We start from the raw sequence: 115,343 nt of genomic DNA on the forward strand, positions 1-115,343 counted from the left end.
TTGACTAAGAATGCCTCACCGTTACGAATGCGTACAAAGCCGTCTTTCAAATTGATCCGGCTGTTACGGATCGCTTTGATCTCTGTTCCCTGTAAGACGATCCCCGCTTCGATCGTATCGAGGATCGTGTAATCATGGCGGGCCTTTTTGTTTTGGGCGATTAATTTCCCTTCTCCTTTAGGCACGGGCCATCCCTCCAATTATTTTTTCTTGATTCCTTTGTAAAAAGGTTTTTTCTTTTTCACTTTGCCAGCTTTTTTCGGCTTGCCTTTGCCTGATTGCTCAAAGCGTTTCCCTTGGTTTTTCTCAGGGTTTCGTTGTTTTTTTCCACGGCGGCTAGCTTCATTTTTTTGATTGTTGTTACGTTTGTTGGCTTTTGGTGCTTGCAGTTTTTCAACTTCTTCTGCTGCTACCAGTTCGAAATCGATCTCTCTTGTTTCTGGATCAGCCTTTACGACTTTGATGCGAACTTTCTGACCAATTTTAAAGGTCAGGCCTGTCCGTTCACCCACAAGTGCCAGATGGTTTTCCAAATAATGGAAGTAATCTTGCTTCAGATTATTGATATGGATCAACCCTTCAATCGTGTTAGGCAATTCAATAAACAAGCCAAACTTAACGACGGAACTGATGATACCGTCAAACTCTTCTCCTACTTTATCGGCCATATACTCAGCTTTTTTAAGCGCATCGACTTCTCTTTCTGCATCGACTGCTCGTCGTTCCATTTGGGAGCTGTGCAGCGCGATGTCCGGCAAGATTTCAGCCCATTTGTTTTGGTTGGCTTCTGAGACATCTTCACTGTAAGATCGAATCAAACGATGCACGATCAAGTCGGGATAACGACGGATCGGTGATGTAAAGTGGGTATAATCTTCCGCTGCCAAACCATAGTGGCCGACGTTTTCTTCTGAATACTTCGCTTGCTGCATACTTCTTAGCAGCATTGTATTGACAACCATTGCCTCTGGCTTATCTGCGACATCTTCAACCACTTTTTGCAATTGTTTTGGTGAGATCGAGCCATTGGTCTGCTTGACTACGATCCCTAAAGCAGATGCAAAATCAAAGAAGCGTCGCATTTTCTCTTCTTTTGGTTCCTCATGGATCCGGTAAATAAATGGTAAATGCTTCTGATTGAAATGACGCGCCACGGTTTCATTGGCTGCCAACATGAATGATTCGATCAATCGTTCGCCGACGCCCCGTGCTCGTAGAACGATTTCTTGCGGGTGTCCTTCTCCATCGACCAAGACTTTTGCTTCTCGGTCTTCAAAAGAAACTGCCCCACGTTTGATGCGCATCGCTTCTAACACGTGATGCAAGGCGGCCATATCATGGAACATCGGTACTAATTCCGCATATTCTTTGGTGGTTTCTGGATCATTGTCTTCAATGATTTGATTGACTGCTTGATACGTCATACGGGCACTTGTTTGAATAATACTTTGGAAAATATTGTAATCTGTGACGATCCCCTCTTGGTTGATCCACATTTCACAGCTCATAGTCAACCTTGGGACATTCGGATTCAACGAACAGATCCCGTTTGATAAACGCTGTGGGATCATCGGAATCACACGATCCGTAAGATAGACACTCGTTCCCCGATCAAACGCTTCTTTATCCAATGCGCTGTTTTCGGTCACATAATAAGAAACATCGGCGATATGCACGCCCAAATAGAAGCTACCGTCAGGCAATGCTTTTACGGTCACCGCATCATCCAAATCTTTGGCATCCGCTCCATCGATTGTTACAATCTGTTGATCTCGTAAATCCCGCCGTTCCGGAAAGTCGGCAGGATCGATCGTATCTGGTACTGCATCTGCCGCTGCTAAGGTTTCTTCCTCGAATTTTGTTGGAATCCCGTTCGCCACGACGATCGATAATATATCCATTCCAGGATCGTTTTTATGTCCTACAACTTTCGTGATCAACCCCTCTAAGCTTTTCGAATAACCTTTTTCTGGGTAATGGCTGATTTCAACGATCACAATGCTCCCATCTACAGGTCGAATCCCTTGAGCACCAATAAACACCTTTAATTCACTTAGTTTTTTATCTTTAGGCTGAACAACGCCATATAGATCCGACTCTTCGATCTCTTTTTCATCAAATAATGTAAACTCGCCGACCAACTGACTGATGGCCCGTTTTTTGATCTCAACGACTTTCCCCTCTGCACCACGATCTGAGAAAGGATCCGAAACGTGCACGATGTCCACAGCAACGGTATCGCCGTCCATGGCATAGCCTGTTGCTTCTTTAGGGATATAAATATCGTCTTCTTCTTCATCCAAAGTGACAAAGCCGAAGCCCCGCTCGTTGGCACGGAAGGTTCCTTCCACAAACACTCGTTTCATGGGTAATTTCACTTTGCCTTTTTTGTTAAAAATCACGCTGCCTTCTCGTTCCATCGCCGCTACTGTCTGAACAAGATTCTTAAAGTCTGAACTTTTTTGAAGTCCTAGACCTTCAGCAATTTCTTCCATTGAAAAACTTTTTTTGCGGCTTTCTTCGAGAAACTGAATGATTTTTGTTTTAATCGTTTCTGTCATAACTCACTCTTTCCAAGCAAGTGTTTCTAAGAAAGCAAACACATCCTGCTCTAATTTTTTCCGTTCTGGTCCAACGGTCACCACATGACCGCTTTCGGGATACCATTGAAGCGTATAGGGAACATGGGACAGTGCCCCTGCTGTTTTGAAAACCGTCTGTGGATCGATCATTTGATCCTTTCCTGCTTGTGCTAGAAAGACTGGGCGCTCGATTTTCCCTAAATGCCCAGCTGTGGTTTGTCCGACTGTTTCGATTCCTTGCAGTTGCTCTCTGACCTTACGAGGGACTTCTGCCAATATTTCTTTTTGGGTCGCCTCGTCTAAATCAGCATAGGGTATGACCATTTCAGCATACTTTTCAAAATTGACTGGCACTTCATTCTTGGTTTCAAATAATGGCGAACAAAACAGTCCGCCCCCCATCAATGTTGGATCTTGTGTCAAACGATCCATCGCTAAAATCCCGCCCATCGAAAGTCCAAGAACGGCAACTTCTTCATAGCCTTTTTCTCTTACATAAGTAACTGCATCTGCAGCATCCTGCTGCCAAACAGCCATCCCTTGATTTAAGATATCATCTGGATTGGGCGTACCATGTCCAGTAAACATCGGAGTATAAACCGTGTAGTCTTTTTGTTCTAACGAACGACAAAGCATACGCACATCGTTAGGACTACCTGAATAGGCATGGAACAAAATGACTGCTCGCTTGCCGTGTTCAGCAAAAACCGGTTTTGGTTGATTAAATGTTTTCATGTTTCCTTTCACCTCACGTCCAATTCTACCATAGTTAAGAAGAATACTTCGACAAATGCGATCAAAATCTTCCCCTTAAAAAGAAAAAAACCTCTCTTTACGAGAGGTTCGCTAGCAAAATGATTAGTTTGATGAAAGAAAAGCCAAAATAAAGAGCAAGACCATCCAAACAAACCCTAAAATGGCCGTTGAGCGCTGCATCACTGCTTCAAATCCACGGGCTTTTTGCTTACCAAACAATTGATCCGCACCGCCAGTAAAGGCACTAGCTGCACTATTTTGCTTGCTAGGCTGCATCATGATCGTAATGACCATTAAAATCGAAATAACAATTACAGCAGTTAATAAGATATTATACACGTTAGCTCCTCCTTGCTTGCTAAAGTCGTCCTTTCTATTTTAGCATTTTCCGCTAGAAATTACTACTCCCTTTTTGTCATTGCTCGTTGCGTGACGGTTTAAAAAAAAGACTGTCCTTTCTGACAGCCTTTTTCTCATAGATCGCTTTCGTTCAAATCAGCGAACGAGTACGTCATCATATTCTGGTTTTTCTTTGAACTCTTTGACCGCAAAGGAGCAGACAGGCATAATTTTTTTCTCTTCCCGTCGTGCTTTTTCAACAACTGCTTTGAGCAATTTTTGCGCCAATTGCTGTCCACGATAATCAGGGTTGACGAAGGTGTGATCAACTTCAAGTACATCATCTGGTGTTTCTTGCCATGTAATCTCACCAATTTCTGTTTCTCCATCATATAAAGCAAAACGCTTATTTTCTTCTTTTATTTCCATTGTTTTCGCCCTTTCTATCAGACAATGTCTGTTTTTTGTTTGATCTTCTCAATAAATTGCAAAACGGTTGGCCAATATTCTGGGGCATCTTTAACTGCCTGTAAATGTCCCATATTGGGAAAAAGGACTTTTTGTTTCGGACCAGCCGTTGCTTCCATTAAAGTATTGATTTCTTTTTCAGAAAGAAACGTATCCTTTTCTCCTTGTAAAAACAGCACAGGTAAATGGTTGCTGCCGACTTGTCGGGTCACTGAGATTTGTAGGAAGGGGTAGCCGACTAAGTGTTTACTGTAACGATTGGCTAATCGCAAAAAGCGCTTGACGGGTAACCGAGAAAATTGTGGTAGACTTGCCCGAATGGCACTATAAACGGACGTATAACTGCTGTCTGAGATCAAACCCGCAACTTGCACCGGCATGACTTCTCCACTGGCCAGCAGCAAAGTCGCCGCTCCCATCCCTAAACCATAGAGGAAGATTTGGGTTTGTGGGTCTTTTTCCAAAATCTTATCGATCCACAAAAGCAGATCCATCCGATCTAGCCACCCTAAGCCGATCTCTTTGCCTTCACTACGGCCATGTCCACGCAAATCAGGAACTAAAACATTGTAACCCGCAGCCCAGAATTTCTCGGCCGCATCTTGACAGTCTGCTTGCCCATCACTGCGATACCCATGCAAGCAGATCACCCACGTTTTAGCACACTGATCAAAGACTTCTGCTCTCAGGATCAGATCATCGGTGGTCGTTACCGTACATTCCGAACCTTGTGACCAAAAAGCCGAACTGCTTTTCGCGATCCGCTCTTTGTATGGAATCCCCAGTTTCTTTCTGCCTTCTTTTTCATACCATTCATTGTTACGCATAATAATTGCCGAAACAAAATAGCGTACGCCCTTTTTCATCACAGACGTGCGATATACATAGTACACCAAAAAAATAAAAATTAGCAGTAGTAGCAATAGCCAAACCATAGGATCCCCCCTTCATTTTAGTTTACCATTTACACCGGTTTTCAGCCAAAGTTTTGTCGCAAGTCTTAAATAAGTCCTATACTTTTTTAAGAAAAAATCTTTGTACTGACTTCTAGCGAAGGAGCAGTACAAAGATTTGTTTGGTTAAATATGTTTCTGTTTATAGAATAGGAAGGCGATCATGGTGAGTAAAATACTTCCAAGAACACTTAGTTCATAAGAGGATTCCTCGTTTGTCTTTGGCAATCTTTTTTCATTATCTGTCTGTGATGGCTCTGTCTGGTTCTTTTTGTCATCCAGCTTTTGCTCGGCGTTTCCGGCTATTTTTTTCGGTTTATCAGACTTGTCAGAAGGTGTTGGTGCTTTGGGACCGCTAGGAGCAACCGGTGTCTCAGGCGTTCTCGGCGTTTTAGGTTCGACATAAGTATTGATCAAGTCATAATCATGGACTTCTGACCTGTATCCTTTGACAGCCACTTCTTGAATGCTATAGGTGTACGCTTGAGCTTTCTCATCATATTTTGGCAGATCTTCAAAACGATAGGTCCAGTTGCCTTGGTTATCTGCTTTTACGACTTGTTTGTCGATTTCTTTATCATTTCGCATCAATTTGACAGTGATACTCTTCGGCCGCGTATTGAACTTGTTGCCATAGTCATTCCACGTCTTCGTTCCCGATACTACCGTTGTTTCGGTATTGTGATAGGTGTTGACCAGGTCATAGCCGTTGACTTTAATAGTGTAACCTGGCACTTTTTCTTCTTGGATCGCGTACGTGTATGCTTGACCTTTTTCATCATACTTAGGCAAATTTTCAAAGCGATAGGTCCAGTTCCCTTGGTTATCTGCTTTTACGGTTTGTTTGTCAATTTTTTTATCATTTTGCATCAGCTTCACAGTGATACTCTCTGGACGGGTATTGAACTTGTTGTCGTAGTCATTCCATGTCTTTGTTCCTGATACTTCTGTCGTTTCGTTATTACGGTAGGTGTTGACTAAGTCATAGCCGTTTACTTTGGTGGTGTATCCTGAAACTTTTTCTTCTTGGATCGTGTAAGTGTAGGCTTTTCCTTTGGCATCGTATTTTGGCAGCTTATCAAAGCGATAGGTCCAGTTGCCGTGGTTATCTGACTTTACATTTTTTTCTGCGTATTTTTCGCCGTTTCGCATCAGCTTGACAGTGATGCTTTCAGGGCGGGTATTGAACTTGTTGTCGTTGTCATTCCATGTCTTTGTTCCTGATACTTCTGTCGTTTCGGTATTACGGTAGGTGTTGACTAGGTCATAGCCATTTACTTTGGTGGTGTATTCTGGAACATTTTCTTCTTGAATCGTGTAAGTGTACACTTTTCCTTCGGCGTCGTATTTTGGCAGCTTATCAAAGCGATAAGTCCAGTTGCCGTGGTTATCTGATTTTACGACTTGCTTGTCGATTTCCTTATCATTTTGTATCAGTTTGACAGTGATGCTTTCAGGACGGGTATTGAACTTATTTTCATAGTCATTCCATGTCTTTGTTCCTGATATTTCTGTCGTTTCGGTGTTACGGTAGGTGTTGACTAGGTCATAGCCATTTACTTTGGTGGTATATTCTGGAACATTTTCTTCTTGAATCGTGTAAGTGTACACTTTTCCTTCGGCGTCGTATTTTGGCAGCTTATCAAAGCGATAAGTCCAGTTGCCGTGGTTATCTGATTTTACGACTTGCTTGTTGATTTCCTTATCATTTTGAATCAGTTTGACAGTGATGCTTTCAGGGCGGGTGTTGAACTTGTTGTCGTAGTCATTCCATGTCTTTGTTCCTGATACTTCTGTCGTTTCGTTATTACGGTAGGTGTTGACTAGGTCATAGACATTTACTTTGGTGGTGTATCCTTCAACGGGTGTTTCTTGAATTGCGTAGTCATAGGTCTGACCAGATTCGTCGGTTGTTGGTAGATCGGTAAATTCATAATGCCATTCCCCCTCTTTATTCGGGGTAACCGTTTTTGTTTGGAACACTTCACCGTTTTGTAATAATTGAACCGTAATGCTTGTCGGACGGGTATTAAATTTGTTGTCATAATCGTCCCACGTTTTGGTTCCGCTGACTGTCGTTGTATCAAGAGATAGCAGGTGATTCATTGCAGCTAGTTTGATTATCGGTACAACCGTTTCATTGGCTTGAAGATCCCAGCGATGGGTTTCCGCATTGACCAATACCGTATCAGCAATGATACTGCCGTCAACATTTTGGTGGACATCAACTGTATCACCAACAGCCAAAATCGTTCCTTGGAAGGGACTATTAATCGAAAGCATTTGATTTTCTGGCTGATTAATAAAATTCCACAGGATAACGGCATCATCAAACGCTTCTGTTTCATGACTATTGCGCGTCGTGCCATCTGTATATTCTAGTTTGATTTGCGACTTGATATTAACGGTACTTGCTCCTTCGGTATCCACATTGATGAGTACAGGAGACGTGCCTTTTGTTAGCCCTTTGATGGTAATGGGTGTATCTTTTTCTAACTCTGTTTTTGAAAGAGTAACGACTACCTTTTGATCTTCTTCATCAATAGTATCTGCCGAAAAGGAAATTGGTTTCTTGTCGATTAGATAGCCATCTGGCGCTTCTGTTTCAACAAAGGAATAATCCCCTTCTGGAAGATCCGTTTCGATTACTTGGCCATCATCATTTGTGACCTCTTCATCAACCTCTTTATGTGTCTTTTTATTTTGAAGTTCGTAAACACCGTCATCAAGCGGGTTTCCTTGTTCATCCGTTAAGGTCAACACAACCTCTTGTGTATCATTTTCAGCACGGGCGGTATTGATGACCCGCTGATTATTATCAGTAAAGTCTTTGGTTACACCGGGTGTTTGCGGATAGGCTCCTAGCCTTTCTGACGTCGCCTGTAACGTTGAAAATACCTTTTTAAAATCTATATACGGTTCACTTGCGGATTGATCTTGGAAAACTTCGGAAGTTTTCAAGTGATCCATTCTCTGTCCATTTACAAAAACGGCAGGTTGTTGATTTTGATCTGCTAAATCTACTGTGACTGATGGGCCAAAGACAACTTTGTTTTTTCTGCTATCAGTTCCTGACACAAAGGAAGAATTTGCGATCGTATTGACTTTTTGAATATAATTGATTTCTGTTGGCAAAGAACCATCCTGAATACTGGTCCCAAAATTGACATTTCCGTTTAATTCACCAACGGCCAAATTTCCGTTCGTGTGTGTATTTAGCGTCGCATGGTTAGCAAAAATATGAAAATATTGCGCTTCTCCTAGAAGTGCGTCATCAACTTCAGGAACATCATTTTTAAAAATGCCCCCACTTGAAAGTTGTGAAGCTGCTGGCGCACTTGCTTGGGTATCAGGCGTTGATTCTATGGTTTTTGATGCAGTATTTGACGCCGTTTGTTGTTGTGACTCGTTGCTTGTTGTTACAACCTTTTTTTCAGAAGCCTCTGTTTGATCCTGAGTATCAGAAAGTACGGCTTCTGTACTCGTTGCTTCTGTGGATTCATTTTCAGGTAGAACAACTGCTACATCTGTTGTGTTGATGATGTCTTCTTTCACTTGTCCATTTTTTTCATCTGTTTGAAGAAAGGCGGATTTGATTGTCAATGTTTGAAGACTTTTTGTTTGAAACGTTAGCGTCATTTGGCTAAAAGAACTGCTAGCGGTTTCTTCCATCAGCTGCTGTCTTTGCGGATCATATGTAAATGGCGTGCCGCTGCTTTGAATCGAGTTCGGCAGAACCGTTTGTTCCCCTTCACTCAAGCTGAATGCTAGTTGATTAGCTGCTGCTTGTTGATTTTTTTCTACCTCGATCGTCCAAGTGATTTCTCCTGTCGTAGGATCTGGTAATGAGGTCACTTGCGCTGTGCCCTTTTCGTTTTGAAATAGGATTGTTTTGGGATTCTCCTCGGTGTCCGCATTGGCTGTGATGACTGATAATAAAGGCGCCAAATAGGATAACATAAGTAAGGACAGCATGAACATTGGGTAAGCTATTTTTTTCACATAAGTACACATTTCTCTTCCTCCAAACAACAAATTTTACTCAGGTGATTATCCTAATCGGAAAAAAGAGAAAATGCAAAATGACCCAAATTTTGATTCTGTGAGAAAAATGAGAGCAAAAACCGAAAAATGGGTCCTGCTCTCAAGGAAATTTGTGAAAATGAAATAGGATTTCTTTTGTTTGAAAAACAATAGAATATTTTTTTCATGATAAATACTCAAAATCCAGAAAGAATCTTTTGTTTGTGATAAAAGTTCTTTAATTGAAAACTCTTAAACACCAGGAGTGATTGGCTACTCGCTAAAATTTCACTTGTCAAAAAAAAATAATTGTAAACTGAAAATGAAAATTTTCATAAACAATCATATTATTTTCATTTTCGGTTACGAAAATTTTAGCAGATTCTTTAAAATCTTATTGTTATTTTCCCTCTATTTATAAGTTCTCTTAACTTTTCAACTTACATTCTATAGAAAAAAACTGTTCCTTGTTCATCTACTAGAAACAGATTTTTTCTATATAGCTTTCATTCACTTTTAATTACTAAAAGTTTGAACAATCTCCTCTTGATCAAAGTCACAAGCCACATCCAAGGACAAAGAATCCGCAGTAGCCAATGCACCCCATGACAAACAAAATCTTAAATCAGCTGGACTTTGATTCCCCTCAATATAATAAGCTGGGAATCCCGAGTCAGATCTGTCAAGTTGATATACACCCCCGGATTTTTTCAGGAAACACTCATCGTCATAATATTGAGTTACAGCAAAATTAAGGTTATTGGCAGATTTTTTTAACAAATATTGCGCGCCATAGTATCTTTGCCCACTAACGATTTCAAAATCACGGAAAGAGTGTCGAGGAAGATTCGTTTTTATCTCAAGTTTTCCCTTCCCTTTGATCATTTTTAAATTAGGCAATAAGATAAAGCGACCGATTATTTCGCTGACCCAATCTGGATGACTTTCACCGTAGTCACTCGAAAAATTGCTATGACCATCGATTACTTTAAAAGAAATCGGCTCCCCGTTAAAGGTTAACCACCAGTTGCCAACAGTTGTGGGTAGCAACTGTTGACTATAAAGATCGCCAAACGATCTGTCTGGTCTTTCATCACATGAATCAGACACAGCTATATCCTTACAATGCTTTTCTATATATACCAATAGATCTGTATCGTCTGTAACGACAGAATATGAGCTACCATCATCAATGATTAATTCTAAGCTGCCTAATGGATGCTGAACGTACGGAAGATCTACATCACGATTCCAGCCTTCCCACTCAGGATAAGAATCAAAGATCAAAAGATCATCCAAAGAAATGCTGGGTAAAAAACCAGTTAGCACCCCTTCATAAAGATAAGTATCTTTGATTGCATCCAATAAATTATGGCCGCTCAGCCAAATAAGCGACTTTCCATTTTTCTTCTTTTCAATCGAATGCAAAATACTTATGTCACCTGAATAATCGGTAATCAGCCAATTATACTGGAGGATCACTTCTTTTGGAAATAGGTCAATAATTCCTGCAGCCGAAACAATATGTTCTACTTCCTTTGATACTACATTATTTATGTACAATTTTTTCATCAGCATTCTCTCCTAAAATACTAAGTTTTCCTATAGTCTATCATACAATTAGCATACCGAAAAAACTCTTTTTCCACTTTGATTCCTGTGAAAATTTTATCAGATTAAAAGTTAATCAAAAAATAAGTGTTCACGAAATTTGAATGAAGCAAAACCAATCCACGGTTTTTACTTAAATAAATCTACCAACCAGTTTTGTTGACCTGTTTCAGCTAAACTCCCTGATCCGTGAATTGTAAGTAAAAAAGTCCCCTCATGTCATTTACACATGAGGGGACTTTACCATCATTTCAGTTCAGCCAAACGACAACGTTTGATTAAGCTAAGATTATTTATTTTTTAAGTTGTAGAAAGCTTGCAAGCCTTTGTATTCAGCAACTTCACCAAGTTGGTCTTCGATACGTAGCAATTGGTTGTATTTTGCAATACGGTCAGTACGTGAAAGAGAACCAGTTTTGATTTGGCCAGCGTTTGTTGCAACAGCGATATCAGAGATTGTTGAATCTTCTGTTTCACCTGAACGGTGAGAAACTACTGCAGTGTAACCAGCTTCTTTCGCCATTTCGATTGCATTGAATGTTTCCGTCAATGTACCGATTTGGTTAACTTTGATAAGGATTGAGTTACCGATACCATTTTTGATTCCTTTTTCAAGGATTTCAGTATTTGTAACAAACAAGTCATCCCCTACTAATTGAACTTTGTCGCCTAAGCGTTCAGTTAATAGTTTCCAACCATCCCAGTCATTTTCATCCATACCGTCTTCGATAGTGATGATTGGGTATTTGTTAACTAATTCTTCTAAGTAGTCAACTTGTTCAGCAGCAGTACGTTTTACGCCGTTTTCGCCTTCAAATTTAGAGTAGTCGTAAACACCGTTTTCGTAGAATTCTGATGATGCACAGTCAAATCCTAGGTATACATCTTTACCTGGTTCTAAACCAGCAGCTTTGATTGCTTCTAAGATTGTTTCAACACCGTCTTCAGTTCCTTCAAAACGAGGAGCGAAACCACCTTCGTCACCTACTGAAGTTTCTAAACCACGTTTAGACAAGATTGATTTCAAAGCGTGGAATACTTCAGTACCCCAACGTAAGCCTTCTTTGAATGTAGGTGCGCCTACAGGCAAGATCATGAATTCTTGGAAAGCGATTGGTGCGTCAGAGTGAGAACCACCGTTGATGATGTTCATCATAGGAGTTGGCAATACTTTTGTATTGAATCCGCCTAAGTAGTGGTATAAAGGTACTTCTAGGTAATCAGCAGCTGCACGAGCAACAGCGATAGAAACACCAAGAATCGCGTTTGCGCCTAATTTGCCTTTGTTAGGAGTTCCGTCTAAAGCGATCATTGCTTTATCGATAGCCATTTGGTCACGGACATCGTAGCCGATGATAGCTTCTGCAATGATGTTATTTACATTGTCAACTGCTTTCGTTACACCTTTACCGCCATAACGAGCTTTGTCGCCATCACGTAATTCAACTGCTTCGTGTTCACCTGTTGAAGCTCCTGAAGGAACCATTCCGCGGCCGAAAGCACCTGATTCTGTGTAGACTTCTACTTCGATAGTTGGGTTACCACGTGAGTCTAAGACTTCGCGTGCGTAAACATCAGTAATAATTGACATGTTTTGTCTCTCCTTTGAGTTTGTTTTATCTTAAGGGGAATGCCCCTTGCGAACAACTTAATTGTATTGAAAAAATGACGATTCTGCAAATGTTATTTTCATGAAAATGAAATTATTTTACAGCATCTAATAATGCTAGGAATGAATCAGCTTGCAAGCTTGCGCCGCCAACTAATGCTCCGTCAACATTTTCTTTTGCCATGTATTCAGCAATGTTTTCAGGCTTTACAGAGCCGCCGTATTGAATACGTACGCTGTCTGAAACTTCTTTGCCGTATAATTTTTCAACGGTTTTGCGGACAACGCCACAAATTTCGTCTGCGATGTTTGCATCCGCAGATTTACCAGTACCGATCGCCCAGATTGGTTCGTAAGCAATCACAAGATTACTTACTTGACCGTCTGTTAAACCGTCTAAGCCAGCAGTGATTTGTCCTTCGATCCACTCCGCTGTTTTGCCAGCTTCATAGGTTTCTAAAGATTCACCACAGCATAGGATTGGAATCATGCCGTTTGCAAAGATTGCTTTGGCTTTTTTGTTGATGTCTTCATCTGTCTCATGGAAGTATTCACGACGTTCTGAATGACCAATGATGACATAGTCAACACCTAGATCTGCTAAAGCTGCTGGTGAAGTTTCGCCAGTAAAGGCACCTTCATTTTCCCAGTAGCTGTTTTGAGCAGCAATTTTTAATTCTGTTCCTTCAGCAGCATTCACTAATGTTTCTAAGAATAAAGCTGGCGAACCGATCACAGAGTCAACTGTCTCGTTGCTAGGAATTTTTGTTTTGACTGCTTCAGCAAATTCTTTTGCTTCTTTCGCAGTTTTGTTCATTTTCCAGTTTCCGGCAATAATTGGTTTGCGCATGTTCTGGCACTCCTTTTCGTTATCAAGCGTGCAAAGAAAGTTCTTTGCACGGCTTGTCATTGATTATTTATCGTTGATCGCAGCTAGGCCAGGAAGTGTTTTTCCTTCTAGCAATTCAAGGCTGGCACCGCCACCTGTTGAGATGTGGGTAAATTTGTCAGCAAACCCTAATTGTTCTGCTGCAGCTGCAGAGTCACCGCCACCGATGATCGTTGTTGCATCTTCAAGGTTGGCAATTGCTTCACAAACACCAATCGTACCGTTTGCGAAGTTAGACATTTCAAACACACCCATAGGTCCGTTCCAAACGACTGTTTTTGCGCCTTTTAATGTTTCAGCAAACAAAGCGATGGTTTCAGGTCCGATATCTAAGCCCATTTGTCCTTCAGGAACATCACCAGTATGTTCTTCTGTTGGGACATCATTTGAAAATTCAGCAGCAGTGATTGAATCAACTGGTAATACTAATTTATCGCCAGCTTTTTCGATCAATTCTTTTGCTAATTCTACTTTATCTGCTTCCACAAGAGAATTACCGATTTCCATGCCTTTTGCTTTGTAGAACGTATACGTCATTCCGCCGCCGATCAAGATTTTGTCTGCTTTAGGAATCAAGTTTTCGATTACGCCGATTTTATCAGATACTTTTGCTCCACCAAGAATCGCGATCATTGGACGTTTTGGTTCTTCGACTGCTTCCCCGATGAATTTGATTTCTTTTTCCATTAAGAAACCAGCAACTGTTGGGATACCTGTTGAAGCGATCCCTACGTTTGAAGCGTGTGCGCGGTGTGCGGTACCAAAGGCATCATTTACAAAAACATCGCCTAAAGAAGCCCAGTATTTGCCTAGTTCAGGATCGTTTTTGCTTTCTTTTTTGCCATCGATGTCTTCGAAACGAGTGTTTTCAAAAACAACGACATCGCCATCTTGCATGTTGTTGATCGCTGCTTCTAATTTTTCGCCGCGGGTTTCATCAACGAATGTTACTTCTTTGCCTAACAATTCGCCAAGACGTTTCGCAACTGGCGCTAAAGATTTTCCAGCTTTATCTGCTTCTTCTTTCACACGACCTAAGTGTGAGAAAAGAATTGCTTTTCCGCCGTTTTCGATCACATAATTGATTGTTGGTAATGCTGCTTTGATCCGTGTATCATCTCCGATCACTCCATCTTTCAATGGAACGTTGAAGTCCACACGTACAAGAACTTTTTTATCTTTTAAATCGATATCTTGAACTGTCATTTTAGCCATGAACAGATTCCTCCTAGCATAATTGTTAAAAAAAGCGGAGAAGCGCGATGCTTCCCCGCTTTCTCTTGCGATGGTTTAAATTAAAGTCGTTCGCAACTCTTATAGGTTAGCGAAGTATTCTAAAGTACGTACTAATTGTGCAGTGTATGACATTTCATTGTCGTACCAAGCAACAGTTTTAACTAATTGTTTGTCGCCAACAGTCATAACTTTTGTTTGAGTTGCATCAAATAATGAACCGTAAGTCATACCAACGATATCAGAAGAAACGATTTCGTCTGTGTTGTAACCGTAAGATTCGTTTGAAGCTTCTTTCATTGCTGCATTGATTTCATCAACAGTTACTTCTTTGTCAAGAACAGTAACTAATTCAGTTAATGAACCAGTTGCAACAGGAACACGTTGAGCAGCACCATCTAATTTGCCGTTCAATTCTGGGATTACTAAGCCGATCGCTTTAGCAGCACCAGTTGAGTTAGGCACGATGTTTGCAGCAGCAGCACGGGCACGGCGGAAGTCACCTTTAGGGTGTGGTCCGTCTAGAGTCATTTGGTCACCTGTGTAAGCATGGATTGTAGTCATTAATCCTTCAATCACACCAAATTTGTCGTTCAATGTTTTCGCCATAGGAGCTAAACAGTTTGTTGTACATGAAGCACCAGAGATAACTGTTTCTTCACCTGTTAAAGTTTCATGGTTTGTGTTGTAAACGATTGTTGGAACATCGTTTCCACCAGGAGCTGAGATAACTACACGTTTTGCACCAGCTGTTAAATGTTTTTCAGCAGCTGCTTTAGAAGTGAAGAATCCAGTACATTCTAACACGATTTCAACACCTAGTTCGCCCCAAGGCAATTCTTCAGGGTTGCGGTTAGCTAAAACTTTGATTTCGTTTCCGTTCACATTGAATGAACCTTCGTGAACTTCAACTGTACCGTTGAAACGTCCTTGTGTTGTATCATATTTTAACAAGTGAGCTAACATTTTAGCGTCTGTTAAGTCATTGATAGCCACAACTTCGATTCCTTCTACTTCTTGGATACGACGAAATGCTAAGCGTCCGATACGTCCAAATCCATTAATACCTACTTTAACTGTCATTTAAGATTTCCTCCTTATGAAAATCATAAAAATATTTATTTTAAAGGGTTGCCCCTTTTAAAATCTCATTTGCGCAAGCTTCATCGGTGATGAGCCAGGTTTGTTTTGGTGCATTTTTCATGTATGCATTGACCGCTTTGGCTTTTGATTGTCCGCCAGCGACCGCAAAAATGATTGGGACTTTTTGTAAATCTTTTAATTGAAGTCCGATTCGAGGAACTTTGTAAACGACCTCGCCTGCTTCGTTAAAGAAATACCCAAAGGATTCTGCAACTGCATTTTTTTGTTTCAACATCAGAATTTCTTGTTCTGACATTTTTCTTCGAGCCGCCATATGCAACGCCCGTCCAATACTATGAATAACACAATTTGCTTGACTTATCAAGTTTAAGACATCAACGATGGCGGGTTCTTTCAAGAGAAACTCGTAGGTGTTCATGCTTAATTGTTCTGGTACAAACAAGGAGCGATAATCGCCATTTGTCTGCATTGCCATCACCGAGCTGACAGAGTTTGCTTGCACGTTGACTGATTCTCCGATACCACCACGGGCTGGAACAAACAAGTTATGACGTTTGGCGGTTTCCAAATTACCCAATTCCTCGGCAACTTTCGCCATTGTCGTCCCTCCCATTACTGCGATGGTGTTTTTGCCTTCTGGCAATAAGAGATCCAACGATTCATTCAGCAACTGGCCAAATTCAGCAATAACTTTCGGTTGTCGATCACCATCGCCGCTCGCAATCAAACAACGTTCGATGCCAAAGGTCTCTGATAATCGTTTCTCGATTTGGTGCATTCCGAACAGCTGATCCATCAGTGCACCAATCTTCGTGTACACTTCTTCTCCGTAGGCGGTCAATTGCATGCCGCTTTTTGAAGAGTCGATCAGTTTCAGCTTTTTAAGGATATCTGTTTCCGTCCTCAACACGCGTTCCGTCATTGATAAACTTTCCGAAAGTGTCCGGCGGCCAACGGGCTGCATCCAATAAATATTTCTTAAGATACGGTAACGTTCCTGGAGTACAGCGAGAATATCCGGGGTGATTGCCTCAATCAATTTTAATTCATCGAGCATTTTATATCCTCCCGTTGGACAATTTTCGTCCTACAATGACTTAAAATGACCCATCGATTGCAAAAAAAATTTAAATCTGTTTCCTACACCAATAATAGTAGCACTTATCGCCTTGATACGCAACTATTTCAGTCACAAAATCTTGCTTTTCATAAAATCGTCATAATTTGAAAAAGAGGAAAGGATCCATAAAAAAAGGAAAGGCTTTGCTGCCTTCCCTACTCATCGTTAATAGTAAGTTTTGCTTTACTCGAATCGTTTCCTCTTGGAAGAACCAGGGATATTCATGGCTTCACGATACTTTGCCACCGTTCGTCTAGAAATATCGATGCCTTGGGCTTTGAGGGCATCTGTCAACTTTTGGTCTGACAATGGTTTGTTTTTATTTTCTTCATCGATCAGTGCTTTTAGCTGCTGTTTGATTGATGCCGTCGTCAGGTCATCACCGCTTTCTTGCGTCGAAACTTTCTGTCCAAAAAATAGTTTTAATTCAAACACCCCAAAGGAGGTTTCCAAGTATTTCCCATTGACTGCCCGGCTGACCGTTGATTCATGAATTCCTAATTCTTCGGCAACTTCTCTTAAAACCAATGGCTTTAATGGTCGATCTGGTTGAGTAAAAAACTCCTTTTGCCGCGCAACGATCTGCACCCCGACACGATAGATGGTATCCCCTCGTTGCAGCAAGGTCTTCTTTAACCACTCGAACTCTTGGGCTTTATTGTCTAAATAACTTAAGACTTCTGGATCACCGCTTTGCTTCAATTGGTCAAAGTACTGTTGCTGAAAGCGAACTTCTGGTAAGGCGCGTTTGTTTGATTTCACGATCGGTTGTCCTTTTTCAACCGTCACTCGCAGGTCAGGAACGATGTAAAGCCCATCGGTCGACCCAAACGCCGCCCCTGGTGTGGGGGTCAATGTTTGAACATAATCAAAGACCTTTTGAATCTCAGTTAATGGAATCTGCAGCGCTTTGCTGATTTTGTCCCACTTGCGCTCTGCCATTTCCGTGAAGAATTCTTCTAAAATGAGATAAGCCATTGGCGGCGCATAGTCATCTCTTTCCGTTTGCAGCATCAAACACTCTCTTAGATCACGAGCACCGACTCCTGCCGGATCCAGTTGCTGGATCAAGGTTAAAGCATCAAGCATTTGGATCGGCGTCCCCCCGACAAGCTTCCCAGCTTCTTCCAAATCAATCGTCAAAAAGCCGTTTAAATCAATGTACTCGACTAAAAATAAAACGATCGTCCGCAAAAAGGTGTCGCGGTAATTTAAATGAACTTGATCAATGAGGTGTTCGAATAAAGACGTGTGCTGATCAGGGATCTGGCTTAAGTAATCCATTATTTGTTCTGACGAGCCGCTGCTCTTGCTTGGTGTGATGGGCGAATCATATTCCCCCAGATCAATCAACGGATTTTCTAATGCCTGGTTATCTATGAAGGACAATAATTCGTCTGCGGAAAATTGCAGCACTTGGATCGATTGCTGTAATTTCTGCGTCATAGCAAGCTTTTGCGTCTGTTTTTGTTGTTGTGAAAATTGCTGTTGAAATTTCATCATTCTACCTCTTGTTTTTTTCACTGAAATTGGTTAAACTAATATTTGTGCTTCGCGCCTTTAGTGTAGTGGATATCACGTAAGATTCCGGTTCTTGAGACGGGGGTTCGATTCCCTCAAGGCGCGTTTTTTCTTTTCGTTACAAGTATACTCGATTCAAATCAATAATTCAAAAGCACTTAGGGACCGCTGATGCGGTTCCTTTTTTATTTGTATCTATGTAAGAAGGCGAACTCGTCCTTCAACGATTAAAAGCTGCTTGCAGCCATAAGGCGAAAAAAAGAAGAGGATTACTCCTCTTCTTCCTCTTCATCCGCAAAATCATCTTCATCATCGTCATCGATAATGGTGAGATCTTCCTCAATGCTGTCAGGTAATTCTTCTTCATCATCGGTGCTATTGTCGGCGCCGATTTCTTGCAAGTCTGAATTGTATGCCGAGATTTCTTCATCCTCGTCATCATCATCATCAAAGAGATCATCTTCTTCGTCATCTGACAAATCAGTATCCTCAGGATCATCATCGTTATAATCGATTGCATCTTCATCATCGTTGATAAAGGCATTGACTTTTTTACGTTTGCGACGACGTGGTGTATCTTCATCCTCGTCTTCGATGCCATGGTTGACTTCTTCATCGATCGAATCAATGGCGTACCATGAACGTAAGCCCCAACGATTGTCGCCTAAAGAAATAAAACTACCGTCGATATTCAAGTCTGTATAAAACTGCGCCAATGAATCACGAATCTCGCTGTCTGAAGTTTCAAGATAGTTTTGAATTTGGTTGACCAAATCAGAAAAATCCATCACGTCACCGCGCTGCTCTAAAATCGCATGGGCAACTTCAATCATCGACAATTCGTTTTTATTTACACCTTCAAATACATTAATTTCCAAACGGGACACGTCCTTTCACAGTCTACTCCTAATCATACAAAATTACGTCTCAAATTGCAATTTTTTCTTTCAATTTCCCTTTGATTAAGCGGTAAATTCTAAAGACAGTTTGTATTCGCCGACTTTGTCAGCAGCCATGAACAAGTCATAATCGATATCGATCTTTCCCGAGTATGGACGGTCTTTCAAGCTAACGTGCAAGTGATTGGTGAAGGTGTGGAACATCATCAAGCCATACGGGGTTTGATAACTCGTCTCTAAACGTTCCTTATAAGAAAATTTCAAGCGCATGCGCATTTCCCCTGAGCGAATCAATTGAATCAATCCGTCTGGCATAATTTTCATCGTAACGGGAATGTCGGTGCCGTCTGGCTGGATCTCTTTGTAACGGAGATATAAGGTATCACCGATCTTGACCGCTTGTCCTTGCAGATCAAACAGAAAGTTCTCTGTTCCCCCTGCTTGACGTACATTGGTTGTTAAATGAATCGAGATTGGGATTCCTTTTGATAATTCTTGCATGTACGTGTGCCTCCTTTGAAGATTTCAGTTTCATTCTTGCTTTTTTTCATTCGTTTGTCAATCATTTCAGTTGATTCTCCTTAGTCTATTTCTTCATTGAAAATAAAAAACGAAAACAATAGCAAGTTTTCATTCTTTTCTCCAAGTAATTTTCCAAGAATCGTATATAATAAGGATAACAGGTATTTTAAAGGAGTTTAACCGATTTGACTATCTATGTAATGGATCAAACCTTACCACGTATCCACAATCCTTATGAGCCGTTTGCCTTCACCGATGTTGCCACCGAAGTTGCTGGCAAACAGGAACAAGTTTATTGTCATTTTTGGCAGTTGTCCGATACGATGATTTTAGGCATGAAAGATACCCGGCTGCCTTTTTTGACAGATGGTCTGCAGGTTTTGAAAGAAGCTGGCTATGCCTCGATCATCCGCAACTCAGGGGGGCTTGGCGTAATTAATGATGCCGGTATTTTGAATGTCTCCCTCATCTTCCCTAAACATTTGGCTGCCACCACAGATGCAGCCTATGAAATGATGGCGACATTGCTGCAAACCGCCTTTCCTGAGCGGACAATTTTGGCTTATGAAATTGCTGACTCGTATTGCCCAGGCACCTATGACCTGAGTATTGATGGGAAAAAAATTGCTGGTACAGCACAACGACGAATCAAAGACGGCGTGGCTGTCATGATGTATCTGAGTGTCAACGGCGACCAACCAGCCCGCGGCTCTCTCGTTCGTCGTTTTTACCAAGCAGGTTTGAAAGAGCGCTTTGGTACAGATGGCTATCCAGCCGTCAATCCTGCGAGCATGACCACTTTAGAAGCGGCCCTCGGCCGTAAGTTTACCACACACGAGGTGACTGACCGCTTGCAAAAAGCCCTGCTTTCCTTGATCACAGACCAATCCCTATATCCGCTTGAATCACTGGATCAATGGCTGACAGAAAATAACCTTAGCGAACAAATGCAGCAACGCTTAGCTGGCATGGAAAAGCGAAACCAACCAATAAAGGAGTTTAGCGATGAGCCTACCATATAAATATCAAACCTTAGCGATAGAAAAAGTATTTCGTGATCCTGTTCATAACTATGTCCATGTACAGCACCAAGTGATTTTAGATTTGATCAATTCCAAAGAAGTGCAGCGTTTGCGGCGCATCAAACAGCTGGGAACTGCTTCCTTTACCTTTCACGGAGCAGAACATAGCCGCTTTTCTCACTCCTTGGGCGTTTATGAAATCAGCCGTCGCATTTGCGATATTTTCCAACGCAATTATTCCCTTGAAAAAGTCGGACCAAACGGCTGGGATGATAAAGAGCGTTTAGTGACCTTGTGTGCAGCATTGCTTCATGATGTGGGCCACGGACCATACTCCCACACCTTTGAGCACATTTTCCATACAGACCATGAAGCCATCACAGTGGCGATCATTACTTCTCCTGAAACGGAAGTTCATCAGATATTGAACCGAGTGGAAGCTGGATTTCCTGAGAAAGTCGCAAGTGTTATCACTAAAACTTATCCAAATCCTCAAGTCGTTCAAATGATTTCTAGTCAAATCGATGCTGATCGGATGGACTACTTGCTGCGCGATGCTTATTTTACCGGCACTGAATACGGCACGTTTGATCTGACCCGAATTTTACGAGTGATTCGTCCGTACGAAGGCGGTATTGCTTTTTCTATGAATGGCATGCACGCTGTGGAGGACTACATCGTCAGTCGTTACCAGATGTATGTGCAAGTTTATTTCCATGCGAGTTCTCGAGGGATGGAAGTGATCTTAGCCCATTTGCTGGATCGAGCTGCAGAACTGTATCAAGTGGATTCAGAATTGTTTCAAGGCCATTCGCAGCTGCTTCTCCCATTTTTAAAACAAGAATTCACCTTAGATGAATACTTGAAACTCGACGATGGCGTTCTGAATACCTACTTTACCCAATGGACGGAAGAAAATGATCCGATCCTCAGCGATTTGGCCAAGCGGTTCTTAAATCGTAAACCGTTGAAATCCGCCCGCTTTGACGATGAGATGCAGTTGCCGATGATTGAAGAAATGCAGGGACTGGTGGAAAAAGTCGGCTTCAATCCCCGCTATTATACTGCCATCAATTCAAGCTTCGATCTGCCTTATGATTTTTATCGGCCGACTTCAGGCAAACATCGGACACAAATCGAATTACAGGAAAAAGATGGTTCCCTTGTGGAATTATCCCAAGCCAGTCAGCTAGTTGCAGCTTTAGCGGGACAAACCCAAGGTGACCAACGCTTTTATTTTCCAAAAGAAATGATTGACCCCAACATCCAAAATCACTATGATTTATTTGGAGAGACGTATCAAGAGTTTGCCAAGCACATTCGCAATGGTGCTTTGATCAAACCAAGCCACTAGGAGGAACTTATGAGTATCAAATTGATCGCCATCGATATCGATGGTACCCTGTTGAACAACGACCGCAAGATCACCCCAGCCGTTTACAAGGCATTGAAAGACGCTGAAAAGCAAGGTGTACGCATCGTTTTGTGTACGGGACGCCCTTTAACTGGTGTCCAAGATTTATTAAAGGAACTAGACTTATTTACGGACAATGATTTCGTTATTACTTATAATGGCTCTTTGGTTCAAAAAACCAAAAACCAAGAGATCATCTCTGAATTCGGCTTGTCCCAAGATGACTATCTCTTTGTTGAGATGACTGCGAGAAAATTAGGGGTTCATCTTCATGTAGAAACCGAAGATACCATGTATACCGCTAACCGCGATATCAGTCCTTATACGATTTATGAAGCCTTCTTAGTCAACATGCCATTGAAATATCGGACACCAGAAGAAATGACTGCTGACTTGAATATCATCAAAATGATGATGATCGATGATCCCGAAATACTTAATCAGATCATCCCACAATTGCCGAGCAGTTTGACGCACAATTACAATGTGGTCAAAAGTGCTCCTTACTTCTTGGAAGTTCTAAATAAACAAGCCCATAAAGGGGCTGCTGTCAAAAAATTGGCGGAGCACTTAGGCATCAAACAAGAAGAAGTCATGGCGATCGGCGATAACGAAAATGATTTAACCATGGTGGAATACGCTGGTATCGGTGTGGCGATGGCCAATGCCACTGAAAACGTGAAAAATGCCGCAGATGTCCTAACTGCATCAAACGAAGAAGATGGTGTGGCAGAAGTAATCAACAAGTATGTTTTAGCAAATAACTAAGTGTAAAAGGCAGGTTTCCTTTTTATCGGAAGCCTGCCTTTTTTATTTTGCCAACCATTGTTCAACTGCCCATTTATGGCTGCCGCGTTTCAATCGCTGAATCGCTTCTTCTGGCGTATGCCATGACAACTGATTGTTTTCTTCTGTCGGTTCACAGACTTTTTTCCATTTGGTCATTAAATAGAAATAGCCGGGATGATGGTAAAATGTATCGCGATGGCGTGAATAGAAGTATTCAACTGCCTCCCCTAAATAGGCAGCGATCTCCCCTTCAAATCCAAGTTCTTCTATTAATTCTCGCTGGATCGCTTCTTCTTTGGTCTCATTTGGTTCAATTTCACCGCCTGGTAAAAAATAGGCGCCATTGGGTGCTTGTACCAAGATCACTTCATTTTTTTCATTTGGAAGAACGACATACGCGCCATATCTTGATTTGTATGGTTTCCCCGCTTCTTTTTCCCCGAACACAATTTCCTTTTCTGGCATGATTCCCTCCACCAACACTTTCTTTCCATTTTACCCTATGCCAATAGTCTGGACAAGCTGGAAATAACGCTCTGTTGTCTTTTATTCGTTATAAAATGAGAAAATATGTTATCATACAACTATCAAGATCGAAAGGATGATTTACCCATGAAAATGGCTCACACTTGTGTCCGCGTCAAAGACTTAACGGCTTCTCTAGATTTTTATCAAACTGCCTTTGGTTTTGAAGAATCTCGCCGTCGTGATTTTCCTGAACATCAATTTACTTTGGTTTACTTAACATTGCCTGGAGATGACTACGAGCTAGAGTTGACATATAACTATGACCATCCTGGCTATGAGTTAGGCGACGGCTATGGCCACATCGCCATCAGTACCGATGATCTAGAAGCGCTTCATGAGAAGCACCAAGCTGCCGGATTTGACGTCACTGACTTGAAAGGACTACCAGGGACTTCTCCATCTTACTATTTTGTGAAAGATCCTGATGGTTATAAAATCGAAGTTATTCGCGAAAAATAAAGCGAAGATGCTCGAAAAAAGGACCTCGTGTCCTTTTTTCTTTTCGTTCCATTTACTTATAGAAAGGTTTGATCAAATGAAACCCATTATCGGCATCGCTGCTAATGAACGGCCAATGATTGAAGAAGCAGAACATTGGTTGTCCTATACACCCAAAAATTTTGTCACCCATATCCAACAAGCCCAAGGCATTCCCCTAATATTACCAATGGGTGTCGTGGAAGATGCTGCGACTTACATCAGCAAAATCGATAAACTCTTGTTAGCCGGTGGTCATGATGTCTCCCCTGATCATTATGGCGAAGATCCTCATCCTTTGATTCAAGGCATTCATCCTGATCGTGATGTCTTTGAATTGGCATTGATCAAAGAAGCAGTGGCTCAAAACAAACCCATCTTTGGAATCTGCCGCGGCATGCAGTTACTAAATGTCGCATTTGGTGGGAGTTTGTACCAAGATCTCTCTTTGATCGATCACCCAACGATCAAACACGTGCAATTACCAACGTTCTTTCAATTCCCTACACATCGGGTGGAAATCAAGGCAGACAGTCGTTTGGCTGCTCTTTTAGGCACAACCTATCAAGTCAATTCTTTTCATCACCAAGCAGTCAAAACAGTTGCAGATGATTTCAATGTGACCGCCACCGCTCCTGATGGTGTTGTTGAAGCCATTGAATCCACCGCCTATGGCGCACCGATCTTAGGCATTCAATGGCATCCTGAGCTAGCCGCTCACAAGCTGCCTTCTGAGCAATCGATCTTCGACTTTTTTGTGCAGGAATTCTAAAGGCCTGCACCTTGTTTTCTAGATGCTAGCCAATAAAAAACGCCCGATCACAAAAAGGATCGGGCGTTTTGTTTATTTCTCATTTTTCATTAACACCAGTGATTGTTTCAACGTTGCCAAGATGCCATTGTCGTTATAGATCAAGACATTTGATTTGTACATTTTTGCAGAAACCAGCATCAGGACGATCGTGGTAACAGCAAGGATCCCTACTGAAATCAACGCTCCGCCAATCCCCACTGTATCATTAGCAAGCCGTACTGGCATAATATACGAGGACAAGAATGGGATATAAGAAGTTACTCGTAAAACAACGTTATGCGGATCCATACCGCCTAGTACGATTCCTAGCATATACCCGCCCAACGAAAGATACGTCACTGGAATAATGGCTTTCGCCGTATCTTCTGCTTTGTTCACTAACGACCCGCAAAGGGCTGACAAGACAGAATAGATCAAGATTCCTAAGAAGACGAAAACGATCGCAAACACGAGGAAAGGACCAAAAATGCCATCTGATGAAAAACTTGCCAATAAGTCTTTTACCATGGAGTTGTCCTTGATCCAGAAATAACTCCCGCCAAAAATCGCAACATACGCAACTAGCTGGGTCGCTGCAACCATGATCACCCCAGTTAATTTGGCGTAGTAATGGGTTTGTGCTCGCGTACTAGACAAAATGACTTCCATAATGCGCGTTCCTTTTTCAGAAGCAATTTCTTGCGCAATGATTTGTGCGTAAGTGATGATAAAGAAAAAGAGAACGATTGTTGCGATGGTACTAACTGCTGCTTGCATCGCGGTATTATCTTCTCCATAGGTCATTTCGCCACCTTCACTGAAGGAAACTTTTTGCCGGTCAAGTGGTGCAACTTCACTAAGAACTGCCACTTGCTCAGCAGTCAAACCAAGCTCGCTAGCTCGAAAGGATGACTGCAAGCCCGTCAATAATTGTTGGATCGTCAGCTCTAAAGCTTGCCCCATCGAGGACTCGCTTAATAATTCCCCTTGCAGCGTATCCCCTGAAGCAGTAATAACTAACAAGGCATCAGCATCTTTGTCAGCCAACTGTTGTTGTCCTTGTTCTTCGCTTTCCACAACTTCAAATTCATAATCATCGCTACTTTGCTCCACAAAGGTCTGCGCAATGGCTGGTTCATTCGCATAAACGACAATTTTATCCACACTGCTCATACCATCGGCAAAGTAACTAATCAGATAAAATCCGCCCATTGCAATGAATGGAACCAATATCATAATCAAAAACGAAATTGATTTGATATTTTTCTTATAAACATCTAATGCGATTACCCAAAACTTATTCATTTGTTTTTCCTGCCTTCCGCTTAAAGATTTCTTCTAACGTTGGCGGTTGTTGATTGAACATAGGGATATAACCATCCGCCGTCGCTAAATCAAATAAGGTTTTTCCTACTGCAGGATCAGCGATCGTAATATCATAGCTGCCGTCTTCTCTGGCAATGACTTCCTCAACACCTGCCACTGCCAAAAGCTGTTCTTTCGTCAAATTAGACTCCAAATAAACTTTCGTCCGTCCAAAGGATTCACGAATTTCATGGACCTTTCCGTTTAAGACAGTTTGACCATCCCTTAGCATAATCAAGTGGTCACAGATTTTTTCTACGTTATCCATATTATGACTGGAGAAGATGACACAAGAGCCATTTTTTTTCAGTTCAATGATCCCGTTTTTCAACAGTTCCGCGTTGACTGGGTCTAAGCCACTAAACGGTTCATCTAGAATCACTAATTTTGGTTCATGGATCAACGTTGAAATTAGCTGAACTTTTTGCTGATTTCCTTTTGATAAAGATTTGACTTTATCAGTTTTCTTGCCTTTGACTTTAAACTTGTCCATCCAATAGTCGATTTTGGGTACGATGTCTTCTTTCTTTTTGCCACGTAAACGCGCGAAGTAGATTAATTGATCTTCAATCGTGACTTTTGGATACAAGCCGCGTTCTTCTGGCAGATAGCCAATAAGATTGTATTCTTTTTCACTAATTTTGTGACCATCCCATAATACTTCTCCTTGATCGGCTTTCAAAAAATCCAAGATCAATCGGAATGTCGTCGTTTTTCCTGCTCCGTTTTGACCAATTAATCCCATAATCTGACCATCATTGATGGTAAAGGACAATTGATCGACTGCTGTATAATCCCCAAATGTTTTTACTAGCTGTTTTGCTTCTAACACATGCTCACCTTCCCTGTCTAATAAAATATGTCACTAAAGAAAAAACCGATAATGGCACCAACGATTGCTCCTGCAACCATCAAGATGATAGAGTCGCGGATCACCCGTTGGCGTTTCGCCAGTTTCTCTGGTTCATTGTAATAACTTGCTCGATTTTTGTATAAAAATTTCATCAAAATCGTGGTCAATCCTACCCCTATCGGAATAAATACTAGCCCAGTAATCAATCCTAGCCCAAAGGACCAAAAGGGATTTGTACGAATATTGAAATAACGAATGGAAAAATAAATCACTGCTAAAATTGCTAAACTGACCACTGAAAATAGAATCGATTTTTTCATCAAATAGCGCGTCTCATTATCGATTCGTTCTTGATAGCTTTCTTGATCGCTGAAAATCGCTGGTGTATCCGGAGATGCTTTAAAATAAAAATACCGATCTTTATAATTGCTGATATAGGTCCAGCCCCCAGCTTGATACATCGCTAGGTAATCAACGATCTCAGAAGGATCTCCTTCGAAAAAGTCCACTGCATATTTGGTCGTTTCCGATTTTCCTTTGATAAACTTCAAAAACCCTAACCGATTCATCTTCACAAAATGCCAGCCCATTGACGCTTGTTTTTGTAAACGAACCATTTCCTTTTCCGGATAATAGGCGACTCCAAGAGAAAGAAGATATTTCTTATTGATGCCCATCTTGTTCCCCTCCTAACGCTTCGAAGACCTGTTCTCCGATTTGATAAAATAGTTTGCGTCGCTGAATATCTTTCTCCAGAACCTGTCTTCCTTCTGGTGTGATCTGATAGATTTTTTTTCGATCGACGCTTTCTTCTAAATCGATCCACCCCTTTTTCGTCAGCTTTTTCAAAATCGTATACATCGTCGCGGGGCCAATCTCAAATGTTCCTTGGCTTAGCTCATGGATTTGTTTCATAATGACATACCCATGTTTTGGCTTTAAAAGCGCTAATAAAATCAAATAGGTTGAATCTGTCAATGCCTCATCCATTTGATTCCTCCATCCCACTAACTATATCACTTAATGATATATTATCGAATGATATAGCCAGCGTCAATCTTTTTTTTTTGGAAAATAAAAGCCGTCTCCGTTGACGGAAACGACTTTTGATCATTAATTAGCAATTTTGACGGGCGTATTATAAGGCATGTTATAGTAAAACCATTTGGCATCCGGCACTGCTAATCGAATACAGCCATGAGAAGCCCGAGTGCCTAATTTTCGTCCTTCAACGGAACTAAAAGCATTGGTGGACCAAGCGATACTCGTTGGGATCGTATGGAATAAATAGACCCCATGGTCTTTAAAGGAACGGTAGTAGGCGGCTCCTGAAAAAGCTAAGCCTTTTTCTGCTTGGATGCGAAAATTCCCTAAAGGTGTTGGTGTATTGAAGGCACCGGTCGAGCAAAGCATCGTATAAATCACTTTATTCCCTGATTTGATATAAACCCGCTGTTTGCTGATGGATACTTCAATATTTAAGTTTTGAACGTTTAATGAAGGATATTTTCCTCCAGTAGTATACATCCAAAAGTTACTATTTACATTTGTGGTTTGATTTTCCTTGACCCAACCGATTCGACCGGCTGGCGAAACGAGATACAGGTAGTTGCCATCACTCGTTTTTGCTAGTTTGGTCGCTTGTGCCATATACCCTTTGTAGGCACTCTTTTTCCCAAGTTTCGTACTATTTGGATCAGCTTTTTCAAAGAAATTGCCATCCCCATTCTTGACGACCACGTAGCGGCTAATGTTGCTTTGAGAGGTGATCGTATGGGCATTAGTCACCCCACTTGCATTGATGTAACCCAGCCACTTGTTATTGAGATAAAGTGAATAGTAGGTGGAGCCGTTGAAATGTTGATATTTCCCAGTAACTTGAATATTCTTGTTCATATAATCAGCGCTGCTGCCTTTTTTCTTCGCAAAAGCTAAATCTTGCCATAAGGTATAATTCTTACTTTTTAGGCGGACTGTGCGTTTTTCACTTTGCCAAGTACCGCCTTGATTGTTGGCAACCGTTGCTGCATCGGCATTTAAGTAGCCGATCCATTTTCCGTTAGCATCATAAAGGGACAAGTAGACACCGCCATTGACATGGTTATATCTTCCTTTTGCAAGATAGGTTTTTCCCGCTAATTTCGTTGTAGTATTTTTCTTACTCGACCAACGGAAATCCCCCCAAATCGTGTAATTTTTCTTGGTCAATGTCACATATTTTCCGTAGGATTGATAGGCACCTTGTGCATCCGTCGTTAACTTAACACCCGAGGCATTGATATAGCCTAGCCATTTATTGTTATTTGTATAAAGGGAATAGTACGTCGACCCATTCAAGTGACGATATTTCCCAGTAACTTTGACTGTTTTGCCATTTAAAGCGGCTGTCGTTCCTTTCTTCGCTGTCCAATTAAAATTTTGCCATAGCGTATAATTCCCGCTGATGATCGTGGCATATTTTGATTCAGACTGCCATGCACCACCAGGAGTTGTCGCTAACTTAACACCGGCGGCTTTTATCCAACCGATGAGAACATTTTTATTTGAATACAATGCGTAATAGGCTACGTTATTATTCGTCGTGAATATTTCTTTGATTTCAAAGGTTTGACCATTAATGCTTGAAGAGGTGCTCGTTTTTTTATCTAAAAACACATCTTGCCAAATCGGTTCTTTCGCACTTGTGATGGTTGCATATTTCTTCTCGGTTTTGAAGGTTCCGCCGGCAACTTTCACTGCTGCTTCTGCTACGACACCGATAACCTTTCGATCGTCGCGAATTTCAAGATAGGTCTGCTTATCGGTATCTTGATACCGTTTGACACTACGGTATACCTTGCCAGCTAATTCATCGATCGTTCCTTGTTCGATCAATTGATCCTTCTCAAAACGGTAAAGGATTTTGTGTGTTTCTGGATCCGTTGCTACGACCGGCTTGATTTTTACATATTGGTTTTTATCTGCAACTGGTTCAACATCAATGTTCCCAAGTTCTGGTTCTTCCGAAGTTTCTTCCGTCGATTGAGTAGATGAGTCTTGGGTGGCCTCGGTCTGACTGGTCTCAGTCGTAGCCGTGCCAGTACTTGACGTTGTTTCTGATGAAGAGGTAGACGTTGATGAGGACTCTGTTGTCGAACTTGACTCTATACTTTCAGTGCTGGCCTCTTGAGATGATGCTGCGCTTTCTTCTGAGAAACTTTCTGACGTCGTCTCTTGCGCAGCGAAAGAAGCTGTTGTCGAATCTCCTTCATTTGCTGCATAGACTTGTGTGATCGTTCCTACGAAGGGTGCGACCAGTACCCCAACAATCGCAACGCCTTGAAATAACCCGCGTTTCAACTTTTTCATTTTTATTCCCCCTTTAATCCTATTTTGGTATCACTTTCTTACTATATAAACGAGATATTTTTTAGTGCCACTCCCCACTTTAAGTATACCACTGCCGAAAGAAATATCTAAAAAAAACCTCCCAAAAACAAAAAAGCAATAGCCTCTTTCGGCTATTGCTTCAAAAACACTTATTCTATTACATATGTTCCGCAACTAAAGCTTTCAATTGATCTTTTGTATGCACCCCAATTGCTTTATCAACGACTTGACCGTCTTTTTTCAACAACAAAGTAGGAATAGACATGATCCCGAATGAAGCAGGTGTTTCAGGATTTTCATCCACATCCATTTTCACGATCTTCAATTCGTCTTCCTCATATTCATTCGCTAATTGTTCCAAGATCGGTGCTTGCATACGACAAGGGCCACACCAAGTTGCCCAAAAATCAATAAGGACTAAGCCTTTATCGGTTTCTTCTGAAAAAGTTTTATCGGTTATTTCTTTTGCCATCGTACTTCCCCTCCATTTTTAAAACTAAAAAAAGTATACCACGTATCGTAAGTTTTTTAAAATCGTCTGCTTACAAAAGGTAAGGGTTCTTAACGTTTAGTTAAACTTCACAATGGTCGCTCCATTGCCCCCTTGGTTTGCTGGCGCAAATTCAAAACTTTTCACCGAGCGATGATTTTTTAGGTAGTCAGTGATCCCTTGACGCAATGCGCCAGTTCCTTTACCGTGAACGATCGTCACCTGCGGATAGCCTGCCAAAATTGCTGCATCCAAATACTGATCCACTTCATTGAGGGCTTCTTCGTACCGCTTGCCGCGTAAATCCAACTGATTGACCACTGGACTGCTGTCAGCAGAACGAATCGTATTAACGATACGCTGTGTAGGCTCCTTCACTGGCGCTGCTGGTTGGAGATCTGTTTCTGGCAAATTCATTTTCAGAATGCCGATTTGGACTTGCCACTGATTTTTACCGGCTTTTTTCAACAGTACCCCACGCTGCCCATAAGAAGTTACGAGTACCTCGTCTCCTTCTTTCAGCGTCTTGGCTGCTTTGGCTTTTTGCAGAACCTTGTTTTTTTGCAGATGTTCTTCTTGCTGCAGTCCTGATAGCTTGGTGCGCGCGTCGATCAGTTCGTGTTCTTTGACCTTCGTTTGACCGCCGGCTAACTGCATTTTACGAATATCGGCAATGATTTTTTCAGATTCCTCTTTAGCCTCTTCTACGATTTGATTGGCTTTTTGACGGGCTTTTGCCAATTCTTTTTCGCGTTCTTCAAAGAAATAACTGTAAGCTGCTTCTAATTCTTGGTGCAAGCGGGCTGCTTCTTTTACATGATGACGAACTTCCAGATACTCGGTTTCCGTCATTTTTCTTCGATTTTCTAAATCAGCGATCATTTCATTCAGGTCTTGGCTTTCTCCGTCCATGATCTCTTTGGCTTGATCAATGATCGTCTCTGGCAAGCCAAGTCTTTTCGAAATCTCAAACGCATTGCTTCGTCCCGGAACCCCGATCAACAAGCGATAGGTCGGACTTAAGGTATCGACATCAAACTCCATAGAGGCGTTGATCGTATTGGATCGGTTATAGCCATAAACTTTCAATTCTGGATAATGGGTCGTCGCCATGACATAAGCCGACTTAGCCCCAAGTTCGTCCAGAATCGCAATTGCTAGTGCTGCCCCTTCTTGGGGATCGGTCCCAGCACCTAGTTCATCAAAAAGCACCAGACTTGTTTCGTCGACTTTTTTCAACACATCAACGATCGTTGTCATATGTGAAGAAAAGGTCGATAGACTTTGCTCAATGGATTGTTCATCACCAATGTCCGCAAAAATCTCATTGAAGATCCCCATTTGGCTTTCTTCTTCTGCCAAGATTGGTAAGCCGGCTTGGCCCATGATCTGCAATAGCCCTAATGTTTTTAAGGTGATGGTTTTTCCGCCGGTATTCGGCCCAGTAATGACAACAGCTTGATAGTCTTTTCCAATCGTAATATCGTTAGGAACGACTTTTTCTTGATCGATCAATGGATGACGTGCTTTTTTAAAAAAGACATGGTTATCTTGATTGATCGCTGGTACGATTGCCTTCATCTCTTTCCCAAAACGAGCCTTGGCATTCATGAAATCCATGATTCCGATCACATATGCATTATGGAGGATCTCTCTTTGGTACGGAGCTAACTCTGCTGATAATTCCGCCAAAATACGAGTGATTTCGTCCCGTTCCGCAATTTGATGCTGACGCAAGCGGTTATTTTGTTCCACTACTTGTTTCGGTTCGATAAACAAGGTTTGACCAGATGAACTTTGGTCGTGAACCACGCCGCCGAAAACACCTCGGTATTCTTGTTTGACTGGAATCACATAACGCTCATTTCGCATGGTTACGATCGTATCACTTAGATACTTTGCATTGCCACCTCGGACGATGCCATCCAATGTCTCACGGATCGTCCGTTCTGCTCGTCGGATCGATTGACGAATTCCCCGAAGTGCTGGAGAGGCATCGTCTGTGACTCGGCCATCCTCATCGATAGCTTCTTTCAAGCGACGATTCAAGGTTGGTAAAGAAACCAACTGTTCTTCCCAGTGATACAAGCGGGAAAATTCAATCTCACTTTCAGACAAATCAGCAAAAAAGCGTTTCAATTCCTGCGTAGTTGATAAGACGCGGGCAACTTGTGCCAATTCAACGCCGTTTAAATCTGCGCCGATTTCGATCCGTTTCATTTGGGGACGAATATTCTCAATTTTTGGTACAGGGATTCCGCCTCTTAAACGCTGGATCTTGATCGCGTCTTCTGTTTCTGCTAGCCAAGAGGAAATGACTTGCGCATCACTTGATGGCACAAGCTTTGCTAAGGCTTCTTTTCCTTGGGCTGTTACGATATACTGACCGATTTGACTCTTTACTTGTTCAAATCCTAAAACATCAAGGATCTTAGTATTCATTCTTTTCTCACCTGCTTTGTTTTAACTTTTTGTTCCTAAGAAAAAGGCAGAATGGCTCTGCAACCATCTGCCTGCTTTTTACCCAATCACATCTGTGATCCACAATCGATAGAAGTAATCTGAGAGAATCGGTGACCGATCAACGATGAAATTCGCAGTTCCGCTCGTTTCAAACAGATTTTGAATCGTGGCAAACGGGATCATTGAGAGAATCATGAAAAACATATACAAATTGATATACATCAAGATGACATTCAAAACACCCGCAACTGCCCAGTCATAGCCGCCTAAAAAACGTAGGCGTTTGTAACGCAAACTGTCTGCAAAAATCACTAATAGTTTGGTGATCAGCCAACCAGCAAAGAGTACCATCACAAAAGCGATGGCCGCATAATAGGCTTTGTCTAAATCTAAAGCCAGTTCCATATCGTAGTATTTTAACTTTGAATCCGCCGTTACTGACATATAAGGAACATAGAGCTCAATTTTTTTCGCAATTTCTTGGTAATTCGCAACTGCAAAGAAAAAAGAGAGCAAATAGCCCAAAACTGAGACCAATTGTAAACTGGTTCCGCGCCGCGCGCCGCCGTAAAAGGCTGCCAACAACAAAACCAAGACAAATAATCCAATCATTTAGGAATCCTTTCTACGCCGCACTACCCATGGGCTGTCTTTTCTTGAATTTTTCGTTTCCTTTGTTCATTTAAGATCTGTTGTGCTTCCACATGATTATGGATCTCCACATCACTGCGACCTGTCTCATCGAGAACTTTCCGTGCTTCGGATTCGATTGCTTCGATCCGCTTGATGCGATTCTCAAGCTCCGTTGCTTTAATGGCTTGTCCCCGCAACTCGTCCACTTTTTTTTGTAGAACCAAAAGCTGTTCTTGTTTTTTCAGCTGGTCGGAAACAGCGTTGATCGCTAATAAGATCGACGCTTGTTCTTGATCGGTTTGTGGCGATAATTGCATGATCTCAAGCAGTTGGTCATTGACCAATCTTGTCACCATATCCATGTGTTCTTTGCTTTCGCGTCCAATAATCGTGTAACTTTGATTCGCGATAACTGCTTTATAGCGTTTCTTTTGCTCCGTCATAGGAATATTTCCTCCCATTGCTTACATTCTGCTCTATTCTATCACTTATTGAACATGTGTCGCAAACTCTTAACTATTATACGTGATTTTCTTATGAATTTCCATGCCAATCGTTTGTTTGCTGATCGTCTTAGTAAAAAAGAATAAGAAGTATGGTAAAATCTTAAAGTATCCTTTTGTCTACCTAAGAAAAGACAAAAAAACAGGAGGAATCAAATGAGTACGATCGTTATCAAAGTACCAACTTCAACTATCCAAAAGATGCAGCAATTTTACCAACGAGAACTGCTGGCTAAGAAAGTTCCTTATACAGTGTTTGTCGCCAAAAAAGGGCCAACGACGATCACTGCTTATACGTCTGGAAAAGTCATGTTTCAAGGAGCGACTGCTGAAAAAGAAGCTTCCTTATGGGGCGATACGGCAAGTGCTGTACCGGATAAGAAAAAAGCGACTGTTTCAACCACTGCGTTGCCAGCAGGATTTAGCGAAAAAAGCGTCGTCGGCAGTGACGAGGTCGGCAACGGCAGTTATTTCGGTCCTTTGGTGGTCTGTGCCGTCTATGCCAAAAAAGAGCAATTGCCACAGCTGAAAGCCTTAGGTGTCAAGGACTCAAAAATGCTGACAGATCCAGAGATCCGTAAGATGGCGCCGAAAATCAAAGAATTGGTTCCTTACCAATTGCTCACTGTTACACCCAGCAAATACAACGAGATCCAACCAAAATACAACACGGTCCGAATGAAAGTTGCTTTGCATAATCAAGCCATTCGTTTGCTTTTGCAAAAGATTGCTCCTGAGACACCAGATGCCATTTTGATCGATCAGTTCACAAGCGAAAAAAATTATCGCACTTATTTAAAATCGGAACAAGCAGCGGTTACCGAAAAGCTCTATTTTGCGACGAAAGGTGAACAATATCATCTAGCAGTAGCGGCAGCCTCTATTTTATGTCGTACAGTCTTTTTGGATGAATTAGAGGCAGCCTCCAAAGAAGTCGGTATGCGCTTGCCTTCTGGCGCCCACGCAGCTGCTGACCAAGTTGCCGCAAAATTACTGCAGCAAGGTGGCATAGCACTATTGGGCAAATATGCCAAACTGCATTTTGCGAATACCGAAAAAGCACAGAAACTCGCTAAACTGTGAGTTCTCGTATTTTCAAAAAAACTGCCACTGCTTCTGATAAAGGAAGCAGCGGCAGTTTTTGTCCTCAGTACCAGTTAAATGCTGCGAATCAAAGCCCTAAGCCCGCTGCTTCGATTCCCATCGTGATCAACCCAGCCAAATAGTTTTCTGAAAACCGATCTGAAAAGTGTAACTTTGGTAAGACGCCATAATGAAACACTGCTGCCAGCTGCTTTTCCAAAAAAGAGCGCGGCACAAGCGCCTGCCACTCAGAGGGCAAAAACAAAATGACTTGATGCGGGTCCGTGACTGCCACGATCGCTTGAAGAGTGGCAGTCACTTGCTCTTGGATCGCCTCTGTTGCCAAAGGGTAAGAAACTTTGTAAAGATGCGGCAAATGCTTGATTTCGCCACTTAAATGGTTGGCTCCTTTAAAGAGCTGTTGGTCGATGACCAGTCCCGCACCTGGTGGATAATTTTTTGGAAAATAAATGCCAGCCACGATTTTTTTCTCTTCTTTAAAATGAAATACCGCAGCATTCACGTCATTCTCAATAAGCGCTTTTACAGCGATCTCCTTTTCAATCAATTCCCCTAGCGCCATGTCCTTAAATGCTGGAGCATCCATGATCTTCAGTCTTCCAGCAATTTCCACACCCGGAATCCCCACGACTGCCAAGCTGATTTTCGGGTATTCCTGTTTTATCTGACGAATCACTTGCAAGAACTGCGGCAATCGGCCCTCTGCTGACTGCTCATGATGCAAAATGTTCCCCACGAGATCAACAACTGAAAAACGAATCACGATCTGCTGGTCTTCTTCGATAAACTGAATGATCAACAGCAGTGTCCGTTGCGCATTGTACTGGTAAGCCGCAGCTTGACGTCCCCCCGTTCGTTGCGGTTGATCCGTCGTCAAAAGTAGCTGCTTTTCAATCAATTCAGGAAGCAACTTGTTGATTGTTACCACGCTTAATTGAGAGGCATCTGCCAATTGGCGCTTGGTCATAGGCGCTTGCTGCTGTTTTAGCAAATCCAGCAATACTGCCTGATTATGTAATTTAATGGTCGTTGGCTGATAAGCTTTCATTTTTCTCCCCCTCAACGCTCCTATTTTAACAGATAAAAAGCTGGGAATATACCTTTATTAATTTTGTTAACAAAGGTATAATAGAAGCAACTTATTAAACAAAGTTTACTAAGTTCAAAAAGGAACGAAGAAAGAACGACGCATGTTGCGTATTAAAGGAGTTGTCAATAATGAAAATTGAACACATCGCACTATATGTCAATGATTTAGAAAAAATGAGAACATTTTATGAAACCTACTTTCAGGCGGTCAGCAACCAAAAATATCATAATCCGAAAACAGGCTTTCAGTCCTATTTTTTGACCTTTGATTCTGGAAGTCGGTTAGAATTAACGACCAAGAAATTTTTAAGCCCTCGTGTCAGTGAGAGCTTAGGCTACACTCACCTTGCGATTGCAGTAGGTGATCAAGCTGACGTTGATCGATACGCTCAACGGTTTGTTGAAGATGGCTACCCTCTTTTAAATGGTCCTCGTACGACAGGCGATGGCTATTATGAAGCAGTTGTCCAAGACCCCGAAGGCAATTTGATTGAATTAACCACCGACGATTTAACGTCTTAGAAAGGATTTTGCAATGAAAGAAGATTTTGATTATCAAGCGATGTTGGCTGGTCAACTGTATCAAGCTACCGGTATTCTCCCTGAGAATGGCTCAGCGGAGGGGAAAAAACGTGCCCAGGAAATCAACCTTTTACCAGTCGATGACCGAGAAGGAATCATCGCCAAAGAAAAAGCACTCTTTGGCAAATTTGGGCAGCATTGCTTTGTCCAACCACCCCTTTTTGTCGACTATGGTCGCCATGTTGAGATTGGTGATCACTTTTATGCCAATATGGATTGCATTTTTTTAGATGTCAATAAGATTTTGATTGGCGATCATGTGATGGTGGGACCACGGGTCAGCTTCTATACAGCCGGCCATCCGATCGATTCTGTGATCCGCAGTCAAGATTTGGAATTTGGTCTACCGATCACCGTCGAAGATTACGTTTGGATTGGGGGCAATAGTACGATTTTACCAGGTGTCACGATCGGCAAACATGCCATCGTCGCTGCTGGTTCCGTCGTCACAAAAGATGTGCCGCCGAATACGATCGTCGGCGGCAATCCAGCCCGTCTGATCCGTGAGATTCAGCCGACTGACAAAGAGCATTGGGAAACGGCCGCCCAGCTTTATTATCAAAAACGAGCAGACTGGCAGAAGCAGCAAAAATAACGAAACAAAAGGAGACGCCATGATTTTTACAGACTATCACGTTCATAGTGATTACAGCGATGATTCTTGGTATTTGATGGAAGATGTAGTCAAAGACGCCATTAACCTAGGCTTAGCAGAAATCTGCTTTACCGATCATGTGGATTATGGGGTCAAAGAAGACTGGCAAGCGACGGATGCGTACCTCGTCGGAGCCAATAAAGTCGTAAAAAATGTCTACTACGACTTGTATTTTACCGAACTGGCACGCTTAAAGGAAACATACAGTGACCAAATCAAGCTAAAAACTGGGCTGGAATTTGGGATGCAAATGCACACGATCCCACAATTTACCCGTCTTTATCATTCGCATCCCTTTGACTTCATTTTACTTTCCGTTCATCAGGTAGACGATCAAGAATTTTGGACCGGAGAATTTCAAAAAGGACGCAGCCAACAGGAATGCTACGAGCGCTATTATGATGAAATGTATCAGCTGGTCACGACATATAAAGAGTATTCCGTCTTAGCTCATATGGATTTGATTCGTCGTTATTTAGATAAAGAGAAGGACGCTTTTAAACAAACGAAAGAACAAATCGCAGAGATCTTGAAAGTCGTGATCAAAGATGGCAAAGGCATTGAACTGAATACCTCTTCCCACCGTTACGGAATCAATGGGTATACGCCATCGATCGAGATCCTCAAGCTTTATCGTGACTTGGGGGGAAGCGTGCTAACCATCGGCAGCGACAGTCATAAACCAGAGCAGCTCGGGTTTCAAATCAAAGAGGGACAAGATCTTTTACGATCATTAGGATTTACTGAACTCTGTACGTTTGAACAGATGCAGCCGATTTTTCATCGTTTTGCTTAACCTAAAAATCACCTGATAAAACGCATACTGAAGCTACCTCGACTCGTTAGAGTTTTGGTCTAACTGTTCGAGGTTGCTCCATGATCAGGTGATTTTTTGTTGCTCAACGAACCGAATGCTTTCGCGCAAACTCCATGACTGGCGCAAAGTTCAGTAATAATAAGATGGCAATCAGCCCTACGCCAAATAATGCCAGATAAATTGGAACCAAGGCTAACAGCAGCCAACTACTAATGATGATCATAAAACTTAACATATATCGGCTGGATTTCAAAATAAATAATTGGAGATTAAGCAAAAGAGCTTCCTTGATTGAAAGAGACGGTGCCGTTGCGACCACTAAAAAATAGTTGATCGCAAACGTCAAGGCGACGATCAGCAGAAACAGATTTAGCCATTTCAATTCAGTGATTTGGATCGTGACCCTCAGTAACAATAAATTTGCACTACATAACCCAATAACGACTAAAACAGGAAGCCACCCTAGAAGACTATGCTTAAATTTCCTGCGATAGGCCAATAAAAATACTTTTGGGGTACCATCTTTCTCCTTTGCTTCTTTCAAATAGATGAGTAACGCTGTAAAAGCTGGGGCTACTGGCAAGAAGGACAGGAGAAACAATGGTAAGGTGCTAAGTTTGATTTCCATTGTTAGCAATAAAAAAAGAAGGGGTAAATTGAACAACCAAAACAGCAGCGTCCCTAGAAAAGTATAGATAATATAATTTAAATAAGATAGATGATGAAACAGTTTGTAGCTATCTTTTTGATTGATCTCCGGTTGTCGAATATTTTTTTCCATCTGTCGCTCCTTGTAACTCTATTTTTCTATATGCGATCGTCAGTTTTTTCATAAGCTCTTCAACTTATTTTGTCCCGCTATTGCCAATCCCCAAATTGATTTGGAACAAATATTTTTGTCCTAAGAAATAGATAACGATCTGTGGAAGTGTCAGCAGCAATGACATTACCATTAACATCGACATATTGACGGTACCCGCTGGATTGGAGGTGGCGGACATAGATTGTGCGCCTAAAGCTAAGGTCATTTTGCTCGTATCTGATACATAGATCAAAGGACCCATGATGTCGCTCCAAGCAAAGTTAAAGGTAAAAATAGCAATGGCAGCCATCGCTGGTTTGATCAAAGGTAAGACTATTTTGGTAAAGGATCTAAATGGTCCTAAACCATCCATTTCTGCCGCTTCAAATAAGTTTCCCGGAATCGCCGTAATAAATTGGCGAGTAAAAAAGATATTATAGGCAGAGCCAAAGAATTGCGGGATGATCAGTGGCCAAAGAGTGTTATAAAGACCTAAGTTTCTAAAAATCAAAAACACAGGAATCAAGGTGATTTGACCTGGTAACATCATTGTTCCTAATACCAATAGAAACAATTTATTTTTATGTTTATACTTCATTCGGGCAAAGCCAAAAGCAACCAGTGTCGAAGAAATAATTTGTCCAACAATGCTAAGAACGACAATCAGCATCGTGTTGAAAAACCACAACAAGATTGGTCGCTCTCCTGAAAAGGAATCTCTAAACAAATTGGTGAAATTGGACAAATAGAATTCCATCGGCAGTAAAGTGAACTGTTCTTTGATATTTGACTCCGGCGAAGCTAGTGCAATCGAAATCATATAAACGAATGGAATGATCAAAATTCCCGCAAACAAAATCAAGGTCAGATAGATCAATAATTTAGATACTTTGGATAGATTTTTATCTAACACTTACTTCACCTCCTCTTCATAAAATACCCATAAGCTTGAGCTCTTAAGCACGATCAAGGATAAGACCATCACGATCATAAACAACACCCAAGCCATTGCCGAAGCATAGCCCATCCGATAAAATGAAAAGGCATTTCGATAAAGGTACGGAACAATCATTTCGCTGGCATAATCAGGCCCACCACCGGTCATCATATATACTTGAGTAAAGGTTTGAAGGGAGCCAATGACTCCGGTAATCAGGTTGAAAAATAAAATCGGCGAAATTTGGGGAATGGTTATACTAATAAACATCCTGAATCTGGATGCACCATCAAGAAGTGCCGATTCATACATTTCTTCCCCCACACTATTGATAGCAGACAACATCAAAATCATTGTTCCACCGACACCCCATAGAGAAAGGAATACGAAGCTCCAAAGCACATGGTCCTTACTCAACAGCCAAACTGGTCCGTCGATACCAAATAAGGCTAGTGCCTGGTTGACTAGTCCTTTGGAAGAAAGCAAACGGGTAAACAGCATCGTGCTCGCAACGATTGGTACAATGGAGGGTAAGTAATAGATGGTACGAAAAACACGCATCCCTTTCAAATGAAAGCTCAATAAATAAGCCATACCTAATGAAAGTAACAAATTGATTGGAACACTGATCAAGGTATATTGAAAAGTATTTGCTAAAGCTTTTAAAAAAATATCATCCTTAAAAAGACGCAGATAGTTATCAAATCCGATAAAATTAAATTCCGAAAACATATCCCAATCAGTAAAACTCATGATGATCGAAAAAATCATTGGTCCGATGGTAAAACAAACAAACCCAATGATCCAAGGTGAAACAAAGGCAAAAAACCAGCGGGACTGAGTCCGCTTACGCTTTTTTTGATTTAGTTGAAGTTGTGTCGCTGAAATGTCCAATAGGAAACCCTCCTTAACTAAGGTGCTTAAGGAAGAAAATTTTTTCTTCCCTAAGCTATCCTTTCTCTGAATTAATATTGTTCCATGATTTTTTCGCCAGATTCTTGCATTTTCTCAAGCGCTTCTTCTGGTGTTAAACGGCCAAGGAGCATTTCTTTTACTTGATTACTGAACTCACCGGTCAGTTCTCCGTAGTAAGGACCTTCGAAAATACCATCGATCACAACACGTTCTGTCGAGATTCCTACGACGTCCAAGCGAAGATCTTTCCCATTTACTTGTCTATTGGTAAATTCTTCAGAGTTCAATACTTTGATATTGGCAGGAGAATCCACTAAACTTTCACCAAGAATTTTTTGTGCTTCTTCGCTCGTCATATATTCAATGAATCGAAAGGCGGCATCTTGTTTGGTCGATTGCTTAGAAATCGCTAAGGCACTTCCGAAAGGCCATGTAACTTTTTCATTGAAGAAAGGCATCGGTGCAATATCAAAATTTAAATCATCCAGTTGTGTGAAGTTGCCAATATTCCAAAATCCTGTCGTCAACATACCAATTCTACCTTGTGAGAACATTGAATCCGCACCAGACTGCGCAACAGATTCATAAAATTCATATGTGCCAACATAACCGTCTTGGTATAGATTATTAAACCAAGTAAGAACTTCTAAGTTTTCGGGAGAATTGATCACAACCTCATTATTTTCCACAAGGGAACCACCATTGGACTTGATAAATACTCCCCAGTTTGGCACCCAATCCATTCCACTAGCACCATACTGAACCGTTTCGCCGTTTTCTATTTTTGTTAATTTTTCGGCAGCAGCTGTGTATTCTTCAATCGTCCAATCATTTGTCGGGTATTCGATCCCTGCTTCATCAAATAAGTCTTTATTGTAGTAAAGAATTTCCGGGCCCCCTCTATCCGGCAAACCAAATGGTTGGCCATCATAGGTATATTGGGTTATTGCCTCCCCCCAATTGCTTTCTACGTCAATCGATGATTCCTCAATATATTCTGAAAGATCAATAAACAATCCCTTAGAAGCAAAGTTTTGCCCATTTTCTGCCACTTGGACAACGTCAGGTGCTTCATTTCCGGCATACATTGTTTGCAGTTTGGTGTCATAATCACTTGGCACTTGAACGAAGTCTACTTTTATGTCAGGATTCGCTTCCTCAAAGGCTTTGATGCGTGGCTCATAGATGGGAAGGTCACCTTCACCTCCCCACGTATAAAACTGGATCGTTGTGATTTCTCCATCCGAATCATTATTGTTGTTTTCTTGCCCACAAGCAACAAATAAGACTACTGAAGACGCCAATAAAGATGTTTTAGCAATTTTCCCAAAGTTCATAGCCATTTCCCCTTTTCTTATTCATTCGTTGTAACGCTCTTCAAGGTAACGATCGATTGCCGAGGGATTGTCAGTTCCTGAGAAGTGATGCTCTGCTCTTCTAAATCAGATTCACCATCTGTCGTATAGCTGATGATTTCACCAAATCCGACTCCTTGAAGATCAATCTCTTTTTCCTGAAAACTGTTATTGATAAGCACTGTAATAAGTTCTTCTTCGTTTGCTTCATTTTTTCCCAAAAAGCTTACGACATTCACCTCTTTGTCGTCGCTGATTGCGGAAACTCTCGTGTACCCTGGTCGAATAAACTTGCTGAAATTCCCCATTCCCCAAAGTCTTTTTGTCGGAATAATTTCTTTTGAACCTAAGTTTACATAGATCAGACCATCCCGATAATCGTAACTACTGACTGCGATCCAATATTGCCAAGCAACCACATCAAGGATCGTTAAATCATCGTGTATCTCGTTGGCTAAATTTAGGGCAGAATCCATAGTGTAGTCGCGACCATTGATCATTTCTGTCCACTCAGACATTTTTAAGGTAACATCGATTTCCTTTTCTTCTAACCACTCTTTAAAATTCATTTTCTCGACGTTAGTTGTCCAATATGAATGGACTTCCCACGTGTCAAAGTAATTCATCAATGTATCATTTTCGATGATTGCTTCGAAATATTCCTTGCTGGTGTTTGCCCATTCTCCTAATTCAGGCATCGATAGCGCTATTTGTTTCAGCTCTGGTCTTTTTTGTTTTTCTTCAATAAATACCTCTAAGAGTGCGACTACTTCAGCTGGATCGTAGTAGGTTCCCTCCTGACCACCAGTCCAATCCCATTGTGGTTCATTGATTGGCGACACATGCGTGACGGGAATGTCTTCTTTTAAGAAGTGTTCCGTTACATCATAGACGTAGTTGGCAAATGCTTGATAATTCTCAGGAGCTAGATTACTGCGTTTTTCTTCCAGCTGATCACCATACGCAGAACCATTTTTCGTTAGCCTCGTCAATGGACTATTGACGAATAAATAGATATCATCAATTCCATAATCAACCGCTGTTTTCAGCATCCATCGTGCATTTTCATCCTTCGACCAATCATAGACTTCGGGTCCTTCTTCAAAGTTTTCTGCTCGTCGCCAGGGATCTTCAATGCGAGGACTATTTTGTAACGTACTTCCGGCGCCTAAGTTGTAGCGATAAGACGTCAAGCCAATCCCTTCAAGCGGATCAAATAATAATTCTGCGATATATTCTCGCTTCGAAAGTTCTGCTGTTTCTTCTTCGATCCAGCCACCAACATCTTGACTCCACCAAGCACCACTTGCGCCAAAGCTTTCAATTGTCTGGTAGGTTTCTGCCGTATTTAAGGTGATCATCGCCGTATCAATGACTTCATCTGTCTCTGGCTCTTTTTCTTTCTGTGTATTTTCCTCGACCGTTCCACACGCTGTCAGTATACTCAATAAGACCAAAGGAATAAGGAGTGTCCGCTTTTTTATCATGTACTTCCCTCTCTATTCTCTAGAATCAATCGTGTATCTGGTAGTCCAGGTGAGCGCAGCGTCACAACTGTCTCTTTCTTGCGCTCTCCTGCTACAAAGCAAAGCAACTTTCCTTGCATCGTTCTACGGAATGACTCTGTATAAGCGGTAGTATCTGCTAGATCACCATTCTCCAAACCTAATAATGTCCCATTTTCGACTTCTAGATAGACCATCACTTCTGCTGCTATCGGATTTTCAGCATAATCCAAGACTTGGCATTCGATTTGATGAAGGGTCTTATCTAGCGTTAAATCGGTAGCAGCTAATTTCTCCCGCCATCTTTGAGGAATTTCGTAATTCATAGCTGCCAAAGCAGTTGGCGCTGCTTCGGGTTTTATTTCATCATGCAGAATCGTTTCTTCAAATACTGCTTCGACCGACAAGTTTTTTGGCTGATAGTTGATCCGTGCAACATAATAACCAAAGGTATCATCATAACGAACATCGGGTACTTCCAAGTCGCCAATCTTCAATCGAATCTCTTTTGCATTTGTATAACACCTTACTTCAATTTCTTGCTCAGCTGGGTAAGACCATTTTCGATAGGTGGGTTCCCATTCTGCTCTTCGTTTGTTTTTCTCGTAAGGAATCGTTGTCAAATAAACAGTCGGTTCTTGACTCCACCAGCTCTTTCTCTTGTAATAACTAGGCTTTTCAATACCAGCCAATGTCAATAAGCCTGCCCCAGATCCGTGAATAGGCCAGCCATGGGCTTCCCCTAAATAATCAATGCCCGTCCATAAAAATTGTCCAGCGATATACGGAAGAGTGTTTGCCGTTTGCCATTCTTTAAACCCGTGACTGTTCTCACTCCCAATAAAAGGTTTATCTGGGAATTTGCGATGATCTTCTTCGTATAGATGTTCTTTGTAGTTATAGCCAACGACATCCAAGTGATCGATCAAGCCAATTTTCGTAGATAATTCTGGAAAAGCTGCTGCCAAGGTAACTGGTCGAGTCGGATCGAGTGTTTTGCTCAAATGGACCAGCTTTTCGGCTATCGTGCGTAACCTTCTCATATCAGGTCGATGTGGATTATAGATGCGCTCAGCTTCTGGTTTGCTATTGTCATTATTCCCTGTCATTTCAGCAAACAATGGACTAGCATATGGATCATTGGGATAATCAATCTCATTGCCAACGCTCCAAGCAATGATCGATGGATGGTTTCGATTGCGTAAAATCATATTTTCCAAATCTTTTTCATACCAAGTTGGAAAATGTTCTGCTGCTCCTTCTAACTTGGGTGGATACACATTATGACCTTGCCACCATTTATTTTTAGGATTTTCCCATTCATCAAATGCTTCATCAAAGACTAAAAATCCCATGGTGTCGCACAAACGATACAAAGCAAACGAATGAGGATTGTGTGCCATTCGTATAGCATTTGCCCCCATCTCTTTTAACTTTATTAAACGCCGTACCCATACCTCGCTCGGAACAGCTGTACCGAAAGAGCCCGCATCTTCGTGCAAGCAAACACCTTTGATTTTCAGCTTTTGCCCATTTAAAGAAAAGCCCTCATTGGCATCAAAATGAAAGGATCTGATCCCGATATACTCGTTGTATACGCTCTCAATTCTATTTAAGGACGCATCTTGAAAACTCACCTTTGTTCGTAGCTGATAAAGATTCGGCGCTTCAGGTGACCATAGCTCTGGCTTTTCAATTTTTGCTTTCAATGTGACCGTGCGGCGTTCCCCTGCGTTAAGTTGGATTTCCTCACTTATGTTCATCACTTTTTCCGTTTGTAAACTTTCCAGCACTTGTTCGATCCTAACAACACGGTCTTGTTTTAAGGTATTTACTAGCCGATGTTCGATCATGATCTCCGCTTGCCCCTCTGTAACACTTGGCGTTGAAAAACTCGTTCCGTATTCGTCGATATAAATAGAATCATGAATTTCAAGAGAAACAGGACGTGTGAGTCCATTTCCGTTATACCATCTTGAATCTGCCAAATCTGTGTGCTCGACACGGACACTAATAAGCAAGCTATCATCCGAATTGTAAGTTAAAATCTCTGTCAAATCATAATAAAATGAAGCATATCCTGAAGGTCTAATCCCCATATGATAGCCATTGATCCAAACCCGTGCATTTTTATAAACACCTTCAAAATGAATTTTTACGACTTTATTCGTAAGGTCACCCAACTCTTGCAGCGGCTGTTTGGTTCGATACCAACCTATTCCTCCGGATAGATACCCTGTTCCGCTTGAAAAATGTTTTTCAAAGGGATAAGAGACACCCCAATCATGAGGAATCGTTACCTTTTCCCAAATAGAATCATCAAAATCTTTTTTCCATGCTTCTTTTTCTTCTTGTTTTGAGAATCGCCATTCATTCAAAAAACGTTTTTCCATTTAACTCCTAACCTCCCTTTTACCAATACTCACATAAAGAAATCGCTTTCTTTCACTTAATTTTACTAAAACATTTAATGAAGAACATAGTCTATCCGATTCATTTTCATGTATTATATGATATGAAGAAAAAAAAGCGCCTACTTTTTCGTAGGTAATAGGAGGGAACTATGTACCACATCCATTCGAATATATTTAATCCTGAAATTATTTATGTCGTTGACTTTTGGAATAAAAAGAAAAATCTTCGGGGCTACCACCATCATGATTTCATTGAGATCAGCATCGTATTAGAAGGAACCGTTGATTACGAATTCAATGAAACCCGCACAAGGCTATATACTGGTGACACGCTCCTTTTTAACCCTGGCCTTCCCCATACCGAAATCCATCCAGCAGGGATGGAATCCCATGAACTTCATATCGGCCTTTCTAATATTCTGATCGAAGGACTTCCTTTTAATACCTTCCCTAATGAAGATCGCCTGCTCAATTTAGGGATTTATCAAGAAGCGTTCTTCAAAAAAGCATGGCAGCTGACCCATGAGTTTAACAGCCATAATATTCATCACGATTTGATGGGCAAAGGAATCATTCTCGAAATGCTAGCTTTGATTTTAAGAAGTTTGACGCCCTCCGATCCAAACAATAGCCTGTCAGTAATTTCTGAAAAAGATAAACAAAAACAAACGCTAGTAAACCATACGATTTATTATTTGGAAAATCATCATCAAGAAGACATCACTTTGGAAATGCTAGCGGACATGCTTTATATTAGTCCTGCCCAACTTTCAAAAGTTTTTCGGAAAATCACTGGTCGTAGTCCGATTAAATATTTGATCGAGATTCGTCTCAAACATGCCTATGAGCTGTTGCTTCATACCAATTTGACCGTCAAAGAAATCGCAGAAAAAGTAGGCTATCATGATCCTTTTTATTTTAGTAAACTATTTAAAAAGCATTATGATCTTGCTCCTTCTAATGTTCGTAAAAGAAACTAACTGAATTTGCAGACAAAAAAGGATGCATCGCTGCACCCTTTTTCTTATACGACTACTTGCTTCATATAGCCTGTTTTGTCAAAATCTAATGGGGAAATGCGAACCTGTCGATGAAATCCGCGGGCTTCTTCTGGATACTTACTAAGTGGAACAGCAAAGCTGTGATAAGCAATATAATATCGATCAAAATGTTCCAAAATGCTGTGATGACCGGTTCCTAAAATGCCTTTCTCAACATTTTTTTGTAAGATAGGATAATGATACTGAATCGGTCCATACAATGAAGATGAGGTACCATAATTCACATGATAGTCTTCACTGCGGGTATCTTCTCCCGACCAGGTAAAGTGATACAAATCATCTTTTTTCAAAACAGTAATGGCTTCTCGAAAATCTTCCAGCCCTTGATATTCTGTTAGCGTATCAAGTTTGACAGTCCGCATGTCATCTCCCAACGCTACGATGGCAGCAGTCCCTCCCGCAGAATTGCCAAACAATAGATAATACTTTCCAGCTTCTACGTAAACAGATGGATCAATGACTTGACTCATGTTTAACCCATAGTCATCGATAAGATCAGGACTCAATAGCGGTTTCTCATCTGCAATAAAGGGACCTGTTGGATGATCCGCATAAGCGACACCGATTCCTGAGCGTCCATCCGCCATTTTTCCAGTAAAGTAAAAATAAAACGTTCCTTCTTTTTCTGCTATACAGGGTGCCCACGCACCACCGATCGTCCACTTCACCTGAGCGGATGCTAGATCAAGGATCGTTCCTTTATTTGTCCACTGAGTGAGATCTTCTGATTCAAATACCGAAAAGCTAGTCCCAGACCAATCCGTAAAACCATCTGATGTTGGATATAAGTAAAATTTCCCATTAAATGAAACCAAATCAGGGTCAGCATAAAGTCCCTCTAAAACCGGGTTTTTTTGTTGATAATAGGTCAGTAGTCGTTGATACTCCTCATCTGTGATCGTGATCACCCCACCATGGCGCTTGATAGATTGACCGAAGTCGAAGGCAGAAACAGGTTCGAAAACGCCTGTTGTGAGATCATCACTTACTGCGATCCCATATCCTGTGCCTTTTTTAAAGTGATCTACGATCAGCGCCCATTTGCCATCAGGTAATTGGTACACTTGCGGTCCTTCAACCCCTTCTAATTGAGCGAGGTATTCAGAAGTTACTTCCTGATAGTCTCCTGTCAGCTGTTGACTGCGATCTAAAAAAATGCGACTATTTTCTTCGTTTTTTGTAAAACGATAATAATACCCCTGACTAAAAACAATCGTTGTATCGATCACATCCATCGTTTTTTCAATAAATAGCACAGGCTCAGTAAACGTCTGAAAATCCATAGTAGAAACAGAATAAATCTTATGTTTTCCATTAACCTTTGCAGCAAAATAGACAAAAAATGTCTCTTTTTCTGCGTCATAAATTGCCTCTGGCGCCCACAAATTCCCTGCACCTTCTGGAGCAATCGTTGCGGTCCATGGGTTTGTCCAATACACAAGATCCGTTGATGACCAGATAACCATCTGGCGGCTACCATTGGTTTGAGCATGTGCCCAGCCAAGTCCCTTTTCAATACGCAAATCTGTCGCAATGAGATAATACGTGTCCTTCCCCTTAACCAGAAAAGGATCTCTGACTCCTTTTTCCCCAAGATCACTTTTCAAAACGGGATGGCCTTGATTTAAATCTGTAAAAGTCAATCCATCCTTGCTTACACTAAAGTATACTTGCTCACCATTTTTTGCTCGCCAGTGAAATGACAAAATAAATAAGCTGTCATTCAATCCCTCCTAATTCCTTCTCTATGCACTCGACTTCCTTCTCTCTCATTTTATAGAAGTCCCCGTGAATTTGTATAAGTTGATGAACGAACTTTTATAAGATTTTGAAACACTTGCTTTCCTATTTTCTTACACGAGCGATTCCATTGACTTGCCATTTTTTGCTATCTCTTGTCAAAAATCGTCGGCCATTATTCTTTCATTTTCTTTATACCTGAAGTTTGTGCAGCAAATAAACGATCAAAAAAAGCACACATCCACTTTCGGATGTGTGCTAACTCAACATTAAAATCGATTGAAGATTTAATACACTTATTTGAAAGAAGTTAGTTCGTCCAAGCAGCAACTTCTTCTGGGTGATTGGCTACCCAATCTTTGGCTGCATCTTCGGCTGATGTTCCGTCATTGATTGCTAACATGACTTCTTCCATATCTTCCTGTGTCCAGTTGAAACGATCAAGTACTTCGTAAACTTCTGGCATGTCATCTGCTAATCCTTGACGTACAACAGTATTGATGCTTTCTGCTTCACCCATTGTTCCTTCTGGATCATCCAGATATTTCAGATCATATTTCGCAAACATCCAATGTGGAGACCAACCAGTAATAACGATCTCATCTTGGTTCTTGATGGCTTGGCCCAATGCCACTGTCATCGCTCCAGAAGAAGAGGTAGCGACATTCCAATCGGAAAGGTTGTCATACGTTGCAACCGTATTTTCCGCTGCATTTACGACACCAGCGCCTGGTTCGATACCAGTGATGGTTTTTCCAGCTTCGTCAGAAAGGTCTGCGATGGAATCTACATCCATATAGCTTGGGACAACGATCCCCAGTTTTGCCCCTTCTAAGTTAGGACCTAAGTTCTCGACTTGATCTTGGTACTGTTCATACTGGGATTGATGCGTAGATGGCAGCCAAGCAGCAACCATCCCGTCAACTTCCCCTTTTGCCACCGATTCCCACATGATGGCATTATCCAAAGGCGTCGTGTTGACTTCGTAGCCCATTTGCGACAAGACTTCTGCCACCACATGGGTAGATGCGACTTCCGTATCCCATTCGACATACGCCAAGTTCACCGTGCCTTTGCTGTCAGAAACATTTCCAAAGGCAAACGATGCGCCAATCAAAGCAACGACTGCCGCTGCAGCAATCCCGCCAAAAAGACGTTTTTGTTTGCGACTTGTCTTGCTGGCTGCTTTTTGATGTGCCGAACGATTCAAATTCTGGGTAAAGCGATCCATGATGATCGCCAAAATAACTAAGGATACCCCACTGACAAATCCGTTACCGACTTGTGCTCGTTGCAAGGCGGACAAGACGCCGCGCCCTAACCCAGGAGCACCGATCATTGACGCGATCACGACCATTGATAATGCCAGCATCGTGGTTTGGTTGACCCCAGCCAAAATAGTGCTTTTGGCTAGTGGCAATTCTAATTTGATCAGTTTTTGCCAGCCAGTCCCACCGAAGGAATCAGAGGCTTCTACCAATTCACGAGAAATTTGGCGAATCCCTAAGTTCGTCATCCGAACGGTTGGTGGTAGAGCAAAGATCACTGAGGCAAAGACCCCAGGAACCATGCCGATCCCAAAGAAAGCAACCGCAGGAATCAAATAAACGAAACCAGGCATCGTTTGCATAAAGTCTAAGATTGGCGTCACGATGCTTTGCGCTTTTTCGCTTTTCGCCATTAAGATCCCTAGTGGAATCCCAATGATGATCGAAACCAAACTTGACAACAAGACCAACGTCACGGTGTTCATCAAGTCTGTCCATAACCCTTGGTTATAGATGAACAGCAACCCAACAAAAGTAAAGGCTGGCAAGCCGAATTTTTTGCGTGAAACGAAAAAGGCAGCAGCCGTCAATAAGACGATCATTAACAACGGTGGTACAAACAATAATACATTTGTAATAGCGTCCATGATAAATTGTCCGAAAGACTGTAAGGCTGAAAACAATCCACTGAAAGTTCCTGTTAGCCAATCAGTAAAGTTTTCGACCCAATCAGCCACCGGAATCGTATGTTGTAAGAAATTATCCATTTGTCACTACCCCTTCCTCTGCTAGAGAGGCTGAATCGGTCTCAGCCAACGCTTCAATCACGCTTCCGCGGATCACGACTCCGATCAAACGATCGTTTTCTACCACGGCTAAAGGTGTAGGCGAATCATAGATCAAATTGAAGATATCCGTTACCAGCATATCTTTATCAATCTTTTTAACATTTTTATCAATAACTTCCTTCAAGGTCAGATTGTTTTTCCGCGCCTCACGAGCAGACTCGGCTGTCAAGCTTCCTTTTAGGTGACGACGTTTGTCGACGGCTAACAACATGCTGACTTCTTCTTTCCGCATCCGGTTCAATGCTACGCTTGGTCCATCGATCTCGATGTTCGTCGTCAATGCTGGAACCATGATGTTTTGCGCAGTCAAGACTTTGGAACGATCGACATCTTCCACGAAATCACGCACGTATTGGTTGGCAGGATTCGTCAAAATATCTTCTCCTGTACCGATCTGCATGATCTGACCATCTTTCATTAAAGCGATCCGGTCACCGATCCGCAAGGCCTCGTTCAAATCATGGGTGATAAAGATGATCGTTTTTTGAACATTGGCTTGTAGTTCTAAAAGTTCATCTTGCATTTCACGGCGAATCAGCGGATCGAGTGCTGAAAAGGCTTCGTCCATCAAGAGGATCTCTGGATCATTGGCTAACGCACGGGCAAGTCCCACACGCTGTTGCATCCCTCCAGACAGCTGGTCAGGATATTGGTCTTTAAAAGAAAGCAATCCTGAGTTTTCTAACGCTTTTTCCGCTTTCGCTGTTCGTTCTTCTTTCGAGACCCCACGGACTTCTAGTCCATATTCGGTGTTCTCTAAAATCGTCCGATGAGGGAAAAGGCCAAAGCTTTGGAAAACCATGTTGATTTTGTGACGACGAACTTCTCGCAGTTCTTCTTTACTCATTTTGGCAACATCTACGCCATCTATGTAAATATCTCCGCCAGACGGCTCGATCAATCGATTCAATAGTCGAATCAATGTTGACTTCCCGCTTCCAGAAAGGCCCATGATGACGAAAATCTCGCCTTCGTTGACTTCAAAGTTCACATCATAGACCCCGACGGTGGCACCTGTTTTTTCTAAAATCTCGTTTTTGCTGCGTTGTTCTTTGACCATGGCAAGAGCTTGCTGCTTTTTCTTACCGAAGATTTTGGTTAAGTGTTCCACTTTAACTTTACTCAAATGATTAATACTCCTTTTTCTGAAAAATTTCACGAAAGTGACCATACTATCTTAACAAGATGTGGTCACTTTGTCAAAAAAAATTTCCCAATGCTTTTTCTTTTGCAAAAAAAGCATGGGAATCAGGAAAAAGAATTACGCTGAATGGTCCGTTGGATAGAAGAAATTGGTCATGCGCTGCAACGCCAGTTCATTTCCGACAAAATAAATCGTATTGCCTGCACTGAATTTCGCATAAGGTCCTGGTGACAACAACAATTCTTCGGTTGTTTGGATTGCGATGATCGTCGCCCCTGTGGCTTGCCAAATATTCAATTCATTGATACTTTTTTCCAAATGCTGCGCTTGTACCGTCAACTGAAGCTCAAAGGGCACAAACGGACTCATGTGGTGTACCTTTTTGGTTTGCTGCACTAGCGTGTTCAACAAGTCAGAAAAATTATCCAGCTCTTGCTGCTGCCGCTCCACACTGTCTAAAATATCTTGTCTAATTTCTTGGATCGACTGCACATCTTGGTATTGTTCCACAAAGGCCTGTGCTTTTTCCTTTGAAGCAATATAGGCGCCGCTGCCATGACGGACGTCCATGATTTCTAAATCAACTAATACATTGATCGCTTTGCGGGCTGTTTCAGGAGAGACATTGAAATTGCTGGCTAATGTTGAGCGTGCATGGATCTTTTGCCCAACTTGGTAGCGATTTTCAACGATTCGTTCCGCGATCGCTACGGCAATCTGCTGATAACGAGGCAAAGCGACCTTCTTTTTATCTTGAAACTTATTCGTCATGATGAACTTCCTTTACTTTTTTTTCATCATAACAAGAAACATTGTTGGTGGCAACTATTCACTGGTTCGCGAATTTTTGATCAAGCGGGCACGGATGATCGCTGTTTCTTGCTGTATCTGCTTTTGTAGATCTTGCAGCAGTATTTCATTTGTCTCATCAAGATCAATCAAGGTATAGGCGACTCCGGCTTTTCTCTCACTCGCCAAATTATCGATATCTACGCCTGCTTCAGAAATGATCCGCAATAGCGGGGCAAAAGCACCAGGCTTGTCGTGATAAAACAGCGCCAAGCGATACGGTGCCAAAAAAGGCAACTCTGCATGAGGAAAATTGACCGATTCTTGAATCGTCCCAGCGCGCAAATAGGCATGCATGCGATTAAAAACTACGTGATCCCCCTTTTCCAAGGCATTGGTAGTACTGCCGCCGATATGCGGATAACACAACACTTTCGGTTGTCCGATCAAGCCGGCACTAGGAAAGTCGGTGATGTATTGTTTGAGCTGATTTTTGGCTAGTGCTTCTAAGACGGCTGCTTCTTCCACGATCTCCCCGCGACCAAAATTCATCAACACTGCATTTTTTTTCATCTGCTGAATCGTTTGGCGATTCAGCATGCCTTTGGTTTCCTGACTTAAAGGGAGCAAAACCACTACAAAATCTGATTCGGCCAACAGTACGTGCAAGTCACTAACTTGTTCGTAATCGTGGGCCGCTTTTTTCGTACGGGCATAGCCGAGGACTTCCATTCCTAACTGGTGACAGGCTTTTGCCACCCGTTCACCGATCTCTCCTAAGCCTAAAATACCGATGGTTTTTCCAGCTAATTCTTCGCCGATCACTTCTTTTCGCCGTTCTTCAGCTACCTTCAACACATCTTCTGCTTCAATTTGACCTGACGTTAGCTCTTCTTGCAAATCGGCTACCGTCTGGATGGCTTTGAATAAGGGGCGAACGCTGAGAAACAAATTGGAGAGCACCAATTCTTTGACTGCATTGGCATTGACACCGGGACTATTGAAGACTACTGTGCCATTTTGAGTACACCGTGCCAAATCGATCGTATTGGTGCCTGTTCCTGAGCGAGCGATCACAGCTAATTCTGGTGTGATCAATTCGTTAGGAACCGTTGAACTGCGTACAAACAGCGCCTCTGGGGCCGCTTGATTTTTTAACGAGTATCCTTTTTTGATTGCTCGCTTACCTATCGTTTCGGTCATCTTATCTAACTGATAAATCGTCTCCATAAAGCAGACCTCCTTTTGTCTTTAGTGCGTATTAGTCAAATAGTACAAAAAAGTGCGGTAAAATGATAGCAATACGCAAGAGAGGATGATTACTATGCACCTATCGATCACAAATTTTCCAGATGAACAGCCGATCGTTGGCAAAGACTCGCAGCTTCAAGACACAACTTTAGGAGACTATGTCGAAATTGGCGAAGCCAATCACATTGATCATTCTTCCATCGGCAATTATACCTATACGGGGCAATATTGCTTTATTCAGAACAGTCAATTAGGACGTTTTATCAGTATCGCAGCGATGGTCCGCATCGGCCCCACCAATCATCCCTATGAACGCCCTAGTCAGCATCTTTTTGCCTATAATGGCGAAGGCTATGGATTTGCGCCAAAGGACGAGTCCTTCTTAGAAAAACGCAAAGCAAAAACGACCGTCATTGGCAATGATGTCTGGATCGGCCACGGTGCCGTGATCCAATCTGGTTTGACCGTCGGTGATGGTGCCGTGATCGCCTCAAACGCAGTCGTAACCAAAGATGTGCCGCCTTATGCGATCGTCGGCGGGGTTCCAGCAAAAGTGATCAAATACCGCTTTGATCCAGAAACGATCACTGCTTTACAAGAAATCGCTTGGTGGAATTGGAGTCGTGCAGAATTAGAAGCACGCTATCTGGATTTCCGGCTCCCAATCGAAGATTTTATAGTAAAATACACCCGTTGATTATGCGCTTTTTCCGCTTAGTACGAGGAATGAATGATAACACATCACAGTCATTCATTCTTCGAAAGTCTTTGAGGGAAGGATTTTTTAGAAATAAATAAAAAACACTGAAAATCTATTGTATCGAGAAATTCCTGTGCTAAAATGGAGAAATCAAATGAAGTTTTTCACGAACTTTTAAAGGAGTGTTCTATTTGACCATTTTAGACTATCGTCCATTAAATCTTTACACCAATTACCGCGAAGCTGCCGAGGCATTTCCTGACACAACCATCATCCACGATGAAGTGCTGCCAGCATTTCCTGAACTTGGCTATCGTAGTACTTACCGTTCGAGCCATGAAATGATTTTAAAACGTGCTTACCAACTTGCTGCACTAGGCGTGCAAGCCGGCGATAAAATCATTCTTTATAAATCTTCAAAATTCGATACCTATTTATTAGCAACGGCTGCTTCTTACCTTGGCGCAGTGCCTGCTATGATCTCTTATCATTTCCCTGCTGAAACCATCGAAGTGTTTGTGGATCGCTTAGAAGATCCATTCATCTTATTTGATGAAGAAACCGAAGGCCGCGTCGCACAAGTGAAAAATAGCAGTACTGACAAACAGATTGCTGTTCGTCGTCTGCTGCAACAACCAGCGGAACCCGTGGCACAAACTGAGTTACCGGTGGATCAAATTTCCTATATGACCCACACTTCTGGAACAACGGGTATTCCAAAATTGATTTGTCATTCGGCAAACTCCATGGGCTGGCGGACAAAATGGCAAAAAACGATCTTCACCAAGATTGATCGCACCAAGGCAGACTCTGATAATGCAGACTCTGATTTAGTGGCGTTCCATATTTCACCGGTGCACTCCCGCTTCAATATCGGCATCTCATCCTTGATGGCGATGGGCTTTCCGATGATGCCATTAGCCAATGCCAACGGCGCTCATGTCGTAAGCATGCTAAAAGAATACCCACCAATCGCTTTGGAAACTCATCCAAACAATTTTGTCCAATGGAGCTTTGTGGCAAAAGAACAACCAGATGCTTTCGCCAATATTCGCTATTACCATTCAACCTTTGATGCCATCAACAACCAAACAATGGCCACTTTTTTAAATACTTCAGCAACAAAAGAAGCAATCTTTTTGCAAGTCTATGGTCAAAGTGAATGCGGGCCAATGATCCTAAAAGCACATACCTTAGAAAGCATTGCTACCAACGATGCCCGTGATATGGGTGTTGGTCTAGAGGACTTAACGAGAGCACGGATCGCCGATGCAGAGGGCAACGAGCTGCCAGCCAATACCGATGGGCACATCCATTTCCTTTCAAAAGGACGCGCGTTGACCTATTATAAAGAAGATCAGCGTTTTGCTGACAATGTCTATGGCGCTTGGTGGGACAGTGGAGACTACGGCATGATGGATGATCAGGGACATCTTTACTTAAAAGACCGTCAAGTGGACTTGATCAAAAATATTGAAAGCAATCTTGCTTTGGAAGACCTTTTGCTGGATCATTTAGACTTCCTTGCCGAAGTTGTGATCGTTCGCGACAAAGAGAACTCACCACAACCTATCATTGCTTTAGCGCCAAATCGTGAAATGGATTGGGATGCTTGGTGGAAAATGGTGGAAGATCTCCCTCACCTCAATCAGCCAATTTTACGCGACTACGAAGATATCCCACGAACAGCAACCATGAAAGTCCAACGACTACAAATTGAAAAAGAATTCAAAAACGCAGAATAAAACAAAAGAAACGGCCAGCAGATTTCCCTGCTGGCCGTTTCTTTTGCTTTCGCTGTTTTTCTTTGGCTGATGTTATTCTTTCGCTGACCCTTTTCTTGAGTAGATACGTTCTTTAGGTTGCCCATATTGACTTAGCTTTGTTTCAGCTAACGTGATACCAAAGCCCTCTCCATCAGGTACCAGCAGCTTTCCTTTATGCAAAGTTGCAGGCTGTGTAATGACATCATCATAAAAGTAACGGTCAGAAGCGGAAAGGTCCCCGGGGAAATGGAAAATATCTTGACTCGCAAATTGCAAATTCATGGCTCGTCCTACACCAGACTCAAACATGCCGCCTAACCAAACAAGCAGTCCATGGGTTTGACATCGATCAAGGATTCGCAAAGCTTCGGTGATCCCACCGACACGGGGGATTTTCAGGTTGATCGCACGGCAGCTGTCCAGTGCTGCGACGGTATCGACGTCTTCTGCCGTTCGAATATCTTCATCCAAACATAGAGGCGTCTTCATCTGTCGCTGTAGCTGACTGTGCCCCACCAGATCTCGTACCTTAAGGGGTTGCTCGATCATCACCAAGCCTAAGTCATCAAGTGCCAAAATGCGTTCTGGCGCACTCTGATAGGCTCCGTTCGCATCTGCCATCAAAAGCAATTCTGGAAAGGCTTGTCGAATCGCTCGCAAGGGTGCCACATCTTGCCCCGGCTTGATTTTTAACTTGATTCGTTGATACCCTTGGGCGACATAAGCGGCAACAAGAGCCATTAGTTTTTCGACAGAGTCTTGTATGCCGATACTAACGCCAACCGCGACACTCGGTCGGGTCGCGGTATACAGCTCTTTCACACTTTGATGCGTTTGCTTGCCATATAGATCCCAAATTGCTGTTTCCAAAGCCGATTTTGCCATGTAGTTTCCTTGGACCGTTTGAAACAATTGCCAAACTTCTTGCGGATGCTCGATCTCCTGGTCAATCAATAATGGGATCAGTGCTGTTTCAATCACTTGTCGAGCAGAAAAGAGGGTTTCTTCAATGTAATCTGGCTGCTCAAAAGCGACCAATTCACCGATGCCCACCGTTCCCTCCTCTGCCGTCACCAAATAAAGATCAGAGGCTTTTTCTGCTAAATGTCCGTAACTTGTCACAAAGGGTTGTTTGAGGGGCAAGCGACAGGCGATGCGTTCAATTTTCTCAATCTTCATTGCGTTCTCTCCTTGTCAATCAGCTGACTGTGGCCTCGATCCTTTTACAAACCATTGATCGATTTCATGACGAACCTGTGTCGGCTGTTCTAAATGGATACAATGTCCAGCATTAGCAACGACTTTGATGGTCATCTCTGGTTGCAGCTGCTTCATTTGGTGGGCGATTTTCCGAAACTTTAAATCTTTTTCCCCCGCTAAATAAAGAATTTCACAAGCTAGCTGCGGAAGTGCCGACCAACAGCTTGGCTGTTTGCCAGTACCACCGTAAACCAAGCTTACTGCCAAGCCAAATTTATTTTGCTGCAAGCGTCCTTGGCGTACAGCAGCCTGCTGCACTAAGGGCAGCTCCTTTTGACTAGCAAACAACGGCAGTTCTTGCCAGTAATCGACAAAATCGACCAAAGGCTCCCTTAGTAAGCGCAATCCTAAGCAGCGATCGTGCCGCTGACGAGCGAGTCGTTCTCCTGGATCAGCCAACCCGGGGGAACCACTCTCAAGCAAAAGATGGGTCACTGCAGCTGGTTCCTTGACTGCCCAGACAAGTGCGATTCGTGCCCCCATCGAGTAGCCATAAAGACCATAGCGTTCAATCCCTAACTTCGCTAAAAGCTGTGCGAGATCCTCCACCAGTAAAGGAAGTTCATAACGCATGGGATGGACATAAATCGATGACCGTCCATGTCCAATCAAGTCGACAGCCAATACATTATAAGAACCTTCCTCTACAAAAACCGGTCGAAAACTTTCCGAAGAACCCGTGAAGCCATGCAATGCCACAAGGGTTGGTAAGGCTGGTCGGTAAGGTTGCAACCACTGATAAAAATAACTGACACCATTTATCGTGTCCCTCATTGCTGCGCTCCCGCCTCGCTAAACTGCTGTTGCAGTGCTTGCCAAGTATCAACCGGATCTTTTTGCTCACCCTTCACTTCGATTATTTGAAAGCACGGCTGTTGGCTTGTTTCCGTTAAAATCGTTTGAAACTCTAGCAAAGAGGTCGGTGTGTGCCAATCTGCCTCATATAAGGCCGCCACTTTTTGAAACTCAAGGTCTAACGGCGTGCCAAAGAGCGGGACAAAGTCGTTTGGTTCTAAGGTGTTTTGTGACAAAAAGGAAAAGATCCCACCACCGTTATTATTCAGTAAAATGATCGTTATTGGCAATTGATACTGACGCAGTAGTTGTAGGCCGTTCATATCATGGTACAACGCTAAATCACCAATCAACAAGTAGGTAGACTTTTGACTGGCGGAAGCAATCCCAGCTACGGTCGAGACAAGGCCGTCGATCCCATTGACGCCCCGATTTCCATACACTCGATAAGTGGAGGAAGTTTTGCTGCCGTAGCGATCAAAGAAACGGATCGCATTGCTGTTTGCCAAAAGAATTTGCGCTTCTTCAGGTAGACATTGTTGGAGCATGCGCACAGCGCTGCTCTCATCCCATTGTTTCAACTGCGGACTTGCAGCAATCACCTGATCTGCCCGCGCTTGAAGTGCTTGCCATTGTTGTTGCCACGCCTTATGTTTGACGATCGGCAACTGGGTGATGGCCGCCACGAAAGTGCTGATCGCTGCTTCGATCAAATAGTTTGCCCGATGCAGCTGATCTTGCCACTGCCCCGATGGATCAACAAAGAGCCACGTCGTCGTATCCGCTGCTTTGTTCAACCATAATAGGACATTTTTAGTGACTGGTAAGCGACCAAAACGCACGACCACTTCTGGTTGGAAGGCAGAAGTCAATTGCGGGAAAACAAGATCGGCTTGACTGATAAATGTTCCTACTTTGGTACCGGCTGTCGCCAGATTGGTCAATGGATCGCCGACAATCGGCCAGCCTAATTTCTCTGAAAAAGCCAGCAACTGCTGCGCTTCTTCGATCGTAAGGCTTTCTCCAGCAATCAGAATACCTTTTTTATCAAAGTAAGGGGCTAGCTGGGTGATCATCTCTGCTGACAGCTCTTGTTGTGGTGCCAGATAGCTCACGTCTTGCTGAATACTGCATTGGCGACTAAAGTCAGGCAACAGCGGCTCCCGTAATGGAAAGTTGATTTGGACCGGGCCTTTCGGCTGTTTTTGCGCTTCGATCGTGCAAGTTGTAGCTTGCCAAAAACTATAACGCAACAAAGCAGGATCGTTTTCTGGCACCGTCATCTCTACCATCTTTTTGACGTGAGAGGCATACAAATTCTGTTGGTCCATTGCTTGTGGCGCCCCAACGCCCCGCAGTTCTGGCGGGCGATCAGCCGTTAAGACGATCAATGGCAAGTTGGTGGCCTCTGCTTCACAAATTGCTGGATAATAATTGGCTGCTGCAGTTCCAGAGGTACACAGTAAGATCGTCGGTTGGAGATCAACTTTGGACATCCCTAAAGCAAAAAAAGCAGCCGAACGTTCATCGACAGCCACCATACAGGTGATCTCAGGATCACGATGCAATAGTAGCGCCAATGGCGTTGAGCGTGAACCGGGACTAATAACCGCTCGCTTCGCACCCGCTGCTTTTAGTCCTTGGATTGCCGCTAATAAATAGTCTGTCATGACTGTCTGGTTATTCATCTCCTAAGATCCCTCTCCTCATCGGTTGAAATTTTAACCGTGTTTCTTGACGTTCGGATTCCGCATCTGAATCGGCAACGATCCCACAGCCTGCATACAGCGTTGCTTGATTGCCGCTAAAGAATCCTGAGCGGATGGCCACTGCAAACTCGCCAATATCTTCTTGAATACCCAACCAACCGATCGGTCCACCGTACATCCCTCTGCTGGCTGGTTCATGGGTACGAATCCAAGAGACGGCTGCTTCTTTCGGTTCTCCCCCCAATGCTGGGGTCGGGTGTAGTTTTTGCACGGCGCTCAGAAAGTTGACTCCTGCTTTTCTTTGCCCTGCTAAAGGAACAAACAAATGCTGAATGTCACGATTTTTGATGACGGAGCGGGCTTCTGATTGAAAACCGTCAGCTAACAAAGTAGCCAATGCCGTTTCCAAGCGATCGACAACTACTTGATGTTCATGGGTATTTTTTGCGTCCGCTAAGAGGGCTTGTGCCAGTGCCTCATCTTCTTCTTTGGTTTTGCCTCTTGGCGCGGAACCTGCGATACTTACCGTTTCAAACTGATCGACAGTTGCTTTTAGCAAGCGTTCTGGCGTCGCACCAGCAAAAACATGGCCCCCATGTTCGATGGCAAAAAGATAGGTATTCGGCTGCTGTTGCGCCAACCGTTGCAACACCCCAGCACTAATGATCGACTGCTTCGTTTCTATCTTCATTCTCCTGGCCAGAACCACTTTTTTCAACGGTGTTTCAGTCGAGCGAATGGCTGCCACTGTCTCTTCGACCGCTTGCAGCCATTGGGGCACCTCTAGTTCCTCTTGTGCCTGAAAAGCAGGCGTTTCTGCTACAAGACTCTTGTCCGGGTTGGCATTCAACCAGCTTGCGACTTTTTCCTGTAAGGCAGCGACTTTTTGTTGTCGTTGTTCCTCGGAAGAAGCGGCTACTGTATAAACGACGCCACACTGATCATCAGTTTTGCTGACCAGTATTTCTGGCAACGCAAAGAGACCGGCACCTAGCTCAGCCCAATCCTGACTGACTTCTGCCTGTTCATCAAAAGCAAAACCACCAACCAACTGCGCCTGCAAAGGTGCCTCTGGTTGATAATGGGCTTGCTTTAAGAGAGAGCGGACTTCTGAAAAGTCTGCAAGTTTGGGTTGCGAAAAAGTGGCTAACCAACCCAACCCTACCAGACTAGTCGTTTCATCAGGGGTACGCCAGAAATAGCGTTCCCCTTGATATTCTTGTGCCGCTGCATAAAGAGCCAGTAAGTCACACCTTTTTAAAGGCTGATACTCACTCAAATAGATTTTCCCGGCAGCGATCGCTGCTTCATAATTACTTGATGATTTGCTGTTCAATGTAGTTCACTCTTTCTTCACTCAGCAATAGCCGTTTTAAAAGTTTGCCGCTTGCTGTGCGCGGCATTTCTCGCACGTGATAAAAACGGCGCGGAAATTTATAATGGGCGATCTGCCCTTCTAATGTATCCAACAAGGCTTGGAGTCGGACGGACTCATTTAACGTTAAATAAGCCGCGACAGATTGTCCCCACTCCTCGTCTGGTTCCCCCACCACAGCTGCCTCTTTGACCGCTGGATGCTGCAACAAGGCTTGCTCCACTTCTGCAGGATAGATGTTTTCTCCACCAGATATGATCAGTTCGCTTGCACGACTGACTACATACAAAAAGCCCTCTTGATCAAGATACCCTAGATCTCCTGTGGCAAACCAGCCCTCTTGGTCCCACTGCTGTGGACTGCGATCGTTTAAGTAACGGGTCGTGATCGCCGGTCCTTGCAGTTGGATCTCTCCGATCGACTGGGTACTTTCAGCAGTCCGATGATCTGCCATTTTCGCATCAACCGCAATTCGTAGATGGACACCTTGCAGGGGAACCCCTGAGGAGCCGATTTTTTCTGAAGCTTTTTCTGGCGGCAATGCCACCACTTGTGAACAGGTTTCTGTCATCCCATAGGATTGGATCACAGAAAGCTGTTTTTGCTGGCATTTTTCCAATATACTTTTGGCAATGGGCCCGCCGCCTAGCAGTACATAACGCAACGAATCAAAGCCTTGTTGGGGCACCAATGGCAACAAATCTGTCAACATTTTCGCCACCAAAGAAACGATCGTCCCTTTTCCTGCCTCAAGATCTTTCGCCATTTCTCCAGCATCAAAGCGCTCATACAAACGAACACTCATTCCAAGTCGCAAGGAACGCAAGAGAATTGATAATCCACTGATATGATACAGCGGAACTGCACAAAGCCAACAATCCTCACTAGTGATCGTTAAGTTCTTTTGAGTCGCTTCGGCACTTGCTAGATGATTCCTAAAGGTTTGCGGCACACCCTTGGGATTGCCCGTCGTACCGGATGTATACATAATCGAAGCTACTTGTTCTGCTTGATAGATTGCTTTATTAGGAACAAACGAAGGATCAAAAGAACTGGCAAGAGCCTTCGCCTGTTCCATCGCTTGTCCAAAGGTCAGGCTGCGAACACCCGGGACCGCTGCCTGATCCGCCGTGATCACCCAGTCGCAGTGGGCATCTTGCAATTGGAAGGTGATTTCAGCGGCTGTCAATCGCGTATTCAACAGCTGGACTTCGATCCCCAACTCCCACAAAGCAAGGATCGTAAAGACCATTTCAGGGGAGTTATTGCTAAAAAGGGCTGCCCGGTTTGGCAGAACAACGAATTGGGCTTGATAATAAGCAGCATAAGCATAAACCTCTTTTTGCAAGGCAGCAAACGACCAGCTTTTTTCATGCCAATAAAAAGCTGGTCGTTCTGGATGAAGTTGTGCTTGCCTTTGCAGCCAACTCCCAGTCATTATGGGAATTTAGGGAATTGGTCGAAGTCTGGTTGACGTTTTTCTTTAAACGCGTCACGACCTTCTTTGGCTTCATCCATCGTGTAATACAATAAGGTCGCATCGCCGGCCAATTGCTGAATGCCAGCTAATCCGTCCGTATCGGCATTCATTGATGCTTTGATCATACGTAACGCCAACGGGCTCTTTTGCAGCATCGTTTCGGCCCATTCCATCGTTTCATCTTCTACTCGATCAAGAGGAACGACCGTATTGATCCAGTTCATTGCCAATGCTTCTTCGGCAGTATATTGTTTTGTCATGAACCAAACTTCCTTGGCTTTTTTATGTCCGATCGTCCGTGCAAGATAGCCCGAACCATAGCCACCATCAAAACTACCGACATTTGGTCCTGTTTGACCAAATTTAGCATTGTCAGCGGCAATCGTTAAATCACAAACTAATTGTAAAACATTCCCGCCGCCGATCGACCAGCCTTTGACCATGGCGATCACCGGTTTTGGCAACGTGCGGATCAAGCGTTGCAGATCCAATACGTTTAAGCGAGGAACCTGATCTTCCCCAACATAGCCACCGTGACCACGGACTTTTTGGTCTCCGCCTGAACAAAAGGCTTTGTCGCCGGCGCCTGTCAAAATAATCACGCCGATGCCTGGTTCATCGCGACTGATTGAAAACGCATCAATCATTTCAAACACCGTTTTTGGTGTAAACGCATTGTGGACTTCTGGGCGGTTGATCGTGATTTTCGCCACTTTTCCATGTTGTTCAAATAAAATTTCATCGTACTCTTTTAAGGTTTTCCATTCTCTCATTACTTGTTCCTCCTCAATTCACATAGCTCTATTATACACATATCTAGTCGCTTTTCGTTAGAAATTGCTTTGTTTAAGGGAATTTCTTAAGACTTCTCCACCTGTTGCTGTCTTTCTTAGAACTTCGGCTATTTCTACCAAAACTCGTGCTATAATCATGGTAACTTTCTTAGAAAAAGGAGCAAAAAATGAACTTACTAGAAGCTTTAGAAATCGAAGTAGAAGCAGCAACAGCCGATTTTGTTCGTTTACGGATGCCAATCAAAGAACAGCACAAACAGCCTTTTGGTCTCGTTCACGGTGGCATTAACGGCGTTTTGATCGAGACTGCCTGCAGCATCGGCGCCAATCAAGCTTTGGCTCAAGAAGAAGCCTTCGCCGCCGGCGTTGACCTACAAGTCAACCATCTAGCCGCCGCTCAAGAAGGAACCCTGATCGTAGAAGCTAGTCCTGATCGTATCGGCGCTCGTATCCAAACTTGGCAAGCCACTATTTGGTTAGCTAGCGGGTTAAAAACAGCCGTTGGTCGCTGTACCTTGACGACAGTGCGCAAATAATTCTTTTCGCTCCTGTGTTGTAAACACGGGAGCATTTTTGGCCTGCTTTGAAGAAAGATGCCATCAGTTAACCCCTTATCAAAGATATTCTTTCATTATAAAGATATTGAGAATATGAGCGTAGTTTTTTCAAAAGGTACGTTGTTTTTTTACAGAATAGGGGTCTTTCGTTATAATGTAGCTAAGAAAGCGAGGCTTATTATGAAAAATAACCGATTGATCCACTTTTTAGGCGGCAAAACAAGCTATTATGTCTTAGGACTGATTACCTTGTCGGCAGTTGCTGTCTTTTTGCTAAATCAGATTTCTTTTTTATTTACACCCTTTTCAGCCATACTTACAGCTATTATCCCACCCTTTTTATTTGGGCTGATCCTTTACTATCTGTTTAACCCGGTAGTCGATAAATTGGAATCGAAAAAAATTCCCCGCAGTGTTTCGATTGCTGGGATCTATCTTTTGATTCTTTTATTGATCGTCTTTGCTGGTTTCCAGCTTTACCCGATTTTGGAGCAGCAAACCACCGATCTGATCAACAGCTTACCGAGTTTGGTCAGTGACTTTGAGAAAAACGCGACCGCCTTTTTAGAAAATACCCCGTTTCAAGATGAGATGGCACAAATTACAGACACATTGCAAAATATTACCAACAACATCATGAGTTTTATTGGAGACTATTGGGAAACTGGTGCTGCTGGGCTCAGCAGTTTGTTTTCAACGATTTCGACCTTGTTCATCGCTTTGTTTACGGGACCGATCATTGCCTTTTTCTTATTGCGCAACCCCAACAAGTTTTATTTTTCAGTTCTCTCGTTAGTGCCACCACGTTTTCGCAAAGACTTTAATGAAATCGTCAAGATCTCTGACATACAAGTCGGTGCCTTTTTGAAAGGACAAATCATTTCTTCCTTGATTTTAGGGGCGATCTATTGGGTCGTTTTCCTATTGATTGGCTTAGAGTATGCCAGTATTCTGGCGATCGCCGCTGGTCTGCTTTGCATCATCCCCTATATTGGTCCTTTTATCGTCTTTTTCCCGGGACTTTTCATTGCCGCACAAGACTCCACCGGGATGTTGGTTAAATTTTTGATTGCTTGGTTTGCTGTACAGTTGCTTCATGGGGATTTAGTCGTGCCCCGTGTGATGGGTGACCGATTGAAAATTCATCCTATTACGATTCTGGTTGTTTTATTAGTGATGGGTGATTTGATGGGGATCGTTGGGGTGATTTTCGGGATTCCAATTTATTGTCTGCTAAAAGTTCTTGTCGTTTACGTGTTCCGCAAATTCAAGCAGCGCTATAACCGCTATTACGGTCAAGAAGGCAAATACTTCCACAGTGCCTTCACTAGCAAAGATTACCTAGGTGACGAAGACAAAGACACCAAGAAAAATGCCTAAAAAAACTGTCGCGAATCGTTGGTTCGCGGCAGTTTTTTGGTCTATTTTATTTCATCTCATGTTCCAAAAAGAAATGATAGAGTGCCCCTAATAAGTTTGCATCGTTTTGAAATTTGCACGCTTGGATCTCCGGCTTCGTCAAAGTCTGCTGCAAAATCGGTAAACTAGCTAGCAGTTGCTGATACTGACGGTCGATTTCTTCCACCACGATCGCTTGGGCACTGATGCCACCGCCAATCACGAAGCGCTCTAAGTCGATCACGGCTTGAACATTGAGCATGACACACGCGATTTCTCGGCAATACGCTGTAAACAGCGCCCAGACCTGTGGCTCTTTCTGATTGATGGCGTCAAAAACTGCTTCACCATCCGCAAGATCAGCTAAGCCTAGCAGTTGGGCGCTGCGGCGAATCATGGCGACCGCTGAACCGCTAAAACCTGCCAATTGCTGCAGGGTCAATCCCTGATTATTTGGTTGCTCAGCGTTTTCTGGAGCATCGCTTCTCTTAGTGGCATTTAGTAGAAAACTTAATTCCCCGGTTTGAAAATGTGCACCTTGGATCAGTTTTCCCTCAACGATTACGCCACCGCCCAAACCAGTACCTAATGTTATGGCAGCTCCGTTTTGAATCCCTTTAAGGTTTCCTAGCCACCATTCAGCTAATGCGGCTGCTTTGCCATCGTTGGTCAAAGCCAGCGGCACTTGGTACTTTGCCAGCAGCTGTTTTAAGGAGACCCCATCTAAAAAAGGCAATGCCCCGCCAAACGAGATTGTCCCTGTCTCTGGGTTGACTTTTCCCGGGGTACTAACCGCAATGCCCCGAATGCTTCCATGAACGTCCTCAACGATCGTTTCAATCCCCGTCAAAAATTCCGCAAGACTTTTCGGCGTATCCATCCGTCCTCGTGTCAGAATATTCCCCGAGCGATCAATGACAGCCGATTTGATTTTCGTGCCGCCGATGTCGATGCTTAAATAGTTTTTATTCACTGAATCCCACCTTCTGATTCTACTGCCCATCGCAGGACGGTTTTGGCTTTATCTGGTGAGTCTTTTCGCGGATCAGACAAATAGATTTCTCGATGCTGGAACGTGTCCATCGTTGGACGGATCACTAACTGTTCTTGTTTTAACAGCTCCTTCATTTGCGCAAATGTTTCCGCTTCAGTATCAAAAGAGCCTGTATGCATTGCTTGCAGACACAGTCCTTCTTCATAACGTTCAAAGATGAGCTTCTCTAGATTTGGATTGTCTTTCTTCTCTTTGACTGCCAAGAGCTGTTCTTGAAACAGTGTTTCCGTGACTGGCTCTGGTTGGCGAATCATGATTTTATAGATCAATTCTTCTTTGTTGATGGCACCCTCTGGCTTTGTCAGAGAGGTCCACACACCTTCTAAAGGAAAGACCGTGTATTCAAAGGGTTCATTGCCAAAAGCTCCTTTTTTTAACCCCATCCTGAGTGAATAAGAAATCGTATATAAAGCGGCTATTTCTTCGCTGAATTCAGGACGATTCGGATCGCCGCTGCCGCTCAAACTGATAAATTGATACGTTGGCACCTCGATCACTGTTGGTTTTTTGGGAAGATAAAGCTCTTTTTCTAGTTTGCGCCATTCATACTTCATAAAAGACCCTCCTCGATTTGCTTTTCTTTATTTTACCATGAAAAAGAAGGGACATCGCAAAAACAGTTATCCCCTCAACTGCAAAGGGACGATTGTTTTTTCTATAGAGATAATGTAGCTACTTGCTGTTTCCCCAACTGCTCGTCTTATGCGGCTTCTTGTTCTTCTTTCAGCAATTTTGTGTCATAAAACTTCGCAAATGGAAAATAGATCAAGAAAGAAACAACTGCACAAACAATGGCAACGACGCCTGCACGCCAGTCTCCACCGGTGCCAATAAAACCACCAAGTCCAACGGGTGTTGGGAAAGGAATATTGGCGATCATGGGACGAATCAATTCCATCCTTGTGGCAAAATACGCGATCGTGGCGGATGCCATCGGTGCTAACAAGAAAGGAATTGCTAAATAAGGATTATAGATGATCGGCACCCCGAAAATAATCGGTTCATTGATATTGAAAATCGACGGGACGATGGCAGCTCTCCCTAATACTTTCATCTGTTTCGATTTAGCAATGTAGATCATAAATAAGGTAAAACCAAGGGTTGCTCCCGAACCACCTAATGTCACGTACCCGTTGGTAAATTGGCCTGCTAATGGGAAACTCGCCCCTTCAACATTGGCAGCTAAATTAGCTAACATGATCGGGGTGATCAGTGGACTAATGATATTGAATCCATGAATCCCTACCAACCACAAGGCATGCGCGAGGAAGTAAATCACCATGATTCCCAACCAACTATCCGTAAGGTGGGTAACAAACCCAAACGGAATTGCCACTAGTTGAAAAATATCCGTCCCAAAAACAACTAAAACACCATTGATGGTCAGAACCACAACTGCCACTACAAAGGCTGGTATCAGTGCTGTAAAACTACGAGCCACACCTTCAGGCACTTCTTCGGGCATTTTGATGACCCAGTTGTTTTTTACACAGAGACGATACAGCTGAACGGCAACGACCGCCATCACGATACCGGTGAAAATACCAACAGTTCCTAGACGTGCGACTCCATCGGCACCAATCAACCAGCCATTGATCAGCCCTTCTTCCACATCATTCATCCGTGTCATTTTTCCGCCGTCAAAAACAAGCTGAGGAATCGACATCAATGTAGCAAAAACACCTAACAACGCCCCATTGATCGGCGTCAGGTCGAGATTCTCCTCGACTTGAATGATCTTGGAATACTCATAGCCCAGAACGATACAAAAATATAATGCCAATAACCCCATGGTCGTACTATTTGCTAACATATACAAATCACTGAAATTCAAAAAAGTCGCTTCAAAAAAGTCAGCTAAAAACGGAAACGTGATCGGTAAAATGTTGAATACTAAAAACATTGAGCCTACGATCGTAAAAGGAATCGACGCCATCCCTGCCGCCATGATGCTACGAACGATTTTGTATTGGGAAATCTTTCCCATCGGACCCATTACTGCTTTTTCCAAAAGTTGAAATAGTTTATTGTTCGATTCTGTCAATTCAATCACCCTTTCTTTCTATCTCTTCAAATTCACGTATCCATTGCCATTGTCGATCTTTATTACGAAAAATTTTCTTCAGTTTTCTGATACCACTCCAAGCAAAGACGCCACTTATCCAGAGAACTATGCGAACATACTCCGTACTTTGCGAGGTGAAATAGGGGAAAATAACTTCTGTCACTCCAAAAAAAGTCAATAAAAAAAGAATGGCCATTGTCCCCATTTGAAGGCGTAAATACCAAGTAGTAAAAAAGAGTTGCTTGCGGACGATGGTTGCGTGGTGTCCATATAAGCGGATAAACTCACTGATCGCTCCCATTGAAAAAAGCAACAGGCTCAGTGGAACCACACGCAGCCATTGCCCTGCCAAAGAAGCAGCTAACAGCCAATATAGGTTAAAAAAGAAAGAGAATGCGACTAAGTACCGCAAAAACAACAGACGTTGAAAATAGAGATTTTTCTTCGTCAGTTTTTGCGATGCATCTCTTTGCGCGACTTTTGCTTGCTTACTCGCCATCTGCACTCCTGCATTGGATCGCTTCTTCAAGGCGATTCATCTTTTGATAAATCCTTAGCATTTCTAGTGCAACCTCTCTGAGGGTCATGGTTGTCATCAAATGATCTTGTGCATGGATCAACAAGATATCGCAGGTAAATGAGGTCCCTGAAGCATATTCTTGCAGCATTTTTGACTGGATGCGGTGGGCTTTGACTAATGAATCATTGGCTGTGTCCAACAACTCTTGCGCTTCTTGACAACTACTGATTCGCATCTGTTCAAAGGCTTGATGAATCATCGTGCGGGCATCACCGCTTGCTAAAATAAGTTCAAAGGATATTTCTTGTATTTTTTCACTATCCATAGCCTGCCTCCATTTATTTCGTACTTTTTTTTAATGCAATGCTTTCTTTGACTAACTGTGCTAATTTCTCGATTCCGATTGGGATCGGAATATACGCTTGCGGGGGAATATTCACGATTGGTTTGCCGTATTTATCGGCGCTTTTCTTTAAATTGGCAAAATGCATTTTCGTTTGCGGGCTAACTAGATATAAATCGTAGTCATCCTTGGCGATCGTAGCGATGCCCTCTGAAGCAGAGATGGCATCGATCCTAACTGACCACCCTTCTGTTGTTAAAAAACTTGTTCCTTTTTTGGCGACCAACGATGAAGACATGCCTGCTGCACAAATTATCAATACTTTTTTCATTTCCCTTCCTCCTTCTATGAAACGCTTCCATTTTGTTGTATCTGTTCCTTTCTTCTCCCCTCCTTCGTGCTATAAAAAATCCTTGAGAACGATTCACTATCTGCTGATTCTTACAGGTAGTAATCCTTCTTCACATAAATAGTATTACATATCGAGTACTTTGTAAATGCAATAAAACTCTATTAGTGATATAAAACATTAATTTCTTTCTGCTTCTATCGTGTCATAGTAGAATAATTTTGTGGAGGGGATTTCATGTTTAAAGATCGTTTAAGACAGTTGCGGAAAACGCGATCTGGTTTAACACAAGCAAAAATGGCAAAATATTTAGGAATCGCCAAAACAACCTATGCTTCGTATGAGCAAGGCAATCGGATGCCCGATATTGAGATCCAAAAAGAACTTGCTGATTACTTCAATGTCAGTCTCGATTATTTACATGGACGTCCGAATGATTTGGAAGCCCTCTCTATGAAACAGATTCGTGTGGCTTCAAGAATCAATGAGGACTTTACTGAATATCAACTATCTGAAATCATTACCTTTATCGAATTTATAAAAAACCGTCCAGAGTAAACGCGATACTATTCTGCCTTTTTTCTCTGGCTAACTTGTGGTGCTGCTTCATTACCTAAAGAAAAAACTGCTGTCAATGTCTCACAATGAAACATTGACAGCAGTTGAAGGGCCTCGGCTCTTTTTTTATTGTCTTACAGTATCATTAGCAGAAAAGCGTTTTGAAAAATGTTGTTCTAATCGCTTTTGCCCGGCTTCAATCAAAATGCACAACAGCCAATAGATGATGGCAACTAGCACGTACATGGACATGTAATCAAAAGTTCGTCCGCCAACGATCTTGGCTTTTTGAAAAATATCAGGAATCGTGATCATTGCTGCCAAGGAGGTTCCTTTCAACAAATCCATTGCCACATTACTCAATGCCGGTACAGATATACGAAAAGCTTGCGGCAAAATAATCAGACGCATCGTTTTCGTAAATGATAACCCTAACGCATAGGCAGCATCAAATTGCCCGCGATCCACTCCAGCAATTGATCCTCGGTAGATTTCCCCGATAAATGCGCTGCTGGTCAATGTAAAACAGATGATCGCAGCACTAAGCGCCGACAATTGATAGGGCAAGCCAAAATACAGTAGGAACAACAAGACCAACGCTGGGACGCCTCTTAGAAATGAGAGATAGCCCCGCACGAACCCTCTAATGATGGGGTTTTCCAGCATCCCTAAGAAGGTGAGCATGATCCCTAAGAGGTTGCCACCTAGAAAAGAAACGACAGCAATGCCGACCGTATAGGACAAGCCCGACAGCAAATAGGGCAATGAGTCCCACATCAACGGCAAATCAAGGGTTGGAATATACATTAGTCTGTTTCAACCGTTTGGATCGCTTGATCAGATTTTACTGAAATATCGGTTTGAAAATACGTTTCTGCAAGTTCTTTTAAACGGCCGTCTTCTTTCATTTCTGCTAAAACAGCATCCACTTTTTCCTGCAATGCTTTATGATCCTTCACAAATAAGAAGCCCGTTTCATTCGGATTAAAGTAGACATCTTCTAAAATTTTTACAGGGATATCTGGCAAAGCAGCAACCGCCATTTTTTGCAAATAGTAATCATTCAAGATCACATCCGTTCGACCATTCGCAACATCTGTCAAATACTGATCATTCGTTGCGTTGTCGTAAGTCACTAATTCTGCCCCATAGGATTCGGCTAAGCGCATGTAGCTGGTATTCGGTTCACCAGCAGCTTTTTTGCCATCCAAATCTTCTAAAGAAGCAATCCCAGAGTCATCACTTTTTCGCACGATCATACTATCGAACGAGTATTTGATAGGCGTTGAGAGACTGAATTTTTCCGCCCGTTCATCCGTCAAACCAAAATCGTTGGCAGCAAAATCGGCTTCTCCACGTGTTAAAGAAGAAACTTGTCCATCGACATTGTACTCTTTAAATGTGATCTCTACGCCTAATCGTTTGGCGACTTCTTTTGCCACATCGACATCATAGCCCACTAATTCATTTTCATCGTTATAGTAAGACGATGGATACAAGGTTCCCGAAGTAGCAACAACCAATGTTTTGGCTTCTTCCACCTTGTTTAGACTTGAGTCTTCTTCCGTTGGTTTGCTGCAGGCACTTAACAAGACTCCCGCAAATAAACCTAAAAAGCCAACCATTGCAACGATTTTCCCTTTTCTAACTTGTTTCATAATATCCTCCTAGTCTCCTTGTTTTGGCAACAGAAATCGTTGCTGTGTTTCAAATAAATAGCCGACTTGGAAAAGCAGATCTTCTCTGCCTTTAGACGCCATAAATTGGATCCCTAGCGGCAACCCTTCCTCGCTAAGAGCAGTTGGCAAGCTGATGGCTGGCTGCCCCGTTAAATTGGCTAATTGAGTGTAAGGTGTCAGAGCATAGCTCTTGGCAAACATTTCTTCGATCAACTCACCCGCAGCACTTTTTCCAAGCGTCTCGATCTCATGCAGTCTTTGGCGTATGCTATCGCTTTGTAAGTCTTCCTCGATCAAAGGGGCTGGAAAAGCCGTCGTCGGTGTTAAAAAGAGATCATAGGTCGAAAAGACTTCTTCCATTTTTTCTGCCAGCTGATCCCACCACTGCAAGGCAAGAACGTAATCGGCGGCCGGCAGTTTTTTGCCATATTGGTAAAGTGCCCAGGTCATCAATTCCATTTCTTCCCGTCTGACCGGTTCTTGACGAGCAGCATTGATCTCAGCAAACATCGCAGCTGTTTCGCCACCATTCATGGCGTAATAAGTGGTCATCATTTGCTGACCATCCACTGGATAGCCCACTTCAATGACTTCGTGCCCCTGCTTTTCTAAAAATGCGGCTGCACTTCGGACTGCTTGGATGGCAGTTTCAGACACTTGTCCACCGGTCGGCGATGCGGTAGTAAAAGCAATCTTCAACCGCGTTTTTTGACTCGCTTGCTGATGATGCCATTCTACTTGCGGTGCCTGATAAGGGGCAGTCGGCTGTGACGTCCGCAACGCATAAAACAACTGTTCCGTATCACGCATGGAAAGCGTCAACGCAAAGTTGATGGAAGCGCCTTGCCAGCTGCGCCATTCATTAGGACCCACTGGCATCGTACCACGGGTTGGCTTCAAACCGATCAATCCGCTAAAGGATGCTGGAATGCGGATCGATCCGCCGCCATCACTGGCACCCGCAATCGGAAACATCCCCGAAGCCACTGCCGCTGCCGCACCACCACTGGAACCACCAGCTGAATAGGCAGGATTCCACGGATTACGCGTAGACCCATACAATGTTGGATCAGTGATATTTTTGAATCCAAATTCTGGTGCATTGGTTTGCCCTAACGGCACAAAGCCTGCCTCTTCTAAACGAGAGACAAAATGAGCCGTGCGGCTGGCTCGTGCTTTTGCAAACAGTTTGGCTCCTGACGTTGCTGGCCACCCTGCTTTGGTTTGGCCGAGTATTTTTAACGGCATGGGTTGTCCCCCAAAGACCGTTTTTTGAAGATGCTGCTCGTAATGCTGGATCGCTGCTTGCGGATCAAATGTTACAAGCGCATTCAAAAGCGGATTTTGTTGATTGACTCTTTCTTCGATCATCGCCACCCGCTCAGCAAAACTGATTTTTCCTTGCCGCAATTGTTCCGCCCAATAGGTCGCATCTTGCATGCTTGCCCCTCCTTTTTCTCAAAACCTCAAACAATTATCTAAACTGTAACACATGAAAAATTCTTCTTTATATAGACTACAATATACCAAACACTAGGAAATCTTTCAACAAAAATAGAACAGTTTTTAAACCTGTATCATATCGTTATCAAACGTTCCCATCTTTTTACTACCAGCTGTCGACCAACGCTTCTTCTTAGCTGCCCGAATCATTACCTAACAAAAACGGCACATCGCCAAACGATGTGCCGTTTTGATTTACTTGTATTTTTCTTCCAGCTTGCTCATCCAAAGACCTAACCAAGCCCCCAAGACAAACAAGATAATTCCGATGACGGCCGTTACCCAAGTAAAGCCGCTATAGTTTGCCACCGGAGGAATCACGATCAAACCCGTTGAGGCAATAACGATCCCTAAAATGAAGTGATAGACTTTTGAATGATAATGCGTCAATAGCCACTCCATCAATTTCGAAAACAACAGCATCACTGCCAAGCCGCCAATGGCGATCGGTAGAAAGACACCCATGATGTCAAAGCTCTTAAAGCCTTTCAACATCGGATCATAAAGGCCCAGAACGAGCAAAAGGTTTGAAGGACTCAAGCCGGGAACCAAAACACCTAACGCGATCAGACCGCCGGCGATCACAAAACCTATGAAATTGGCAGGGATCGTTCCTAAGATATCGCCCATAAAATAGAGGAACAAGAAGCCGATGACCATACTGCCGAAGAACCAAATCAAATCACCGGTTGTTCGTTTGCTTTTTAAAGTAGATTCTTTGGCAAGTGCCGGTAATGTCCCAATAATTGCCCCCGCAAAGCCCCACAAAACGATGATTTGATAATTTTGCAGCAACCACTCTAATGGCTTCGATAAAAGACCGATCCCTACGATTCCCCCGATCCCTACTGGTAGGAAAAAGAGGAAATTCTCTTTAAAATTCTTCGTCAGATGTGCCATAAAGCGCAGCATCCGCTCATAAATGCCTAAGATGGCTGCCAATACGCCACCTGAAACACCAGGCAAGATAAAGCCCAAGGCAATCACCACGCCTTTAAGAAAACGTGACAAAATACTTTCGTTTCTCTGTTTTTCCATTTACAATTGCTCTCCTTAGCGATGGTTTTCACCAATCGTTCTTTTTTCATCAATCCCTTTAACTATACTTGATTGCCAAAAAAATGGAAAGTAATTTCTAATTCCTCATACAAGGCGGCACTCAAAGCTCTTTCAGCATCAAGAAATCCGTCTGCTCATCATCCCCCATAAAAAAGGAGTGACTCCCAACTCTTTCAAAGCCCATCGTATGATAAAAAGCCAACGCATTGTCGTTAAATTCCCAAACACCTAACCAGATCGACTTTTTCTGCAGCTCTTTAGCGGTCTCTTGGGCAAACAGCAGCAGTGTTTTGCCATAGCCTCTGCGCTTATGTTCTTTTTTGATATAGATTCGTTCAATTTCCAACCCCTCTGGGGCGATCGCTTCCGTTTGCGCCTCACCCCAGTTAAGTTTGATATATCCTACGGTTTGATCATTTTCTTGTAAAAAATAAAACGCCGATTGCGGATTTTCTAACTCTCGGGTCAGTTTCGGCAGATTGTAGGCTTCTTCTAGATAGATACGAGTATTTTCCTCCGTATTGAAAGGAGCAAATGTATCGTAATAGGTGGATACGCTGATTTCTCCCAATTCTTCTAAATCTGCCAAAGTACATCGTTTGATAGCCATCAAAACGCCTCCTCATTTTTTCAAGCTATTCTATCACATCTCCATCATCCCTTGCAAAAGCAAAAAGGGCGGACAGCTTTCCCCACTGTCCGTCCTTTCATAGACTTACTCTTTTATAACCAAGACCCAGAAAACTGATGGATCACCATCGTACTCGGATCTTCCTCGACCTCACCCGTGATATAGCTTTTTGGTGAAAACGTCATTTGCGGGAAAATTTCTACGCCCTTAACGGTTTGTCGTTGATTATTCAATTCTAATCCGTGGTTTTGCAGCAGTTCCGTCACTCGAATCACATTGGTGACGACATCTTCCGTTTTTTCTGCCCGGACAAATTTTCGGTCATCGTAATCGTGGTACCATTCTTCCATAAAGGGATGGTGCGGAACCGCTCCAATGATCCCAGTAGAAATCTTGGTTTCGATCTCAAAGCCCATAAATGCCTCCAGTGTCAAGAGCTCATCTAAAGGTTTGACCACCTCGATATCAGTATCCATATAAATACCGCCTTCTGTCACTAACGCATACAAACGAACCACATCTGACACAAATGCCCATTCTTCTTGGTCATAGGCCTCTTTTAGATAAGGACCGAATTTTGAAAGGTCGATCGTTGATTCATCCCAACGTTTGATCTCATAATCCGGACAATATTTTTTCCAGGTATCCATGTATTTCTTTTCTTGTTCACCTAATGGATTGCCGCCAAACCAGCAATAATGAATAATTTTTGGAATCATCAATCTCTCTCCTTTAGTTTATTGGTCTCTTTTAAGTGTAGCTGATTTTGCAATTGTTTCAAAATCATATACACTTTTTTCAGCGAAAGCAGTTGTTCCTGCTCCTGGGCATGATCAGAAAAATCCATTAAAAAAGCACCAGAATCAGCGATTCTAGCGCCTTTTTGAGGGATTACTTATAAATAGCGATTGTCCCGTAAAACGGCTTTTTTAATATCTGCCACCGTTTGCGTCCCCGCAAGCTGCATGACCATCTCCAATTCTTTTTTGAAGAAATCAAAGACTTGTTGAACACCGGTAGCACCACCTAGAGCCAACCCATAGATCACTGGGCGGCCGATCGCCACTAGATCTGCTCCGCAAGCAATCGCTTTAAAGACATGCTGTCCACGCCGTACCCCGCTATCAAAGACGATCGGCGCCCGACCTGCCACTGCTTCAGCCACGATCTGTAAGGAATCAAAGGAAGCTGGACCACCATCCAATTGGCGTCCCCCGTGATTTGAGACCCAAATCCCTTGTGCACCTGCCCCTAAAGCTCGTTCCACATCTTCTTCTGATTGCACCCCTTTGACATAAACTGGCAAGTCAGATTCTTTGGCGATAAAAGCGACATCCTGGGGACTTAATTTTTGTTTTGAGGAGCCGTAAACGGCATCCATCGTTTGTCCGATCCCTGATTGATAGGCCTGAACGATCGGCATTGCCAACGGAAAGGTGAAGCCATTGCGGCGATCCGTTTCTCGATTGCCCCCAACAGTTGCATCTGCGGTCAAAACGATCGCTTTGGCGCCATTGCGTTTTGCCATCGCCAAGATGTCTTTATTGATGCCATCGTCTTTACTCATATAAAATTGGAACCACTGCGGCGCTTCTTGGCCACCAGCTGCTCGGATTTCTTCCAACGTACAAGAGGCATACGAACTCGCCGTATAGATCGTGCCAAAACGTGAAACCCCTTTGGCTGACGCTTGTTCTGCCGCAACATTTGCTAAGCCGTGGGCGGCAACAGGCGCCATAATGATTGGCGCTGACAACGTATCACCGCCAAAGGACAACGTTGTGTCCGGTAATTCAATGTCCTTTAAGACATGAGGAATGATCAATTTGTGATTGAAGGCGCGTTCATTTTCTTGATAGGTAAAAATATCCCCCGCACCACTGCTGATATAGCCATACCCACCTTTAGGAATCACTTCCTCTGCCGCGATCTCCAAATCGCGCATATTGATAAAATCGATTGCTCCTTCTGCGGTACTTGCTTGATAAATTTTTTCCATGCCTTTCCCTACTCTCCAATAAGATAACGTTTACATTTTCATCCTACGCCTGATTGCAGGATCACGCAACTCATTCGCTCACTCCTACTCAACACGCTGCTTTTACTTTCCCACTCAAGACAGCCCTCCATTTGAGTGGGCTGAATTATTTTTATGTTCGTGAGAAATATTCTGCCAACAACAACGGCTGAATCGTTGGATATGTCCAGTTGGCAGGCGGCTCTGCCATTACATAGATTGCTTCGATTTCTGAGGTCAATTCATCCTGCAAGTCCGTGATCTGGGCTTCAAACACCAAGCCGTAATCGGTCTCCCCGTTTTTTTCTACACCATAGATAAATAACGGTTCTAGGGTAAAGTGCTTGGCGCCTGTTTCTTCTTTTAATTCTCGGGTAGCACACTCTGTGATGCTTTCTCCTAGTTCTCGCTTGCCTCCAGGGATCTCCAAGGTGTCTCGTTCTTTGTGTTTGACATAGACGAACTTTTCTTGGTACTTGCTGATGATCACGGCAAAAACTAGCTGCTCTTCTGCGATCTTTTCAAGCTCGAATATCGTTACGTTACTCATTTTTCTCATTCCTTTCAAAAAAGCAGACATGCTTCTAAAATAAACAGTCGTTAAATCAAAAAAAGTGCTGATCCCTTATGGAAAGGGTCAGCACTTGCAACTTATTACTCTTCTTCTTCCGCCATGAATGTGTTGAAGACTTCTTCAATCATATCCCATTCTGCTTCTGTTTCGATCTGTTCTAATTCACCTTCAGAACCGTCTTCGTTTTCAATATAAGCGTACGCTTGTAATTCAACGTCTTCTTCTTCTGGTACGCCTGCTGGATAAAGCAAGACGTAGTTGCGGCCGAATTCTTCCGTACCGTCAACCGTTAATAGAATTTCGTATAAGGTTTCATTTCCTTGATCATCGATTAAAGTAATGTGTTCATGTCCTTCATGATCGTGATCGTGGTTATGATCGTGTGTATGTTCTGACATTTATTTTCCTCTTTTCTGTAAATTAAAACAGCTGTTTCCCAGCACCATCTAAATAATTCTGCAAAATCATGACTGCTGCTAATTTATCAATCACTTTTTTTCGTTTGGCACGCGATGTATTCGCCTGTTCTACCAGCATTCGTTCTGCTTGAACGGTCGTCAGACGTTCGTCTTGGTAAACGACCGGCAAACCGAATTGCTGTTCGATCGCTGCGCCGTAAGCCATAGAAGCTTCCGCTCTAGGTCCGATCGTATTATTCATATTTTTAGGTAGTCCTACCACAAAACGTGAGACTTCATATTCTTTCACCAATTCAGCAAGTCGATCATAACCGAAATTGCCTTCATCTTCATTGATGCGAATGATCTCGATCCCTTGTGCTGTCCAGCCCATTGGGTCACTGACCGCCACGCCGACTGTCCGCGAACCAACATCCAATCCCATGATTCTCATTATAGGTTGATCCCGTGATTGCCTAAATAATAACGGATCAGAACTTCCATGATCTCATCCCGTTCGTGACGACGAATCAAATTCCGGGCATCCCGATAACGAGGAATGTAAGCCGGGTCGCCAGAAAGGAGATAACCGACGATTTGATTGATCGGATTGTATCCTTTTTCCTCTAATGCTCGGTAGACGATAGCTAATGTTTCGCTGACTTCTTTTTTACGGCTATCATCAAAATCAAAGCGAACTGTTTCATCTGTAAAACCCATTTCACGACACCTCTCTTTTGTATAGATTTTAGCATATGTTCCTTCTATATTGTACTAAACGTTTGATAAAACTACAAACATATGCTTAGATTTTCTTCATTATAACAAAGGTTTATGATGTTTCTATGAACTTTCTTAAAAAAAGCTAGAAAGCGCGATAGACATACTGGTTTTCTGGTGCTTCAATCGTCTTCTCTTGGTCTGCTACCACCATCGGTAAGTCTCGTTTGAAGGGTTGATAGTACTTCGATTGGATCGTCCCTTCCACGTGGAGCCACTGGTTATTTTCTGCAGTCGCTTGCTGCGGCAATTCCACTCGCAAGCCAAAAACGCCTGAATCAGCCACACAATGGATAATGCCAAAACGAAACAAAAAGATTTCATTGGCATCATCTTGATCTGCATGGTACACAAATCCGTCATAGGTGATTTTCTTACCAATGAATTCACTCGGGTACGTATAGATCAACTCCATGACTTCCAAGTAATTTTCTTCCGTTACCGCAATCGTCTCATCTTTGGCGTAACGTGCCAATGCTGCATCCATCTGAGTGTCATAATCTTCTTTGTTAAAATAAAGACTTGTATCGGGTTTCAGATATTGGGTCGTCATTTCTGGATCCCCCACAGATTCTTCACTTAGGGGGAAATTAAACCCTTTTGCTTCAACGATCGTCGTATCCAAGCTAACGGTGGGAAAAAAGAGACCCACGATGATCGGTAAGGCTAATAGAAAATACGCAATCACTCGTTGGTGTTTTTTCTCCAATCCATGCTGATGCTCATCGTCATGATGATGCTCGGGCTCTTGTTTTACCCAAAAATACAGCTGGACCAAAGCCAATAATAAAGAAATGATCATGGATAAAATAGCGAGATAGCGATAATGAATGTTGATAAACTGATTGAGTTTACCCGTCACTTGCAAATACATCATCAATTCAAAATAGCCTGATAAGATCAAAAAACGAACCATTCTTTACACCACCCATGCATAAATTGAAACGACGATTGCGACTAAACCAACTAAAGAAGCGATAAAACGCCCCGAAAAGTACCGCTTCATCATCAACAGGTTTTTAATATCTACCATTGGACCAAAAACCAGGAAACCGACGACTGGTCCAGTGCCGAATAAACTCAACAACGAAGAGCCGATAAAGGCATCTGCTTCGGAACATAGGGATAACGTTAATGCTAACAGCAGCATGACGAAGACCGCTAACAGCTTCGTGGAGCCTAATGTCAGCATCAAGCCAGTTGGCAGATAGGTCTGCATCGCTGAGGCGATCAACGCACCAATGATCAAATAACGCCCAGTATCGAAAAACTCATCCAAGCTATGCTGCAGCAAATGACGAATCTGCCGAAGGAGCGGATGACTGCTCTTTTCCGTTTGATGGTGGGCGTGATCATGCCCCTGATGGTGTGGGTGAGCTGCCTGCTCATTCCCGCCACTTAATTGATTGGCAAGCCGTGTTTTTAAGATCTCTTGTTTGTTAAAATACGCCAGCCAGATCCCCACGACCATTGCGACCAATAAGCTGCCCAGTACACGCAAAAAGGCGAACTTCGCGGAATTTCCAAAGGCAATGAATGTAGAAAAAATCACGATAGGATTGATGATCGGTGCAGTCAGCATAAAGGCAAACGCCGTATACACTGGAACCTCTTTTTTTACGAACTGATTAACGATCGGTACGATCCCACATTCGCAGGAAGGAAAAAAGACCCCCAGACCACAACCAACTGTGATCGATGCCAATTTGTTTTTTGGTAAGAGTCTCGTGACTCTTTCTGGCGTCAAGAAGACTTGTAAGGCACCTGAGATCAAGCAGCCCAATAGGACAAACGGCAAGGCTTCAATGACGATAGATAAAAAAATAACACTCATTTGCAGGACAGAATTCGGTAATGCCTGAAACATAACTTTAACCTTCTTTATCAATAAATTCGAAACGCTGGAATTACTATACGTTTTTTCCTTTTTTTATACAACGTTTTTTTTAAAGCAGCCTATTTTTTTAATCGTTGCTTTAGATTTCCCTTATCTTTGAATCCTTCTTACTCACCTAAGCGATCAGCTGCTAGCAGATATTTTGACTTTTCCTCAAGAACAGCGTACATTTTCCATGGAGGAATGACTTATGCAAAAAAATCAACCGATCCAAGAGAGGCTCGCCCAACATCCGTTGGCACTACTCTATCTCTCTCAACCAAATTGCAGTATTTGTGTTGCGGACAAACCACGCATCCAAACACTGGCACAAACCCAACAACTCCCACTATTTACCATCAACACGCTGACAGAGCCAGAAGCAGCCAGTTTATTTTCGGTCTTGACGGTTCCCGTCGTCCTCTTGTTCGCAAATGGGAAAGAAGTGCATCGCGAAGCCCGCATCATCGATTTCACACGTTTGACTCAACAAATCTTGCGGTATCAAGAAGCACTCACAAGCGTTGAAGAGCAAGATTCCTACGAATCACTTTTTGACCAGTTAGACGAGTAAGTTCAGTGAATGAAAGCAAAAAACAGCTGTCAGATCCTTGTATATACTACGATCTGGCAGCTGTTTTGCTGGTTCCTATTTATGTGATGCGATTATTCGCTTAGTGATGGTTCTTCTACTGGTTCTTCATGCGACAAGACGTTGCCTGAATGCAAGAAATAAATCAATGTTTGCAATTCATTGGTTAAGTCAACGTTTTGAATCAGCACGCCTTTTGGTGCAGTGATTCGCGCAGGTGTAAAGTTCAAAATTCCTTTAATGCCAGCTTTCACAAGCTCGTTCACTAAATCTTGTGAATGTTGTGCGGGAACCGTCAAAATAGCCACATCGATCTGCTGGATCTTCACTTGTTCCTTCATGTCATCCATTGGATAGACCGGCACACCATCTACGATTCGACCAACTAGATCTTCGTTGACATCAAATGCGGCACTGATCCGAATGCTGTTGCTTTGGTGAAATTTGTATTTCAACAAGGCGCTCCCCAAGTTTCCGACACCGACTAAAGCTACGTTCGTCATGTGGTCTTCGTTCAATGTCTTCGCAAAGAACTGCATCAAGCTTTCAACATCATAGCCGTAGCCGCGTTTTCCTAATTCACCAAAGTAGGAAAAGTCGCGGCGGATCGTCGCACTATCAACTTGAACAGCTTCACTTAGTTCGGTCGAAGAAACTTTTAATTTGCCAGCTTGGTGCAAAATACGCAAGTAACGATAATATAAAGGCAATCGCTTCGCTGTTGCCTTTGGAATTTGATGATCTTTCAAAGAATACTCCCCCATTGTGAAAAATTCACTTGTGATGAAGCTATCATAACAAATACATTGTTCAAAAATCAATTTGAATGCTCATAATTTGAAATATAAATTTTATAATGGTAAAATCAAACTTTTTCCCAATCGCTGTTTTTCATAAAATATGATAGACTTGTAGTATTGCAACCTTGATACAGACAAGTTTCTTAAAGATAGGAATGACATACACATGATTTTATTACAAGCCAACCAAATCGCCCGTCTTTTCGGAGCCGAGGTTTTATTTGAAAATATCCAATTAGAGATTGCCAGCAATTCCCGAATCGCGCTTGTTGGGCGCAACGGTGCTGGTAAATCAACGCTACTGAAAATTATTGCTGGACTCGAAAGTCCTGATAAAGGAACGATCGCTAAAAACAAGACCGCTACGATGGGCTACTTAGCTCAAGATACCGGACTTGCTAGTCAGGCCACCGTTTGGGAAGAAATGCTAGGGGCTTTTGCAACGGTTCGACAGATGGAGCAGCGCATGCGTACCTTAGAGATCGCCATCTCCGAAGCAGATCCTGCTGCTGACTCTGGCAATCTCCTGAAAGAATACGACCAGTTGCAGCATGAATTTGCAGAAAAAAACGGCTATGGCTATGAAAATGAGATTCGCTCCGTCTTGCACGGTTTTCAGTTTGATCCTTCTTTTTACACACAGCCGATCGATACCCTTTCCGGTGGTCAAAAAACCCGCTTGGCATTAGCAAAAATGCTGCTGCAAAAACCTGATATCTTGATCCTGGATGAGCCGACCAACCATTTAGACATCGAAACGTTATCTTGGTTGGAAAACTATCTACAAGGATATGCCGGTGCGTTGCTGATCGTTTCCCATGACCGGTACTTCTTAGACAAAGTTGTCAACGAAGTCTACGAACTGAGTCGCCAAAAAATGCGCCACTACAAAGGCAATTACAGCCGCTATTTGACCCTGAAAGCGGAACAGCTGCAAAGTGAATGGAAAGCCTTTGAAAAGCAGCAAGAAGAAATCAATAAACTGGAAGACTTTGTTGCCCGCAACCTTGTCCGTGCGTCTACCACCAAACGCGCGCAAAGCCGCCGTAAGCAATTAGAGAAAATGGACCGGTTGGATCGCCCGCAAGGAGATGAAAAATCCGCCCACTTCCTTTTTTCCATTGAAAAACCTTCAGGAAATGTTGTGATGCAAGTAGAAAATGCCGCTATCGGTTATTCTGAAGAAGAAGTTTTATCGGCGCCCATCGACTTAGATGTTCGTCGCAAAGATGCGATCGCTTTAGTGGGACCGAATGGGATCGGCAAATCAACCTTACTGAAATCGCTGATTCATAAAATCCCCTTTATTCAAGGAAAGGTGCATTTTGGCGCCAATGTCTCAATCGGGTACTATGACCAAACTCAATCCGATCTGCACTCAACCAAAACGATCCTCCATGAGCTTTGGGATGACCACAGTACCACACCTGAAGTCGAGATTCGCAATATATTAGGCAGCTTCTTATTTTCGGGAGAAGATGTTGAAAAGCCGATCACGCTATTAAGCGGTGGCGAAAAAGCCCGTGTCGCTTTGGCAAAATTAGCCATGGACCATGACAATTTCTTGATTTTGGATGAGCCAACCAACCATTTAGACATCGACAGCAAAGAAGTCTTAGAAAATGCGCTGATCGATTATGAAGGCACTTTGTTCTTCGTATCTCATGACCGCTACTTTATCAATCGAATCGCCACCAAGGTCGTGGAACTGTCTGAAAACGGCAGCAAGCTCTATCTCGGCGATTACGATTATTATTTAGAAAAGAAACAAGAAGAAGCTGAGATCGCAGCAATGTTGGAAGCAAAAACAACCGAAACCACCCTCTCAGCGGGCAAGCAAACCTTTGTCCAAAGCAAGGAACAGCAAAAAGCCGTTAGAACCTTACAGCGAAAAGTCACCCAAATCGAAGAAGAGCTTGCCACGATAGAAGAAACGATCCAGCAACTGGAACAAGACATGACCGCACCAGAAGCGTTGAATGATCATGTAAAATTGACCGCGTTGAATCAAGCGTTAGAACAAGCCCGCACTGAACAAGAAGCCCTATTAGAAGCATGGGAAAATACTAGCTTAGAACTAGAGGCATTTGAAAGTTGATCGTGGAATCGGTCTGTAGGCCGATGACAAGCGCCCCCTCCTTTGTTTTACTTAAAGAACAGGATGAATACGTACGATTCGTAAAACAAGGAGGGAAAAATGCAAAAACAGACAGATGTTTATCGAAAGCGTCGGCCAATGATTGTTTTAGCAGGATTGGTGTTGATTTGGATAGGGTTCAATCGAATCTCTCATCACGTGTTGTACGGAGAGTTGTCCGAACACGTGTCTACCGCCGTTGCCTATGATGAGAGTTATGACGACGAATATATTTACTCTCAAGCTATTTTTAGTGATGACATCAATGCTTATTTATGGGAAATGGACATCACGACACCGATTTTCTTGCAGACGAACGAAGAATGGGCCGATAGATCCTATGGCAATGACGGCAGCCAAACCTTAGCAGAAAACGGCTGTGCGATCGCTTCTCTTGCGATGGTTCAATCCTATCTTGAAGGCTATCCCATTTCGCCACTAGAAGTCCTTGATTGGGCAGGAGATCATTATTACGTTGACGGCCAAGGAACGGACTGGCGGATTTTTTCTGACTTTGCCGATGCAAACGGCTACAACTACTATGATCTTGGCACAGATCTAGCCAGTGTTGAAGCTTACTTGCAACAAAATCATCCCGTCATCGTTTCTGTGACTCCAGGGGAATTTACAGATGGCGGCCATATTATGGTCTTAGGTGGAATGATGGACGATCAAGTGTTTGTCTTAGATCCCAATGATGACCCGCAAAAATCCCATTACGCTATCTATTACACACTAGATGAAATCGCTGATCAAAGCTTACGCTTTTGGACCTTCAGCTGATTGTTCGAAAAAAGTCCCATTGTGGGGCTTTTTTCTTTGTCGTCCCGAAAGCAGCAACTGGATCTTATTTTTTAATAAAAAAACCCTTTTTTCTCCCTTTGGGAATCCGCTTTCTATTATAATGGAAGAAAGAAAGGTGTGAAATCTATGAAAATCGGTATCCCCAAAGAAATTAAGAACAATGAAAATCGTGTGGCATTGCCGCCCTCCGGAGTCTATGAGTTAGTCCAAGACGGACACGAAGTCTTCGTTGAACAAGGCGCTGGTGCAGGATCAACCTTTTCTGATCAAGCGTATCAGGAAGTCGGCGCTACGATTGCTACCGTTGAAGAGGTTTGGGCCTCTGAATTGGTTATGAAAGTCAAAGAACCTTTACCAGAAGAATACCCCTTTTTGCATGAGGGACTGGTTTTATTCACCTATTTCCACGTAGCCGCCAATCAACAGCTTGCTCAAGCGTTGATCGACAGCAAAGTGATCGCTGTTGCTTATGAGAACGTCCAGCTGGCGAACGGCACCCTGCCTTTACTGTCTCCCATGAGTGAGATCGCTGGAAGAATGTCTGTTCAAATTGGCGCGCAATTTCTCGAAAAAATTTATGGCGGAAAAGGGATCCTGCTCTCGGGTGTTCCCGGCGTCCGTCAAGGTCGGGTAACGATCATTGGTGGTGGCGTTGCCGGCGAGAATGCCGCGAGAGTCGCCGTAGGTCTAGGCGCACAAGTGACAATTTTAGACGTTTCAATCCCACGCTTACAAGAGCTGGATCGACAATTTTCTGGTCAAGTCCAAACTTTGTATTCCAATCGTTTGAATATCGAGCGAACGATCCAATCCGCAGACTTGGTGGTAGGAGCAGTTTTATTGCCAGGACAAAAAGCCCCGTGCTTAGTGACCCGCGACATGGTGAAACAGATGCCTGAAAAATCCGTGATCGTCGATATTGCCATTGACCAAGGCGGAATTTTCGAGACTGAAGACAAAGTCACCACCCACGACGAGCCAACCTATATCCGGGAAGAAGTTATTCACTATGCAGTGGCGAATATGCCGGGAGCTGTGCCGCAAACGGCAACCATCGCATTGAGCATTGCCACATTACCGTATGCCCAGCAGCTAGCGAAAAACCCTTTAGCAGCGTTGCGAGAAAACGAGGCCCTTGCCAAAGGGGTCATCGCCTATGAGGGCGCATTTACTTCAAAAGAAGCCGCGCACGATCTGTCATTGCCTTTTACCGATCTATCGGAATTGATTTGAGCCACTCTCCCACAATAAAACCAGCAGCCGCACAAGTAATTCGCGGTTGCTGTTTTGCTTTCTATGAGAATTTCCTTTTTTGGGTAGCATGGGCTTTGGAAGTATGCTATATTCATACTTAAAAAAATTCGACCTAGACAGGAGGAACACTGTGCTTATTCAACAACAAATCCAAGCATTTCCCAAAGTAGAACTTCACTGCCATCTCGACGGTTCCATTCGTCCAGAAACATTGATCGCCATCGCCAATCAGCAAGAACTACCGATCGAGCAAGACATCGAAGCTGTGAAAGCACAGATGCAAGCCCCCAAAGATTGTCATGACCTGAGGGATTATCTTAGCTGCTTTGATTTCGTTCGGCCGTATTTGCAAACACAAGAAGCGTTAGCAGCTGCTGCCTATGACGTGATGGAACAAGCCGCTCAAGATGGGGTCGCTTATATTGAGATCCGCTTTGCCCCCAGCTTATCGATGGACAAAGGACTCACTTGCAGCCAGACCATCCAAGCCGTGATCGAAGGCATCGCACGAGCAGAAAAACGCTACCCAATAAAAGGCAATGTTTTGGTCATTGGGATGCGTCAAGAAGACCTACCAGCTATTACGGCGATTTTTGATGAAGCGATCGCTCTTACCGATGAAAAAGTAGTCGGTATTGATCTAGCAGGTCCAGAAGAAGACGGGTACGTCCCTGATTTAGCTGCTAGCTATCAAGTGTTCCTCAAGAACCAAAGTGTCCAGCTGACCTTACATGCAGGCGAATGCGGCTGTGTGCAAAACATTTATCAAGCTATCGAAAGCGGTGCTCAGCGGATTGGCCACGGCATCGCCTTAAAAGGAGATCACACTGCCCAAGCGTTTGTTCGAGAACAAAATCGCTGTATCGAAGGCTGTCCTACCAGCAATGTTCATACGCGTGCGATTCCCACATACTCGGCATACCCATTCAGAGAATGGCTGGAAGCCAAGGTCCCTTTTTGTTTGAACACCGATAACCGAACGGTCTCAAATACGACATTGACCAATGAATACCTGCAAATGGCTCATCATTGCGACATGACCGAATCAGAGATGCGCTTCTTAAACGTAACTGCCGCTCAGCATTCCTTTGCGAAAGCTTCCGACAAAGCGGTACTCTTGAAAAAAATTCAAGAATGGCAATTCTAATAAACATGGACGCTAGTGATCCCCACTTGCGTCCATTCTTTATTTCCGAAACGATCAACTTTCTTTCATGCAAAGAAGAGCCGATCGATCCGTGTTAACCCCAAGGCATCGATTTCTAAAAGAGCTCTTTCGTAAATTTCTGTATTCGTGAAAGCCGCACTCTCGTGGGCATCGATCCCAATAATACAAGAGCAGCCGACTTCCTTGGCGATCTTCCAAAATTCAGGATGCGGATAGCCACCGTTCGTATAGCCTGCCAAATTATACTCCAACGGCAGCTGATACTCTTTGGCTTTTTCACATAAGCGGTAGGCAACTTCTTCACAATGAGAATCGAAGGTTTTATAGCCCCGCATGAACACATCTGGATGTGCCATATAAGCAAAGATCCCTGATTCGATCCCTTGTAGGGAGACTCGAAGATAATCTTTGATCGCTTTTACCGAATCCCCAGGTGTATGGTCGTAATAGTGATTGCTTTCGATTTCAGGAAAGTGATTGCCAAAAATCAAATAGTCGATCGACAGCCTTTCTTTCTCTGCAACTAGCCAAGGGATCATTGTTTCAAAATATTCACACTCTAATCCTAATTTCACATCGATTTGTCCTTGGTATTTTTCCCTTAAGCTTTTCACCGATGAAACGTAATCTTCCAATTGCGCAACATCCATCCGCATGGGGGAGACATACCCATCCTCAAAGGGCCAGGGACAATGATCAGCGAAGCCAATTTCCTTAAAGCCAGCTTGGATGGCTTTGATCACATAGTCTTCATCAGAATCCCGTGCATGTTTGCATCGAGTTGTGTGGGTATGATAGTTTGCTTTCCACATGGTTATTCACTCCTTCTTATTACATTTAGGTTAATTTGTTTTTGTGATCGCATTTTAGGTACACTCTTCTTGAGGCGTTATCCTTCAAACCGTTCGCTATTTTACAGAATCTTTTGTAAACGGAACCATTTTTTCGAAAAAATAGTACTAGCTATCAACACCTATCACTTAGCAACTTCATCAGTCTGGATTTATTCCAGTCCATTTCATTATAGAATTGCGGCTATCCCAAGACAATCAAAAGAAAGCTGCAAGCGGTTGCTTCTTTTCCCATCACTTCCATTGAGTCGTTTCTCTTGGGACAAATGAATTTTTCAAGAGGACGTGTCTTGGTGCGGTTTTGTCTCCTTGTACCTCTTGAAAAAGTAGCTGGGTCGTCCAATCCACCATCTCCTCTAAAGGTCGTGCGATGGACGAAAGCAAAGGGTTAGTACAAAGACAAACATTGGTGTTTTCATAACCAATCACTTGAATCGCTTCACCAACCTTTTTATCCAGTGAATGAAGGGAACGTAAAGCGCAGGCTGCCAAAAAATCACTTGCCGCAAAAATGCCATCGATAGAAGGCCATTGACGAAAAAGTTGATCAAAGGAAGTTTGCGTGACATTTACAAAATCGAGTATGACCTCGTGAACATGGATCTCTGGGTATTGGTCCATCACTTGATAAAAACCAGCTGATTTTTCTTGAACGGAATGTAATGTCTTTGGTCCATTAACGAAGAGGATCTCGCGACAACGATTTTGGATTAAGATCTGTGCTGCCAACTGTCCACCTGAGGTATTATCCGCAGAAACGGAGGATACTTCATCGCTAAGGACTCTACCCACACTCACTAGAGGTAATTTGAGAACCTTTTGCAACAATGGACCTTGCGTACAAAGATTGGTACATAAGATCAACCCATCAATATTATTTGCGAGAAACAAGTTCAAAAAATAGGCTTCTCTTTCAGGATTTCCTTGTGTGGTACCAATCATCAAACTATAGCCTTTCTCAATCAGTTGCGACTCGATTCGGGTAATAAATTGATTATAAAAATCATTTTTCAAATCATAGATCAGCAAGCCGATCATCTTTGAGGAATTGTAATAAAAGGACCGTGCTAATTCATTTGGTACATAATCAAGTGTTTGAATTGCTTCTAGCACAATCTGCTTTGTTTCTTCATTGACATATTTTCTGTTATTGATCACTCGTGAGACGGTGGTCACAGATACATTGGCAAGTTTTGCCACGTCTTGCATGTTTGCCATTGGTCCCTCCTTTCTCTCTTTTACATGTCTCGTAAATATTAAATCCTTTTCCATTTGATCTATTATCCGAATGCAACATTCCAAAACGCTTTCTTTTTATTCTATAATAGCAAACCTTACCTTACATTTTCTATTTTTATGAAAATAAAAAAGCTGTTTAGATGAAATCTCACCATAAACAACTTTTCTATGCTAGATAAAAGTTTGCATTAATGTCAGCGTCTTTGAAGAAAACAAGAAAATCACTCCCGTGTTCTCTTAAACAATCATTTACACAAGCACCCAGCTAATTTTTTAAATCTAAGCCTTCAATCAACGCCACCGCACGATCGATCCCAGCGTCTTTTGTTTCTTCTAACACCACGTAACAGTATGGCTTGTGTTTGATCAGAAGCTGTAAAATTTCTGGATACCGTATTTGTCCTTCACCTAACGGGACAGGGATCACTTCTTCTCTCGAGAGTTGAAAATCCTTTAGGTGCAAGCAGACGATTTTCTCGCCAAAAAGAGTAAACGCTTCTTCTACCAATGCAACTTGATCAGCAGCCGTTTTTGCGGTGATCAAATTCGTTGGATCGTAAATGATCCCTAGATAATCAGAAGGAACACGTTCAATCAGCTCGGCGATGCGCTGATTCGAATACAACGGATGATTCATTCCTGCTTCGATCCCTACCATGGTTTTATGTTTTTCTCCTACTCGAACGAGTCGCTGGATCACATGGATCAAGTCTTCAAAAACCTCATCCGAAAAATTCTCTTCGCTATATCCCAGCGCGGCAATGACTGAGCCTGTTTCTGAAGCCACCATGCTGGCACCAAAATAACGGGCATGGAATAAGTAGCGCTCAAATTTCTGTAAGATTTTCTCTCGTTCCTCTGGTTCGGGATGAATCAAGTTACTATAACAACTTAACAAAGCGATTTGAACGCCTTGTTCTTGGAATTCATTCTTGAAGAAGGTCCCCATACCTGGACTCATTTTTTCAGGAGCACTTAGGTCTGGAAAAGACGCATTCAAGGCAAACTGAACGTTTCTTATTTTCTTTGCTCCTACCGCTTGTGCTAGCTGCTTGGGTGTATATTCTCCTGAGAGGTCATGCCCTCGGATGGCTAAATGAATCATCTGACTCCTCGCTTTCTACTGTTTTTTCCCATTCAATAATCAAATTTTCATAAGGTTCTAGCCTATGGTTACCCCGCGCCAGCGCTTCACCTGATAAGCGTTCGAAACCGGGGAGATGTAAGGTAAAGTCAGCTGTCGTCATCCCTAAGTTACTGATCCAGAGTTGGACATGGGTCGCTGACTCTCGGCGATACTTCATCACACCTTCCGAACATTTGATCAACAGGCGCTCTGATTCATAAGGGAAAAGTTCTTTGTGACAAAACGACTGCCATATCAAACTGTCTGGTAAATTGCTAGGTAGCGCACCTAAATAGATGATCTCTCCTTGAGCCAGTTGTTTCTTAGCTAGTAGCGTTTGGTCATTCCCTCGTCCGATCGTTTCCCAATCTTCTGGGCAATGAAAAACTGTGACCAAATGATCCAAAGGTTCTTTTAGGCCGTCATAGGTTAGCTGATAAGTCAGTCCTTTCACCGTAAACTGCTGGATTTGGTCAAACCCGAGCCATTCTCCTAAACGATCTAAGCCATTCGTCGCTGGCCACGCTAGCTCTTTTGTCCGATCCCCCGTCATCGGGCCTAAAATCAGCTTGCCTCCTGCTTCAGTAAAGGCGGCAAATTTTTTCAGCAAGGTAGGACTGATCCAACGAACAAATGGGGCAAGAACAACATCATACTCTTCTAACGGACTATTTTCTTGAATGATTTCTACACGAATCCCTTGGCGAATCAGACTGCCGTAAAATTCGGTAAACAGGCTGCGATAATCATAAATACCCCCATGATCGATCGTGTAAAAGCGTTTCGAGTAGTCCGAGTAGATGATGGCTATTTTTGCAGATACATACTTCGTTTCCGCTAAAAGTGGTGCGATCTGTTGTCTTAGTTCGCCAATCCGAACTACCTCTTCATACCCACGATCTGGCTCTCCCCAAGCAGTTAACACGGCGCTATGGGGTTGCTCCACACCATAGCGATGTCCACGAAAATGCCAAAAACAGAAGGATTTCAAATGACCAGCATAGCCAATGAACGCTTCACTTGTGACAAACCCATGAGGACGAGGTGCCGCATAGTTTTCAATATGACCGGCATTGGCGGTACAAGTTTCTAACAATAACATTTCCTTGTTGCGCGGTTTGACATTCCGCCAACGATCCAAGTTCATGGTATACGCTGGATAGTTGTCTGCCGGTGCATACGTATCAAAACCGGCAATATCTAAATCAGCAAATAGCTCATCATTTTGCAAGTTAAACCCAAAAGCGGAGTTATGGGTAATGGGTAACGCGGTCTCCATTCGGATAAAATGACAAAGATCATGCGCAAACTCATTCAACGTATCGGTGGTAAAGCGGCGAAAGGCATTCATCAGGGAAGAATTATGCAAAAACGGGGTCGTTAGTGGCAAGACGACATCCTCAAATGCGTCATACCACTCACTCCACACCTTCGTGCCCCAACACTCGTTGAGGTTGGTCACGGATTGATAGTTGTCTTTTAAATACGTATGCCAACGCGTTTGGCACGTCGTACAGTAACATAGATCGACATGACATTTAAACTCATTGTCCAATTGCAACATAACGACATTTTCATGTTTTTCGGCAATCTCAGCGATTTTTCTCGTCAAACGATAGGCATAGCGGCGAAAGTCCTCGTTGTTGGTACAGACATGCTGTCTTGAGCCATGATGCATCTTCGTCCCATCTTGATTAGTGATTAAAGCTTCTGGGTACTGTTTTGTAAACCAGCGGGGCGGAGTTGGCGTTGGAATACATAAGCAAACATCGATGCCATTTGCTTGGTACTGTTCTAGCGCACGTTCCAACAACGCAAAATCATATTCTCCAGGTTGAGGCTCCAAGTCACGCCACATGAATTCCCCAATTCTAGCAAAATTCATGCCCAACGTTTTCATCGTTTGACTATCACTTTGCATGATTTCTTCCGACCAGACTTCTGGATACATGCAGGCGCCGTAATAAATATCAGGAAACAGTGGTTGCTCATGGAAAAACGCCTGTAAACGAATCGCTACATAGCGAGCGATCATATGCGCCCCGACCTTTGAAAAGTGGGTATCATCTGCGAGACCTGCAGGATAATTGGGGTGCTCATCCGGTGCTAACCAAACAAAGAGCGCTTTGGAAGCTTCTAGTCCTAATGTGTCATAATAATGATAGGTATAGCGATTTAAATCAAACAAATCCACTTCTTCCGTTCGACTAAGTTCTCTTAAGACAGGTAAAAATGCTGACAACGTATGCGCCAGTCGTCCCTCTTCCCCTACACGTCGTTCAACAGGTGTACACAGGATAGGAATTCCTGCTTTTTCTTTGATTTGACGGATCATGTCTGTCAAATGAGCAATGTACGCCTCCATCGTGACATGATTTTTCTCTTTTTGGTCATTATGTCCAAATTGCAGTAGGACGACTGTATTCGGTTCGACTTCTTGCAGGAGTTGCTTAAACAACCCTTCTTCGATAAACGAACGAGTCGTACTGCCGTTTTTCGCAAAATTGTGTACGTCTACTTCTGGGGACAGATAGCTTGGTAAAGCTTGTCCCCAGCCCATCATTGGCTGTTGATCAAGGGGATAATCCGCCACGGTTGAATCTCCGCCTAGAACGATTTTCATTTCTTTTCTTCCTCCATCTATTTACTATCAGATTTCCAACAACTTCGACAAGTCCACTGGTTTTCTTGCTGAACATAAGCTGCATTAGAAATCGCTTTCTTTTCTATTATACAAAACATTTGCTGACGAAAACATGGAAAAATCAGAGCAAAAGCTGCGAAAATACGAGCTTTTCCGCAGCAACCAACAGTGATCAGCTCTGACCTTTTCGATATTGTCCTGGGGTCATTCCCGTGCACTTTTTAAATAAACGATTGAAGTAACTGGGATTATACCCAAGGTTTTCTGCAATTTCATTGATTTGGTGATCAGTTTCGAGCAACTGCCGTTTTGCTTCTACGATGCGAACATTGGTTAAATAATCAATAAAGTTGACCTGCTTGGCACGCTTGAACTCCTTACTCAAAAAGATTGGGTCTACTTCGAAACGATCCGCAACGTATTCTAACGAAATTTGTTCATTGCGAAAATCAGATTGGATGTACTCCGCTACTTTTTGGATCATTTCACTATAAGAATTAGCGACATTTTCTTGCCAGAGGATGGAGACGGGTTTTAAGAAATGATGGTACAAAAAGGCTTGGATCTGATTGATGTCCAAAAGTCGTTCGATTCGCTCTAACACAACCGTTTTCGATACATAATCCGTTCGTGAGACCCCATTTTCATTTAAAAGGTAATCGACTTGATCGTACAGTCGATTGACCACATAGATCACCGCAGCCTGTTGATTGTTTTCTGCCACGACCTGTTCTAAAAACCGCTGGACACTTCGTTGCAATTCTTCATGATAGCCACTTTTCAGCGCTGTTAAAATCAAATTTTCTTGCGAAAGAGAATACTTCGGCAGCGGGCGCATTTTCTCTCCTTGAAGCACTTGATTTTCGGGAATCAACCGTTGCAGATGGATTTGCTTTTTGAGACGTTGGGCAACTTCAGGCAACTTGCGAATCTCTGTTTCTTGTTGCGAACTAACGATGGTGACATAACGGCAGACGATCAAATTGATTTGCTTGGTGATCATCGTGAAGTAATCTGTCAGTAGCTGCTCTTGATTGACCACAAAAACCAAAATCCGTCCTTCATTTGAAGAAACAATGGTTGATTCAGGGAAAAACATGGCTGTGACATCCGCTATAATGTTTTCTAAGGCAAACAAAATGTGGGTTTCATCTTGTGAATTTGCTTGATTGCTTAATAGATCATTGAGTTGGAAATAAAACAGGCGATACCCTTGGTCACTTAAGCACCAGTTTTTTTGCTGCAGTAATTGTTGCGATTCTTCCTCCGATAAATAGCCATAATACCCTTCCATCAAATGTTGGATCACTTGTCGCTTCAGCGAATCTTGAAAGCGTTCCGCCTGATTTTGCAACAATCCTTTTTCCCGACTTAATTGTTGCCAACGGTCCACCAAAAACTCCAGATCGTTTTCTTTTTTCCATTGGGTATTACCAAAGAGCTGATCCATCGTTTTTTCAAAAGGTTGGTATTGTTTTTTTGCCAAAAAGAGACTCATGACTGCCACACAAGCAATAAAAAGAATGCTTACGACGATCAGCACTCTAGCCAAATGAGTGACTGGCTCGGTAATCAATGCTAAGGGAACGACGGTATAAAACGTCCATATTTGGTTGAGTCGCGTACTGTTTACGGCGATCATGCTATAATCATTGCCATTGATCGATTCGACCCAGGTTCCTTGATGCTCCTCACTCAGCGGTTGGATAACATTCGCTAAGTTCTGATCGCCAATAAAACGAAAACTCTCATGATTAAAGGAAATCGCTGCGAGTCCATTTTCAATTTGAGTATCATAAAAATACTTTAACAATGATTGCTCGTCGATCGTTGCAACTAAAAAAATTTTAGGCTGATCTTCGCCTTGGCTATCAATGTTTTGTACAAAAATCAATTCATCCTCTTCTTCAATGATCTTCCACTGATACTGCCTACCATTATCGATCCGATAGCGTTCAAATGCTGTTTTGGTTTGCTCGAGCGTTAATTCATACGTGCCGCCACTTTCAATCCCAAAGGGCGCCTCTCCGAGCGAATAAATACCGATTCGATTGACATAATTGGAGCTATTGGTTAAGTAAAACAATTCTTCCGACAGCTGGATCAACGTCTGATAATTCGTCGTTTCCAATAAATCTTCTTGGTAGCGCCTTTGAAACGATTGCCCCCAAACGCTTAAAGTCACTTCCAGCTGCGAGAACTGTTGGTTGATGTTACTAACGATTCCTTCGACTTGGCGATTGTTTAGTTCTTGATACGATCGTTGTAATGGTCCGATCAAATAGGCATGCAAAAAGATTGCAACGGCTAATAGCGGCACGACGATCCATAGACTGGCTAGCTGCAGTTTTCGATGAAAACCGCCTGTTTTAAAGTACTTCATTCCCAAACACCCTTGTAATAGATTTTATGTAACAAATTGTCATGCGAAAAAACGCATGACAACCTATCCACAACTATTGAAGTGTATCATCCTTTGACGGATCCAATCAGCATTCCTTTGGCAAAATGTTTTTGCAAAAACGGATAGAAGATCAAAATTGGTAAAGTCGCCACAATGATGACTGCAAATTTGATTCCTTGTTCAGGCGGCACATAGTTTGGGTCCATACTTGCTAACGCATTGGCACCACTGGAGGCCATCGTGATCTGTCTTAACAATAACTGAATCGGCCATTTTGCTGAATCGTTGATATAGAGCAATCCACTCATGAAGTCGTTCCAGATACCAACGGCGTAAAAAAGGGTGAAGGTCGCGATCACTGGTTTTGATAAAGGCAAAATGATTTTCCATAAGATCCCTAGTTCCGTACAGCCGTCCATCTTGGCGGATTCTTCCAACTCGATCGGCATTTCTTGGAAAAAGTTTTTGATGATCATTAAGTTGAAGGGATTGATCGCGATTGGCAAAATCAATGCCCAATAAGAATTGATCAGTCCTAAATTTTTCACCACGATAAACGTTGGGATCATCCCACCTGAAAAGAGCATTGCAAAAATCACGAGATTCAACAAGGTGTTCCGTCCTTTTAGGTGCTTGCGTGATAAAGGATAGGCAAAGGTGAAGGTACAGAAAAGCTGCACCAGCGTGCCAACGATGGTAACGCCGACCGTTACAAGCAAACTACGGATAAAGGTGTTGGTTGAAAAAATAAAGCGATAGGAGTCGAGACTGATCTCATTTGGCCATAAGAAAAACGAACGTGTGGTCAATTCTAACTCCGTAGCAAATGAACCTGCGATCACATAAATAAAAGGAATCACCATGAATAACCCAATCAATGCCAAAAATAGTGCATTAAAAATGTCAAATATTTTCCCTGCCTTCGTATTGTGTAAAGTATCCATCTTTTTCCTCCTTAGTATAAGCCGCTTTCGCCAAAGCGTTTCGCTAATTTATTGGTACAAAGTACGAGGATGATCCCAACGATCGATTTAAATAATCCGACGGCTGTTGAGTAACTGTAAGCGCCATTGGTGATCCCCATCATATACACATACGTATCAAAAACATCTGCTACTGTTCGGTTCAACTGATTGGTCATCAAGAAAATCTGATCAAACCCAGTAGACAAAATCGACCCGATCCGCATGATCAGCATAATGATGATCGTCGAACGAATCGCAGGCAAAGTGATATGCCACACACGACGAAAACGTCCTGCACCATCCATGATCGCGGCTTCGTATTGTTCCTGATCCACACCTGATAAGGCAGCTAAATAAATAATGGTCCCCCAACCGATCTCTTTCCAAATCGATTGCATCACGATCATGGGGCGGAACCATTGCGGGTCTGAGAGAAAATCGATTTCCACGCCTGTCAACGAAGCGATAAATTGAGTGATCGCTCCATGATCGATGTTGAATAAAATATGCCAAAGACTAACGACGATCGTCCATGAAAGAAAATGCGGTACATAGACGAAGGTTTGAATGGTCCGCTGAAACAGCTTGTTGCGTAATTCATTCAGTAACAGTGCCAAAAAGATTGGTGCTGGAAACGAAAAGAAAATGTTTAAAAAGGCAATCATCAACGTGTTCCACAAGATTCGAAAGAAATCAGGATTATTGAAGAAATCCATAAAATTTTGTGTTCCTACCCATGGGCTATCTGCGATTCCTAAAAAGGGCACATAATCTTTGAAAGCAATGATCAACCCATACATCGGCGCATAACGAAATACTGCAAAATAGATGATCCCGGGAATCGTCAAAATATAGAGCCATTTATTTTGTTTAAAATGGTTGAGAAAACTCCCCCATTGCTCTTTCGTTTTCGGCACTTTTTTTATTGTTGTTTCCATTCATTCTCCTCCTCTAATTCCGCTCCAATCAGTGCTAAACAACAAATCGTATTTAGCCCCCACTGTGACAACACATTGGTCGATACCCACGGCATTTCTTTTATTTTTTTCCACGTTGTCGCTGCTTCAATGGTCGCTTCGATCGGCAATGGAACACCCGATTTGTCATTATCAAGCAATAACTGCCAAGCCCTTTGACTGATTGCTCGATCGTTACGCACTCGCCCAGCAAAGGCCATCATCGTCGACGCAAACATTGGCCAGGCAAAATGAGGTTCCGTCAGTACCTCGTTTGACTCTTCTGCTTTTATTTCAGGACTCAAGCTATAAAACCAGCCAAACTCCCCTAACATCTCTGTCCACTCTGGGTCTTCCAGCACTTGAGCAAGTTCTAACCAAACTTGCGGCGCCCCAAAGGAGATGACCATGTGATAGCCGCCAAAATTCCCTGTTCCCATATAAGATAAGGTTTTGTCTTGTGGATCAAATAACACTGTGGGACCAGACAATAGGCGCTGGGGCATGGCTTTGATGCAGGTGATGCCGGTGCGAATTCTTTCAAGGTACACAGGATCATTCGTCCGTTCCCACTGGGTAAACCAGTTCGAGACTAGCGCAGCCCAATCTGGTCCGATGCGAATCGGTATCCGCTTCGTTTCTCGTTCATAAAACTCGCGCATCGGTGGTAACGCATCAAAAGCATAGGTTTCATTGTCTTTGACTTGTTCCATAATCTCTCCAATGCGTTCATCCGCTGTCAAATAGTAGTAGTAGCGATGGAGACCCGCCATTGAAATTCGAACTTCTTTGGCTTGGCAACCCCAATGAACGACATTATGCCGTGACCCTAATCCTTTGTATTCCCCAGCATGATACTGATCGACTTCTGAAGTATGTCTCGTCATGCTTTCAGCCAGATAGTAGACGCTTGGATCACCAGTCCGTAAGAAATCTAGCCAAAGCCACATGTTAGGGACCAATTCAGTGTTTTGCCAAGCGTACCCACCAAGATCGTAGCGCCATTGGTGTCGAAACTGATCATAGGTATGCATGACATCACCATAGTTCCAATAGCCATACCAACTTCTTTGTTGGACTTCTGCTAAATAGAATTGACGCATCTCAGCCAATTGTTGCTCCAGCAACTGTTTCGTTTTCGTTGATTCGTCTGGTAAACTGATCTTGCCAAAAACCCTCGTCTCTTGATAACGCTCTGGCAATGAAACGATCTGGGCAGGTTCTTGGTTTTCTTGAGCTAAGTCCAGCAACACTTCTTCTGACGGGGCTTCCTCATAAAGATCCAACCAACAACGCGTCGTATTTGCTACGCCAACTGCCGTCGAACGAATCTCTTCCATTCCTTCGTATCCGCTAAGCACATGATCCCGTTTGGAATAGTGCTGAAAATCCATTGGCTTGGCATTCGGTGACCACTGCCACATCGTGATTCGGGTTGCTTTTTGGGTGATGCCTGCCACCTCGATCGCAGATGGTGCTTTTTCCCAAAATTTCTCCATACTGCAAGCAACGCCGCCGGTTTCTCCCCCAGCGTAAAAGGTACCTGAATAACGCTCACCATCCCCAATGGGCAACCAACAGTACCCAGGTTCTGTCTGTTTTTCTAATTCAAATGACCGATGATTGATTTGATTGACCCGAAAATTGTCCCAAATAGCATTTTCCACCGCATGAGACAGCATCGGCTCGTCCGCTGGGGTCAATGAAACGAGCTGTCCACTGGCTTGTTCTTGATAGGGAATGTTTTGTTGATAGTGTCGCCGTGAAAGTAACAATTGCGCCGCTTCATGATACACAGCATCTGCAATAAATTTGACTTGTCGATTCCAATTTTCACCTGTCAACGCATAATCAAATGCTACCCCCATGCCTTCATAAGCAAGTGGTTTGATGATAATGACCGTATGAATGATTTCCAATTTGCTGATTTCGCGAAAGATACGGAACCGTAAAATAAACTCTTGCACCACTTCTTGATTGATCTCAATGACGCCCGATACTTTGATAACGGCTTTTTCTGAACCATTTTCTTCCAACATCAAGTCCGTTACTTTGGACTGCACCTTTTTGTTTTGGTATTGCAGGATTGCGTGAAGATCTTGCAATTTTTTCTGCCCATTGACCGCTACCCAGTCCAATACATTTTTCCCTTCCCCATGTTTCGGGAAGAAGCCTTTGATCGTACCGTTGTCAAAATAAATACCGTTGTATGCTTCCCTAGCAATCGCCTGTTTCTTCTGGACACGCTGTTTTCTTTGAAAAAGTAACTGCGTCGTTTCTGCCACCAGACCACTGTGTCCTGTCCATTTCACACTGCCATCTGGCCAGTAAGCCAGTACTTTCGTTTGCAGCGGCTCCTCCCCCAGCAAAAACAGTTCCTCACTTAGAACCTCAGGTTGTAAAGCTCCTTTTTCCCATGGATACCCAAAACTCAGCCCACGTTTTCCCTTAGGTTTATTTTTGAGCCATTTCAATGCCATGCTCGATTTCCTCCTCTTCCCTCTCTGCAGGTTGAACTGCATCGTTTTGTTGCTTTAGCTTTTGTTCATTTTCATCAAATAATTTCAAGTAAATCCCCATTGTGCCAATGATCCACATCCCAATACTTAAAAATGGCAGGAGACCGGGGAGAAAAAAGCTGATCGTACTACAAATCCCAAACCAAAGGACGCCTAAAAAGGTGCCAATAGGTTGAAAGAAAAGAAAGCGTAGTGAAGCGCCTAGGTACTTCTTCGTTGGGAGCACATAATATTCGTACATGCTAAGCAATGTATTAATCACAGCGATCGCGACGCATTGGCTAACGATCAATAGGATCAAGCCTGTTTGAGTCAATGCCGCTAAAAATCCTTGCTGGATCACTACCATGGGGCACAAATAAAAGAGAATGATCGGTAAGCCCAAGCGATTCGATCGCCAAAAGTTCCTGCGGTAATACCGAAAGAACGTTTGAAAAAAAGGCGGCGATTCCTGTTTAAGGGTTTTCTTTGCTACGTGGAATCCTGCTTGTATGCTAGGCGCCAGTCCAAAGATGATCCCACCTACTAGCGCACCTATAATAACGGTTACATTTATCAGCAAACAATAAAAGACAAAATCTGCTGCTTGATTTACTTTCTGCCAATTCATCACCGTTCCTCCTCTAAGGAATATACCTTTAAGTCTTTATAGCGGGCCTTCATTGGCGCCATTTGCCGAAATCCGATCGCTCCTTTGGTTAATATGGGACCAAACTGTTCCTCATCAAGGTACCTTAACACCAATAAGTCGTTGATCCAAAAGGAGATCGTTGCACCTACCTTATCGATTCTTAGGTGATAAAACCCTCGGGCATCTGCTACACTCGGAAGTGGATCTGCGCCTTGGGCGACCAGATGAAACCCATGGCTTTTGCGCAAATTACACGTTTCAAACGCCCGTTCCTCCTCATACTTTCTTCGAAAATAAGAAAGGTGGTAAGCATCGATCCCTCCAGAATGATACTCGGGATATGCCCCGGTTCGTTTGGGTACTCCAGAATCGAAGATCGAGCCACCCTTGCGATTGGCTGCTGCAAAAAAGAGCATACATAAGCCTGGTTCAGCCAGTGGTTGAAACTGCCAGGTGATTCGTAGGTCCGCTGGAAATTGTTGAGGCAGCCATAAAACAAAATGTGGTTGTTTGTTTGATTCTTCAGAATACGTATTCGCCAGAATCATCCCGTCTTGGAAAGTAATCTTGGGCTCTCCTTCAGCAATAAAGTGTTGAATATCTGCTGCTTGATTCAGCGGATTTTCATAGATCAATTTCGCTAACATTTCTTCTCCTTTTATGCGTATATGAGCTGCTTTTCTCTTTTCATAGTAAACTTGACCTACATTTCTAACAATTGACTTTTTTTGAATTCTTTGATATCAAGCGTTAGATTAGGGTTTTCATTTGCTTGTTTCCATTTTTTCTTTTCTGATTTCTCACTACCTGTCTCGTCTCACTTGACTATTACTCCATTTTATTAGCTGAAAAAAATTATTGAAAAAGAAAAAGGTTGAGAGCAAGATCCACTCAACCTTCTTCGACTGTCGTTATTGTGCTTGATGAAGGGCATTCGTTTCTTCCATCAGCTGCGTGCCTCCTTGATTCTTCCAAAGTTCGATCGCAGCTTCCCAACCCGCTTCATCGATTTGTCCTGCGATAAATTGAACCCGCGCATCACTAATGATCTGATCAAGCTGTGCCCCTTTTGTTACATACGTATCTGTATTATAGGAGGCTGCTGGGTTAAAGACAGCGTGCTCTAAATCAGCTTCCATCAATGACAATCGTTTTTCATAGCTTTCAGTAGCCGCTTCTGTATCAGGCTTAGCAATATAGTACAGGGTATCTTCCGTTACATTCATCCCAATTTGTGAGTACCCTTTGACCGCATTGGCTAACGCTTCAGCTTCTGATCCTTCTAGTGCGACGGACATTCCATCCACTACTTCAAAATTGATTCCTTCGATTCCGTTGTTCAGCAATACCTGTGCTTCTTTATCATTTAATTTATCAAGGAACGTCAACACCTCTTTTAGATGTTCCTCTGTCTGGACACTCGACTTAGGAATCGCCAAGAAACCAGAATAGCCATCTGTCGGTAACGCATTCATCGTACCGCTATTATCTTTTAAATTCCCTGTAAAGACGACGAGGTCTTCTTCTCCAGCTTGCAATAATTTATTACTGATTTGTGCTGCTCGTGAATACGTATCAATAATGATCCCACCACGTCCATTGATAAACGGCTCATCCCATTTATCTGCTGCCATGGTTGCAAAATCACGATTGACATAGCCTTGTTCCACCATATCTTTAACAAATTGCATTGATTCTAGGTATTCTGGTTGCATAAAGGATGGCTCTAAAGTGCCGTCTATTTCTTTCCAAGCATTTCCTGCCCCAAACCAAGTAGCTAACACATCGTAAGGACTATTTGAATTGATCGAGCCAGGCCATTGGGGAATAATCAAACCAAACGTATCATTTTCACCATTCCCATCGGGATCGTTCTCAGTAAATGCTTTGGCAATCTCATAAAGATCATCGATCGTTTCTGGTACCTCTAAGTTTAAGTTTTCTAACCAATCTTTTCGGATGATCACCGCCGTCCGCATCGCATCACGTTTCCGATAAATTCCGTACACTTTGCCATTCACAGAAGAATTACGCAAAACATCCTCGTTAGACTGAAAGAGATTAGGATAATCAGCTAAATAGTCGGTCAAATCCCAAAAAGCCCCATTTTCTGCTGACTTGATAAATCCTCCTGATTTTCCTTGAATGACCATCACTTCTGGAATATCATCTGAAGCTAACGTAATATTCATTTTATCCTCATAGGATGTATTGGGTGCCCAGGTAATATCAATGTTTTTGCCAGTGTAAGCTTCTAATTGTTTCAAAATCTCGTTGTCACTTGCAGGTGGTTCAGTTTCAATGTACGGCGATAAAATCGAAATCGTATCATAATCTGTTGTGGAACCTGCTTCCTCCTTCCCACATGCCGACAAAAAGGCGACTGATAGTAACCCCAAACCAAGAATCGTACTTAATTTTTTCACTACTTTTCCTCCTTAGATTTTGTTGTTGAGCTCGATTAAATAAACCGCTTTCAATACCAAAAGCATAACGAAAAGCAGGATTTCCAGCAATTGACATTTTTTGTTAATCGTTGATATATGGCTGGGTAGGGAGTTTTGCTCTACATTTGCAGGTATCGTAAATTATAGGAAAAAAGAATAAATAGTTCTTCGTGTTCTTAGTTCGCTCAATTAATTTAATTATCGCAGTTTTTCTGATTCCTATCATTCTTAAATTCTCGTTGTAGAAAAAGTAGCCTAAGTACTGATGTTCTTATTCGTGAGAGATTTGGAAACATCTTATCATGAAAAAAAGACCAACTCATTGGTCTTTTTTGATAATTCATCAGTTTTGTAGTACTAAGCGGATCACCACTCATTCATATCCGACAGAAAGAGTACTACCGCTCATACACATCATTTTGATCCAAGGTTGGCGCTAACGCAGTGACGATCGTTTCCACCATCTTTAAGTTTTCGACCCCTGCAATCTTGCCGAACTCGTCGGCATGGATGGAAAGATTTTTCATTGTTAGATTGCGGATCGGTTCTGCTGGGCTGGCCTCGATGAAGAAAGCACGCACGCTTTGTTGTCCTATTTTGGTAGCTTGCACGTTTTCAATATTAATGTCGCAGACCTTTGCTGGACCTACTGGAATAGCAGGTTGTGCCATCAATTTGTGCCAATAGTCGGGAATCTCTTCCGCATAATCAGCTGGCAGTTCTGGATAACTATAATCTGGGTACCAATTTGTTTGTAAGAGAAAAGGAAAGCCAACATCCTTCATCGTTAAATCCGAAGCAGTGACCTTGCGTATAAATCCACCTCGATTGTTAGCGGATTTGATCCGAAACCCTGCGCCAGTTTGCTCAAAGACGACTTTTTGGATTTTGATCTCTTCGATCCCACCTGAAGTTTCACTGCCAATGGCAATTCCTGAACCGTACCCTAACTGACAGTCTTTGATCGTGATTTTCCGACAGCTTCTTTGCTGGGCTAAGGCTTCTGCCCCACGTCCCGCCTTGATCGAGATATTGTCATCGTTGCAGGAAATGTAGGCATTTTGAATGGTGACTTCTTCACAGGAATCAATATCGATGCCATCAGTACTAGGCCCTTTTCCATTGTCTATCGTGATGCCGTCGATCAATATGTGGTGAGAATACGTGATTTGTGTATTCCAAAAACCCGACTGTACCGACGAAATATCTTTGATGGTTACTTGCTGACTTTCATAAACAAGGATATTTCGTGGACGCTTGCAATCATAATCTGCTGCCCAGCGTAAGCCTTTCTTTGCATAATCCGCCATCATCCCGCTGGCTTCATCTGTTCCCCAAAACGTTTGCCACCATGTTTCTCCACGACCATCAAGTTTCCCTTTTCCCGAGATCATGACATTTTCTGCGTGAAAAACATTGATCATCGCTGCAGGCCACTTCATATTGATCCCTGCGACCCGATTATCTACTTCGGGATAATCGGCCAGTTCTTGACTACCATACAGAATCGTATCCTCTGAGACAATCAAGTGCACATTGCTTTTTAAAAACAACGCGCCGATTTGATAGGCGCCGGGTGGTGTAATCACTGTTCCCTGCACAGTTGATGCTTGGTCAATTTCTCGTTGCAATAATTGCGTGATGTCTTCCATTCTTGCTTACCTCCTACGCTTTTGTTTTACGCTACAAATAGGTTTATCGATATCCATGACTTTTAAAAATTTGCGCATCGCCAACCTTTTTTCATCTATCATTTATTTGGATAGAACTAAGTGCTTCTTACTGGCGCTGTCCATCAAGTAAAGCGTTCCTCTTGGCACATCTCGTTGTCTTTTCCCATGTGCTTTCTGGCGTCCTTTTTTCCTACATTCTTTACTATAGTCCCCTTAGTGGCAAAAGAAAGTCCTTTTTGATTTCTGAGGATCGTCTTTTTTTGTAACGTCCTTTCTTGTTAGAAAAATGCGCCTTTTTGTCTACAAAAGCAAAAAGGCGCAACCTGTCAAGGAAGGAAATAAGGTGCTTAACTAACTGTTTCTCATTGGGAAAACCAACGCAGATCATTTCCAAAAGCTTGTTCTACGTGCGTTTCTTTTGCCCCACCATGGATAGTTCGACTGTTTCTTGGCAACTTATTGCGTCACTTATGGCCGCTCGATCAATGATCGCTGCCTCTTTAAAGCTGACCTCCTGACACTGTTCAAAAATCATTTTCTTTTGCCCTTTAGCTGATTCAAAGGCAACTGACTCAAAAGTAACGCGTTGGATCGGTGAAACCTGCTGTGTTTGTTCATCGACAAACCCTTTTAGCTCGACCAAAGGGTTCTGCCCTACGATACGGGTATTCTTGACCAAAATATCCGAAATGATCGGTAACTGTTGTGCTGCCTGACCATCGGCATTGTAAGCAACAGGATGAGCCATGAAACGATCCAACAGGCAATCGGTGATCGTCACTTGACGAATATAGCCACCACGATCATTCTGCGCTTTCAATTCTAGTCCATAAAGCGTATTGGTCAGTTGACAATCTCGAAAAGCGATATTTTCAACACCACCAGATTGCTCACTACCAATCGCGATGCCATGTCCCCCTCGAATAGCCAAATCAAACAGCCGAATATTTTTCGCTGGTCTATTGATCTGATTTCCTTCTGGATTTTTGCCAGATTTGATTGCGATACAATCATCGCCCGTATCAAAAACGGTGTCAAAAATCAGCAAATTTTGCGAAGAATCTGGGTCCCAACCATCGCCATTGTCGATGCCTTTGGACTGAATAGTCACCCCATGGGTCACAACGGTGTCACAGTAAATCATATGAACAGTCCAGCATGGTGGATCACTCAACGTCAGCTCTGTCAAATGGATGTTTTTGGCCTGCATCATACAGATCAAACATCCCCTTACTCGTCTTCCAGGTTTTCCATCAGAAACATATTCTGGATACTGTTCACGGTCTGCATAAGGGTTTCGCATCGCTAGTCCTAATGGATTCCCGCCACCAATGATCGTTCCTTTGCCACAAAGACGGACATTTTCACAAACGATACGCCCTCGATCGCCCCGATCGATATACCCAATGTTGATCAATGAACGAAAACAAAACAATTCCCAGCCTTCATAACGGCTTAATGGCAACCCCTCTTGATTCACGCTTCCTAAATAATCGTGAGGGGCAACCCGATACGTTTCTATGTCGAGGCTTGCTTGCAATGTGCCATCTACCTGAAAAATCATATTGCTTTTTAGCTCCAACGCACCGGAAAGGATCACCGCCCCTGTTGGGATCCAGACTGTGCCGTTGCTAGGACAATCGTTGATCGCTTGCTGGAGAATGGCGGTACTATCTTCTTTGCCTTCGCTATCAGCATGGTATGGTGCTTGCGTAACATCTAACACAACACTTTTTTTCTTTGTACGAAAGGTCGTCGTGACTGCGGTATTTGTAAGCAGACATCCCTGAAGATCGAGGCAGATGATCGTTACTTGATACGTTTGATCGGCAGATAAGTTTGTCAACGTCCAATGCGTCTTGTTTGTTGGTCTGGTTTGGATCAAATCGTTGTCTAAAAACAATTGATAACCAAAAATAGCTTGAGCGTGCAGCGGCTTCTCCCAAATAAGGGTCGCTTGATGAGCGCCGATCGTGCTTGGTACGACATGAAAATCAATTACTTGAAATGGTTCCATCGGTTTGTCCTTTCTTCAACGAATTCATTCAATAGAAAAAAGATATTCCAAAACAGCGAATATCTTTTTCCATACTTATTTAAGACCAGTCGTGCTGATGCCTTCAACAATGTATTTTTGGAAAATAAAGAAAATGATCAACACAGGCAGCAAGGAGACCACAGACATCGCGAACATGGCTCCCCAATTGGAGGTGCTGCTAGCATCCAGGAACTGCTTCAAGGCAATCGATACCGTGTAGTTTTGCGGACGTGTGAGGTACAGCATCGGTCCGATCAGTTCTTCCCATTTCCAATAGAAAGAGAAGATCGCAGCGTTTGCCAAGGAAGGCTTCATCAACGGTAGAATCACGCGGAAGAAAATACCGACCCGTCCACAGCCGTCCATTTTTGCTGCTTCATCTAAATCTGTCGGGATCGCAGAGACGAATTGAACCATCATGAAAATAAAGAAAGCTTGTCCGAAGTATGAAGGAACGGTTACCGGACGAATCGAGTTAAGCCAGCCTAATTGATTAAACCAAAGATACTGAGGCACCATGATGATCTCTTGCGGCAGCATCATCGTGACCAAGATACAAGCAAACCAAAAGCCTTTTCCTTTGAAAGGAATTCGACCAAATCCATAAGAAATGACAGCCGAAGAACAGACCGCCCCTACCATTGAAATCAACGCGATTTGCAACGAGTTGAAAATATAGCGAATGAAGGGAATCCCTGCGATCCCTTCAAACCCCTTGGTAAAATTTTCTAACGTCCAGCTTCGGGGGATCAACTCCGTTGCCGTTCGAAAAATGTCACTACTAGGTTTAAAGGCACTAAACAGTAGCCAGAAAATCGGATAAAGCATCAGTAATGCAGCAACTAAGATCACGGCATCAAAGAAATAATTTTGTTTTTGTTCACGCATCAATCAAACCTCCTCGTTTTCTTTAAACACCCAAAATTTCGATGTTGCGAACAACAGAATCGTAATCAACCCAACGATGACCAGTAAAATCCACGCTAAGGCTGAAGCGTAGCCCATTTTGAAATCGGTAAAGGCTCGTTGATACATGTACAAGGAATAGACTAACGTGCCGTTACGGGGTGAACCCGTCCCATTCGAAATGATAAACGCAGGTGTAAACGTCAAAAAGGCCATGATCGTTTGATAGATCAGATTGAAAAAGATGATTGGCGTCAGGACTGGGACCGTGATATTGAAAAACTGTCTGATTTTTCCTGCCCCATCAATTTCCGCCGCTTCGTAATAATCTTTCGGAATATTTTTCAAACCGGATAAGAAAATCAACATCGATGAGCCAAATTGCCACGCTGCTAATAAAATCAAGGTCATCAACGCTAAGCCAGGACTTTTAAAGAAGTAGATTGGGTCTAAGCCGATCGCCGCTAGCACGCCATTGATCAACCCTGAATCGCCAAAAAGATTCCGCCACATGATCGAGACCGCCACGCTCCCACCTAAAATCGAAGGGATATAAAATAATACCCGATAAGCGCCGCTTAATTTCGATGGGCGGTTGATCAGCATCGCCACTGCTAATGCGACGATCAGCCGTAAAGGGACTGCCAACACAACATATTTCAGCGTAACAGTCAGTGACTGAACAAACTTGGGATCATTCGTAAAAATCGTTTTAAAGTTATTCCAGCCAACAAATTGCGCCTCTGTCAATAAATCATAGTCATGAAAAGACATAAAAAGAGAAATCCCCATCGGGACGATAATAAAAGCAAAAAAGCCGATGATGAAGGGTGAGATAAATAAGTAGCCTGTAACCATATTCTGTTTTGATTCTGGTAATCGATTAAACCAGCTTTTGAGTTTCCCAGGCTCTTTGGCCGTGGGTGATTTTGATTGTAGTTCCATAATTTTCACTTCCTACCTCCTATAGTTGATTACGCTTACAAGTTGATTTTAACGAAGTGCTTCTTAAGAATGAATAGAAAAAAAAGCACAGAAATGTGAAAAACTAGAGGACCTATATTTTTTGCCTCCATTGCTTCTCCTAAAAAACGCCTTTACTGAAAAAGTCAGTAAAGGCGCCACATCTATGCTTATTGATAGTTTTCTGCAAAAATTTCTTCGCAGCGTTGCGTAAAGGCATCATAAGTTTCTTCTGGTGTCATCGTGCCATAAGTGATCTCTGCGTACAGCTCTTTAAAGTACGTGTTGATTTCAGCAAACCCAATTGGTGGGATTGGGGATGGATCACCGACGATGTCTGCAATATCATCTAAGAAATCAGATGACTCTTGCTCTTCTGGTGTCATGTCGGCATAAAGCAATTCTTTGATAGCATCATTGGAAGGAATCCCCCGCTCAGTACCGATGATCTTATTGGCTTCTTCACTATTCACTAAAAAGTCAACAAACTTCGCAGCTGCTTCTTTTGATTCAGAAGCATTCGCGATCGAATAAAAGAACCCTGGTCGATACGCCATCGCCCCGTTTTCTGAGTCGAATGGACGAGCCAAGTTGATTTCGACATCTTCTGCGGCGGAGGCTTTATAGGTCAAGTATTGATTGGACCAAGTCATCATATAGGCTGCTTTTCCTTGTGAAAACGGATATTGATCCATACTGTTGGCATTGCTAGTCACTTCTGCGGTTGGCATTGCTTTGGCTTCCGTAAGGTCCGCGATAGCCCCCATAAATTCAACCCAGTTTTCTTTGGTAAAACCGATCTCTGGTTTGCCGTCCGCATCGTATTTGTATAGATCTTCACCTTTAGTGCGTAAAAAATATTGCAAAATCGTACTGTTGTCATTGTTATCATTCCAACCGTAATCACCTGTTGCTTCAGCGATCGCTGCCGTACTTTCTACAAGGTCATCGAAGGTATAATTGCTAAAGTCGATCCCAGTGCCCCCTTGTTCTACCAATGATGGATTGTAGAGCATCGCCATCGTATTGACAGAAGTTGGTATGCCAAAAACTTTTCCATCTAACTCACCAGTTGCTAAAATCGATTCTTTGATATCATCGGTTTGAATCTCATTGCCGATAAATTCCGACATATCTGCTAATTGATTTTTCGTTCCATATTGCGCAATGTACTGCACATCCATCTGGATCACATCAGGTAATTCTCCAGAAGCCGCTTTTGTCGCTAGTTTTTTCCAATGGTCATCCCAAGAACCATATTCATATTCAACTTTGATGTCAGGATTTTGCTTCTCAAATTCTTTGATCGATTCGATATACTTCTCGTGTCTGACTTCTGAGCCCCACCAGGTAAAGGAAATCGTCGTTTTCCCATCCGCATCAGCTTCTGAACTTCCGCTACTATTACCGTTGTTGCCACAAGCTGCTAAGGTCGCACCAAGAAACAACAAGCTAGCTGCTTTAAAAAAAGTTTTCTTCATTCTTCTACACTCCTTTTTGTTTGCGCTTACAAGGTGATTGTAATGGAAATCCTCGTTAATAAAAATGAAAAAACAAGAGCAAATATGTGAAAAACTAGACTGTCGTTTTTGCTGAAGGCTAAGCCTTCACGGGCAATAGCTAGAAAAAAATAGAAAAACAGATGAAAAATGTAAAAAAAACAGACATGCTCTATTTTTTCCAATATACTATGCTATACTAGCGTTGAAAAGGCTTACTTTTCAAAAAACAAGGTAGGTGGAAACAATGAAAAAAATACAAACCGGACTGTTTCGTCTTTTTACGGTAACAGCTTATTTTGCTAAATTAAACCTTTTATGGCTTTTCTTTACCCTTTTAGGGTTGGGGATTTTTGGCTTCGGTCCTGCCACCGCTGTCACGATCAAATGTTTACATGATTTTCGTAAAACTGGCCATGACTATTCAGCTGTTGCCTTCTGGCAAGCCTACAAGCAAGCCTTTCGCACCTTTTCCCTTTTTGGCATTGGACTATTAAGTACAGTACTCCTGTTGTTGTTTAACTTACGGATTACTCATTTTTTCCCGACTGAAATGGCTTGGCTGCGTCCTGTCTATTTACTTTTAACGATTCTCCTCCTTTACACTGCATTCATCAGCTTTATGACCTATGCCAAAGCCGAACAACACGCTTGGAAACAGACCTTGTACGTCAGTATCTTTCTAGTCTTTCGCTACCCACTGCAAGGCCTTGCCTTGTTGTTTACCTGGTATTTATTGTTTCTCTTATTGACTGCCAAAACCTCCTTGTTACTCGTCTTTGGACTGGTGATTTTCTTGTTTTTCGCTGAATTTTTTCATGGTCAGATGATTGAAAAAACCAAACAATTGCAAGCAAAGCGAGGCAGTGTCCATGAAGTCCCAGAAGCTGATCAATCACTTTAAAAAGCAGCCTTTTGAGCGACAGTTACATTTTGTCTTTTTTGCGACGGTGGCAATTATCGTCTCATTGGCTGTTCTCCTGACCTTAGTTTGGCGACAAGTCTACATGACACAGCTAAAAGAAGCTGCGTATAAAGATGTTTCAATCATTTCAACAAATATCGCCAAACGGTTAACTGCCGTCGAAACCCTCTCTTTTCGCATTATCGATAGTGCACCGATCCAAAATGGCCTACAAAGGATCTTGGCACAAGATTCCTTGCAATCCTTAGAGGCGATCGACCAAAAGAATGCCTTAAGTGCAGAAATCAACGCCCTCGTACGCAATGAATCAACGATTCAAAACGTCTATCTCTTTACCCCAACGAACGAAAACATGATCAACTTTCTAGCCGAGACCGACCATATCTTTAATGGCCAAACCATCAAAGATATGATCGAGACTTTGCCCGATAAGCCTGCCAAAGGGAGTTGGTTTTTTGCAAAGGACCTTTCTCAAGGTGTCTACCTGCGAAAAATCTATTCAACAGCCGATCTTTCTTTAACCTATATTGGTACGGTGATATTTCTAGTCAATACGTCCTTCTTTCGTAACGAGATCGAAAGTCTTCCTATTGTCTCTGAACAAAACCAATTTTTCATGGCGTATCAGAACCAATTTTATAGTACCGCAAATGACGAGCAAACCCTCGCTGCGGATCAAAATACCTTGCAGCAGAAAATGGGAACCTTCCAGCGATCGATCGGCTCCATGACGTTTGATAATCGCCAGTACTACTATGCAATGGATCGGAAGACGATGCCGAATATGACCTTCATTTATTTACTGCCTGAAAACCAAGTCTTAGCGGATCTTTATAAACTACAAGGCCTTTCCATCGCTGTGAGTTTGCCTTTTTTATGTTTGATTATTGTTGTGATTCGGAAAATAAGCAATCAGCTGACCCGTCCTTTAGCTGACTTGGCTTCGCAAATGGCCGTTCTGCGGAAAACGAAAAAACTGGCCTCTTTAAAGACCCTCGCTGTCCCAGAAAATAGTCAAGAAGAGATCATGGTCCTTTACGAAAGCTACAATACGATGATCGATGAATTAAATGCCTTGATCAAGGACAATTATGAAATGCGTATTTTGTCCCAAGAAATCGAATTTAAGGGATTGCAAGCGCAATTAGATCCACATTTTCTCTACAATACGTTAGACTCGATCAACTGGATCGCCATTGAAAATCAGCAGTGGCAGATCTCAGAGATGGTCACCTCCCTTGCCTATTTGTTTCGTAAAAAAATCGATACCAAGTCTGACTTCACGACGCTGCAAGATGAGTTAGATATCGTGCATGCCTATATCAATATTCAAAACGTTCGCTTCGGGAAACGAATCGAGTATATCGAAGTAATTTTGGTGAATGACCTGTCCTTTAAGATTCCTAAGTTACTGATTCAACCATTGATTGAAAATGTCTTTAAATACGCCGTCAATGATATGAAGGAGACGTGTCGCCTCGTCCTTACGATTGAACAACAAGCAACCTTTCTCCAAGTCAGTGTCTCTGACAATGGCCCTGGTTTTAAAGCCAACTTCTCGATTGAAAAAGAAGGCGGCATCGGATTGACCAATATTCAAAAACGATTGCAACTGCATTATGGTGATCAAGCGTCGTTAGCCATCGTCTCCTCGATTCCCTTCAAAAAGACGACGGTGCGCTTTGTGATCCCCTTAAAAGGAGTGAGTGAAACATGAAAAATATCCTCGTTGTTGACGATGAACCCTTGATAGCAAATGGTGTGGCTAACCTCGTTGCTTCTTTTGATTTCCCATTAGTGGTCAAAGGAATTTACACAGACAGTGAAGAAGCCTTGGCATTTTGTCAGCAAAACACCATCGACATCGTAATTACCGACATCAATATGCCTAAAGTCAATGGACTTGCCTTGATCAAAAAATTAAAAGCCATCAATCCTGCGATTCAAATCATTATTTTGACAGGCTTTGGCAGCTTCTCCTTTGCCAAAGAAGCGATGGCTTTAGGGGTCAAGTTTTTCCTTGAAAAACCTGTTTTTCCGAGCAAGCTTTCAGAAGCGTTGGCTGAGACGATCGAACGCTCTGAACGTCGCCAAATGGAATCTACCCTCTATTTAAAACAACAAATTGAACAATACATCAATAGCTGCGGAGAAGAACCGCTGCCTGAATCGTTCGTTTTTCCATTTTGTATGTACTTATTTGATTCGAAATTCTATCACGCCATCGCTAAGCGGATCGAAAGCTATGAGAACCATCACGAGTTGGTGATCGGTCATCAAAACAAAGTTGGCTATATCCTGAACTTCAGTACGGAAAATACCTTTAATCTCTTTTTTAAAACGAAGGTACAGGCTGCGCATCTAGGAAAAGGGATCGCCATCAATTGCTGGGTCGAAACTCCCGAAAAATTTTTACTCAGTTATCATTTAGGCAAGCGGAACTTGGATAAGGAGTTTTATTTTGATACCTTTGAAGTCATCCAAGAAGCCCAAATCTCACAAGAAAATGTCTATGAAAATAGTCTCTACATGGAATACCGTGAAAAACTTTTGGCATTGATCGACAAAGGCGAACTGACTTTAGCCCAAGTTCTTACGGAAAACTTTTTTTCTACCTGTCGCATGGAGCTTTACCCTGTCCAACTATTGCGGCTGCAAGTCAACGATTTGTTATCAGCAATTTTTGAAAATCATCGCATCAAAAAAGACATCTACTTCGATGACTATTCCCCAAAGATCATGCTCTTGAATAATTGGCACGAACTCCAGTTTATGCTGCTTCACTGTATCGATTTGATGCGGGGCAGCTTAGACGATAGTGAGAACATGCAGTTGTCCCAAAAAGTCAACCTGATCATCGAAGAATATTATGACCATGAAGCATTGTCATTGAAATGGATCGCCGCCCATCTTTTGTACTTAAATCCTGAATACTTAGGAAAAACCTATTACAAAGAA

General features: G+C 42.8%; 103 protein-coding genes and 1 tRNA gene (2 of these 104 running past the window's edge). 24 read left to right on the top strand and 80 right to left on the bottom strand.

The genetic code is table 11. The annotated features are described in order from the left end of the window. The 14 genes from smpB to rpoN form a co-directional block, all read right to left on the bottom strand. Positions 1-185 carry the 5' portion of an SsrA-binding protein SmpB gene (gene smpB / locus IGI94_RS12080; RefSeq protein ID WP_008380870.1) on the bottom strand. Its footprint begins 274 nt before the window's first position, so the window shows 185 of its 459 coding nt (coding positions 1-185); the start codon lies at positions 183-185; the stop codon falls past the left edge of the window. Positions 186-200: 15 nt separating this feature from the next. Next, positions 201-2,561, bottom strand: a complete 2,361-nt coding sequence (rnr, locus tag IGI94_RS12085; RefSeq protein WP_438899822.1) for a ribonuclease R — start codon at positions 2,559-2,561, stop codon at positions 201-203. A gap of 3 nt (positions 2,562-2,564) precedes the next feature. Then, the gene (locus IGI94_RS12090) at positions 2,565-3,317 is read right to left on the bottom strand and encodes an alpha/beta hydrolase (protein WP_005234371.1); all 753 of its coding nucleotides are present in this window, start codon (positions 3,315-3,317) and stop codon (positions 2,565-2,567) included. A 123-nt stretch (positions 3,318-3,440) separates the two neighbouring features. Then, positions 3,441-3,677: a preprotein translocase subunit SecG gene (secG, locus tag IGI94_RS12095; protein WP_005228700.1), complete on the bottom strand. Its 237-nt coding sequence runs from the start codon at positions 3,675-3,677 to the stop codon at positions 3,441-3,443. Between the two features lie 156 nt (positions 3,678-3,833). Further along, on the bottom strand, positions 3,834-4,106 hold the full coding sequence (locus tag IGI94_RS12100; RefSeq protein ID WP_005234370.1) for a GNAT family N-acetyltransferase: 273 nt from the start codon (positions 4,104-4,106) through the stop codon (positions 3,834-3,836). A 17-nt stretch (positions 4,107-4,123) separates the two neighbouring features. Then, entirely contained in the window at positions 4,124-5,080 is a 957-nt protein-coding gene (locus tag IGI94_RS12105; protein WP_429960554.1) for an alpha/beta hydrolase, read from the bottom strand. A gap of 144 nt (positions 5,081-5,224) precedes the next feature. Next, complete coding sequence (locus IGI94_RS12110) at positions 5,225-9,112, bottom strand: Cna B-type domain-containing protein (RefSeq protein WP_438899823.1); 3,888 nt, start codon at positions 9,110-9,112, stop codon at positions 5,225-5,227. 525 nt (positions 9,113-9,637) lie between these two features. Next, complete coding sequence (locus IGI94_RS12115) at positions 9,638-10,693, bottom strand: hypothetical protein (RefSeq protein WP_008380861.1); 1,056 nt, start codon at positions 10,691-10,693, stop codon at positions 9,638-9,640. Between the two features lie 328 nt (positions 10,694-11,021). Further along, a complete protein-coding gene (eno, locus tag IGI94_RS12120; protein WP_005234360.1) occupies positions 11,022-12,323 on the bottom strand; it encodes a surface-displayed alpha-enolase in 1,302 nt (433 codons plus the stop codon). Between the two features lie 112 nt (positions 12,324-12,435). Next, the gene (tpiA, locus tag IGI94_RS12125) at positions 12,436-13,191 is read right to left on the bottom strand and encodes a triose-phosphate isomerase (RefSeq protein WP_008380860.1); all 756 of its coding nucleotides are present in this window, start codon (positions 13,189-13,191) and stop codon (positions 12,436-12,438) included. A 63-nt stretch (positions 13,192-13,254) separates the two neighbouring features. Then, entirely contained in the window at positions 13,255-14,445 is a 1,191-nt protein-coding gene (locus tag IGI94_RS12130) for a phosphoglycerate kinase (RefSeq protein WP_005234355.1), read from the bottom strand. Between the two features lie 99 nt (positions 14,446-14,544). Beyond that, positions 14,545-15,546 (bottom strand): type I glyceraldehyde-3-phosphate dehydrogenase, encoded by a 1,002-nt coding sequence (gene gap, locus IGI94_RS12135; protein ID WP_008380858.1) that lies wholly within the window; start codon positions 15,544-15,546, stop codon positions 14,545-14,547. Between the two features lie 40 nt (positions 15,547-15,586). Continuing rightward, positions 15,587-16,624: a sugar-binding transcriptional regulator gene (locus IGI94_RS12140; RefSeq protein ID WP_005228675.1), complete on the bottom strand. Its 1,038-nt coding sequence runs from the start codon at positions 16,622-16,624 to the stop codon at positions 15,587-15,589. A 246-nt stretch (positions 16,625-16,870) separates the two neighbouring features. Next, a complete protein-coding gene (gene rpoN, locus IGI94_RS12145; protein WP_185932222.1) occupies positions 16,871-18,190 on the bottom strand; it encodes an RNA polymerase factor sigma-54 in 1,320 nt (439 codons plus the stop codon). Between the two features lie 51 nt (positions 18,191-18,241). Here rpoN and IGI94_RS12150 point away from each other — a divergent pair. Continuing rightward, positions 18,242-18,313, top strand: a tRNA-Arg gene (locus IGI94_RS12150). A gap of 164 nt (positions 18,314-18,477) precedes the next feature. On the opposite strand, the gene rpoE is transcribed toward IGI94_RS12150, so the two are convergent. Further along, positions 18,478-19,086: a DNA-directed RNA polymerase subunit delta gene (gene rpoE / locus IGI94_RS12155; RefSeq protein ID WP_005234347.1), complete on the bottom strand. Its 609-nt coding sequence runs from the start codon at positions 19,084-19,086 to the stop codon at positions 18,478-18,480. 84 nt (positions 19,087-19,170) lie between these two features. After that, complete coding sequence (locus tag IGI94_RS12160; protein ID WP_438899824.1) at positions 19,171-19,608, bottom strand: DUF1934 domain-containing protein; 438 nt, start codon at positions 19,606-19,608, stop codon at positions 19,171-19,173. A gap of 221 nt (positions 19,609-19,829) precedes the next feature. Between IGI94_RS12160 and IGI94_RS12165 the strand changes: the two genes are divergently transcribed. Genes IGI94_RS12165 through yidA form a run of 3 tightly spaced genes read left to right on the top strand, consistent with a single transcriptional unit; the run spans position 19,830 to position 22,833 of the window. After that, entirely contained in the window at positions 19,830-20,651 is an 822-nt protein-coding gene (locus tag IGI94_RS12165) for a lipoate--protein ligase family protein (protein ID WP_016619756.1), read from the top strand. Beyond that, positions 20,635-22,005 carry an HD domain-containing protein gene (locus IGI94_RS12170; RefSeq protein WP_061053146.1) on the top strand — a complete coding sequence of 457 codons (1,371 nt, stop codon included), beginning with the start codon at positions 20,635-20,637 and terminating at the stop codon, positions 22,003-22,005. Before IGI94_RS12165 ends, IGI94_RS12170 begins: the two co-directional genes overlap by 17 nt. Before the next feature lie 9 nt (positions 22,006-22,014). Next, positions 22,015-22,833, top strand: coding sequence for a sugar-phosphatase (gene yidA, locus IGI94_RS12175; RefSeq protein ID WP_086332631.1), 819 nt, complete (start codon positions 22,015-22,017; stop codon positions 22,831-22,833). Positions 22,834-22,875: 42 nt separating this feature from the next. On the opposite strand, the gene IGI94_RS12180 is transcribed toward yidA, so the two are convergent. After that, positions 22,876-23,319, bottom strand: coding sequence for an NUDIX hydrolase (locus IGI94_RS12180; protein ID WP_008380853.1), 444 nt, complete (start codon positions 23,317-23,319; stop codon positions 22,876-22,878). Positions 23,320-23,466: 147 nt separating this feature from the next. On the opposite strand from IGI94_RS12180, the gene gloA reads away from it, so the two are divergent. Continuing rightward, positions 23,467-23,841: a lactoylglutathione lyase gene (gene gloA / locus IGI94_RS12185; protein ID WP_005234340.1), complete on the top strand. Its 375-nt coding sequence runs from the start codon at positions 23,467-23,469 to the stop codon at positions 23,839-23,841. Between the two features lie 76 nt (positions 23,842-23,917). Then, positions 23,918-24,631: a gamma-glutamyl-gamma-aminobutyrate hydrolase family protein gene (locus IGI94_RS12190; RefSeq protein WP_008380852.1), complete on the top strand. Its 714-nt coding sequence runs from the start codon at positions 23,918-23,920 to the stop codon at positions 24,629-24,631. Between the two features lie 72 nt (positions 24,632-24,703). On the opposite strand, the gene IGI94_RS12195 is transcribed toward IGI94_RS12190, so the two are convergent. The 9 genes from IGI94_RS12195 to zapA form a co-directional block, all read right to left on the bottom strand. Next, positions 24,704-25,957, bottom strand: a complete 1,254-nt coding sequence (locus tag IGI94_RS12195) for an ABC transporter permease (RefSeq protein ID WP_008380850.1) — start codon at positions 25,955-25,957, stop codon at positions 24,704-24,706. Then, a complete protein-coding gene (locus IGI94_RS12200) occupies positions 25,950-26,849 on the bottom strand; it encodes an ABC transporter ATP-binding protein (RefSeq protein WP_005234329.1) in 900 nt (299 codons plus the stop codon). Before IGI94_RS12200 ends, IGI94_RS12195 begins: the two co-directional genes overlap by 8 nt. A gap of 17 nt (positions 26,850-26,866) precedes the next feature. Continuing rightward, on the bottom strand, positions 26,867-27,547 hold the full coding sequence (locus tag IGI94_RS12205) for a DUF2812 domain-containing protein (protein ID WP_005234326.1): 681 nt from the start codon (positions 27,545-27,547) through the stop codon (positions 26,867-26,869). After that, positions 27,534-27,860 (bottom strand): PadR family transcriptional regulator, encoded by a 327-nt coding sequence (locus IGI94_RS12210; protein WP_005234324.1) that lies wholly within the window; start codon positions 27,858-27,860, stop codon positions 27,534-27,536. The genes IGI94_RS12205 and IGI94_RS12210 overlap by 14 nt, the downstream gene beginning before the upstream one ends. A 123-nt stretch (positions 27,861-27,983) precedes the next feature. Further along, positions 27,984-30,218 (bottom strand): L,D-transpeptidase family protein, encoded by a 2,235-nt coding sequence (locus tag IGI94_RS12215; RefSeq protein ID WP_086332633.1) that lies wholly within the window; start codon positions 30,216-30,218, stop codon positions 27,984-27,986. Between the two features lie 178 nt (positions 30,219-30,396). Next, positions 30,397-30,711 carry a thioredoxin gene (trxA, locus tag IGI94_RS12220; protein WP_005228645.1) on the bottom strand — a complete coding sequence of 105 codons (315 nt, stop codon included), beginning with the start codon at positions 30,709-30,711 and terminating at the stop codon, positions 30,397-30,399. Positions 30,712-30,807: 96 nt separating this feature from the next. Continuing rightward, a complete protein-coding gene (locus IGI94_RS12225) occupies positions 30,808-33,171 on the bottom strand; it encodes an endonuclease MutS2 (RefSeq protein WP_086332634.1) in 2,364 nt (787 codons plus the stop codon). A 78-nt stretch (positions 33,172-33,249) separates the two neighbouring features. Continuing rightward, complete coding sequence (locus IGI94_RS12230) at positions 33,250-33,804, bottom strand: CvpA family protein (protein WP_016612652.1); 555 nt, start codon at positions 33,802-33,804, stop codon at positions 33,250-33,252. Positions 33,805-33,827: 23 nt separating this feature from the next. Next, the gene (gene zapA, locus IGI94_RS12235; RefSeq protein ID WP_005228634.1) at positions 33,828-34,268 is read right to left on the bottom strand and encodes a cell division protein ZapA; all 441 of its coding nucleotides are present in this window, start codon (positions 34,266-34,268) and stop codon (positions 33,828-33,830) included. Between the two features lie 216 nt (positions 34,269-34,484). On the opposite strand from zapA, the gene rnhC reads away from it, so the two are divergent. Beyond that, positions 34,485-35,411, top strand: a complete 927-nt coding sequence (gene rnhC, locus IGI94_RS12240; RefSeq protein WP_086332635.1) for a ribonuclease HIII — start codon at positions 34,485-34,487, stop codon at positions 35,409-35,411. 88 nt (positions 35,412-35,499) lie between these two features. Here rnhC and IGI94_RS12245 read toward each other — a convergent pair whose 3' ends face one another. Then, the gene (locus IGI94_RS12245; protein ID WP_086332636.1) at positions 35,500-36,480 is read right to left on the bottom strand and encodes an ROK family protein; all 981 of its coding nucleotides are present in this window, start codon (positions 36,478-36,480) and stop codon (positions 35,500-35,502) included. 170 nt (positions 36,481-36,650) lie between these two features. Here IGI94_RS12245 and IGI94_RS12250 point away from each other — a divergent pair, with 170 nt between their 5' ends. From IGI94_RS12250 to IGI94_RS12260, 3 genes are read left to right on the top strand one after another with little or no spacing between them, the layout of a single operon-like run. Continuing rightward, positions 36,651-37,043, top strand: coding sequence for a VOC family protein (locus tag IGI94_RS12250; protein ID WP_438899825.1), 393 nt, complete (start codon positions 36,651-36,653; stop codon positions 37,041-37,043). A gap of 13 nt (positions 37,044-37,056) precedes the next feature. Continuing rightward, positions 37,057-37,698 carry a sugar O-acetyltransferase gene (locus IGI94_RS12255; protein WP_438899826.1) on the top strand — a complete coding sequence of 214 codons (642 nt, stop codon included), beginning with the start codon at positions 37,057-37,059 and terminating at the stop codon, positions 37,696-37,698. A 19-nt stretch (positions 37,699-37,717) separates the two neighbouring features. Beyond that, positions 37,718-38,554, top strand: coding sequence for a histidinol-phosphatase HisJ family protein (locus IGI94_RS12260; protein WP_438899827.1), 837 nt, complete (start codon positions 37,718-37,720; stop codon positions 38,552-38,554). A 103-nt stretch (positions 38,555-38,657) separates the two neighbouring features. Here the strand turns inward: IGI94_RS12260 and IGI94_RS12265 are convergent, their stop codons facing one another. The 6 genes from IGI94_RS12265 to IGI94_RS12290 form a co-directional block, all read right to left on the bottom strand. After that, positions 38,658-39,356: a DUF624 domain-containing protein gene (locus IGI94_RS12265; protein ID WP_016612657.1), complete on the bottom strand. Its 699-nt coding sequence runs from the start codon at positions 39,354-39,356 to the stop codon at positions 38,658-38,660. A 64-nt stretch (positions 39,357-39,420) separates the two neighbouring features. Continuing rightward, positions 39,421-40,290 carry a carbohydrate ABC transporter permease gene (locus IGI94_RS12270; RefSeq protein ID WP_016619769.1) on the bottom strand — a complete coding sequence of 290 codons (870 nt, stop codon included), beginning with the start codon at positions 40,288-40,290 and terminating at the stop codon, positions 39,421-39,423. Then, positions 40,291-41,208: a carbohydrate ABC transporter permease gene (locus tag IGI94_RS12275; RefSeq protein WP_223347117.1), complete on the bottom strand. Its 918-nt coding sequence runs from the start codon at positions 41,206-41,208 to the stop codon at positions 40,291-40,293. A gap of 71 nt (positions 41,209-41,279) precedes the next feature. Then, entirely contained in the window at positions 41,280-42,566 is a 1,287-nt protein-coding gene (locus IGI94_RS12280) for an ABC transporter substrate-binding protein (RefSeq protein WP_233499057.1), read from the bottom strand. 17 nt (positions 42,567-42,583) lie between these two features. Next, positions 42,584-44,071: a glycoside hydrolase family 30 protein gene (locus IGI94_RS12285; RefSeq protein ID WP_438899828.1), complete on the bottom strand. Its 1,488-nt coding sequence runs from the start codon at positions 44,069-44,071 to the stop codon at positions 42,584-42,586. Then, positions 44,068-46,482 (bottom strand): glycoside hydrolase family 2 TIM barrel-domain containing protein, encoded by a 2,415-nt coding sequence (locus IGI94_RS12290; protein WP_422705718.1) that lies wholly within the window; start codon positions 46,480-46,482, stop codon positions 44,068-44,070. Before IGI94_RS12290 ends, IGI94_RS12285 begins: the two co-directional genes overlap by 4 nt. Positions 46,483-46,652: 170 nt before the next feature. On the opposite strand from IGI94_RS12290, the gene IGI94_RS12295 reads away from it, so the two are divergent. Next, on the top strand, positions 46,653-47,483 hold the full coding sequence (locus tag IGI94_RS12295) for an AraC family transcriptional regulator (protein ID WP_438899829.1): 831 nt from the start codon (positions 46,653-46,655) through the stop codon (positions 47,481-47,483). Between the two features lie 44 nt (positions 47,484-47,527). Here the strand turns inward: IGI94_RS12295 and IGI94_RS12300 are convergent, their stop codons facing one another. From IGI94_RS12300 to IGI94_RS12320, 5 genes are all read right to left on the bottom strand, one after another. Beyond that, the gene (locus IGI94_RS12300; RefSeq protein WP_438899830.1) at positions 47,528-49,291 is read right to left on the bottom strand and encodes a family 43 glycosylhydrolase; all 1,764 of its coding nucleotides are present in this window, start codon (positions 49,289-49,291) and stop codon (positions 47,528-47,530) included. 323 nt (positions 49,292-49,614) lie between these two features. After that, positions 49,615-51,339, bottom strand: a complete 1,725-nt coding sequence (locus IGI94_RS12305) for an ABC transporter permease/substrate binding protein (protein ID WP_005228611.1) — start codon at positions 51,337-51,339, stop codon at positions 49,615-49,617. Then, a complete protein-coding gene (locus IGI94_RS12310) occupies positions 51,332-52,546 on the bottom strand; it encodes a quaternary amine ABC transporter ATP-binding protein (RefSeq protein ID WP_438899831.1) in 1,215 nt (404 codons plus the stop codon). The genes IGI94_RS12305 and IGI94_RS12310 overlap by 8 nt, the downstream gene beginning before the upstream one ends. 135 nt (positions 52,547-52,681) lie before the next feature. Next, positions 52,682-53,335 carry a GntR family transcriptional regulator gene (locus IGI94_RS12315; RefSeq protein WP_086316481.1) on the bottom strand — a complete coding sequence of 218 codons (654 nt, stop codon included), beginning with the start codon at positions 53,333-53,335 and terminating at the stop codon, positions 52,682-52,684. Between the two features lie 54 nt (positions 53,336-53,389). Then, positions 53,390-54,583 (bottom strand): NAD(P)-dependent oxidoreductase, encoded by a 1,194-nt coding sequence (locus tag IGI94_RS12320; protein ID WP_313150976.1) that lies wholly within the window; start codon positions 54,581-54,583, stop codon positions 53,390-53,392. Between the two features lie 94 nt (positions 54,584-54,677). Here IGI94_RS12320 and IGI94_RS12325 point away from each other — a divergent pair, with 94 nt between their 5' ends. Both IGI94_RS12325 and IGI94_RS12330 read left to right on the top strand, forming a co-directional pair. After that, positions 54,678-55,301, top strand: a complete 624-nt coding sequence (locus IGI94_RS12325; RefSeq protein WP_008380829.1) for a DapH/DapD/GlmU-related protein — start codon at positions 54,678-54,680, stop codon at positions 55,299-55,301. Positions 55,302-55,495: 194 nt separating this feature from the next. Then, entirely contained in the window at positions 55,496-57,049 is a 1,554-nt protein-coding gene (locus IGI94_RS12330) for an AMP-binding protein (RefSeq protein WP_438899832.1), read from the top strand. Positions 57,050-57,121: 72 nt separating this feature from the next. Here IGI94_RS12330 and menC read toward each other — a convergent pair whose 3' ends face one another. Genes menC through menB form a run of 6 tightly spaced genes read right to left on the bottom strand, consistent with a single transcriptional unit; the run spans position 57,122 to position 64,462 of the window. Next, entirely contained in the window at positions 57,122-58,249 is a 1,128-nt protein-coding gene (gene menC / locus IGI94_RS12335) for an o-succinylbenzoate synthase (protein ID WP_438899833.1), read from the bottom strand. Between the two features lie 15 nt (positions 58,250-58,264). After that, on the bottom strand, positions 58,265-59,104 hold the full coding sequence (gene menH / locus IGI94_RS12340) for a 2-succinyl-6-hydroxy-2,4-cyclohexadiene-1-carboxylate synthase (RefSeq protein WP_008380823.1): 840 nt from the start codon (positions 59,102-59,104) through the stop codon (positions 58,265-58,267). Beyond that, positions 59,101-60,813 (bottom strand): 2-succinyl-5-enolpyruvyl-6-hydroxy-3-cyclohexene-1-carboxylic-acid synthase, encoded by a 1,713-nt coding sequence (menD, locus tag IGI94_RS12345; RefSeq protein WP_438899834.1) that lies wholly within the window; start codon positions 60,811-60,813, stop codon positions 59,101-59,103. Before menD ends, menH begins: the two co-directional genes overlap by 4 nt. Continuing rightward, positions 60,806-62,170, bottom strand: coding sequence for an isochorismate synthase (locus tag IGI94_RS12350; protein ID WP_438899835.1), 1,365 nt, complete (start codon positions 62,168-62,170; stop codon positions 60,806-60,808). The genes menD and IGI94_RS12350 overlap by 8 nt, the downstream gene beginning before the upstream one ends. Beyond that, positions 62,148-63,647: an o-succinylbenzoate--CoA ligase gene (menE, locus tag IGI94_RS12355; protein ID WP_438899836.1), complete on the bottom strand. Its 1,500-nt coding sequence runs from the start codon at positions 63,645-63,647 to the stop codon at positions 62,148-62,150. The genes IGI94_RS12350 and menE overlap by 23 nt, the downstream gene beginning before the upstream one ends. Beyond that, on the bottom strand, positions 63,647-64,462 hold the full coding sequence (gene menB, locus IGI94_RS12360; RefSeq protein ID WP_005228595.1) for a 1,4-dihydroxy-2-naphthoyl-CoA synthase: 816 nt from the start codon (positions 64,460-64,462) through the stop codon (positions 63,647-63,649). Before menB ends, menE begins: the two co-directional genes overlap by 1 nt. A gap of 188 nt (positions 64,463-64,650) precedes the next feature. Here menB and IGI94_RS12365 point away from each other — a divergent pair, with 188 nt between their 5' ends. Both IGI94_RS12365 and IGI94_RS12370 read left to right on the top strand, forming a co-directional pair. Then, entirely contained in the window at positions 64,651-65,019 is a 369-nt protein-coding gene (locus tag IGI94_RS12365) for a PaaI family thioesterase (RefSeq protein WP_005234285.1), read from the top strand. Between the two features lie 201 nt (positions 65,020-65,220). Continuing rightward, the gene (locus IGI94_RS12370; protein ID WP_438899837.1) at positions 65,221-66,420 is read left to right on the top strand and encodes an AI-2E family transporter; all 1,200 of its coding nucleotides are present in this window, start codon (positions 65,221-65,223) and stop codon (positions 66,418-66,420) included. Positions 66,421-66,466: 46 nt separating this feature from the next. Here the strand turns inward: IGI94_RS12370 and IGI94_RS12375 are convergent, their stop codons facing one another. From IGI94_RS12375 to IGI94_RS12400, 6 genes are all read right to left on the bottom strand, one after another. Next, positions 66,467-67,411 (bottom strand): ROK family protein, encoded by a 945-nt coding sequence (locus tag IGI94_RS12375; protein WP_438899838.1) that lies wholly within the window; start codon positions 67,409-67,411, stop codon positions 66,467-66,469. Beyond that, a complete protein-coding gene (locus tag IGI94_RS12380) occupies positions 67,408-68,046 on the bottom strand; it encodes a GyrI-like domain-containing protein (protein WP_086316489.1) in 639 nt (212 codons plus the stop codon). The genes IGI94_RS12375 and IGI94_RS12380 overlap by 4 nt, the downstream gene beginning before the upstream one ends. A 146-nt stretch (positions 68,047-68,192) precedes the next feature. Then, on the bottom strand, positions 68,193-69,545 hold the full coding sequence (gene celB / locus IGI94_RS12385; protein ID WP_016612675.1) for a PTS cellobiose transporter subunit IIC: 1,353 nt from the start codon (positions 69,543-69,545) through the stop codon (positions 68,193-68,195). After that, a complete protein-coding gene (locus IGI94_RS12390; protein ID WP_016612676.1) occupies positions 69,538-70,056 on the bottom strand; it encodes a hypothetical protein in 519 nt (172 codons plus the stop codon). The genes celB and IGI94_RS12390 overlap by 8 nt, the downstream gene beginning before the upstream one ends. Next, entirely contained in the window at positions 70,046-70,402 is a 357-nt protein-coding gene (locus IGI94_RS12395) for a PTS lactose/cellobiose transporter subunit IIA (RefSeq protein ID WP_016612677.1), read from the bottom strand. The genes IGI94_RS12390 and IGI94_RS12395 overlap by 11 nt, the downstream gene beginning before the upstream one ends. Before the next feature lie 13 nt (positions 70,403-70,415). Beyond that, positions 70,416-70,751, bottom strand: coding sequence for a PTS cellobiose transporter subunit IIB (locus IGI94_RS12400; RefSeq protein ID WP_438899839.1), 336 nt, complete (start codon positions 70,749-70,751; stop codon positions 70,416-70,418). 255 nt (positions 70,752-71,006) lie between these two features. On the opposite strand from IGI94_RS12400, the gene IGI94_RS12405 reads away from it, so the two are divergent. After that, positions 71,007-71,327, top strand: coding sequence for a helix-turn-helix domain-containing protein (locus IGI94_RS12405; RefSeq protein WP_005228576.1), 321 nt, complete (start codon positions 71,007-71,009; stop codon positions 71,325-71,327). A 126-nt stretch (positions 71,328-71,453) separates the two neighbouring features. On the opposite strand, the gene IGI94_RS12410 is transcribed toward IGI94_RS12405, so the two are convergent. The 13 genes from IGI94_RS12410 to IGI94_RS12470 form a co-directional block, all read right to left on the bottom strand. Then, complete coding sequence (locus IGI94_RS12410; protein ID WP_016619790.1) at positions 71,454-72,134, bottom strand: amino acid ABC transporter permease; 681 nt, start codon at positions 72,132-72,134, stop codon at positions 71,454-71,456. Next, the gene (locus IGI94_RS12415) at positions 72,134-72,985 is read right to left on the bottom strand and encodes a transporter substrate-binding domain-containing protein (protein WP_429960547.1); all 852 of its coding nucleotides are present in this window, start codon (positions 72,983-72,985) and stop codon (positions 72,134-72,136) included. Before IGI94_RS12415 ends, IGI94_RS12410 begins: the two co-directional genes overlap by 1 nt. A gap of 9 nt (positions 72,986-72,994) precedes the next feature. Then, positions 72,995-74,446: an amidase gene (locus IGI94_RS12420; RefSeq protein WP_438899840.1), complete on the bottom strand. Its 1,452-nt coding sequence runs from the start codon at positions 74,444-74,446 to the stop codon at positions 72,995-72,997. A gap of 258 nt (positions 74,447-74,704) precedes the next feature. After that, positions 74,705-75,547 (bottom strand): DUF368 domain-containing protein, encoded by an 843-nt coding sequence (locus IGI94_RS12425; RefSeq protein WP_005234267.1) that lies wholly within the window; start codon positions 75,545-75,547, stop codon positions 74,705-74,707. A 121-nt stretch (positions 75,548-75,668) separates the two neighbouring features. Beyond that, positions 75,669-76,178, bottom strand: coding sequence for a GNAT family N-acetyltransferase (locus IGI94_RS12430; protein ID WP_015510214.1), 510 nt, complete (start codon positions 76,176-76,178; stop codon positions 75,669-75,671). A gap of 113 nt (positions 76,179-76,291) precedes the next feature. Further along, positions 76,292-76,918 carry a glycosyltransferase family 32 protein gene (locus IGI94_RS12435; RefSeq protein ID WP_010749841.1) on the bottom strand — a complete coding sequence of 209 codons (627 nt, stop codon included), beginning with the start codon at positions 76,916-76,918 and terminating at the stop codon, positions 76,292-76,294. Positions 76,919-77,094: 176 nt separating this feature from the next. Further along, the gene (locus IGI94_RS12440) at positions 77,095-78,198 is read right to left on the bottom strand and encodes an alpha-hydroxy-acid oxidizing protein (protein ID WP_010749842.1); all 1,104 of its coding nucleotides are present in this window, start codon (positions 78,196-78,198) and stop codon (positions 77,095-77,097) included. Between the two features lie 151 nt (positions 78,199-78,349). Next, entirely contained in the window at positions 78,350-78,766 is a 417-nt protein-coding gene (locus IGI94_RS12445; RefSeq protein ID WP_438842359.1) for an NUDIX hydrolase, read from the bottom strand. Between the two features lie 104 nt (positions 78,767-78,870). Next, complete coding sequence (locus IGI94_RS12450; RefSeq protein WP_005228559.1) at positions 78,871-79,188, bottom strand: DUF1292 domain-containing protein; 318 nt, start codon at positions 79,186-79,188, stop codon at positions 78,871-78,873. A gap of 22 nt (positions 79,189-79,210) precedes the next feature. After that, positions 79,211-79,642, bottom strand: a complete 432-nt coding sequence (ruvX, locus tag IGI94_RS12455; protein ID WP_005234242.1) for a Holliday junction resolvase RuvX — start codon at positions 79,640-79,642, stop codon at positions 79,211-79,213. After that, complete coding sequence (locus IGI94_RS12460; protein WP_005228556.1) at positions 79,642-79,908, bottom strand: IreB family regulatory phosphoprotein; 267 nt, start codon at positions 79,906-79,908, stop codon at positions 79,642-79,644. Before IGI94_RS12460 ends, ruvX begins: the two co-directional genes overlap by 1 nt. Before the next feature lie 145 nt (positions 79,909-80,053). Continuing rightward, complete coding sequence (locus IGI94_RS12465; protein ID WP_010749849.1) at positions 80,054-80,884, bottom strand: TIGR03943 family putative permease subunit; 831 nt, start codon at positions 80,882-80,884, stop codon at positions 80,054-80,056. Positions 80,885-80,887: 3 nt separating this feature from the next. Further along, a complete protein-coding gene (locus IGI94_RS12470; RefSeq protein WP_016608821.1) occupies positions 80,888-81,835 on the bottom strand; it encodes a permease in 948 nt (315 codons plus the stop codon). Between the two features lie 220 nt (positions 81,836-82,055). Here IGI94_RS12470 and IGI94_RS12475 point away from each other — a divergent pair, with 220 nt between their 5' ends. Beyond that, entirely contained in the window at positions 82,056-82,418 is a 363-nt protein-coding gene (locus IGI94_RS12475) for a thioredoxin family protein (RefSeq protein ID WP_008380790.1), read from the top strand. Positions 82,419-82,510: 92 nt separating this feature from the next. On the opposite strand, the gene IGI94_RS12480 is transcribed toward IGI94_RS12475, so the two are convergent. Then, on the bottom strand, positions 82,511-83,185 hold the full coding sequence (locus IGI94_RS12480) for a redox-sensing transcriptional repressor Rex (RefSeq protein ID WP_005228549.1): 675 nt from the start codon (positions 83,183-83,185) through the stop codon (positions 82,511-82,513). A 217-nt stretch (positions 83,186-83,402) separates the two neighbouring features. Between IGI94_RS12480 and IGI94_RS12485 the strand changes: the two genes are divergently transcribed. The 4 genes from IGI94_RS12485 to add all read left to right on the top strand — a co-directional run bounded on the left by IGI94_RS12485 (position 83,403) and on the right by add (position 88,578). Then, positions 83,403-85,334: an ABC-F family ATP-binding cassette domain-containing protein gene (locus IGI94_RS12485; RefSeq protein ID WP_438899842.1), complete on the top strand. Its 1,932-nt coding sequence runs from the start codon at positions 83,403-83,405 to the stop codon at positions 85,332-85,334. A gap of 99 nt (positions 85,335-85,433) precedes the next feature. Continuing rightward, a complete protein-coding gene (locus IGI94_RS12490; RefSeq protein WP_167826940.1) occupies positions 85,434-86,156 on the top strand; it encodes a C39 family peptidase in 723 nt (240 codons plus the stop codon). A 147-nt stretch (positions 86,157-86,303) separates the two neighbouring features. Next, a complete protein-coding gene (gene ald / locus IGI94_RS12495; protein WP_008380781.1) occupies positions 86,304-87,410 on the top strand; it encodes an alanine dehydrogenase in 1,107 nt (368 codons plus the stop codon). Between the two features lie 151 nt (positions 87,411-87,561). Continuing rightward, positions 87,562-88,578 carry an adenosine deaminase gene (gene add / locus IGI94_RS12500; RefSeq protein WP_438899843.1) on the top strand — a complete coding sequence of 339 codons (1,017 nt, stop codon included), beginning with the start codon at positions 87,562-87,564 and terminating at the stop codon, positions 88,576-88,578. A 65-nt stretch (positions 88,579-88,643) separates the two neighbouring features. Here the strand turns inward: add and IGI94_RS12505 are convergent, their stop codons facing one another. The 16 genes from IGI94_RS12505 to IGI94_RS12580 all read right to left on the bottom strand — a co-directional run bounded on the left by IGI94_RS12505 (position 88,644) and on the right by IGI94_RS12580 (position 111,442). Beyond that, a complete protein-coding gene (locus IGI94_RS12505; protein WP_016619818.1) occupies positions 88,644-89,411 on the bottom strand; it encodes a histidinol-phosphatase in 768 nt (255 codons plus the stop codon). A 273-nt stretch (positions 89,412-89,684) separates the two neighbouring features. Then, positions 89,685-90,668, bottom strand: a complete 984-nt coding sequence (locus tag IGI94_RS12510) for a LacI family DNA-binding transcriptional regulator (RefSeq protein ID WP_223347119.1) — start codon at positions 90,666-90,668, stop codon at positions 89,685-89,687. A gap of 286 nt (positions 90,669-90,954) precedes the next feature. Then, positions 90,955-91,794 carry a sugar phosphate isomerase/epimerase family protein gene (locus IGI94_RS12515; protein WP_008380772.1) on the bottom strand — a complete coding sequence of 280 codons (840 nt, stop codon included), beginning with the start codon at positions 91,792-91,794 and terminating at the stop codon, positions 90,955-90,957. After that, complete coding sequence (locus IGI94_RS12520) at positions 91,766-94,438, bottom strand: beta-galactosidase (RefSeq protein WP_086316498.1); 2,673 nt, start codon at positions 94,436-94,438, stop codon at positions 91,766-91,768. Before IGI94_RS12520 ends, IGI94_RS12515 begins: the two co-directional genes overlap by 29 nt. Positions 94,439-94,631: 193 nt before the next feature. Beyond that, positions 94,632-96,842, bottom strand: coding sequence for a helix-turn-helix transcriptional regulator (locus IGI94_RS12525; RefSeq protein WP_008380767.1), 2,211 nt, complete (start codon positions 96,840-96,842; stop codon positions 94,632-94,634). 86 nt (positions 96,843-96,928) lie between these two features. After that, on the bottom strand, positions 96,929-97,807 hold the full coding sequence (locus IGI94_RS12530; RefSeq protein WP_005234200.1) for a carbohydrate ABC transporter permease: 879 nt from the start codon (positions 97,805-97,807) through the stop codon (positions 96,929-96,931). An 11-nt stretch (positions 97,808-97,818) separates the two neighbouring features. Next, positions 97,819-98,766 carry an ABC transporter permease gene (locus IGI94_RS12535; RefSeq protein WP_005234199.1) on the bottom strand — a complete coding sequence of 316 codons (948 nt, stop codon included), beginning with the start codon at positions 98,764-98,766 and terminating at the stop codon, positions 97,819-97,821. After that, entirely contained in the window at positions 98,751-101,264 is a 2,514-nt protein-coding gene (locus IGI94_RS12540) for an exo-rhamnogalacturonan lyase family protein (RefSeq protein ID WP_005234198.1), read from the bottom strand. The genes IGI94_RS12535 and IGI94_RS12540 overlap by 16 nt, the downstream gene beginning before the upstream one ends. Further along, on the bottom strand, positions 101,239-101,913 hold the full coding sequence (locus IGI94_RS12545) for a YesL family protein (RefSeq protein WP_438899844.1): 675 nt from the start codon (positions 101,911-101,913) through the stop codon (positions 101,239-101,241). The genes IGI94_RS12540 and IGI94_RS12545 overlap by 26 nt, the downstream gene beginning before the upstream one ends. Next, positions 101,913-102,581, bottom strand: a complete 669-nt coding sequence (locus IGI94_RS12550) for a DUF1961 family protein (RefSeq protein WP_008380760.1) — start codon at positions 102,579-102,581, stop codon at positions 101,913-101,915. Before IGI94_RS12550 ends, IGI94_RS12545 begins: the two co-directional genes overlap by 1 nt. Before the next feature lie 264 nt (positions 102,582-102,845). After that, positions 102,846-104,360 carry an extracellular solute-binding protein gene (locus IGI94_RS12555; RefSeq protein WP_438899845.1) on the bottom strand — a complete coding sequence of 505 codons (1,515 nt, stop codon included), beginning with the start codon at positions 104,358-104,360 and terminating at the stop codon, positions 102,846-102,848. A 419-nt stretch (positions 104,361-104,779) separates the two neighbouring features. After that, positions 104,780-106,033: a glycoside hydrolase family 28 protein gene (locus tag IGI94_RS12560; protein ID WP_016612693.1), complete on the bottom strand. Its 1,254-nt coding sequence runs from the start codon at positions 106,031-106,033 to the stop codon at positions 104,780-104,782. A gap of 424 nt (positions 106,034-106,457) precedes the next feature. Next, positions 106,458-108,071: a glycosyl hydrolase family 28 protein gene (locus IGI94_RS12565; protein ID WP_438899846.1), complete on the bottom strand. Its 1,614-nt coding sequence runs from the start codon at positions 108,069-108,071 to the stop codon at positions 106,458-106,460. A gap of 75 nt (positions 108,072-108,146) precedes the next feature. Next, positions 108,147-108,980: a carbohydrate ABC transporter permease gene (locus IGI94_RS12570; RefSeq protein WP_005234188.1), complete on the bottom strand. Its 834-nt coding sequence runs from the start codon at positions 108,978-108,980 to the stop codon at positions 108,147-108,149. A 3-nt stretch (positions 108,981-108,983) separates the two neighbouring features. Further along, the gene (locus tag IGI94_RS12575) at positions 108,984-109,943 is read right to left on the bottom strand and encodes a carbohydrate ABC transporter permease (RefSeq protein ID WP_016608843.1); all 960 of its coding nucleotides are present in this window, start codon (positions 109,941-109,943) and stop codon (positions 108,984-108,986) included. Between the two features lie 188 nt (positions 109,944-110,131). Further along, complete coding sequence (locus IGI94_RS12580; protein WP_438899847.1) at positions 110,132-111,442, bottom strand: ABC transporter substrate-binding protein; 1,311 nt, start codon at positions 111,440-111,442, stop codon at positions 110,132-110,134. 265 nt (positions 111,443-111,707) lie between these two features. Between IGI94_RS12580 and IGI94_RS12585 the strand changes: the two genes are divergently transcribed. The 3 genes in view from IGI94_RS12585 to IGI94_RS12595 are tightly spaced (each overlapping or abutting the next) and all read left to right on the top strand, a layout consistent with a single transcriptional unit that may run on beyond the window. Further along, positions 111,708-112,364, top strand: a complete 657-nt coding sequence (locus tag IGI94_RS12585; protein ID WP_010749870.1) for a DUF624 domain-containing protein — start codon at positions 111,708-111,710, stop codon at positions 112,362-112,364. Next, a complete protein-coding gene (locus IGI94_RS12590) occupies positions 112,333-114,102 on the top strand; it encodes a sensor histidine kinase (protein ID WP_128431619.1) in 1,770 nt (589 codons plus the stop codon). Before IGI94_RS12585 ends, IGI94_RS12590 begins: the two co-directional genes overlap by 32 nt. Further along, on the top strand, positions 114,099-115,343 hold the 5' portion of the coding sequence (locus tag IGI94_RS12595) for a response regulator (protein ID WP_005234181.1). It continues 207 nt past the right edge of the window; only the first 1,245 of its 1,452 coding nucleotides appear in the window; it begins with the start codon at positions 114,099-114,101; its stop codon lies beyond the right edge, outside the window. Before IGI94_RS12590 ends, IGI94_RS12595 begins: the two co-directional genes overlap by 4 nt.

The sequence above is a fragment of the Enterococcus sp. AZ149 genome (genome assembly GCF_051714285.1).
Taxonomy (GTDB): Bacteria; Bacillota; Bacilli; order Lactobacillales; family Enterococcaceae; genus Enterococcus_D; species Enterococcus_D entomosocium.

What these genes read in the sequence shown, in the direction of transcription:
- rnr (WP_438899822.1), bottom strand. Translation starts at nt 2,561, where the DNA reads ATGACAGAAACGATTAAAACAAAAATCATTCAGTTTCTCGAAGAAAGC.
- IGI94_RS12090 (WP_005234371.1), bottom strand. Translation starts at nt 3,317, where the DNA reads ATGAAAACATTTAATCAACCAAAACCGGTTTTTGCTGAACACGGCAAG.
- IGI94_RS12100 (WP_005234370.1), bottom strand. Translation starts at nt 4,106, where the DNA reads ATGGAAATAAAAGAAGAAAATAAGCGTTTTGCTTTATATGATGGAGAA.
- IGI94_RS12105 (WP_429960554.1), bottom strand. Translation starts at nt 5,080, where the DNA reads ATGGTTTGGCTATTGCTACTACTGCTAATTTTTATTTTTTTGGTGTAC.
- IGI94_RS12110 (WP_438899823.1), bottom strand. Translation starts at nt 9,112, where the DNA reads ATGTGTACTTATGTGAAAAAAATAGCTTACCCAATGTTCATGCTGTCC.
- IGI94_RS12115 (WP_008380861.1), bottom strand. Translation starts at nt 10,693, where the DNA reads ATGAAAAAATTGTACATAAATAATGTAGTATCAAAGGAAGTAGAACAT.
- eno (WP_005234360.1), bottom strand. Translation starts at nt 12,323, where the DNA reads ATGTCAATTATTACTGATGTTTACGCACGCGAAGTCTTAGACTCACGT.
- tpiA (WP_008380860.1), bottom strand. Translation starts at nt 13,191, where the DNA reads ATGCGCAAACCAATTATTGCCGGAAACTGGAAAATGAACAAAACTGCG.
- IGI94_RS12130 (WP_005234355.1), bottom strand. Translation starts at nt 14,445, where the DNA reads ATGGCTAAAATGACAGTTCAAGATATCGATTTAAAAGATAAAAAAGTT.
- gap (WP_008380858.1), bottom strand. Translation starts at nt 15,546, where the DNA reads ATGACAGTTAAAGTAGGTATTAATGGATTTGGACGTATCGGACGCTTA.
- IGI94_RS12140 (WP_005228675.1), bottom strand. Translation starts at nt 16,624, where the DNA reads ATGCTCGATGAATTAAAATTGATTGAGGCAATCACCCCGGATATTCTC.
- rpoN (WP_185932222.1), bottom strand. Translation starts at nt 18,190, where the DNA reads ATGATGAAATTTCAACAGCAATTTTCACAACAACAAAAACAGACGCAA.
- IGI94_RS12160 (WP_438899824.1), bottom strand. Translation starts at nt 19,608, where the DNA reads ATGCAAGAATTATCAAAAGGAATCCCAATCTCGATTCATTTAACAACC.
- IGI94_RS12165 (WP_016619756.1), top strand. Translation starts at nt 19,830, where the DNA reads ATGGATCAAACCTTACCACGTATCCACAATCCTTATGAGCCGTTTGCC.
- IGI94_RS12170 (WP_061053146.1), top strand. Translation starts at nt 20,635, where the DNA reads ATGAGCCTACCATATAAATATCAAACCTTAGCGATAGAAAAAGTATTT.
- yidA (WP_086332631.1), top strand. Translation starts at nt 22,015, where the DNA reads ATGAGTATCAAATTGATCGCCATCGATATCGATGGTACCCTGTTGAAC.
- IGI94_RS12180 (WP_008380853.1), bottom strand. Translation starts at nt 23,319, where the DNA reads ATGCCAGAAAAGGAAATTGTGTTCGGGGAAAAAGAAGCGGGGAAACCA.
- gloA (WP_005234340.1), top strand. Translation starts at nt 23,467, where the DNA reads ATGAAAATGGCTCACACTTGTGTCCGCGTCAAAGACTTAACGGCTTCT.
- IGI94_RS12190 (WP_008380852.1), top strand. Translation starts at nt 23,918, where the DNA reads ATGAAACCCATTATCGGCATCGCTGCTAATGAACGGCCAATGATTGAA.
- IGI94_RS12195 (WP_008380850.1), bottom strand. Translation starts at nt 25,957, where the DNA reads ATGAATAAGTTTTGGGTAATCGCATTAGATGTTTATAAGAAAAATATC.
- IGI94_RS12205 (WP_005234326.1), bottom strand. Translation starts at nt 27,547, where the DNA reads ATGGGCATCAATAAGAAATATCTTCTTTCTCTTGGAGTCGCCTATTAT.
- IGI94_RS12210 (WP_005234324.1), bottom strand. Translation starts at nt 27,860, where the DNA reads ATGGATGAGGCATTGACAGATTCAACCTATTTGATTTTATTAGCGCTT.
- IGI94_RS12215 (WP_086332633.1), bottom strand. Translation starts at nt 30,218, where the DNA reads ATGAAAAAGTTGAAACGCGGGTTATTTCAAGGCGTTGCGATTGTTGGG.
- trxA (WP_005228645.1), bottom strand. Translation starts at nt 30,711, where the DNA reads ATGGCAAAAGAAATAACCGATAAAACTTTTTCAGAAGAAACCGATAAA.
- IGI94_RS12225 (WP_086332634.1), bottom strand. Translation starts at nt 33,171, where the DNA reads ATGAATACTAAGATCCTTGATGTTTTAGGATTTGAACAAGTAAAGAGT.
- IGI94_RS12230 (WP_016612652.1), bottom strand. Translation starts at nt 33,804, where the DNA reads ATGATTGGATTATTTGTCTTGGTTTTGTTGTTGGCAGCCTTTTACGGC.
- zapA (WP_005228634.1), bottom strand. Translation starts at nt 34,268, where the DNA reads ATGACGGAGCAAAAGAAACGCTATAAAGCAGTTATCGCGAATCAAAGT.
- rnhC (WP_086332635.1), top strand. Translation starts at nt 34,485, where the DNA reads ATGAGTACGATCGTTATCAAAGTACCAACTTCAACTATCCAAAAGATG.
- IGI94_RS12245 (WP_086332636.1), bottom strand. Translation starts at nt 36,480, where the DNA reads ATGAAAGCTTATCAGCCAACGACCATTAAATTACATAATCAGGCAGTA.
- IGI94_RS12250 (WP_438899825.1), top strand. Translation starts at nt 36,651, where the DNA reads ATGAAAATTGAACACATCGCACTATATGTCAATGATTTAGAAAAAATG.
- IGI94_RS12255 (WP_438899826.1), top strand. Translation starts at nt 37,057, where the DNA reads ATGAAAGAAGATTTTGATTATCAAGCGATGTTGGCTGGTCAACTGTAT.
- IGI94_RS12260 (WP_438899827.1), top strand. Translation starts at nt 37,718, where the DNA reads ATGATTTTTACAGACTATCACGTTCATAGTGATTACAGCGATGATTCT.
- IGI94_RS12265 (WP_016612657.1), bottom strand. Translation starts at nt 39,356, where the DNA reads ATGGAAAAAAATATTCGACAACCGGAGATCAATCAAAAAGATAGCTAC.
- IGI94_RS12280 (WP_233499057.1), bottom strand. Translation starts at nt 42,566, where the DNA reads ATGAACTTTGGGAAAATTGCTAAAACATCTTTATTGGCGTCTTCAGTA.
- IGI94_RS12285 (WP_438899828.1), bottom strand. Translation starts at nt 44,071, where the DNA reads ATGATAAAAAAGCGGACACTCCTTATTCCTTTGGTCTTATTGAGTATA.
- IGI94_RS12290 (WP_422705718.1), bottom strand. Translation starts at nt 46,482, where the DNA reads ATGGAAAAACGTTTTTTGAATGAATGGCGATTCTCAAAACAAGAAGAA.
- IGI94_RS12295 (WP_438899829.1), top strand. Translation starts at nt 46,653, where the DNA reads ATGTACCACATCCATTCGAATATATTTAATCCTGAAATTATTTATGTC.
- IGI94_RS12305 (WP_005228611.1), bottom strand. Translation starts at nt 51,339, where the DNA reads ATGGATAATTTCTTACAACATACGATTCCGGTGGCTGATTGGGTCGAA.
- IGI94_RS12315 (WP_086316481.1), bottom strand. Translation starts at nt 53,335, where the DNA reads ATGACGAATAAGTTTCAAGATAAAAAGAAGGTCGCTTTGCCTCGTTAT.
- IGI94_RS12320 (WP_313150976.1), bottom strand. Translation starts at nt 54,583, where the DNA reads ATGGAGACGATTTATCAGTTAGATAAGATGACCGAAACGATAGGTAAG.
- IGI94_RS12325 (WP_008380829.1), top strand. Translation starts at nt 54,678, where the DNA reads ATGCACCTATCGATCACAAATTTTCCAGATGAACAGCCGATCGTTGGC.
- menC (WP_438899833.1), bottom strand. Translation starts at nt 58,249, where the DNA reads ATGAAGATTGAGAAAATTGAACGCATCGCCTGTCGCTTGCCCCTCAAA.
- menH (WP_008380823.1), bottom strand. Translation starts at nt 59,104, where the DNA reads ATGAGGGACACGATAAATGGTGTCAGTTATTTTTATCAGTGGTTGCAA.
- menD (WP_438899834.1), bottom strand. Translation starts at nt 60,813, where the DNA reads ATGAATAACCAGACAGTCATGACAGACTATTTATTAGCGGCAATCCAA.
- menE (WP_438899836.1), bottom strand. Translation starts at nt 63,647, where the DNA reads ATGACTGGGAGTTGGCTGCAAAGGCAAGCACAACTTCATCCAGAACGA.
- menB (WP_005228595.1), bottom strand. Translation starts at nt 64,462, where the DNA reads ATGAGAGAATGGAAAACCTTAAAAGAGTACGATGAAATTTTATTTGAA.
- IGI94_RS12365 (WP_005234285.1), top strand. Translation starts at nt 64,651, where the DNA reads ATGAACTTACTAGAAGCTTTAGAAATCGAAGTAGAAGCAGCAACAGCC.
- IGI94_RS12370 (WP_438899837.1), top strand. Translation starts at nt 65,221, where the DNA reads ATGAAAAATAACCGATTGATCCACTTTTTAGGCGGCAAAACAAGCTAT.
- IGI94_RS12380 (WP_086316489.1), bottom strand. Translation starts at nt 68,046, where the DNA reads ATGAAGTATGAATGGCGCAAACTAGAAAAAGAGCTTTATCTTCCCAAA.
- IGI94_RS12390 (WP_016612676.1), bottom strand. Translation starts at nt 70,056, where the DNA reads ATGGCGAGTAAGCAAGCAAAAGTCGCGCAAAGAGATGCATCGCAAAAA.
- IGI94_RS12395 (WP_016612677.1), bottom strand. Translation starts at nt 70,402, where the DNA reads ATGGATAGTGAAAAAATACAAGAAATATCCTTTGAACTTATTTTAGCA.
- IGI94_RS12400 (WP_438899839.1), bottom strand. Translation starts at nt 70,751, where the DNA reads ATGAAAAAAGTATTGATAATTTGTGCAGCAGGCATGTCTTCATCGTTG.
- IGI94_RS12405 (WP_005228576.1), top strand. Translation starts at nt 71,007, where the DNA reads ATGTTTAAAGATCGTTTAAGACAGTTGCGGAAAACGCGATCTGGTTTA.
- IGI94_RS12410 (WP_016619790.1), bottom strand. Translation starts at nt 72,134, where the DNA reads ATGTATATTCCAACCCTTGATTTGCCGTTGATGTGGGACTCATTGCCC.
- IGI94_RS12415 (WP_429960547.1), bottom strand. Translation starts at nt 72,985, where the DNA reads ATGAAACAAGTTAGAAAAGGGAAAATCGTTGCAATGGTTGGCTTTTTA.
- IGI94_RS12420 (WP_438899840.1), bottom strand. Translation starts at nt 74,446, where the DNA reads ATGCAAGATGCGACCTATTGGGCGGAACAATTGCGGCAAGGAAAAATC.
- IGI94_RS12425 (WP_005234267.1), bottom strand. Translation starts at nt 75,547, where the DNA reads ATGGAAAAACAGAGAAACGAAAGTATTTTGTCACGTTTTCTTAAAGGC.
- IGI94_RS12430 (WP_015510214.1), bottom strand. Translation starts at nt 76,178, where the DNA reads ATGGCTATCAAACGATGTACTTTGGCAGATTTAGAAGAATTGGGAGAA.
- IGI94_RS12435 (WP_010749841.1), bottom strand. Translation starts at nt 76,918, where the DNA reads ATGATTCCAAAAATTATTCATTATTGCTGGTTTGGCGGCAATCCATTA.
- IGI94_RS12440 (WP_010749842.1), bottom strand. Translation starts at nt 78,198, where the DNA reads ATGGAAAAAATTTATCAAGCAAGTACCGCAGAAGGAGCAATCGATTTT.
- IGI94_RS12445 (WP_438842359.1), bottom strand. Translation starts at nt 78,766, where the DNA reads ATGAGTAACGTAACGATATTCGAGCTTGAAAAGATCGCAGAAGAGCAG.
- IGI94_RS12450 (WP_005228559.1), bottom strand. Translation starts at nt 79,188, where the DNA reads ATGTCAGAACATACACACGATCATAACCACGATCACGATCATGAAGGA.
- ruvX (WP_005234242.1), bottom strand. Translation starts at nt 79,642, where the DNA reads ATGAGAATCATGGGATTGGATGTTGGTTCGCGGACAGTCGGCGTGGCG.
- IGI94_RS12460 (WP_005228556.1), bottom strand. Translation starts at nt 79,908, where the DNA reads ATGGGTTTTACAGATGAAACAGTTCGCTTTGATTTTGATGATAGCCGT.
- IGI94_RS12465 (WP_010749849.1), bottom strand. Translation starts at nt 80,884, where the DNA reads ATGGTTCGTTTTTTGATCTTATCAGGCTATTTTGAATTGATGATGTAT.
- IGI94_RS12470 (WP_016608821.1), bottom strand. Translation starts at nt 81,835, where the DNA reads ATGTTTCAGGCATTACCGAATTCTGTCCTGCAAATGAGTGTTATTTTT.
- IGI94_RS12475 (WP_008380790.1), top strand. Translation starts at nt 82,056, where the DNA reads ATGCAAAAAAATCAACCGATCCAAGAGAGGCTCGCCCAACATCCGTTG.
- IGI94_RS12485 (WP_438899842.1), top strand. Translation starts at nt 83,403, where the DNA reads ATGATTTTATTACAAGCCAACCAAATCGCCCGTCTTTTCGGAGCCGAG.
- IGI94_RS12490 (WP_167826940.1), top strand. Translation starts at nt 85,434, where the DNA reads ATGCAAAAACAGACAGATGTTTATCGAAAGCGTCGGCCAATGATTGTT.
- ald (WP_008380781.1), top strand. Translation starts at nt 86,304, where the DNA reads ATGAAAATCGGTATCCCCAAAGAAATTAAGAACAATGAAAATCGTGTG.
- IGI94_RS12505 (WP_016619818.1), bottom strand. Translation starts at nt 89,411, where the DNA reads ATGTGGAAAGCAAACTATCATACCCACACAACTCGATGCAAACATGCA.
- IGI94_RS12510 (WP_223347119.1), bottom strand. Translation starts at nt 90,668, where the DNA reads ATGGCAAACATGCAAGACGTGGCAAAACTTGCCAATGTATCTGTGACC.
- IGI94_RS12515 (WP_008380772.1), bottom strand. Translation starts at nt 91,794, where the DNA reads ATGATTCATTTAGCCATCCGAGGGCATGACCTCTCAGGAGAATATACA.
- IGI94_RS12520 (WP_086316498.1), bottom strand. Translation starts at nt 94,438, where the DNA reads ATGAAAATCGTTCTAGGCGGAGATTCAACCGTGGCGGATTATCCCCTT.
- IGI94_RS12525 (WP_008380767.1), bottom strand. Translation starts at nt 96,842, where the DNA reads ATGAAGTACTTTAAAACAGGCGGTTTTCATCGAAAACTGCAGCTAGCC.
- IGI94_RS12530 (WP_005234200.1), bottom strand. Translation starts at nt 97,807, where the DNA reads ATGGATACTTTACACAATACGAAGGCAGGGAAAATATTTGACATTTTT.
- IGI94_RS12535 (WP_005234199.1), bottom strand. Translation starts at nt 98,766, where the DNA reads ATGGAAACAACAATAAAAAAAGTGCCGAAAACGAAAGAGCAATGGGGG.
- IGI94_RS12540 (WP_005234198.1), bottom strand. Translation starts at nt 101,264, where the DNA reads ATGGCATTGAAATGGCTCAAAAATAAACCTAAGGGAAAACGTGGGCTG.
- IGI94_RS12545 (WP_438899844.1), bottom strand. Translation starts at nt 101,913, where the DNA reads ATGAATTGGCAGAAAGTAAATCAAGCAGCAGATTTTGTCTTTTATTGT.
- IGI94_RS12550 (WP_008380760.1), bottom strand. Translation starts at nt 102,581, where the DNA reads ATGTTAGCGAAATTGATCTATGAAAATCCGCTGAATCAAGCAGCAGAT.
- IGI94_RS12560 (WP_016612693.1), bottom strand. Translation starts at nt 106,033, where the DNA reads ATGGAAGACATCACGCAATTATTGCAACGAGAAATTGACCAAGCATCA.
- IGI94_RS12565 (WP_438899846.1), bottom strand. Translation starts at nt 108,071, where the DNA reads ATGGAACCATTTCAAGTAATTGATTTTCATGTCGTACCAAGCACGATC.
- IGI94_RS12570 (WP_005234188.1), bottom strand. Translation starts at nt 108,980, where the DNA reads ATGCGTGAACAAAAACAAAATTATTTCTTTGATGCCGTGATCTTAGTT.
- IGI94_RS12575 (WP_016608843.1), bottom strand. Translation starts at nt 109,943, where the DNA reads ATGGAACTACAATCAAAATCACCCACGGCCAAAGAGCCTGGGAAACTC.
- IGI94_RS12580 (WP_438899847.1), bottom strand. Translation starts at nt 111,442, where the DNA reads ATGAAGAAAACTTTTTTTAAAGCAGCTAGCTTGTTGTTTCTTGGTGCG.
- IGI94_RS12585 (WP_010749870.1), top strand. Translation starts at nt 111,708, where the DNA reads ATGAAAAAAATACAAACCGGACTGTTTCGTCTTTTTACGGTAACAGCT.
- IGI94_RS12590 (WP_128431619.1), top strand. Translation starts at nt 112,333, where the DNA reads ATGAAGTCCCAGAAGCTGATCAATCACTTTAAAAAGCAGCCTTTTGAG.